106 protein-coding genes, 2 tRNA genes and 1 pseudogene (1 of these 109 running past the window's edge) are annotated in these 107,523 nt (G+C 51.0%); 35 read left to right on the plus strand and 74 right to left on the minus strand.

The annotated features are described in order from the left end of the window. From EKM96_RS02710 to EKM96_RS02725, 4 genes are all read left to right on the plus strand, one after another. Window positions 1–875 carry the 3' portion of an ABC transporter permease gene (locus EKM96_RS02710; protein WP_125639366.1) on the plus strand. The gene continues 343 nt to the left of window position 1, outside the view, so the window shows 875 of its 1,218 coding nt (coding positions 344–1,218); the start codon falls outside the window, past its left edge; the stop codon is at window positions 873–875. A 63-nt stretch (window positions 876–938) separates the two neighbouring features. Further along, a tRNA-Ala gene (locus EKM96_RS02715) sits at window positions 939–1,011 on the plus strand. Between the two features lie 338 nt (window positions 1,012–1,349). Beyond that, entirely contained in the window at window positions 1,350–2,186 is an 837-nt protein-coding gene (locus tag EKM96_RS02720; protein WP_125639369.1) for an alpha/beta fold hydrolase, read from the plus strand. A 289-nt stretch (window positions 2,187–2,475) separates the two neighbouring features. Next, entirely contained in the window at window positions 2,476–2,703 is a 228-nt protein-coding gene (locus tag EKM96_RS02725; protein WP_191987334.1) for a DUF5776 domain-containing protein, read from the plus strand. Between the two features lie 52 nt (window positions 2,704–2,755). Here the strand turns inward: EKM96_RS02725 and EKM96_RS02730 are convergent, their stop codons facing one another. Together EKM96_RS02730 and EKM96_RS02735 are read right to left on the minus strand one after the other, a co-directional pair. Beyond that, complete coding sequence (locus EKM96_RS02730) at window positions 2,756–3,346, minus strand: TMEM175 family protein (RefSeq protein ID WP_125639371.1); 591 nt, start codon at window positions 3,344–3,346, stop codon at window positions 2,756–2,758. A gap of 138 nt (window positions 3,347–3,484) precedes the next feature. Beyond that, complete coding sequence (locus tag EKM96_RS02735) at window positions 3,485–3,985, minus strand: YcxB family protein (RefSeq protein ID WP_125639374.1); 501 nt, start codon at window positions 3,983–3,985, stop codon at window positions 3,485–3,487. 280 nt (window positions 3,986–4,265) lie between these two features. On the opposite strand from EKM96_RS02735, the gene EKM96_RS02740 reads away from it, so the two are divergent. The 4 genes from EKM96_RS02740 to EKM96_RS02755 are packed head-to-tail and all read left to right on the plus strand — an operon-like array spanning window position 4,266 to window position 8,047. Next, entirely contained in the window at window positions 4,266–5,378 is a 1,113-nt protein-coding gene (locus EKM96_RS02740) for an ABC transporter ATP-binding protein (protein ID WP_125639377.1), read from the plus strand. Continuing rightward, a complete protein-coding gene (locus tag EKM96_RS02745; RefSeq protein WP_382336194.1) occupies window positions 5,356–6,180 on the plus strand; it encodes an ABC transporter permease in 825 nt (274 codons plus the stop codon). Before EKM96_RS02740 ends, EKM96_RS02745 begins: the two co-directional genes overlap by 23 nt. Beyond that, complete coding sequence (locus EKM96_RS02750; protein ID WP_125639382.1) at window positions 6,177–6,980, plus strand: ABC transporter permease; 804 nt, start codon at window positions 6,177–6,179, stop codon at window positions 6,978–6,980. Before EKM96_RS02745 ends, EKM96_RS02750 begins: the two co-directional genes overlap by 4 nt. Next, window positions 6,977–8,047, plus strand: a complete 1,071-nt coding sequence (locus EKM96_RS02755) for an ABC transporter substrate-binding protein (protein ID WP_125639385.1) — start codon at window positions 6,977–6,979, stop codon at window positions 8,045–8,047. The genes EKM96_RS02750 and EKM96_RS02755 overlap by 4 nt, the downstream gene beginning before the upstream one ends. A gap of 100 nt (window positions 8,048–8,147) precedes the next feature. On the opposite strand, the gene pstB is transcribed toward EKM96_RS02755, so the two are convergent. The 4 genes from pstB to EKM96_RS02775 form a co-directional block, all read right to left on the minus strand. Further along, window positions 8,148–8,951 carry a phosphate ABC transporter ATP-binding protein PstB gene (pstB, locus tag EKM96_RS02760; protein WP_125639388.1) on the minus strand — a complete coding sequence of 268 codons (804 nt, stop codon included), beginning with the start codon at window positions 8,949–8,951 and terminating at the stop codon, window positions 8,148–8,150. 12 nt (window positions 8,952–8,963) lie between these two features. Further along, a complete protein-coding gene (pstA, locus tag EKM96_RS02765) occupies window positions 8,964–9,851 on the minus strand; it encodes a phosphate ABC transporter permease PstA (RefSeq protein WP_125639391.1) in 888 nt (295 codons plus the stop codon). Further along, a complete protein-coding gene (gene pstC / locus EKM96_RS02770) occupies window positions 9,841–10,794 on the minus strand; it encodes a phosphate ABC transporter permease subunit PstC (RefSeq protein ID WP_125639394.1) in 954 nt (317 codons plus the stop codon). Before pstC ends, pstA begins: the two co-directional genes overlap by 11 nt. An 81-nt stretch (window positions 10,795–10,875) precedes the next feature. Beyond that, window positions 10,876–11,772: a phosphate ABC transporter substrate-binding protein PstS family protein gene (locus tag EKM96_RS02775; protein ID WP_125639396.1), complete on the minus strand. Its 897-nt coding sequence runs from the start codon at window positions 11,770–11,772 to the stop codon at window positions 10,876–10,878. Between the two features lie 278 nt (window positions 11,773–12,050). On the opposite strand from EKM96_RS02775, the gene EKM96_RS02780 reads away from it, so the two are divergent. Further along, window positions 12,051–12,401 carry a hypothetical protein gene (locus EKM96_RS02780; RefSeq protein ID WP_125639399.1) on the plus strand — a complete coding sequence of 117 codons (351 nt, stop codon included), beginning with the start codon at window positions 12,051–12,053 and terminating at the stop codon, window positions 12,399–12,401. 61 nt (window positions 12,402–12,462) lie between these two features. On the opposite strand, the gene EKM96_RS02785 is transcribed toward EKM96_RS02780, so the two are convergent. Together EKM96_RS02785 and EKM96_RS02790 are read right to left on the minus strand one after the other, a co-directional pair. Further along, window positions 12,463–12,666, minus strand: a complete 204-nt coding sequence (locus tag EKM96_RS02785) for a hypothetical protein (protein WP_125639402.1) — start codon at window positions 12,664–12,666, stop codon at window positions 12,463–12,465. A gap of 63 nt (window positions 12,667–12,729) precedes the next feature. Beyond that, window positions 12,730–12,993: a PTS sugar transporter gene (locus EKM96_RS02790; protein ID WP_125639405.1), complete on the minus strand. Its 264-nt coding sequence runs from the start codon at window positions 12,991–12,993 to the stop codon at window positions 12,730–12,732. Window positions 12,994–13,140: 147 nt separating this feature from the next. Here EKM96_RS02790 and EKM96_RS02795 point away from each other — a divergent pair, with 147 nt between their 5' ends. The 3 genes from EKM96_RS02795 to EKM96_RS02805 are packed head-to-tail and all read left to right on the plus strand — an operon-like array spanning window position 13,141 to window position 17,105. Beyond that, window positions 13,141–15,507, plus strand: a complete 2,367-nt coding sequence (locus tag EKM96_RS02795) for an ATP-dependent DNA helicase (RefSeq protein ID WP_125639408.1) — start codon at window positions 13,141–13,143, stop codon at window positions 15,505–15,507. Then, the gene (locus EKM96_RS02800) at window positions 15,497–16,180 is read left to right on the plus strand and encodes a hypothetical protein (protein ID WP_125639411.1); all 684 of its coding nucleotides are present in this window, start codon (window positions 15,497–15,499) and stop codon (window positions 16,178–16,180) included. The genes EKM96_RS02795 and EKM96_RS02800 overlap by 11 nt, the downstream gene beginning before the upstream one ends. Before the next feature lie 4 nt (window positions 16,181–16,184). Further along, window positions 16,185–17,105: a sce7725 family protein gene (locus EKM96_RS02805; RefSeq protein WP_125639414.1), complete on the plus strand. Its 921-nt coding sequence runs from the start codon at window positions 16,185–16,187 to the stop codon at window positions 17,103–17,105. A 49-nt stretch (window positions 17,106–17,154) separates the two neighbouring features. On the opposite strand, the gene EKM96_RS02810 is transcribed toward EKM96_RS02805, so the two are convergent. Next, on the minus strand, window positions 17,155–18,198 hold the full coding sequence (locus EKM96_RS02810) for a lactonase family protein (RefSeq protein ID WP_125639417.1): 1,044 nt from the start codon (window positions 18,196–18,198) through the stop codon (window positions 17,155–17,157). A gap of 136 nt (window positions 18,199–18,334) precedes the next feature. On the opposite strand from EKM96_RS02810, the gene EKM96_RS02815 reads away from it, so the two are divergent. Then, a complete protein-coding gene (locus EKM96_RS02815) occupies window positions 18,335–18,787 on the plus strand; it encodes a GNAT family N-acetyltransferase (protein WP_125639420.1) in 453 nt (150 codons plus the stop codon). A gap of 64 nt (window positions 18,788–18,851) precedes the next feature. Here EKM96_RS02815 and EKM96_RS02820 read toward each other — a convergent pair whose 3' ends face one another. The 3 genes from EKM96_RS02820 to EKM96_RS02830 all read right to left on the minus strand — a co-directional run bounded on the left by EKM96_RS02820 (window position 18,852) and on the right by EKM96_RS02830 (window position 21,940). Then, entirely contained in the window at window positions 18,852–20,450 is a 1,599-nt protein-coding gene (locus EKM96_RS02820; RefSeq protein ID WP_164510958.1) for an APC family permease, read from the minus strand. An 83-nt stretch (window positions 20,451–20,533) separates the two neighbouring features. Next, window positions 20,534–21,241 carry a VIT1/CCC1 transporter family protein gene (locus tag EKM96_RS02825; RefSeq protein WP_125639423.1) on the minus strand — a complete coding sequence of 236 codons (708 nt, stop codon included), beginning with the start codon at window positions 21,239–21,241 and terminating at the stop codon, window positions 20,534–20,536. A 12-nt stretch (window positions 21,242–21,253) separates the two neighbouring features. Further along, window positions 21,254–21,940 (minus strand): VIT1/CCC1 transporter family protein, encoded by a 687-nt coding sequence (locus tag EKM96_RS02830; RefSeq protein WP_125639426.1) that lies wholly within the window; start codon window positions 21,938–21,940, stop codon window positions 21,254–21,256. 282 nt (window positions 21,941–22,222) lie between these two features. Here EKM96_RS02830 and EKM96_RS02835 point away from each other — a divergent pair, with 282 nt between their 5' ends. Continuing rightward, complete coding sequence (locus EKM96_RS02835; protein ID WP_125639429.1) at window positions 22,223–22,711, plus strand: Fur family transcriptional regulator; 489 nt, start codon at window positions 22,223–22,225, stop codon at window positions 22,709–22,711. Window positions 22,712–23,014: 303 nt separating this feature from the next. Then, window positions 23,015–24,022 (plus strand): peptidoglycan recognition protein family protein, encoded by a 1,008-nt coding sequence (locus tag EKM96_RS02840; RefSeq protein WP_125639432.1) that lies wholly within the window; start codon window positions 23,015–23,017, stop codon window positions 24,020–24,022. An 88-nt stretch (window positions 24,023–24,110) separates the two neighbouring features. Here the strand turns inward: EKM96_RS02840 and EKM96_RS02845 are convergent, their stop codons facing one another. The 5 genes from EKM96_RS02845 to EKM96_RS02865 form a co-directional block, all read right to left on the minus strand. Beyond that, complete coding sequence (locus EKM96_RS02845) at window positions 24,111–24,530, minus strand: GNAT family N-acetyltransferase (protein WP_125639436.1); 420 nt, start codon at window positions 24,528–24,530, stop codon at window positions 24,111–24,113. A gap of 79 nt (window positions 24,531–24,609) precedes the next feature. Further along, complete coding sequence (gene pdxR, locus EKM96_RS02850; protein ID WP_125639439.1) at window positions 24,610–25,995, minus strand: MocR-like pyridoxine biosynthesis transcription factor PdxR; 1,386 nt, start codon at window positions 25,993–25,995, stop codon at window positions 24,610–24,612. 12 nt (window positions 25,996–26,007) lie between these two features. Next, complete coding sequence (locus tag EKM96_RS02855; protein WP_125639442.1) at window positions 26,008–26,790, minus strand: YibE/F family protein; 783 nt, start codon at window positions 26,788–26,790, stop codon at window positions 26,008–26,010. Beyond that, the gene (locus tag EKM96_RS02860; protein WP_125639665.1) at window positions 26,787–27,866 is read right to left on the minus strand and encodes a YibE/F family protein; all 1,080 of its coding nucleotides are present in this window, start codon (window positions 27,864–27,866) and stop codon (window positions 26,787–26,789) included. The genes EKM96_RS02855 and EKM96_RS02860 overlap by 4 nt, the downstream gene beginning before the upstream one ends. 436 nt (window positions 27,867–28,302) lie before the next feature. After that, on the minus strand, window positions 28,303–28,728 hold the full coding sequence (locus EKM96_RS02865) for a universal stress protein (RefSeq protein WP_125639445.1): 426 nt from the start codon (window positions 28,726–28,728) through the stop codon (window positions 28,303–28,305). A 184-nt stretch (window positions 28,729–28,912) separates the two neighbouring features. Here EKM96_RS02865 and EKM96_RS02870 point away from each other — a divergent pair, with 184 nt between their 5' ends. From EKM96_RS02870 to EKM96_RS02880, 3 genes are all read left to right on the plus strand, one after another. Beyond that, entirely contained in the window at window positions 28,913–29,797 is an 885-nt protein-coding gene (locus EKM96_RS02870) for a hypothetical protein (protein ID WP_125639448.1), read from the plus strand. A gap of 226 nt (window positions 29,798–30,023) precedes the next feature. Continuing rightward, window positions 30,024–30,527 (plus strand): MarR family transcriptional regulator, encoded by a 504-nt coding sequence (locus EKM96_RS02875; protein ID WP_125639451.1) that lies wholly within the window; start codon window positions 30,024–30,026, stop codon window positions 30,525–30,527. Between the two features lie 125 nt (window positions 30,528–30,652). Continuing rightward, window positions 30,653–32,611: a M13 family metallopeptidase gene (locus tag EKM96_RS02880; RefSeq protein WP_125639454.1), complete on the plus strand. Its 1,959-nt coding sequence runs from the start codon at window positions 30,653–30,655 to the stop codon at window positions 32,609–32,611. Between the two features lie 379 nt (window positions 32,612–32,990). On the opposite strand, the gene EKM96_RS02885 is transcribed toward EKM96_RS02880, so the two are convergent. Beyond that, window positions 32,991–33,503, minus strand: a complete 513-nt coding sequence (locus EKM96_RS02885; protein ID WP_125639456.1) for a hypothetical protein — start codon at window positions 33,501–33,503, stop codon at window positions 32,991–32,993. Window positions 33,504–33,609: 106 nt separating this feature from the next. Here EKM96_RS02885 and EKM96_RS02890 point away from each other — a divergent pair, with 106 nt between their 5' ends. Next, on the plus strand, window positions 33,610–34,065 hold the full coding sequence (locus EKM96_RS02890) for a MarR family winged helix-turn-helix transcriptional regulator (RefSeq protein ID WP_125639459.1): 456 nt from the start codon (window positions 33,610–33,612) through the stop codon (window positions 34,063–34,065). 76 nt (window positions 34,066–34,141) lie between these two features. On the opposite strand, the gene EKM96_RS02895 is transcribed toward EKM96_RS02890, so the two are convergent. From EKM96_RS02895 to EKM96_RS02930, 8 genes are all read right to left on the minus strand, one after another. Further along, window positions 34,142–35,143, minus strand: a complete 1,002-nt coding sequence (locus tag EKM96_RS02895) for a LacI family DNA-binding transcriptional regulator (RefSeq protein WP_125639462.1) — start codon at window positions 35,141–35,143, stop codon at window positions 34,142–34,144. A 22-nt stretch (window positions 35,144–35,165) separates the two neighbouring features. Then, the gene (locus EKM96_RS02900; RefSeq protein WP_125639465.1) at window positions 35,166–36,629 is read right to left on the minus strand and encodes a UDP-glucose--hexose-1-phosphate uridylyltransferase; all 1,464 of its coding nucleotides are present in this window, start codon (window positions 36,627–36,629) and stop codon (window positions 35,166–35,168) included. Further along, on the minus strand, window positions 36,629–37,636 hold the full coding sequence (galE, locus tag EKM96_RS02905) for a UDP-glucose 4-epimerase GalE (RefSeq protein ID WP_125639468.1): 1,008 nt from the start codon (window positions 37,634–37,636) through the stop codon (window positions 36,629–36,631). The genes EKM96_RS02900 and galE overlap by 1 nt, the downstream gene beginning before the upstream one ends. Window positions 37,637–37,804: 168 nt before the next feature. Beyond that, the gene (locus tag EKM96_RS02910; RefSeq protein ID WP_125639471.1) at window positions 37,805–38,974 is read right to left on the minus strand and encodes a galactokinase; all 1,170 of its coding nucleotides are present in this window, start codon (window positions 38,972–38,974) and stop codon (window positions 37,805–37,807) included. A 149-nt stretch (window positions 38,975–39,123) separates the two neighbouring features. Continuing rightward, on the minus strand, window positions 39,124–40,548 hold the full coding sequence (locus EKM96_RS02915) for a glycoside-pentoside-hexuronide (GPH):cation symporter (protein ID WP_125639475.1): 1,425 nt from the start codon (window positions 40,546–40,548) through the stop codon (window positions 39,124–39,126). A gap of 49 nt (window positions 40,549–40,597) precedes the next feature. Beyond that, complete coding sequence (locus EKM96_RS02920; RefSeq protein WP_125639478.1) at window positions 40,598–40,843, minus strand: hypothetical protein; 246 nt, start codon at window positions 40,841–40,843, stop codon at window positions 40,598–40,600. A 287-nt stretch (window positions 40,844–41,130) separates the two neighbouring features. Next, the gene (locus tag EKM96_RS02925; RefSeq protein ID WP_125639481.1) at window positions 41,131–42,864 is read right to left on the minus strand and encodes a phospho-sugar mutase; all 1,734 of its coding nucleotides are present in this window, start codon (window positions 42,862–42,864) and stop codon (window positions 41,131–41,133) included. 14 nt (window positions 42,865–42,878) lie between these two features. Further along, window positions 42,879–43,901 carry an aldose epimerase family protein gene (locus EKM96_RS02930; protein WP_125639484.1) on the minus strand — a complete coding sequence of 341 codons (1,023 nt, stop codon included), beginning with the start codon at window positions 43,899–43,901 and terminating at the stop codon, window positions 42,879–42,881. A 294-nt stretch (window positions 43,902–44,195) separates the two neighbouring features. On the opposite strand from EKM96_RS02930, the gene EKM96_RS02935 reads away from it, so the two are divergent. The 3 genes from EKM96_RS02935 to EKM96_RS02945 are packed head-to-tail and all read left to right on the plus strand — an operon-like array spanning window position 44,196 to window position 47,098. Next, a complete protein-coding gene (locus EKM96_RS02935) occupies window positions 44,196–45,317 on the plus strand; it encodes an acyl-CoA dehydrogenase family protein (protein WP_125639487.1) in 1,122 nt (373 codons plus the stop codon). Between the two features lie 10 nt (window positions 45,318–45,327). Continuing rightward, window positions 45,328–46,119, plus strand: a complete 792-nt coding sequence (locus EKM96_RS02940) for an electron transfer flavoprotein subunit beta/FixA family protein (protein WP_125639490.1) — start codon at window positions 45,328–45,330, stop codon at window positions 46,117–46,119. 13 nt (window positions 46,120–46,132) lie between these two features. Then, on the plus strand, window positions 46,133–47,098 hold the full coding sequence (locus tag EKM96_RS02945; protein ID WP_125639493.1) for an electron transfer flavoprotein subunit alpha/FixB family protein: 966 nt from the start codon (window positions 46,133–46,135) through the stop codon (window positions 47,096–47,098). A 577-nt stretch (window positions 47,099–47,675) separates the two neighbouring features. Here the strand turns inward: EKM96_RS02945 and EKM96_RS02950 are convergent. Continuing rightward, window positions 47,676–49,394 (minus strand): phosphoenolpyruvate carboxykinase (ATP), encoded by a 1,719-nt coding sequence (locus EKM96_RS02950; protein WP_125639495.1) that lies wholly within the window; start codon window positions 49,392–49,394, stop codon window positions 47,676–47,678. A 71-nt stretch (window positions 49,395–49,465) separates the two neighbouring features. Continuing rightward, window positions 49,466–50,887 carry an MFS transporter gene (locus EKM96_RS02955; protein ID WP_125639497.1) on the minus strand — a complete coding sequence of 474 codons (1,422 nt, stop codon included), beginning with the start codon at window positions 50,885–50,887 and terminating at the stop codon, window positions 49,466–49,468. A 203-nt stretch (window positions 50,888–51,090) separates the two neighbouring features. Here EKM96_RS02955 and EKM96_RS10530 point away from each other — a divergent pair, with 203 nt between their 5' ends. From EKM96_RS10530 to EKM96_RS02965, 3 genes are all read left to right on the plus strand, one after another. Beyond that, entirely contained in the window at window positions 51,091–51,267 is a 177-nt protein-coding gene (locus EKM96_RS10530; protein ID WP_164510959.1) for a hypothetical protein, read from the plus strand. Between the two features lie 130 nt (window positions 51,268–51,397). After that, window positions 51,398–52,192: a type I methionyl aminopeptidase gene (gene map / locus EKM96_RS02960; protein ID WP_125639500.1), complete on the plus strand. Its 795-nt coding sequence runs from the start codon at window positions 51,398–51,400 to the stop codon at window positions 52,190–52,192. Window positions 52,193–52,211: 19 nt separating this feature from the next. Next, entirely contained in the window at window positions 52,212–52,934 is a 723-nt protein-coding gene (locus EKM96_RS02965) for a demethylmenaquinone methyltransferase (RefSeq protein ID WP_125639502.1), read from the plus strand. Window positions 52,935–53,008: 74 nt separating this feature from the next. On the opposite strand, the gene EKM96_RS02970 is transcribed toward EKM96_RS02965, so the two are convergent. Next, window positions 53,009–53,860: a helix-turn-helix transcriptional regulator gene (locus tag EKM96_RS02970; RefSeq protein WP_125639504.1), complete on the minus strand. Its 852-nt coding sequence runs from the start codon at window positions 53,858–53,860 to the stop codon at window positions 53,009–53,011. 13 nt (window positions 53,861–53,873) lie between these two features. Then, window positions 53,874–54,518 (minus strand): DNA-3-methyladenine glycosylase, encoded by a 645-nt coding sequence (locus tag EKM96_RS02975; protein ID WP_125639506.1) that lies wholly within the window; start codon window positions 54,516–54,518, stop codon window positions 53,874–53,876. A gap of 58 nt (window positions 54,519–54,576) precedes the next feature. On the opposite strand from EKM96_RS02975, the gene EKM96_RS02980 reads away from it, so the two are divergent. Next, complete coding sequence (locus tag EKM96_RS02980) at window positions 54,577–54,969, plus strand: DUF488 domain-containing protein (RefSeq protein ID WP_125639508.1); 393 nt, start codon at window positions 54,577–54,579, stop codon at window positions 54,967–54,969. 50 nt (window positions 54,970–55,019) lie between these two features. Here the strand turns inward: EKM96_RS02980 and EKM96_RS02985 are convergent, their stop codons facing one another. The 5 genes and pseudogenes from EKM96_RS02985 to EKM96_RS03005 form a co-directional block, all read right to left on the minus strand. Then, window positions 55,020–55,478 carry a universal stress protein gene (locus tag EKM96_RS02985; RefSeq protein ID WP_125639510.1) on the minus strand — a complete coding sequence of 153 codons (459 nt, stop codon included), beginning with the start codon at window positions 55,476–55,478 and terminating at the stop codon, window positions 55,020–55,022. A 100-nt stretch (window positions 55,479–55,578) separates the two neighbouring features. After that, window positions 55,579–57,195: a BCCT family transporter gene (locus tag EKM96_RS02990; RefSeq protein WP_318531039.1), complete on the minus strand. Its 1,617-nt coding sequence runs from the start codon at window positions 57,193–57,195 to the stop codon at window positions 55,579–55,581. Between the two features lie 312 nt (window positions 57,196–57,507). Then, a complete protein-coding gene (locus EKM96_RS02995) occupies window positions 57,508–58,113 on the minus strand; it encodes a sugar O-acetyltransferase (RefSeq protein WP_125639514.1) in 606 nt (201 codons plus the stop codon). A 90-nt stretch (window positions 58,114–58,203) separates the two neighbouring features. Beyond that, window positions 58,204–58,662, minus strand: coding sequence for a VOC family protein (locus tag EKM96_RS03000; protein ID WP_125639516.1), 459 nt, complete (start codon window positions 58,660–58,662; stop codon window positions 58,204–58,206). A 73-nt stretch (window positions 58,663–58,735) separates the two neighbouring features. Then, window positions 58,736–59,428 (minus strand): annotated as a pseudogene (locus EKM96_RS03005) (ribonuclease H family protein); the annotation flags it as partial. 274 nt (window positions 59,429–59,702) lie between these two features. Here EKM96_RS03005 and EKM96_RS03010 point away from each other — a divergent pair. Then, the gene (locus tag EKM96_RS03010; protein WP_125639522.1) at window positions 59,703–60,188 is read left to right on the plus strand and encodes a hypothetical protein; all 486 of its coding nucleotides are present in this window, start codon (window positions 59,703–59,705) and stop codon (window positions 60,186–60,188) included. Window positions 60,189–60,246: 58 nt separating this feature from the next. Here EKM96_RS03010 and codA read toward each other — a convergent pair whose 3' ends face one another. Both codA and EKM96_RS03020 read right to left on the minus strand, forming a co-directional pair. Beyond that, window positions 60,247–61,485 carry a cytosine deaminase gene (codA, locus tag EKM96_RS03015; RefSeq protein ID WP_125639526.1) on the minus strand — a complete coding sequence of 413 codons (1,239 nt, stop codon included), beginning with the start codon at window positions 61,483–61,485 and terminating at the stop codon, window positions 60,247–60,249. A gap of 31 nt (window positions 61,486–61,516) precedes the next feature. Next, window positions 61,517–61,813: a hypothetical protein gene (locus EKM96_RS03020; RefSeq protein ID WP_125639529.1), complete on the minus strand. Its 297-nt coding sequence runs from the start codon at window positions 61,811–61,813 to the stop codon at window positions 61,517–61,519. Between the two features lie 117 nt (window positions 61,814–61,930). Here EKM96_RS03020 and thiD point away from each other — a divergent pair, with 117 nt between their 5' ends. Continuing rightward, a complete protein-coding gene (gene thiD / locus EKM96_RS03025; RefSeq protein WP_125639532.1) occupies window positions 61,931–62,770 on the plus strand; it encodes a bifunctional hydroxymethylpyrimidine kinase/phosphomethylpyrimidine kinase in 840 nt (279 codons plus the stop codon). 52 nt (window positions 62,771–62,822) lie between these two features. On the opposite strand, the gene EKM96_RS10535 is transcribed toward thiD, so the two are convergent. From EKM96_RS10535 to EKM96_RS03035, 4 genes are all read right to left on the minus strand, one after another. After that, window positions 62,823–62,999 (minus strand): hypothetical protein, encoded by a 177-nt coding sequence (locus tag EKM96_RS10535; RefSeq protein WP_164510960.1) that lies wholly within the window; start codon window positions 62,997–62,999, stop codon window positions 62,823–62,825. Next, window positions 62,992–63,684, minus strand: coding sequence for an NAD(P)H-dependent oxidoreductase (locus EKM96_RS03030; protein ID WP_125639535.1), 693 nt, complete (start codon window positions 63,682–63,684; stop codon window positions 62,992–62,994). The genes EKM96_RS10535 and EKM96_RS03030 overlap by 8 nt, the downstream gene beginning before the upstream one ends. Before the next feature lie 176 nt (window positions 63,685–63,860). Beyond that, on the minus strand, window positions 63,861–64,010 hold the full coding sequence (locus EKM96_RS10540) for a hypothetical protein (protein ID WP_164510961.1): 150 nt from the start codon (window positions 64,008–64,010) through the stop codon (window positions 63,861–63,863). A gap of 116 nt (window positions 64,011–64,126) precedes the next feature. Then, on the minus strand, window positions 64,127–64,441 hold the full coding sequence (locus tag EKM96_RS03035) for a hypothetical protein (RefSeq protein ID WP_125639538.1): 315 nt from the start codon (window positions 64,439–64,441) through the stop codon (window positions 64,127–64,129). A 138-nt stretch (window positions 64,442–64,579) separates the two neighbouring features. On the opposite strand from EKM96_RS03035, the gene EKM96_RS03040 reads away from it, so the two are divergent. After that, a tRNA-Arg gene (locus tag EKM96_RS03040) sits at window positions 64,580–64,653 on the plus strand. Between the two features lie 71 nt (window positions 64,654–64,724). Here the strand turns inward: EKM96_RS03040 and murI are convergent. The 7 genes from murI to mutY all read right to left on the minus strand — a co-directional run bounded on the left by murI (window position 64,725) and on the right by mutY (window position 70,825). Beyond that, window positions 64,725–65,516: a glutamate racemase gene (gene murI / locus EKM96_RS03045; RefSeq protein ID WP_225417563.1), complete on the minus strand. Its 792-nt coding sequence runs from the start codon at window positions 65,514–65,516 to the stop codon at window positions 64,725–64,727. Between the two features lie 79 nt (window positions 65,517–65,595). Continuing rightward, window positions 65,596–67,161: an amino acid permease gene (locus EKM96_RS03050; protein ID WP_125639541.1), complete on the minus strand. Its 1,566-nt coding sequence runs from the start codon at window positions 67,159–67,161 to the stop codon at window positions 65,596–65,598. A 730-nt stretch (window positions 67,162–67,891) separates the two neighbouring features. Continuing rightward, window positions 67,892–68,131: a cytochrome b5 domain-containing protein gene (locus EKM96_RS03055; protein ID WP_125639545.1), complete on the minus strand. Its 240-nt coding sequence runs from the start codon at window positions 68,129–68,131 to the stop codon at window positions 67,892–67,894. A 155-nt stretch (window positions 68,132–68,286) separates the two neighbouring features. Next, the gene (locus tag EKM96_RS03060) at window positions 68,287–68,490 is read right to left on the minus strand and encodes a cold-shock protein (RefSeq protein ID WP_011668621.1); all 204 of its coding nucleotides are present in this window, start codon (window positions 68,488–68,490) and stop codon (window positions 68,287–68,289) included. Between the two features lie 178 nt (window positions 68,491–68,668). Beyond that, window positions 68,669–69,289: an alpha/beta hydrolase gene (locus tag EKM96_RS03065; protein WP_125639548.1), complete on the minus strand. Its 621-nt coding sequence runs from the start codon at window positions 69,287–69,289 to the stop codon at window positions 68,669–68,671. Window positions 69,290–69,300: 11 nt separating this feature from the next. Further along, window positions 69,301–69,621 (minus strand): hypothetical protein, encoded by a 321-nt coding sequence (locus EKM96_RS03070; RefSeq protein ID WP_125639550.1) that lies wholly within the window; start codon window positions 69,619–69,621, stop codon window positions 69,301–69,303. A gap of 67 nt (window positions 69,622–69,688) precedes the next feature. Beyond that, window positions 69,689–70,825 carry an A/G-specific adenine glycosylase gene (gene mutY / locus EKM96_RS03075; protein ID WP_125639553.1) on the minus strand — a complete coding sequence of 379 codons (1,137 nt, stop codon included), beginning with the start codon at window positions 70,823–70,825 and terminating at the stop codon, window positions 69,689–69,691. A gap of 231 nt (window positions 70,826–71,056) precedes the next feature. Between mutY and EKM96_RS03080 the strand changes: the two genes are divergently transcribed. After that, the gene (locus tag EKM96_RS03080) at window positions 71,057–72,706 is read left to right on the plus strand and encodes a peptide ABC transporter substrate-binding protein (protein WP_225417564.1); all 1,650 of its coding nucleotides are present in this window, start codon (window positions 71,057–71,059) and stop codon (window positions 72,704–72,706) included. Window positions 72,707–73,721: 1,015 nt separating this feature from the next. Here EKM96_RS03080 and EKM96_RS03085 read toward each other — a convergent pair. Then, window positions 73,722–74,033: a DUF7671 family protein gene (locus EKM96_RS03085; protein ID WP_125639556.1), complete on the minus strand. Its 312-nt coding sequence runs from the start codon at window positions 74,031–74,033 to the stop codon at window positions 73,722–73,724. Continuing rightward, complete coding sequence (locus EKM96_RS03090; RefSeq protein WP_125639558.1) at window positions 74,030–75,067, minus strand: lipoyl protein ligase domain-containing protein; 1,038 nt, start codon at window positions 75,065–75,067, stop codon at window positions 74,030–74,032. Before EKM96_RS03090 ends, EKM96_RS03085 begins: the two co-directional genes overlap by 4 nt. Window positions 75,068–75,213: 146 nt before the next feature. On the opposite strand from EKM96_RS03090, the gene EKM96_RS03095 reads away from it, so the two are divergent. Further along, window positions 75,214–75,594: a glycine cleavage system protein H gene (locus EKM96_RS03095; RefSeq protein ID WP_125639561.1), complete on the plus strand. Its 381-nt coding sequence runs from the start codon at window positions 75,214–75,216 to the stop codon at window positions 75,592–75,594. Between the two features lie 49 nt (window positions 75,595–75,643). Here EKM96_RS03095 and EKM96_RS03100 read toward each other — a convergent pair whose 3' ends face one another. After that, a complete protein-coding gene (locus tag EKM96_RS03100; protein WP_125639564.1) occupies window positions 75,644–76,627 on the minus strand; it encodes an aldo/keto reductase in 984 nt (327 codons plus the stop codon). A gap of 208 nt (window positions 76,628–76,835) precedes the next feature. On the opposite strand from EKM96_RS03100, the gene EKM96_RS03105 reads away from it, so the two are divergent. Continuing rightward, window positions 76,836–77,051, plus strand: a complete 216-nt coding sequence (locus tag EKM96_RS03105; RefSeq protein ID WP_125639567.1) for a P8 family protein — start codon at window positions 76,836–76,838, stop codon at window positions 77,049–77,051. Between the two features lie 70 nt (window positions 77,052–77,121). Here the strand turns inward: EKM96_RS03105 and EKM96_RS03110 are convergent, their stop codons facing one another. The 7 genes from EKM96_RS03110 to EKM96_RS03140 all read right to left on the minus strand — a co-directional run bounded on the left by EKM96_RS03110 (window position 77,122) and on the right by EKM96_RS03140 (window position 84,662). Further along, the gene (locus EKM96_RS03110) at window positions 77,122–77,751 is read right to left on the minus strand and encodes a histidine phosphatase family protein (RefSeq protein WP_125639570.1); all 630 of its coding nucleotides are present in this window, start codon (window positions 77,749–77,751) and stop codon (window positions 77,122–77,124) included. Window positions 77,752–77,765: 14 nt separating this feature from the next. Then, on the minus strand, window positions 77,766–78,698 hold the full coding sequence (locus EKM96_RS03115) for a DMT family transporter (protein ID WP_225417565.1): 933 nt from the start codon (window positions 78,696–78,698) through the stop codon (window positions 77,766–77,768). A gap of 256 nt (window positions 78,699–78,954) precedes the next feature. Continuing rightward, on the minus strand, window positions 78,955–79,599 hold the full coding sequence (locus EKM96_RS03120; protein WP_191987337.1) for a methionine ABC transporter permease: 645 nt from the start codon (window positions 79,597–79,599) through the stop codon (window positions 78,955–78,957). 39 nt (window positions 79,600–79,638) lie between these two features. Then, on the minus strand, window positions 79,639–80,703 hold the full coding sequence (locus tag EKM96_RS03125; RefSeq protein WP_164510962.1) for a methionine ABC transporter ATP-binding protein: 1,065 nt from the start codon (window positions 80,701–80,703) through the stop codon (window positions 79,639–79,641). Window positions 80,704–81,002: 299 nt separating this feature from the next. Then, window positions 81,003–81,812, minus strand: a complete 810-nt coding sequence (locus tag EKM96_RS03130) for a MetQ/NlpA family ABC transporter substrate-binding protein (protein WP_125639580.1) — start codon at window positions 81,810–81,812, stop codon at window positions 81,003–81,005. A gap of 519 nt (window positions 81,813–82,331) precedes the next feature. Continuing rightward, entirely contained in the window at window positions 82,332–82,880 is a 549-nt protein-coding gene (locus tag EKM96_RS03135; RefSeq protein WP_125639583.1) for a DNA-3-methyladenine glycosylase I, read from the minus strand. Between the two features lie 141 nt (window positions 82,881–83,021). Next, window positions 83,022–84,662, minus strand: coding sequence for a peptide ABC transporter substrate-binding protein (locus EKM96_RS03140; protein WP_125639586.1), 1,641 nt, complete (start codon window positions 84,660–84,662; stop codon window positions 83,022–83,024). 412 nt (window positions 84,663–85,074) lie between these two features. Between EKM96_RS03140 and EKM96_RS03145 the strand changes: the two genes are divergently transcribed. After that, complete coding sequence (locus tag EKM96_RS03145; protein ID WP_125639589.1) at window positions 85,075–87,321, plus strand: beta-glucosidase; 2,247 nt, start codon at window positions 85,075–85,077, stop codon at window positions 87,319–87,321. A gap of 119 nt (window positions 87,322–87,440) precedes the next feature. Here the strand turns inward: EKM96_RS03145 and EKM96_RS03150 are convergent, their stop codons facing one another. The 5 genes from EKM96_RS03150 to EKM96_RS03170 all read right to left on the minus strand — a co-directional run bounded on the left by EKM96_RS03150 (window position 87,441) and on the right by EKM96_RS03170 (window position 94,250). After that, the gene (locus EKM96_RS03150) at window positions 87,441–87,884 is read right to left on the minus strand and encodes a GNAT family N-acetyltransferase (RefSeq protein ID WP_125639591.1); all 444 of its coding nucleotides are present in this window, start codon (window positions 87,882–87,884) and stop codon (window positions 87,441–87,443) included. A 3-nt stretch (window positions 87,885–87,887) separates the two neighbouring features. After that, a complete protein-coding gene (locus tag EKM96_RS03155; protein WP_125639594.1) occupies window positions 87,888–88,871 on the minus strand; it encodes a choloylglycine hydrolase family protein in 984 nt (327 codons plus the stop codon). Between the two features lie 524 nt (window positions 88,872–89,395). Further along, on the minus strand, window positions 89,396–92,545 hold the full coding sequence (locus tag EKM96_RS03160) for an AAA family ATPase (protein WP_125639596.1): 3,150 nt from the start codon (window positions 92,543–92,545) through the stop codon (window positions 89,396–89,398). Beyond that, the gene (locus EKM96_RS03165; protein WP_125639599.1) at window positions 92,542–93,675 is read right to left on the minus strand and encodes an exonuclease SbcCD subunit D; all 1,134 of its coding nucleotides are present in this window, start codon (window positions 93,673–93,675) and stop codon (window positions 92,542–92,544) included. The genes EKM96_RS03160 and EKM96_RS03165 overlap by 4 nt, the downstream gene beginning before the upstream one ends. Then, on the minus strand, window positions 93,672–94,250 hold the full coding sequence (locus tag EKM96_RS03170) for a DNA-3-methyladenine glycosylase I (protein ID WP_125639602.1): 579 nt from the start codon (window positions 94,248–94,250) through the stop codon (window positions 93,672–93,674). Before EKM96_RS03170 ends, EKM96_RS03165 begins: the two co-directional genes overlap by 4 nt. A gap of 189 nt (window positions 94,251–94,439) precedes the next feature. On the opposite strand from EKM96_RS03170, the gene EKM96_RS03175 reads away from it, so the two are divergent. Further along, window positions 94,440–95,369: a matrixin family metalloprotease gene (locus EKM96_RS03175; RefSeq protein WP_125639605.1), complete on the plus strand. Its 930-nt coding sequence runs from the start codon at window positions 94,440–94,442 to the stop codon at window positions 95,367–95,369. Window positions 95,370–95,518: 149 nt separating this feature from the next. Then, a complete protein-coding gene (locus EKM96_RS03180; protein WP_125639608.1) occupies window positions 95,519–96,472 on the plus strand; it encodes a GH25 family lysozyme in 954 nt (317 codons plus the stop codon). Between the two features lie 58 nt (window positions 96,473–96,530). Here the strand turns inward: EKM96_RS03180 and EKM96_RS03185 are convergent, their stop codons facing one another. The 11 genes from EKM96_RS03185 to EKM96_RS03235 form a co-directional block, all read right to left on the minus strand. Next, the gene (locus tag EKM96_RS03185) at window positions 96,531–96,851 is read right to left on the minus strand and encodes a carboxymuconolactone decarboxylase family protein (protein ID WP_125639611.1); all 321 of its coding nucleotides are present in this window, start codon (window positions 96,849–96,851) and stop codon (window positions 96,531–96,533) included. Between the two features lies 1 nt (window position 96,852). Further along, window positions 96,853–97,275, minus strand: a complete 423-nt coding sequence (locus tag EKM96_RS03190) for a cupin domain-containing protein (protein WP_125639614.1) — start codon at window positions 97,273–97,275, stop codon at window positions 96,853–96,855. A gap of 15 nt (window positions 97,276–97,290) precedes the next feature. Further along, window positions 97,291–97,710: a MerR family transcriptional regulator gene (locus tag EKM96_RS03195; RefSeq protein ID WP_125639617.1), complete on the minus strand. Its 420-nt coding sequence runs from the start codon at window positions 97,708–97,710 to the stop codon at window positions 97,291–97,293. A gap of 128 nt (window positions 97,711–97,838) precedes the next feature. Beyond that, a complete protein-coding gene (locus tag EKM96_RS03200) occupies window positions 97,839–98,408 on the minus strand; it encodes a TetR/AcrR family transcriptional regulator (RefSeq protein ID WP_125639619.1) in 570 nt (189 codons plus the stop codon). 132 nt (window positions 98,409–98,540) lie between these two features. Next, window positions 98,541–100,580: a MucBP domain-containing protein gene (locus EKM96_RS03205; protein WP_125639622.1), complete on the minus strand. Its 2,040-nt coding sequence runs from the start codon at window positions 100,578–100,580 to the stop codon at window positions 98,541–98,543. 271 nt (window positions 100,581–100,851) lie between these two features. Beyond that, window positions 100,852–102,567 (minus strand): SpaA isopeptide-forming pilin-related protein, encoded by a 1,716-nt coding sequence (locus tag EKM96_RS03210; RefSeq protein ID WP_125639625.1) that lies wholly within the window; start codon window positions 102,565–102,567, stop codon window positions 100,852–100,854. A gap of 315 nt (window positions 102,568–102,882) precedes the next feature. After that, window positions 102,883–103,725, minus strand: coding sequence for an aldo/keto reductase (locus EKM96_RS03215; RefSeq protein WP_125639627.1), 843 nt, complete (start codon window positions 103,723–103,725; stop codon window positions 102,883–102,885). Between the two features lie 62 nt (window positions 103,726–103,787). Then, entirely contained in the window at window positions 103,788–104,972 is a 1,185-nt protein-coding gene (locus EKM96_RS03220; RefSeq protein WP_125639631.1) for an MFS transporter, read from the minus strand. Between the two features lie 134 nt (window positions 104,973–105,106). Beyond that, window positions 105,107–105,745 (minus strand): TetR/AcrR family transcriptional regulator, encoded by a 639-nt coding sequence (locus tag EKM96_RS03225; protein ID WP_225417566.1) that lies wholly within the window; start codon window positions 105,743–105,745, stop codon window positions 105,107–105,109. 73 nt (window positions 105,746–105,818) lie between these two features. After that, window positions 105,819–107,039 (minus strand): ABC transporter permease, encoded by a 1,221-nt coding sequence (locus EKM96_RS03230; RefSeq protein WP_125639634.1) that lies wholly within the window; start codon window positions 107,037–107,039, stop codon window positions 105,819–105,821. Beyond that, window positions 107,039–107,523, minus strand: a 485-nt coding sequence (locus EKM96_RS03235; RefSeq protein ID WP_125639636.1) for an ATP-binding cassette domain-containing protein, incomplete at its 5' end; no start/stop codon positions are given. The genes EKM96_RS03230 and EKM96_RS03235, both read right to left, overlap by 1 nt.

Genomic DNA, 107,523 nt, shown 5'->3' on the forward strand with positions numbered 1-107,523 from the left:
TCTCAGGTGGCCAACGGGCCCAGGTGCAGAACTTTCTAAGCGCCTATCAGGCGCAAGCCAACACCGTACAAGCCAAGTTAACCGCCAAACAACAGGCCGTCTTGAATCGAACACCAACCTTGGCATCCCACATTTCAACCAAGAGTGGGACGGCAAATGCCGTTAAGGTCGCGTCTTTCTGGGCCTTTGTCACCCTGCTCTACATTATTCTGATTACCTACTCCTCCATCACCGCCCAAGAAATTGCCGCGGATAAGGGAACAAAATTAATGGAGGTCATCTTCTCCAGTACCACGGCTACCAGCTACTTTGTTGGGAAGATCGGCGGAATTCTGTTGATGATTCTGACGCAAATCGCCGTCTACCTGGTCGGTGGTGCGGCGGCCTATCAATGGGCCGGTAACAGTCGTACCTTCAAGCCCTTCTTGACCAGCAATCGCTCGTTAATCGACGGCATCCTGCACAACTTTCTCAGTATCAACCTGCTATACCTGTTCCTTGGTGTCGTCATCTTCATCCTATTGGCGGCCTACAGTGGGGCCCTGGTTTCCAAGGCCGAGGATGCCTCGAAGGCGGCTCAGCCAACGGTTATGTTGGGAATGCTCGTCTTCTTCACCACCTTCCCCTTCCAAAACAACCTGGATGCCATCCCGGTTAAGATTCTTTCCTATGTCCCGTTCTTCTCCTCATACTTCATGCCATTGCGACTAATCAACGGCACAACCAGCGCGTGGGAAGTCGTCATTTCCCTGGTCATTCTTCTGGCGGCAATTGCGGCAGGGGCGCTCATGATCGGCAAACACTATCAACGACTCATGTTGCAAAACGATAATCGTTCTCTGTGGCAACAGCTCTTACATCGAAAACATTCATAGTCACTTAACTAAATTCCCTCTTAACGTCTGATTGTGGCGTGGTATAATTAAGAGAGAATTTAGGGGCCCTTAGCTCAGCTGGGAGAGCGCCTGCTTCGCATGCAGGAGGTCGTCGGTTCAAATCCGGTAGGGTCCATTGAACATGCGTCTCAGAGAAAAACAAGCGACAAAAAAGGCGTGAGCTAAAATTTAGCTCACGCCTTTTTTGTCGCCGTTAAGTTCCCTACCAGTCTCCCGACTCTAGCGTCAATTGGGCCACCATCGCCCACAGTTACGGGACTAGAGTATCCGGTTAAATTTTCCAAGTTACAATTCTTGATAATTGTAACTTTATGAGTTAGAATTAGTTTAATCATTAAATAAACGAACAACTATGGTTCATTGCCTACTGAAAAACTGCCGCCCGTTGCCCCATAAACTATCGATACTCCATGAACAAAGTCGTCACTTACTTTGCTGGAAAGGAATAATCCAATGACCTCATACATTAATGTCCCCACCAAGACCCTTGTCACCCCGGAAAACAAAACCTTCGCCTATCGTGAAATCGGCGTAGACTCAACTGTCCCAGTAATCGGCCTCGTACACCTGTCCGGTAATCTCGATAATTGGCAGCCCGCCGTTATCGACGGTCTCGCCAAAGAACACCGGCTAATCCTCCCCGACTACCAAGGCGTCGGTGGTTCCGGGGGCAAGGCGACCGCAACCATCCAAGGGATGGCCGAAGAAATTCGCGAGTTTATCCACGCCCTCGGCTTTAAACAGGTCGACCTGTTTGGGTTTTCCATGGGTGGTTTCGTTGCCCAAGAAGTGATCAACCAGGAACCCTCGTTGGTTCGACGCGCCCTGCTGACCGGAACCGGTCCCCGTGGCGGCCAAGGAATTGGCGATGTCACTAAGATTTCCGACCGGTCATTAGCAAGAGCCCTGGTCACCTTCACTGACATTAAGACCTACCTCTTCTTCACCCGGACAACCAATGGCAAGCAACAGGCCGTCAAATTTTTAAAGAGCCTGAAGGAACGGCAGACCGGCCGGGACCGCTCCATCGGTTGGCGCGCCTACCGGACGCAACTGAACGCCATTCATCAATGGAGTACGGAACAACCCATTAATTTCTCCCGGCTCGAAACGCCGGTCCTAGTGGCTAACGGTGATAGTGACGCCATGGTCCCCACCCGGCCTAACAGCTACGACCTGGCCAAGGCCTTCAAGAATAGCCAGCTCATTATTTACCCGGATGCCGGTCACGCGGGTGTCTTCCAATTCGGCAAAGACTTCGTCAAGCAAGCTAACCAATTCTTAAAATAGTCGTCGCACAATGGCAACGGCCAGATATTAAGCCCTAGGCGGCTTAGGTGCAGCTAACCAATGTGTTAGCTGCTTTTTTGATCTCACCCTCATGGTCTCACGATTCACAGGATCGTCCGTCCTGATGGTAACACGTCACAGGAAAGGTCAATGACCCCAATCGCCACAATCAGTCCATCAATGACGTTGTGAAAATCGGTCACGACCCCTACGCTACCGCGTTCGCGACGTCAATCATCATGCCAAGTCGAATGGTCGCACCGGTTATCTGACCGCTAACGCAGGCCTCGTGGCACCAACCTACTACGCCACTGCGCCCAAACACGTTCGCGTTCTTAATTCACACGGCGTGAATGCCTACCGTTCCAGCAAGCTAGCTGGTAAGGCCATGAGGTATTACCGTGTCGGCCAAGTCTTGAAAATTAAGACCATCAAGCATTATCATTTGACCACCCGCTTCCAATTAACCAATGGCCACTACATCACCGCTAACAAGACCCTGGTGATTAAGAAGTAATCAAAAACGCCCGCGAACATTAACCTTCGCCGGCGTTTTTATTTGGCTTCATTTAAAATAACTGGTCACTGTCATTTGGTGTGTAAATGGCCATCACGATCAATTCAATCAAGGTGAAGACCAGGCAGATTGGTGGCCAGAAATGAATCGTCCCCATCACAGCCATCCAAATGACCCAAAACCACCAACGCGTGTTCATCCGATAGACCGACATGTGCCGAATCTTAGTGGCAACCTTGGGCTGGTCCGTCCGATTCGCGGCCACGATAACGTATGAAAGTAGCGCATAGGCCAGTTGCCACAAGGTAAAAATTAGAAAATAGAACAATTCCGGTTGTGACCGGTCGATAAACCGGCCGGCCCAGGCCGTCGAGACCGGCAACATCGCCATCACCAGAATCCACAGATTGTTGGCCCAATAGATCCCCTTCGTCACCCGCTTAGTCAGCGAAAACATGTAATGGTGGTTGTACCAGGCCACCCCAATGAACAGAAAACTGATGAGGTAGGCAATCAGATAACTCCAATCAGCCGCAAGTGCCGAGAAGGTCGGCTCCTCCGGGGTCTTAAACTCCAACACCATAATGGTTAAAATAATGGCCACCACCGCATCGGTAAACGCTTCAACTCGTCCTTTATTCATTCGCGTACTCTCCTAATAAATTTCATTATTACCAGATTAGCACTTTACTGTCCTCACACAACCATTTACGCCCTGGATTACCGGCTTTACGTCAATACACCATTTTGGGCCAAACAAAAACCATCCATGAAATGGTCGTCATGAATGGTGGCTTCCGTGCTGCTTTTTAGCCAACTGAGTCAAAAAGCGCCGTAAATCAACCGGCAATTCTTGCTTCCTAAATAGTAACGTCCGGTGTCGGTTCAACCGCAGATAGAAGGCTGAATGGGTCTTCTTAACGCGATACAGTTGTTGGTAATAAATGGTCGTGGATTCATTAAAGTAATGCATAACCACTCGGTCATCGAAGAACGCAAAGGTTGTCGGACCATCCCAAATATTTTGCCACTGCTGCAAATACTGATGCGCCCAGCGATTGCCATAGTAAGTTATGTAGGCGATCTCTGCGGCAACTAGAATAAGCGTTTCACCACTAATCCAACCCAGTGGCAGCAACGCCGTGTAGTACTCCGTACAGGTCAGAATAATCCATAGTGGTGTCAGCAGGGCCAATAAGTTGCGACCCGTCGTGTGCCAAAATAAGCGTCGAACATCGCTCAATGTATACTCCAGCGTGACCGTCATTGGTTCATTTTCCATTAACCCCACCTCCTTTGTGACATTAAATCAATTATAATCCAAATTGTTTCAGAAGCCAGTCAGTTCGAATAAGTTCTGTCCACGGCAGACGACGGTTGACGGTCACATTACCGATAACCGTTGCCCATAGAATCGCGGTCGCGATGCCCATTGCCATCGCCGCTAGTTCATTGAAAAAGTTGCGTATCTGTTCATTTCATTTTAAGTCTAAACCCGCTATAATTAACAGAGTTGAAACCGTTTTATTAAACGGAAATTTTCTATAAGAGGAGGTGCCCTGATGACCGAACCAATTGTTGAACTTGAACAGGTCACCAAAAGCTACGGGACTCACACGGTCCTAAAGGACATTAGTATCACACTTGAACCGGGAAAGTTTTACACCCTCCTGGGACCTTCCGGCTGTGGTAAGACCACCATTCTCAGAACCATCTCCGGTTTTACCTCAGTCACCTCGGGCAACGTCCTATTCAACGGGAAACGAATCAACGAGGTTCCCGCCAACAAACGTAACGTTAACACGGTCTTTCAAGACTACGCCCTCTTTCCACACATGACGGTCGCAGAAAATGTGGCCTTTGGCCTGACGCTTAAAAAGATGCCCAAGGACCAAATTGCCGAACGGGTGGCCAACGCCCTGAAATTGGTCCAACTTGCCGAATTCGGTGACCGGGCCATCGATGAACTTTCCGGTGGACAACAACAACGGATCGCGATTGCGCGGGCCATTGTCATGCAGCCACAGGTTCTGCTCCTCGACGAACCCCTATCGGCTTTGGATGCCAAGCTCCGTCGCGAAATGCAATACGAACTGCGTGACCTGCAGCAACGTTTAGGCATTACTTTTCTCTTCGTGACCCATGATCAAGAGGAAGCTCTCGCCATGAGCGATGAGATCTTTGTCATGAATAACGGCGAGGTCCTCCAAAGTGGCTCTCCCGTTGATATTTATGATGAACCGATTAATCATTTTGTCGCCGACTTCATTGGCGAGAGTAATATCTTACCCGGAAAAATGATGGGTGATTACCAGGTGGCCTTCGGTGGTCACCAATTTGAGTGCGCTGATGCCGGCATTCCAGCGCACGAACCCGTCGAAATTGTCATTCGACCGGAAGACCTCAATCTAACCGAACCGGAACATGCCAAATTAAAGGTCACAATCGATACCCAACTCTTCCGTGGTGATTACTATGAAATCGCCGCGACGGACAGTTTGGGTAACGACTGGCTGATTCACTCCGTTAATCCCGCCGAGGATGGCGAAACCATCGGCATCACCTTCCGTCCACAGGACCTGCATGTCATGCGGTACGACGAGAAAGAAGAAGAGTTCGATGCTCGTCTAGAAACCTATGAGGGAACGGAGGATGATGACCTTGACGAAACGTAAGACCTGGTTTTACTTCATCCCCTATGGCCTCTGGTTGGCCCTCTTTGTCATTGCCCCATTGGCTCTCATCTTTTACCAATCCTTCTTTAGTCTCGACCATCATTTTACTTTCAGTAACTACACCACTTATTTCCAATCGCTAACCTACTTAAAGATGACCCTCAACTCGGTCTGGTATGCCCTGTTGATCACGGTCTTTACTGGTCTGATCAGTTATCCCACGGCTTACTTCTTGCATGGGTTGAAGCACCGTCAATTCTGGCTGTTGCTGGTTATCCTACCCACCTGGATTAATATCTTACTTAAGGCCTACGCTTTTATTGGAATTTTCAGCCAGGCGGGCCTCGCCAACCAATTTCTTAGCTTCATTGGCATCGGGCCGCAACAGATTCTATTCACCAATGCCAGCTTTATCTTCGTGGCAACCTACATCCAGATTCCCTTCATGATCCTGCCCATTTACAATGCGCTCGACGACCTGAGTCCGGCCTTTATCAATGCCAGTCAGGACCTCGGCGCGAGCGGTTGGCAAACCTTCCGGCGGGTTATCTTTCCCTTGACCTTACCCGGTGTGAAGGCCGGTGTTCAAGCCGTGTTTATCCCCTCGCTATCCCTCTTCATGTTGACCCGCCTTATCGGTGGCAACAAGGTGATTACCCTGGGGACGGCTATCGAAGAACACTTCCTCACGACCATGAATTGGGGCATGGGCTCAACCATTGGGGTTGTCCTCATCGTCGCCATGGTCATTGTGATGTTACTCACCGGCGACCAAAAACCGAAGGGGGGAACGCCACGATGAGCAAACGACTATCGAATGCCTTCTTAATTCTGGTGTTTATTGTTCTCTATGCCCCCATTGTTTTCCTGATTGTTTATTCCTTCAGCGCTGGCGATACGATGACGGCCTTTCACGGCTTCACTTGGCAACACTATCGCGATCTTTTCAGTGACTCCCGGATGCTGGCAATCGTGGCCAACACCCTGTTGGTTGCCCTCTTATCGGCCCTAATTGCCACCCTAGTTGGCACCCTGGGGTCGCTAGGAATCAACCGCACCACCAACCATGTCACCAAGGAATCCCTACTCGCCTTAAATAACGTCCTCATGGTATCGCCAGACGTCATCATTGGGGCCAGCTTTCTGATCTTCTTCACCATGCTCAAGATTCCCTTAGGCTTCGTGTCCGTTCTACTGAGCCACATTGCCTTTGAGATTCCGATTGTGGTTTTAATGGTGCTCCCCCGATTACGCGAAATGTCGAGTTCCATGCTGGACGCCGCACAAGACCTGGGCGCAACCACCAAACAACTGCTATCGCAGGTTATCATTCCCTTCATTTCACCAGGGATCTTCGCCGGCTTCTTTATGGCCCTGACCTACTCGCTCGATGACTTTGCCGTCACCTTCTTTGTGACCGGGAACGGCTTCTCAACGATGTCGGTTGAAATCTACTCCCGGGCTCGTCAGGGGATTAACCTGGAAATCAACGCCCTGTCCGGCGTCATGTTCCTCTTCTCACTCTTGTTGGTCGCCGGCTACTACTGGATTGAACAGGCCAGTTCTCGCCGGAAGCAACGGAAACGGAGGGCGACTTCATGAAACGATTAATGACCCTGATTGTCGGCCTATTGGCCATCTGTGGGCTGTTGGGCTATTCCAGCCAACAACTTGAGCGCTCAAGTGGCAGCACGGGTAGCCACGTCCTCAATCTCTATAACTGGGGCGATTACATCGACCCTAAGCTACTCACTAAATTCCAAAAGGAAACGGGTTACCATGTCAACGTTGAAACGTTCGATAGCAATGAAGCGATGTACACCAAGATTAAGCAGGGTGGCACCCATTACGATTTGGCCATTCCCAGCGAATACATGGTCGCCAAGATGAAACGGGCTCACTTACTCCAGCCCCTCGACAAGAGTCGCCTGACGGGCTGGAACAACTACGACCCCCGCTTCCTAAATGAGTCGTTCGATCCCGGCAACCGCTACTCCATGCCTTATTTCTGGGGAACCCTTGGGATTATCTATAACGATAAAACCATTAAACCCGGAACGGTCGACCATTGGAACGACCTTTGGTCTAGTAAGTATCGCGACCAAATTATGTTGATCGATTCCGCCAGAGACATCATGGGGATGGCCCTAGTCTCGCAGCATGAATCCATGAATGCCACCAACCCCACCGTCCTGCGGAATGCCGAAAATAAGCTCAACGCCCTTGCACCAAATGTTAAGGCCGTCGTTGCTGACGAAATCAAGATGTACATGAGTCAAGACGAAGCGCCATTAGCAGTCGATTGGTCCGGTGAAGCTGCCGAGATGTTGGCCAACAACCATCATCTCCACTACGTTGTTCCTAGCGAAGGCAGTAATCTGTGGATTGACAACCTCGTCATTCCCAAGACGGCACAGCATGAAAATGCCATCTACGCTTTCCTAAACTTCATGAGCGACCCCAAAAATGCCGCCCAAAACGCGGAATATATTGGCTACGCTACGCCAAATCGGCAAGCCAAGGCGTTATTACCGAAGTCAGTTCGAAATGACCGACAGTTCTATCCGGATAACACCACCTTGGATCATCTCCAGATCTATAAGGACTTATCGCCGGCCAAGGTCCAACTTTACAACGACCGGTACCTAGAGTTTAAAATGCATCACTAACCCGAACGCCTAATAACCAGGACTTTGGTCTTGGCCATTAGGCGTTTTGTGATCGAAAAAGGCCCGTGAGCCAACGCCGCATCGTTAACTCACGAGTCTTTTAACCGAAGCTTCCGGCAATATAATCTTGGGTCACTGGAATCTGTGGATTACTAAACATCGTCCCAGTCGGCGTATATTCCATCACGTGCCCCAAGTGGAAAAAGGCACATTGACTGCTGACCCGGGCCGCCTGTTGCATGTTATGGGTCACGATAATAATCGTGTACTGCTTCTGCAGTTCTAATAGCGTCTCTTCAACCTTGACCGTTGAAATTGGATCCAACGCGCTACAAGGTTCGTCCAACAACAACACGTCCGGCGCCATGGCAATGGAGCGGGCAATACAGAGTCGTTGTTGCTGGCCCCCCGATAGCGATAAGGCACTCTTATCCAGCGTGTCCTTAACCTCATCCCACAGGGCAGCGCCCCGGAGACTCTTTTCAACCCGTTCATCAAGGTCAGCCTTTGACTTAACACCATTGGCCTTCAACGCGTAAACAATATTTTCTCGAATTGATTTTGAGAATGGATTGGGTCGTTGAAAGACCATCCCGATATGCTTACGAATCTCGTAAATGTTCACGTTTGGCTCATTAATGTTGACCCCGTGATACCAGATCTTACCGGTCACCGTTGCGATGCCGTCGTTCATTCGGTTCAGTGACCTCAGATAGGTCGACTTCCCCGAACCGGACGCGCCAATCAAGGCCGTAATCTGGTTCTTTGGAAAGCCCAAGTTGGCATCGTGCATCGCATGGTTAGCGCCATAGAACACCTGCAGATCCTCCGTTTTTAGCGCCAACGTGGTTTGCGCATCGAACGACTGAACGGCCGTTTCTTCAAATGAGTATTGTTTTAACATTGGTCGTCCCCCCTACTTACTTGCCGTGACACGGCGATACAAGAAGTTCCCTAACAACCGCGCACCCAGATTGAATAATAGCACCGCCAAGATTAGGATGGCTGAGGCCGCCGCAGAAAGTTGTGCCGCGTTGCTAGCCATTCCCTCGGTATTAATCTTCCAGATGTGAACCGCCAACGTCTCCGCTGGTCGTAATGGATTCAAGGGACTAGCCGGATCCATCGGATTCCAATCGGAGAAGTTCGTGACTGGCGCACTTTGACCCGCAGTGTAAATCAAGGCAGCGGCTTCGCCGAACACTCGACCCGCACTCAAGACCACCCCGGTCACAATTCCGGGTAGGGCAACGGGTAAGATAATGCCAATCTCTGTCTTCCACTTGGATAGGCCCAGCGATAGCCCCGCTTCTCGTTGACTACGCGACACGGCGCTCAGTGATTCCTCAATGTTCCGCGTTAATAATGGGAGGTTAAAGAACGTTAACGCAATCGCCCCAGAAATAACTGAGAACCCCATCTTGAACTTCACAACGAAGAGTAAGAAACCAAAGAGGCCGACAACCACGGAAGGCAATGAGCTCAGGACTTCGATCGCCGAACGGATCAGGCTCGTCCGCCAATTGTCCTTGGCATATTCGGCCAGATAAATCCCGGCCCCCAATGAGATTGGCAGTGAGATTAACATCGTCAGAACTAACAGGTAGAAGGAATTGAATAACTGAACGCCAATTCCTCCGGCCCCACTCATGGGGTCAGACGCCCCCGTTAGGAACTGCCAACTCACGTGTGGCAAGCCGGCACTCAAAATGTAAACCAATAAGAACAGCAAAATTCCCACAACGGCGGCGACAATTAAGTCAATCACGACCGTGGCAACGCGGTCTCGTTGTTTAGCGTTCATGTTTTAATTGCCCCCTCTTAGCGATGAACCGAACCAAGGCGTTGAAGAATAATGACATCAGTAACAAGATTAAGGCCAGCGACCATAAGGCATTGTTTGGCAGCGTACCGTCGATGGTATCCCCAATGCCTGAGGTCAGTTGACTCGTCAGCGTTGATGCCGCGGAGATGAGGTTCTTGGGCATGACGGCCGCATTCCCGATCACCATTTGAACAGCTAAGGCTTCCCCAAAAGCCCGGGCCATCCCAAAAATAACGGCGGTCAGAATTCCGGAAGTCGCCGAACGAAGAATAACCCGCGAAATGGTTTGCCAACGCGTGGCGCCCAGGGCCAATGAGGCCTCCTTGTAATACCGTGGAACCGCCCGCAGACTATCAACCGTCATTGACGTAATGGTTGGTAACACCATGACGAATAGGACGAAGGTGGCCGAGATAATCCCAAAGCCAGAGCCCCCAACTAAATGACGCATGAAGGGAACGACCACTGCCAAACCAATGAACCCGTAGACAACTGAGGGAATCCCCACCAGCAATTCAATCACGGGCTGTAAGAGTTTCCGTCCCCGATTTGGTGAGATTTCCGTCATAAAGATGGCGGTCCCGATGGCAAACGGTGTCGCCACGATCGCCGCGGCAAAGGTGACGGCAAACGACCCCACAATCATGGGCGCCGCGCCAATGTGCCCGGTATCCGGTGCCCAGTTTGTGCCTGTCAGGAATTTCAAAACACTCACATGGTTCTGCGTAAACGTGGCAATCCCTTTAGATGTGATAAACCAAAGCATCGAGGCCACCACCAGGATAATCGCGCCAATACACAAGTAGCTAATCCCCCGACCAACCCAGTCTTCACGGGTGGCGCGAGTGGCATGATGGAGCCGGGCATCCCATTCATTGGTTTGGGAATCCGGCTTGTTAAGTTGTAAATTAGTTTGTTCCATAAGTTGACTCCCCCTTTAAAAAAAGTGAAGGTGCTGCAAACGCACCTTCACCCCTGTGACTAACACCATACGCAATCGGTCTTAGTTTTGTGTTACGACACCCTTGGCATCCTTGGCAACTTTCATGTCGTGGATACTGATGTAACCCATGTCCTTAACCAAGCTGTCTTGAACCGTCTTGGAGTTCATGTAAGTCAAGAAAGCAGCCGTTGCAGCATCTGGCTTGCCCTTCGTGTACATGTGTTCGTAAGACCAGATCTTCCACTTGTTGTTTTCAACATTGTTATCCGTTGGTGTGATGTTGTTGATGGAAACGGCTTGTAATTTGTTCGTGAAGTATGAGAAGGCCAAGTAACTAATGGCCCCAGGCGTTGAAGAAACAATCTTTTGAACGGCACCGTTAGAGTCTTGTTCTTGAGACTTTACAGCGGTTGCACCCTTCAGGACGGCATTTTCAAAGGTTGCTCGCGTCCCACTACCTTGGGCCCGGTTCACAATCACAATCTTTTGGTCTTTACCACCGACTTCTTTCCAGTTGGTAATCTTTCCAGTAAAGATTTGCTTCAATTGGGCCATCTTCAAGTTCTTAACCCCGGTGTCCTTGTTAACGACTGGTGCCATCCCAACGACGGCTACCTTGTGGTCAGTTAACTTGTCGGCCTTGATACCATCCTTTTCTTCGGCGAAGATATCGGAATCACCGATGGAAACGGCGCCGGCTTGAACTTGACTCAAACCAGTCCCGGAACCACCACCTTGAACCGTCAAGGTAACCTTGCTGTTCTTAGTCGTGAAGTTGGTGCCGGCCTTTGCGGCTAATGGTTGTAAAGCAGTTGAGCCCACCGCCGTGACCTTACCGGACAACGCCTGACTGCTACTACTGCTCTTGCTGCTGGTTGAACTCGTGGCCTTACCACAACCAACCAGTAATAAACTAATTGCCGCAATCCCCATTGCTAACTTTGACCCATTATTCATCTCTGTCACTCCATGTCTTTTTAAGATATTGTAGAACCACCACATCGTAAGCTAAGCACTCCTTGTGGTGCCTCCCCTTAACTTACAATTTAGATTCTAAGCGATTAATATGTAGTCTTCGTCGCAATCATGTAAATTTTCGGTAAATGTTGCCAAACTCCCCATAAATCCCTTTATGTAAGGGATTTACCGAAAGCAGTAAATAAAGGTTCGTTCCTAATTGAATGATTGCGATTCAATCATAAAATGACTAGAATGAAATTAAGAGGTGATTCGCAATGGCTAAAAAAAATGAACGGGTAGCCCGCGAAGCCATCATTACAGATATGAATGACTTTCTGATGGACTATGCGGCTGAACGATTGGGCAAGGACCCCAAGTTGGCACAATCGGTGTTCGCTGCCGCCAAAGATGACTTAACCGGCTTAGACTCGTTGTTCAAGGATAATGGTGTCGGCCGCCGGACGAAATACTTGGAAGTTGCTTCCGGGTTTCTCCACGATGAGGTCCAAACGGCCGAAGCCGATCCCAACACCGACTACGATGCCGAGAGTACCGCATTGGCCAAGGAAGCTATGGCTTACCTGGGTAACCACGCCGGGGACTTCGACCGTTGGGAAGAAGCCTAGGCACTTAAAATTTGCCAAAGTTAAAGGCATTAGGATAATTAATCCTAATGCCTTTTTTGTTCTATTGCCACTGCCACAGGTCGGCCTTCATATTGGTCGCAATGATCTGGGCCAACAGGTCAATAAATTGGTCTGGCATATATTTCGTGGTATCGAATTCAGTTGGCTGACCGTTAATCTTGGTAATCACCAACCCCTGGCTCTCGAGTGTTAGCCCATACTTAGGGGCAATCTCGCAGAGTCGTTTCACTTGTTCTTCACTCATTGGCCAATCTCCATTCACGCAACTACTCTGAGCTTACGCAAAACGTCGATGACCGTCAAGCGCTTAATAGCAGTACTTGTCCTTGGCTAATTGTTGATGAAGGGCCGCCGCTAATTGGGCCTCGTCTGGGCCGTCAGTCACCACTTGGACAAAGTGACCGGCATGGTCGGCCAATAAGCCAACTTCATCTCGATCCCGGGGATTAATTTCAACATCATGAACCTTAATCGTGGCCTTGGCCTGGTGTCGTTGACAGATCCTAACAAATGCTTCGGTTTCGTCTACTTTTGGCATGTCTTGGTGCAACTGGAACCCAATTGTCTTCATCAAAAATCACCTCTGGTCCAATTGTAAACGATTACATTAGTTTTGCCAACCCTTTTTAACGATCCGCCATGGCGTTGGCGGCCGCGAACGCACGTTCAATCTCCCCGTGAAATATGGTATGATATTGCCAGAAATGGAGGCGTTCCTTTGATCAAACTAGGTGTCCGAGAATTAGTTGAATTTACCTTACGAACTGGCGATCTGAGTAACGTCTCTGGCAGCCAGAACACGGCCCTCTTGGGGGCCCAAATTCATCGCCGCCTGCAGAAGCAACGCGGTGCCGACTATCAAAAGGAATATTATCTAGACCAAGAACTGACCCTAAACGAGCAGGAATATCTGCTCCACGGACGAGCCGACGGCGTGACCTTAACCGCCGACCAGGCCAGTATCGAAGAGATCAAGACGTCCGAGACCGTCTTCGACAAGCTCAGCGACAACACGCTAACCCTTTACTGGGCGCAGGTTAAGATCTATGCCTACCTGCTCATGCAAAAGGAATCCGAGCTGGACGAGGTTACGCTGACCCTGACGTACTTTCAAACCAACACGGAAGAAATCACGCAGACCGACCAAACAATCAGTCGCGAGGCTGCGACGACCTTCTTTCAACAGGTCATTGACGAGTACGTCACCTGGCTAAAGTTTCGTTCCGATCTGCGTGATCAACGGGACCCGACCATTCATCGCCTCACCTTTCCCTTCGACCACTATCGGCCGGGACAGCGCGAGCTAGCGGTGGCCGTCTACAAGACGATTCTAACGCAGCAACGCTTGTTTGCCGAGGCTCCCACCGGAACCGGTAAGACCATTTCGACCCTTTTCCCCACGATTAAGGCGATTGGCGAGGGCGAGATTCAGCGAATCTTCTATTTAACGGCCAAGCAAAGTACCCGGCGAGTGGCCGAAGAGGCCCTCGACCTGATGGCCACCCAGGGCCTCAAAATAAAAAGCATCACGTTAACCGCCAAGGACAAGATTCGTTTTCCCGAGGAGGCCGACCTTCAGCCCGAGGAGAATCCCTACATGCTGGGCTACTATGATCGCTTGAAGCCTGCCTTACTCGACCTGATAAAGAATCATGATCAGCTCACCCGCCCGGTCATCGAGGCCGTGGCCCGGGACCACACCCTGGATCCGTTTGAATTTCAACTGGACGCCAGTCTGTTTTGTGATGTCGTCATTGGCGACTATAACTACCTATTTGATCCCCAGGTTCACCTGCAACGCTTCTTCGCGACCCCCGACCCCGACAACTTCTTTCTCATCGACGAGGCCCACAACCTGGTCAGCCGTTCGCGAGAAATGTATTCGGCGGCCATCAGTAGTCGCCCGCTCGACCATCTTCTAAGACTCAGCGAGGATGCCAGCGCCGCAACGCCGAAGCTCCGCCGGCGATTGAGTGATTTAAGGGCCACCTTTGATGACCTGGCGGCACCCCTGATCGCCGATCAGGCCACAGACAGTACCTTCCTCACACCACCGGAAAACTTCGAGCACGACCTATCCCGGCTGGTGGAGGCCGTTCACGACTGGCTCATCGACCAACCCCAGACGCCATTTGTTCAGGCCGTTCTGGACTACTACTTCGTCGCCATTAGCTACCAACGAATCAGCGAGTATTATGACGATACTTATCGCATGCGACTCGCCATTGAGGATGGCAATATCACTCTCAAACAACTCTGTTTAGACCCTAGTGCCTTTCTGGCCGATAGTCTGGCGCTGGGCCATGGTGCGGTGCTCTTCTCGGCCACGTTGTCCCCCTTGGACTACTACCAGGCCGTTTTGGGCGGGCAGCCCGATAGCCTGGCTTACCGGTTAGATTCGCCCTTCCCTCCGCAGCACCAAGAAATTCTAGTGGCCAACTACATTCAAACGACCTATCAACGACGCGATGCCAATTTGGCCAATATCTTGTTGGCCATCAAGAACCTCATCGATGGCAAGGTGGGGAATTACCTCATTTTCCTCCCCTCTCATCAATATCTGGTCACGGTCAGCCAGGCCTTTCAAATGGCCTATCCTCACGTCAAGACGGTGATCCAGCAGAGCCAGATGGCCGAAGCCGACCGAACCGCCTTCTTGGCCAACTTTACCAGTGACCCGCAGACCACCCTGGTTGGTTTTGCCCTCCTCGGTGGCATCTTTGCCGAGGGAATCGACCTCAAGGCCGACCGCCTAATTGGCGTGGGCATCGTCAGTGTGGGGCTTCCCGGAATTAATCCCGAAACCGATCTGATTCGCGACTACTTCGATGTTCAATCCCATCAGGGATTTGCCTTCGCCTATCAACTGCCTGGCCTCAACAATGTTTTTCAGGCGGCCGGTCGCCTAATTCGCGGCTCTCACGACGTCGGCGTCATTTTACTCATGGATCAGCGATTCGCCAGTCCGCGCTATACCAACCTGTATCCCAAGCACTGGCAACATTTCCAGCGGGTGTACCGCCCGGAACAACTTGCCCCAACCATCCACGCATTCTGGCAAAAGGAGGCCGGCCATGAAGACTAAATTAACCTTAGCACTCGAACACACCCTGTATGCCTACTGTCGCGACGCGGGGGCATCCCCCGTTGAAGAGGTGACGATGCCCGACGACCAGGGCATTGTGGATACGCTAAGCTACCAGGAACTCCCCACCGGCGAGATCGAATGGCGCTGTTACGAGCTCAAGGTGACCAAGAGTGACTTCCATTCGCAGGCGAAGCTCTCCTTCGTCGGTCATTACAATTACTTTGTTCTTCCATTGAAATTATACGATCAGGTGGCCGACGAAATTCCGACTGGCATTGGCGTGCTGATCTACCGGCCATTCAATCCGACAATGTTATCGACCGCCAGCGAACCGCCAGTGACGCCGGGCTACCTGACCGTTGCCCGGACACCACGCCGACAAGACCTGCAGGTACCGGCCACCGAACTCACCACCTGCTTCATCGCTTCGCAGGCCCGCGAGGTCCACAAGGCTAAACAAATGGCGACCGGACTCAAGCAGTACAGCACGGAACAGCTCTATCACGAGCTCAAGAAACGCCATCAGCACTACGATATCTACGATCCCAATCGAAACTTCTATGACCGATTCATCGAAGACACTGAGGCAACGGCCGTCACCGCCCTTCAAAGCGAAGTAGACGCCCTCAATCTAGAAATTTATCAGCTCCAGCATCCCGAGGAGGCGTGACGTCGTGTATTATTTTCCGTACTTTAGGGGCCGCCAATACGATCTGCAAGCCTTGAAGGCCGTCGCCCAACAACACCTGCTGCCGGCAAATATCATCCCCATCATCGAACCCGTCCGCGACATTGCCGCACTGCCCAAGACCATCGCGGCCTTTGTGGCGCACGATCAACCACTCGTGGTCATCGCCAATTCAACGGTTAGTGACTACGCCTTGACTCAGCAGAAACTCCATGATTGGTCCGCCTGGCAAGACAACCCAGCCCTCATCATCGGCCACGTCCTGACACCAACCCTGGTCGAAGCGGATGTGACTCCCCAGCCAGAACATCAAACGTTATTGGTCGCCCGGCAATACGATGATCTAGTTGCCGCCAAACAGGCCGGCCTCCTCAATGCCCCAACTCATTTGTTGGTGCCACCGGAGGCTCGGATTCGCCGGCTGTTGGATCGACCAACGATCCAGCTCTTCGATCACGCCTGGCTACCGGAACATCCCCGTACCTATGCCGATCTACCAGATGGCCTGTTCAGTGATGACTGGGCCACCGATCTGCTGACCCCCTACGTGGGCTACAGCGACTACGGTATTGGTGGCGGTCACTACAGCGAGCACGGCTACCCGGCCCGCGCCGTCACCATCCATCTGACCTATTTCAAAGGGTCACAGTTGCGCATCCACCGCTTTGTCTCGGACGATCATACCGACTTCAAGCACCCGAAAGAAAAATTTTTCCAGGCGGTGGCCAAGCTGGCCGACTGGTTGCCAAAGCAGGCCGCCTCGGTACAAACGGCGGCCCAACAACTCGCCGACTATCACACCACGCAACATTTTCCTGGCCTGGGCGTGGTAAAACGTCTGAGTATCATGCACCATCTTCAGGTCATGGCCGCCTATTTCAAACAAAACTATCCTCATTCAGACTAAAAAAGACGTCTGGGAAAATCCCAGGCGTCTTTGCTATCTCTAAATCACTTTATTTAACTGGTATGACACAGACACCTTCCGGCACCATGAAACCCTTTTGTTTTAAGGTTAGCTTCCCGCTCGTGGCATCCCGAGCATACAGACTCGCATTATCCGAGTTCTGATTAACCACGAGAACCAAGCGTTGACTGGAATCCCAATTGAAGTCGCGAGGGAAGTCACCCTCCGTGCTAATCCGCTGAACGGTTGTCAACGTTCCAGCATCGTCAGCCGCAAAGACCGTGAGCGAGTTGTGTCCACGATTAGAAACATAGATGAACCGGCCATCGGCACTCATGCGAATGGCTGCAGCCCCGTTATGTTCTGTCCAATCGTCCGGAATCGTCGAAACAATGCCCTTCAGGGTTAAGACACCTGAGGCGGCATCGTAGGCCAGTGTTGCCACGTTGCTACTCAATTCGCCAACCAGGTAAGCCACACCCTTATCAGCATCGAAAGTAATGTGCCGCGGGCCGAAACCATCTGGCAATGCCAACTGACTCACTAGGGTCAACTTGCCGGCATCGGTGACATCATAGATGTACACCCGGTCGGTACCCAAGTCACAAACCACCAATCGGTGATCCGGTGTCAGGTCAGCGAAGTGTGGGTGCGGGCCATCCGTTTGTTCTGGCGCCGTTCCGACTGGTCCTTGATCGACCACTTCATCCGCTTGAGTCAACGTGCCATCAGCAGCAATCGCGTAAACGGTGACTGCAGCCGTATGATAATTGGCCGTGTAGACCAGCTGTCGGTCCTCATCCACCGCCACGTAGGCCGGTGACGACCCTGTGCGTAGGACTTGTTGAATGGCCCGAGGCTTCACATCGGTTACGTCATAGATGATCAACCCGCCTTGGGTGTGCCCATCCGTTTCTTTTTTATTGATGACATACAACCGCTGAGCCGCCGCCTTTGCGAGGTAAGTGGGACTACCTGCAGACGCCAGCCATTCACAATCAACCAACCGTTCAGCCTTGGAATCGACGCTCACCCGATAAATTCCGCGACTGATGCGCTTGGTGTAGGTCCCAATATAAAAATCTTCCGTCATGAATGCTGCCCCTTTCTCTTGCCGTACTTACTATTAAGTATAGCACAGCCGATCTGATACCACCGATAAAGTCACTGGTCACCATCGGTAATTACCGATACAATGGATATAAATGTTCAGAAAGGACGCGAGCCATATGGCCAGCTTTGAGGGCTACCACCCACTTTTAACCCGTCGATATCGTTTCGATTGGTTAACCCGCTTCAATTTAAAAAATGTTGCCGACTTAACCCAGCAGGAGCTGTCCCCGACAGCCGACTGGATCAATGCCACCATGCGTGACACCATGGATCGCCGCAAATTGGTCTGGGGTATCGAAGACCGGGCCACCCACAAGCTCGTGGCCTGGGGCGGCTTCCCAACCCTCGATCTCGGCGAACAAACCGGGCAGGTCTACGTTCTGGGACGACCGTTGCCCACTGCTGATCAACAAGAAATTCTGGAACGTCTCGTAGCATTTGGCCGTGACGAATTGCAGCTGAGCACCCTCACCCTCCAAACCGCTAAGCATCTGGATCCCGAGGCCCTTGAGGCTGCTGGCTTCAATAGTAAATCCCCGCAACATTGGGAATGGCATCGTTACCGTTAAGCATCATTAAGCCACTTAAAAACCCGTCAGGCCGAAGAAATCCTTCAGCCTGACGGGTTTATTTTTAGTCTTTTTCAACGACGCGTTGATTCAATGACCGGGCAATGGCCAACGATTCACTCTCGTAGGCATCATGCACCCCAAGGTAGTAGCAGGCTAAGCTCCCGAGAATAACGCCGACGAAGTCCAGCGGATAGGCCAGCAAACCGCTACCGCCGAATTGATGGCTACCAATGACCGACATCAACGTCAACCAGACCATCTCGGCCAATAACCACCGACCACCACGCAAGCTCGCGCGCAACGACTGCCAACCAGCCGGGCGGCAAATCTCATAATACACGTAGAAAATCAGGCCTAACGCAATGACCCCAAAGACCTCAATCGTAGTGGGCCACTTCGCCCAGTATATCGCCAGGCTGGCCAAAACATAGGCCAACGGTGACCACCACTGTGAGGCGTGCAGGCGAAACGGCCGGACAAACTCCGGTGCCTGACGTCGTAACGCATTCACCGTGACTGGACCCGTCAGATAGGCAATCAATGTCGAAGTCGAAATCACATTGGATAACGTGCCCCAGTTCCGAAAACCGGCGACTAAGACCACGCCCAAGAACATATTAACCACCATGGCCCGCCGCGGCGTTTGATACTTGCGGTTAACTTCGCCCAACTTGGTCGGCATATGCTTGGTCCCGGTCATGGCCGCCAGGGCCCGACTGGTCGTTGCCACGAACGAAACCCCGGTCCCGAATGGCGATACGAAGGCATCCAAATACAGCAAGGTCGACAGCCAGCCTAAGTTCAACAGGATGGCAATATCCGCAAACGGCGACTCGAAGTTGACCCCGTGCCAACCATGAACCAGACTTCCACCCGGAACGGCGCCGATGAAGGCCACCTGGAGTAGCGTATAGATCACGGTACTAATCCCAAAGGCAATCACAATGCCCCAAAAAATGTTGCGCTCGGGATGTTCAATTTCATTGCCCATATTGATCGTCGTCTGAAAGGCATTGTATGAAAAGATAATCCCGGCAGCAGTGGTCGCTGAGAAGATCGATGCGCTCCCATAGGGCATGAACCCACCCATGTGGGTGAAGTTCTGTGGTTCGAAGCCGGTAATGACCAAAACAATAATCGTCAAGGTTGGAATCACTAATTTAAAAATTGAGACGAAGCTGGTAAACCGAGTCAATAACTTAACCGACCAAAAGTTTAACAATGTAAAGGCCAGGATAAACAGAAAGACAATGACTAGGCCTTCATTAGTCACGTTGCCGGCATGAAGGAAGCCTCTCGTCCAGTTGGCCCAGGCCCAGGGCCACGAGCTCATGTATTGGACGGCAGCCACCGCCTCAATCGGAATAATGGTTAAGAGCGATAGCCAGTTGGCCCAGCCGGCAACGAAGCCCAGCAGCGGTCCATGGGAGAAGGCCGCATATTGACTCATCCCCCCACTGGTTGGGAACATCGTCCCCAATTCAATGTAGTTCATCGCAATCAAACCAATCACGAGGGCCCCAAGGAGCCAGGAAATAATGGCGGCCGGCCCGGCAATTTGTGCGGCCATTCCGGCACCAAAAAGCCACCCAGAACCAATAATGGCACTGAGTGTCAGCATGACTAGTGAAAACAAACTCATCTTCCGTCTCAACGGCATTCCCTACTTTCTAAGCAACTGTATTGCCCATTGTACACTAGCCAGGGAAGCCTGACCATGGTCGATCACTTGCTAGTAATCGCCTAGAAAAATTGCCCGACATAATAGTGAATAAACATGGTAATGATCCCCACCACCACGTTACGAATAATGGCAGTCTTAACCAGGCCATGGCCCAACTTGGCGCTAAGATAACCCGTCAGCGTCACGGATAGTAAAACCGCAACGATCGTCGCCGGCCATTGCGTTGCCGCCGGAAAGATCGTCATGGCAACCAGCGGGAAGGTCCCCCCGATCGCGGCCGCGAATAGGGATGAAAACGCGGCGTCCCAAGGATTCATGTAATGTCCCAATTGGATGTCATCCTTCACGTTGACGACCGTTCCCAAGGCGTCCTTGTTCATCAGATCTTCCGCAATGGCCTCGGCAGTAGCCGTGGTGACACCACGCTCCTCATAGAAATGACGCACGGCCGCCTGTTGGTCGGCGTAATTGGTCTTTAAAAGGGCGGCTTCCTTAGCCACCGCGGCCTTTTCGGTATCCTTCTGCGTGCTAACCGAGGCGTACTCCCCGGATGCCATGGAGAAGGCACAGGCCAACAGGTCTGCCAGTCCAGCAATGAAGATGGTAAATTGATTGGTGGTCGCCGCGGCAACACTGAACAATACCCCAACGACGGTCAGAATCCCGTCGTTTGAACCCAACACACCGGCTCGCAAGGTATTTAACTTTTCGTCCATGGTTTGATGTTGCTTAACTTTCTTAACCCGAATATTCTCGTTTTCTGCCATTCTGGCCGCCCCCTAAGCGAATAGATGCCCAATGCCGTAAGTCACCAGCATCGTCAAGATCCCGGCCACAACGTTACGAACGGTCCCGTTGCGCCGATTGGCATTCCCTAAAATTGCCGCGATATAACCCGTAATCGACAGGGCCACCACTACCGCCAGAAAGGTTCCAATCACCCGCCATTGACGAGGTAAGAGACTGATCGACACTAACGGAAGGATGGACCCGGTTGGAAATGAAATCATTGAGGCAATTGCCGCCGAGAATGGATTGGTATATTCCCCAACGTTAAACCCAAAACGTTCTCTAACCGTGGCCTTCAAGGGATCCTTTTCCATCATTTCCTTAGTCGCTTGATCGGCCAACTCGGGGTTAATCCCCGTGGCCACGTACTTATCGCGAATGAAACGATATTCGCCGTCATAATCATTGTCTAATGCCACCGTCTGGGTCTCGATCGCCTTGCGTTGCGCATCTTTTTGGGTGTTCACCGAGACGTATTCCCCCATCGCCATCGAGACGGTCCCGGCAATCATTCCCGCAATCCCGGAAATAAAGATCGCAAAACTACTGGTGGCCGCTCCGGCCACGCCGACGACAATCCCGGCAACCGAAAGGATCCCATCGTTGGCACCCATGACACTTGCCCGCAACACATTGATGCGTTGCGCTAATGTCGACTTCTTCTTATTCTTCTTCATACTCTTTCGCCCCCGAAATCATGACACTATTAAGCCTCTCATCTATGTTAACACATATAGAGATAAAAGTTTGGCTAATCTAACTTTGCTGCTTAGTTTAGAATCATTCTTAATTGTTTAACAAAATCATTGTACTCACTTTAGCTTTAAATGTAAATAGCTCATCATCAATTCCTTGTTATCGCTAATTTATACCAGTGATCAATCATAAAACTGGAAGTATTCTGAAAAAGTGGTTTAATAGATACAAACTAGATCGATTATAAATAAGGAGGGATAACCTTGGCTAGTCAGAAACAATTGTTAAATCAGGCCTTGCAAACGTTAAAGTCACATCACGTGCGGGTGACCCCCCAACGGAAGGTCATCTTGACTTATCTGGTCACCCATCATAACCACCCAGCCGTCGAGACGATCTTCACCTCATTAGCGGATGAACTCCCCAATCTCAGTATGGCCACGGTTTACAATACCCTGAATCTCCTGGTAGACCTGGGCATCGTCATCGAGCTGCCCAATGACAACGGCGGTCTGCGCTACGACTTCTATGGCCGCCCCCACTACCACGTTATCTGTGAAAACTGTGGTAAGATCACCGACGTCTTCGCGCCAAACTTTGCGGAAATTGAAAAATCCTTAAACGACCAGGCCAGCGAGCAGACCGGCTATCTCATCACCAGTAACCACGTTGAGGTTTACGGCCTCTGCCCGGAATGCCAACAGAAGTTACACATCGACCCGGAACGACAGACCTGGTCGCAACCGGAATAATTCAACCCTAGCGTGTGGCCCCGGCCAGACGCTTTTTCTTCGGCATCGTGGCCAAAAACGGCTGCCACCAGCATATTACAAGGATATTACAGGTGTCGTGAAGTTTTAATCTATTTGCAAACACGCCTAACAAAGCCCAACAGGCTCGTTATAACCGGTGTAATATTACATCGGAATGCCGTCAGGCCGGTTGTCGACAGCCACAATAATGTTTATAGTTGATCACGGATAACATCGAATGTGCAATCGTCTATCGACGGTTGTCAAAAGACAAGAAAGATTTGAGGGATGATCAGGGTGAAGATGCACAAAATTGTTTTAACCGCACTGGCCACACTTGGGGCCGCTGGTTTTATCGGAATGACGACGACTACGGCATCAGCAAGTAGTTCAAAGGTCAATGACTATATCAGTAACAAGAATATCAAGCCTGCTAAGGTAACCAAGTCCATTTGGAGTGGTTTTCCTAAGAACAAGTACCGTCATGGTAAGGCTAAGCCAGAAGGCGTTGTCGTTCACGAAACGGCCAACCCTTCCTCAACCATTTACAACGAAATTGCCTACATGAAGAAGAATTATAACAACGCCTTCGTGCACAGCTTCGTCGATGGTTCTCGGATTATCAACATCGCGAACACGGACTACCTGGCTTGGGGTGTTGGTTACCCTGGGAACGCTCGTTTCGTTCAATTCGAACAGGTCGAAGTTCACAGTAAGTCCGCCTTTGCCCACGAAGTCGCTAACGCTTCATGGTACACGGCATACTTGTTAAACAAGTACAATCTGAAACCAAACGATGCCGCCTACGATTACAAGGGCACGGTTTGGTCCCATAAGGCCGTTGCTTCGAAGCTCGGTGGGTCCACGCATACCGACCCCGTTGGTTACTACTCTTCAGCCGGTAAGAAGTACTTCGGTCAGTCATACAACATGGCCGCCTTCTACCAAATGGTTAAGAAGTACTACAACGAGATGAACACGAAGCACACCAAGTTAATGACCGCAACCTACACGTCCGTTAACCAACAGGGTAAGTTGAGCAGCAAGTACACGAAGTACTACCTGTACAACCACCTCAAGGGTGTCAACAAGAACGCCAAGCGTCAAAGTTGGTCTAAGATTTCCCCTAAGGTTGGTAAGACTTACAGCATCGACATGGTTGGTAAGAAGAGCAATGGGACGACCTGGTACCGGATTAAGCCCGCTACCGACACCACTAGCAAGACCCGTTACTGGGTATACGCCGATAACTTAACCGACGTTACCACCAACGCTAACGAGGCGGCAACTTCTTCCAGCGCCAGCAACTAAGCTTCACCACCCCAAATCGACTAAATGATTAGATATAAATAAGGTCGCCTGAGAATTACTCAGGCGGCCTTTTTGGGTTCTCAATGTTTTAAACGGTCCAATCATCCGGATCGAGATGGGCAGGGTTCTTAACGTACCCCCGCGGGTCCTTGGTGTAGCCAATCTTACCATAGAAATCCTTGGCGAGTTCCGAGGCGAAGAGCACCGAGTGCAGCTCATGCCCAACCTCCTGGTCCACGAGTTCCAGCAAGTGCCGGCCGATGCCTTGGTAACGATAGTGTTCATCAACCGCCAAGTCGGCCACATACACGGCGTCCGCATAGTCGGTTAAGCCGCGGGTATAGCCCACAACCTGATCGCCATCCCAGGCGGTAAAGAGGTAATTGGCATTATCTAACATGCGCTGTAGCTTAGCGTCGTCGTTAGTCTGCCGGTGAATCTTTGCTCTGAGAATCAAGTCCTTAAAAGTTGCTACGTCCAACATCTTATCCACTTTGTATTCAATCATGATGTCGCCTTCCTATCCGTTAGATTACCTTAAGTATAGGCAATCAGCGGATGACGAAAAGTGACAGTTCTGGTCGATTTTAGGCGGACAACGTGTTGAGAATGGCTACCAACTTCGACAGGCCTTGATTGAATTCGGCCTTAGAGAAATGGGCGAAACCAATGATGTAATACCCCGGTTTAACCTGGGTGAACCAGCACCGGTCCATGGCCCGCAGGTAAAGGTGCTGTCGGGCTAAGGCTCGTTCAAATGGCGCAATATTAGCCTCGTTGCACAGGTGAAAGACGATATGGATACCGGCCTCGCCAAACCGGGCCGCCAGTAACCCCTGGTCAATGAATGGTGTTAACCGTTCCTTCAGCAGCGCGTACTTCTGTCGATTCATTTGTAGCGACCGGCGGATATGACGGCTGTAGGCACCCGAGCGAATGAAGTCCGTGGTTGCCGCCTGGGCGATATACGAGACTGAACTACTCTCGTACTCGAACAATCGCCGATAGGTCGGCAATAGCTTTGGTGGCAAGACGATAAAGCTCAGCCGCAAATCGGATGAGATGGTCTTGGAAAAGCCACTCAGGTAGATGACCTGATCGGGCGCCAAGGCCTTTAACGCGGGGACCGGCTTACTTAATACCGAAAACTCACTGTCATAATCGTCCTCGACTACCAGACCCTGCTTGGCCGCCATGACCCGCAACAGCTGGTGCCGTCGATCGATCGCGAGCGGCGCCCCCAACGGAAATTGATGTGACGGGGTCACGTAGACCAGGTCGAGCGGAGCCGCGGCCACCCGGTCACTCTCAATTCCCGCCGTGGCGGTAACCGGAATCGGAATCAATTGAACGCCTTGCCGTTTCAGGGTTTCATAGGCGTTGCGATAGCCGGGGTCTTCAATTCCCAGGGTGACAGGATGCTGAAGCCACCCTCCCACAATCTGGTTGACCACGGTCAAAGATTCCGTGCTCCCCGTGGTGACAACCACCTGATCGGGTTCGCAATGAATCCCGCGTTGCCGCGCCAAAAGTTTAACAATTTCCTCGCGTAGCTCGATGGACCCCTGCCGCCGAATGGCCGTCTTGGCCACGCGATCAAACTGCGACTGAATGGCCGTATTCAATGACCGCTTCCAGGCGCTCTTTGCATGGGTTTCGAGCATTGAAGACGCGTATTGCAGGGAAAAGTCGAAGTCTGGTTGCGCCAGGTCACGGTCATGTTCACTCACATTCTGTAGCGTCACCGCGGTCTTAACGAAGAATCCCTGTTGCGGTCGATTCTCGACCAGGTCCTCAGCCACCAGCAATTCGTAGGCATTTTCAATCGTCCCCTTGGACACCTTGAGCTCATCCGCCAGTGCCCGAATCGATGGGAGTTGCCCCACTAATTCACCACGATGAATTGCCGCCTTCATCTGCGTCGTCAATTGTTCGTAAAGTGGCGTTGCTTCAGCCGTTTTTAGATAATACATCGTTTGGCCTCCTTACCGGTCATCCGTTGATTTCGCCGGGTGCCGTCGTTGCCGACTCACGGCCCGCGTCATCACCCATGTGGTAATGGGCACAGTCAGAATCACACTCACCATGGCAAATAGAATCATCAGAATTTCAGAAACAAAAATTTTATCATTAAATATTTCACCGAATGAGTAATGCACGCCTGTAAACCAAATGAATAGCGCGAGGAATCCCCCAAAGAAGCCAAAGAACAGGGTATTAAACGTTGTCCCGATAATTTGCTTACCAACTAGAATACCCTCACGATACAGGTCGCTGACAGGCACTTGCGGGTGCTGCTGGAGAATCTCGCTTAATCCGGCTGCAATGGCCATGGCCGCCTCCGCAATCGCTCCTAGGGTGCTCAGAATGGCTGTGGCGGTGGTAACCTGGACAAAGTTAATCCCCACTAGCACGGACAAGCCTTCTAGGTCCTCACTGTCCTCGGGGCCAAAGCCCTGAACCAGGCCCCATTGCTCTACGGGAACAATCAGGCAAACCAGGGCCACCAGAACCACCGCGGAGGCAATGAAGGCGACCATACTGGACAGGTCATCCCCACTGCTCATGAAGATGGTTAGGGCCAAGACGAGCATCCCCACCACCAGCGTGACAATTAGGGGTGAAAAGTGAAAGGCCACGAGAACGATGGCCAAGAACAACAGCCCAAAGTTTAGTAACAACGCCAAAAAAGACTGGGCCCCGGCCTTGCCACCCACTAGAATCATTAAAATTAATAAAATGAGGCCTAAAACCGTAATCGCACTCATTTAATCACCTGCTTCCCCATAAACCGACTAGCCAAATAACTCGCTAACGGCACCGCTAAAACAATGCCAATCCCACTGATCAGGCTTTGCACGACCCCCAGCGACATATTCATGGTGAAGGTGTACCCCCAACTGTTGCCATTCTTCAGAAACAGCATCGCCATTGGAAAGGTGTCGGCCACGAAAATAAAGAACAGCACGTTGATCAGTGGTCCCATGATGGTACTCCCAATCTGGCGCCCGGACTTGAAGACTTGACCAGCCGTTAATTCTGGTCGTTCCCGCTTCAAGGCAAAGAGCGACGAAATAATATCGGTCGACTCATCCATGACCGCCCCCAACGAGCCTAACAGCGTCTCGGCTAGAAACAACGGCCGTGGCAATTGGGTCACATACTGCATCGATTCATAGGTCACCCCACGTTCATGGGTGAAATGAAACACCAACAACCCCATGACTAACGCCAGGGTCGTCCCACCAATGGTGGTGGCAAAGGTAATCAGCATCTGGCGGTTCGCTCCGATCACCAGCCAGAGGGTCAGTGCCGCGAAGACTACCGCCAGGCTGCCGAAGATCCACAAGACCTGGGCCCCTTGCGTCGATCCGTTAATCAGGATGGCCACATAAAACAACACCCCGTTCGCAGCGACACTGAGGAAGGCCATGAAGCCGCTGAATTGCAGAATTAATAGCAACAACCCGACGACCAGCCAGATCATGAAGACCAAGGTCGTGTCACGCTTCAGGTCCTTGGCGGTGGCCGTCAACTGCTGACGACTATGGGAATGAATGACCACAAACAGCTGGCTGCCCCGGCGATACCGTTGATCCATCGCTCGCGACTGCGAATAACTATTGCTAATCGTGAGCTTGCGACCTCGATGTGGGCCGTTCAAGATGTGCCCCGTTAATGTTTGGGTCGTCTGGGTATCCTTATTCTGGAAATCATCTGTCATCGTGGTTCGCTTGCCGGTCTGCACGTTCGTGACCCGCATGATTGGATCATGATACAACGCCGCGTCGTGCTGAGTCCCCCACACAAGTAGGCCACCCAACACGAGGGTTAGTGCCCACATCCAGATGCGACCGGACCTCGTTTTTAAGAATTGCACATGCTTCGTCCCCTTCTATATTGCTCATATTTCCAATATACCACTCTCAAACCCGGATTTTTTCTTCCTAAAAAATTTTAAGCAAATCACAGGGAAACCATGCTCACCACGGACTGTCATTCCTTCGGGCATGACGAAAAGCCGGTACCCCCTTGCATTTTCTATAGAAAAACAGTAGAATAACAGTCGATTGTTATTTTAATTAAGTGAGGGTTTACTAATGAAAAAAGCACATCCAAATGGCGTTCAAGGCCGTCGGAAGGTTAACCGTAAAAAGGACCGGAAGCGCCGCGACGAAATTTCAGACTTACAACGTTGGTTAAAGAACAAGAAGTAGTCTGACGCCTATACCAAAAAGAAGCATTGACCTCCGGGTCAATGCTTCTTTTTTTGCTTGTCGTTAATCAACCACCAACACGCTGGTATCGGAGTGTTGCACCACATAGGTTGTGGTTGCGCCCATGATGGCCCGGCCAATCCCATGCGATCCCGAACGCCCGATGACCGTCAGGCTGGTGTCAAAGTCTTCGGGCAAGACCTGAGCAATCGTTGGCTTAGGTAAGCCCACCTTGAAGCTCGTGCTAGCCTTCACGCCGGCTGCGGCGGCCTCATCGGCAGCCTGCTTGAGATAACCCGCGGCTTCCTCTCTGAAATGGTCCATGATTTCACCGCCAAATTTGGCGCCATAATGGTTATAGCTCTGATCCGTTGCCACGGCCACGATGAAAAGCTCTGATCCTAAAATCTTCGCCAAGGCAATGGCTTCCGTGACGGCGGCGTGAGCATTCTTACTGCCATCAGTGGGGACTAAAATTCGTTCATACATGCAATCCCTTCCCTTCAGTTCAGTTCATCCACTTACCTAGTTTCATCATACCAATTTTCTCCGGACTAGCAAGGATTCCCGCCACTAAATCAGTGAATTAAATGGCCGAGTCTCATTACCCGGTTAGAGGGTAGTTTGTGGTAAGATGAATCAAGTAAATTACTGACCAAGGGATGGATCTAATATGAAAAAGCTTCTACTTATTTTCGGCGGCCTGCTGACGCTTACCCTGGCTGGCTGTTCGAGTAATCAATTAACCACGAATCACCAAAGTTACCAGCCGACGGCGTTGACCGCCGTTATCAAGGGGCAAGCCTCGGCCAAACACGTCACCTATCGGATCGATAATGGGACCAGCCAAACGGCCAATCTGAAAGGTGGCACCTACTTCTTCCAAGTCCCAGCCGCCACCAAGAACCAAACGGTCAAGATTACCGCGGGTTCCGCGCACAAGACGGTCACGGTGAAGAAGGTTGCCGCCTTAGGTAACTACAAGAAAATCGCCGCCAGTTACAACCAAATGGCCACCGCCAGCTACCTGCCGGCTAAAACGCAGAAAGACCTGCAGAATGCCCAGACCAACCAAGCGGCCACCAAGAAGAAATTGGCAGCCCTAGCTCAGACCGACCCAGCGGCCGCTGCAGCCGCGGTTCAACAACAGAAGGCCGCTGGCCAGAAGTTGCAACAGAGCCTGGCAACGGCTAAGAAGCAGGCCAAGGACGACCTGCTGCCGACGACCACCACTACCGGTCTGCATAACCTCGCAACTACCAAGTACACCACGGTTCGTGGGAACGTTCAGGCTGATCATTTAATGGGCTTAGCCCTCTTAGTCCCCACCAAGGAAATGAAGACAAAGACCGGCCAGAAGAAATTCATCACGACCTTCGCTTTGCTCGGCAATGCCCTGGGGACAAAGCCCAAGAGTGTGATGAAGCAGTTCGAAAAGGTCATGAAGGATGCCAAGAAGAATAGTTCCTCCACCACGACGAAGACCATTCATTCCAATGGCGTTCGCTTCAACGTTGGGTTCTCAACCGACCACCTCTACATTTACATGACCAAATAACTGTTTACCCAAGCCGACATGAAATTGTCGGCTTTTTTTACGGCCTCCTTCGCCGTTTAGAAAACAAGCTGACTTATCTTAACCCAATGTGCGCGAGCACAATCATTTTTATCCCCACTGGTCAGGCCGCATAATAACGGTATGCTGAGGTCATGAAGACCCGCCGCCATTAACCCGGCCAACTTCGTGAGGCTCAACAGAATATGCATTTCCAGGGGGAGTTAATATGCAGAATGAAGATCGCGTGTTTGAAGCGTTCTTGCGGCAATATCGGGAGATTTTTCGCGTCCTGATCAACGCCGCAGAACAGATTACCAGTCAGTACTCAGTCAGTTTTGAACAATATTTACTTTTAAAACAAATTCATGAGCAACGTAACATCACGCTGAGCGAATTGGCCGATTCCACTCGAACCACCCGTTCAGCCGCCGCTCGTAAGCTTCGGGCACTCCTGCTCGATGGCTTTGTGGAACAAGAAGCCAAGTTGGATGACCGCCGGGTTAAGTATCTCCGGTTGACCACGAAGGGGACCAACGTGGAAAGAGATATCCGCCAAGCCTTCTTGCAAAGTGCCCAAGCCTGGGAAGAAATCCCTACCAGCCTGACCTCCGAAAATATCAATGCCTTCTTTACCCAATACCAAGCCAACATTGCCACCTGGGATCGGACCCGGCCTAAGTTTCATCGGCCTGTCATCAGTGCCAAGAAACGGGCCTTTGGCGACGATTAATAATCGCTAAAAAGAGCTGAGTTCATCTCAACTCTTTTTTAGGTTGAACGCCGTCAAAAAAATTCCTTTTTCTTCACAAATGGGTTAGTCTTTTAGTAATCACACAAATTTTAGGAGGATTTCGTATGCGACTTAATCATTTTACGTCTGATACAGCAGCCGGAGGGGCCACCAAGGACTTCCCGGTAAACGACCAGCAACTGACTCAAGACTTGTATGACGCCGTGAACGGTGCCTGGGCGGACCAGGCCACCATTCCCGGTGACCATGCGTCAACCGGTGGTTTCATGGACTTGGTTGATAACATCGAAAAGACTCTGATGACTGACTTTAGCGACCTGCTAGCCGGCAAAATGACGCCCGCTAACGATGAAATGGCCGCCTTCAAACGACTCTACGCCCAAGCCAGCGACTTCAAGCAACGGGAAGCCACCGGAACGGCGCCCCTGAAGCCCTACCTTGACCGCATCACGGCCTTAACCGATCTCGATGACCTGAACCGTCACTTGGTTGACTTCATCAAGGTCGGTCTCCCAACGCCAATTGAGTTTGGCGTGGAACCCGACATGAAGGATACCAGCAACTATGCGTTGTACCTAGATGCTCCTAACCTCTTCTTGCCCGACAAGACCTACTACGAAAAGGACAATCAGGCGGCGGCACAACTCATGCCAATCTTTACCACCACGGCAGAGAAACTGTTAGGGATGGTCGGTTACACCAGTGATGACGCCCAAAAGATTGTGGCGGACGCCAAGGCCTTTGATGCCAAGATTGCCCCTCACGTCAAGTCTTCCGAGGAAGCCGCAGACTATGTCAAGGTTTATAACCCCCGGGAAACCAGTGCTGTGGCCAAACAGGTGACACATTTGGACTTAACGGGAACCATTAAGGCCCTGTTAGGCGACGTGCCCGAGCAATCTATCCTGCCACAACCAATCTTCTTTGATGCCACCAATGACCTGATCACGCCTGCTAACTTTGACCTGATCAAGCACTGGATGCTCGTGAAGACGGTCTTTGATGGGACCGGCGCCTTGACGGAAGACTTCCGCCAAGTTGGTGGGACCTACCGTCGGGCGCTATCCGGCCAAAAGCAGGCACGTTCCAAGGAAAAGGCGGCCTTCTACCTGGCTACCGGAACCTTCTCCCAAGTCGTTGGTGACTACTACGGCCGGAAATACTTCGGCGAAGCCGCCAAGGCCGACGTTCGCAAGATGGTCCTAAAGATGACGCACGTTTACCAACAACGCCTGAAGGCCAACGATTGGCTCAGCACCGCCACCAGCGAGAAGGCCATCGTTAAGCTGCAAAAGCTGACGATTAAGGTTGGTTACCCGGACGCCATCGACCCACTCTACCGCAAGTACCGGGTCGATCCCGACAAGTCATTGTTCGATAACCTGCAGGCCATCAGCGAAGTCGCCATTCAAAACTATTACGGCCACTGGGGCAAGCCCGTCGATCGCGAGCGCTGGGACATGAGTGCCAACACGGTTAACGCCTACTACTCCCCATCCAACAACGAGATTGTCTTCCCGGCTGCCATCTTACAGGCACCGTTCTACAGCCTGGACCAATCCAGTAGCGCCAACTATGGCGGGATTGGAGCCGTCATCGCCCACGAAATCTCTCACGCCTTTGACAACAACGGGTCACAATTCGACGAATTCGGGAATCTAAACAATTGGTGGACGGATGCCGACCTGGAATACTTCCAAGGCCTGTCCAAGGCCATGATTAACGAATTCGATGGCATCGAGTTCGCCGGCCAAAAGGTTAACGGGAAGCTCACGGTTTCCGAAAACATTGCCGATGCCGGCGGGCTGAGCTGCGCGCTCGAGGCCGCCAAGTCGGCCGATGACGTCGACCTGCGGGCCTTCTTCATCAACTGGGCCAACGTCTGGCGGATGAAGGCCACCACGGAATACATGCAACTCCTGTTGTCGATCGATGTTCACGCGCCTGCTAAATTGCGGGCCAACGTGCAGGTCAAGAACCTCGACGACTTCTACACGACATTTAACGTGCAACCGGACGATGCCATGTATCTGGCTCCTGCAGACCGGGTTAAAATTTGGTAGTCTGTTAACATTTTCGTTCATTGGTCCGCCTTCGGCCACCAGGAGCGGTCGCCATGGGAACCGCCCGAAGCCGGTAAACCACCGTCTTCCGGCTCGACTTGAAGCCGAGAATTTCACTCGTCTCCAAGCTCGTTCCGCGCTGTAAGGTGAGACAGTTCCTCACCTAACACCGCCACCACCGCTGACCTCTCCTGGCGGCCTACGGCTCAGATTGGTAGACATTCACCAAATTAAGATATCGAGCTAACTAGCTGGTTAGCCTCAACTGCACCAAAAAGGAGTCGCTATCGTCTAAAACAAGACGATAGCGACTCCTTTACTTTTGTTTAGCTGGCCACTAGTTCTGCCAGTTCACGTGTCTTAGGATTTTCTGGTCAACCTATTCGGCCGCACCCTCAACATCTTCTTCGGCTTCCTCTTCAGAAATAACCTGAATCGCCTTAGGCGTACCGATAACCAGTCGCTTAACCAGGGGCATCACAAACATCCCCCGGACAAAGAAGGCCATCGTGAAGTCCCCAAAGAACGAGAGGATGAACGTGACCGGCGTCATCGCGGATAACTCCCCGTTAACCACCAAGGCCAACGTGCTCATGGTGAAACACATCACGGAAATCATGGTCCAACTGCGAATCGTACTGCTCCGCGTGGTGATTTCGTCCGCATCCGTTAAATTTCGGGTGCCCAACTTAATCATCAGCTTGGCCACGTTTGAGGCCACTAGCACGTTCCACATGATGGCGAAAGCCAACGTTGGCAAAATACTCGTGGCATAGGTCCGCCAAAATTCCGGATTGAGACCGGTACTCTTGGCCATGCCGATCCAACTCATAATACTGGCCATAAAGGTGGTCATGGTAATCGAAAATAATAATCTTTGCTTTGAATTCACGTTATGATCTCCTATTCAGTTGATAAAGCAACTATAAATCCAGTATACACCAATTAGTTTAATTGTCAACTATATGCTATACTAAGACCCAAAGGACGGTGTCCCTATGGAAATCACACAACTCAGTAAAATCATTGGCATCTTACACCGACGATTTCAAACCATGATTAGTCATGAACTGGACTTCCCGGCATTGAGTACCACGAATGCCAACTTTCTCCTCTTCATCAGTGAGCACGACCACATTACCGCTAAGCAACTCTCGAATGAGCTGGCCATCAATAAGGGCCTGGTCAGTCGCGAAATGACCCGACTGGAAACGGCCGGCTACATTACCCGCCAGGCCGACGCCACCGATCACCGGATCACCTGGATTACCCTCACGCAGACGGGCCAGGAGACCGCTGTGGCCGTTCGGGCCATCATGACGAGTATCTGGCAGGAAGTCCTCGAAACGACGCCTGAGGCCGATGTGCTGGCCACCTATGGTCATCTGGCCGAATGGCGGCGCCAGGCTGACCGGTTGGCCGACCAGAAACGACAAACGACCGAAAAAGATTAAGCGAGTCACTAAACACACCCCACAAAAAAGGATCGAGACGGCTTAGTCTCGATCCTTTTATCTGTTATCAATTAAATTAAGTCGTACTGTCCCGCTTCACAATTTTGGTCCCGATCGTCATTCGTTGTGGCGTGGTCCGCCCGTTATTATACCGGTCGGCCACCAAGTCCACGGCTGCGCTACCTAAGAGTTCGGTGTCCACGTGGACGCTGCTTAACTCTGGAAAGACGAACTTGGCGATGGTGGTGTCGTTAAAGCTCATGACACTCACCCGCTGGGGAACGGCAATTCCCTGTTCATGCAGGGCCTTAAGGGCCCCAGCCGCCATGGGATCGTTGGTCACGAAGAAGGCTTCGGGTAAATCCGAACCAAGTTGCTTAATCGCCGTCATCATCGCGTCGTAACCGGACTGATTGGTGTAGTCCCCGGGGAAGATCAGTGCGGGGTCAAACGCTCCGTGGTCTTGCATCCCGTGTTTGAAGGCCAGGTACCGCGGATCGACCACCGCCAACTTCTCATCGGTGGTCCATTCAGTCCCGTATAATAACCCAATCCGTCGTTGACCGGCTTCCCAAAAACCATCGATCACTTGCTTCACGGCAATATCGAAATCCGTCACGACACTATCATAGCCTTCCGCTAACTGATCCTGATCGACGAAGACCAGGTTCGGGGTTAGCTGGGCCATCGTTGCCACCTGCTGGGGACTAAACTTCCCAATCGCGATAATGGCATCGACGTCGGCATCGATGGAACTCAGATCGCTGTGAAAGGTCCGCGTGGCCAAGAAGTGGCGTTCTTCACACCGCTTCTCAAGGCCTAAACGAATCGACATGTAATACAAGTCATCCAGTTCCTTGGTCTTGGAATACCATTGCACGATGGCAATCTTTAATTCCCTGGTCACGGGAACCGGCCGCCGCTTGAATTTGGAATAATTCAGCCGTTCGGCCACCTCGAAGATTTGTTTCCGCGTGGACTCGCTCACGGACAAGGTCCGGTCATAGTTGAGAACGCGAGAAACCGTCGCCAAGGACACCCCGACTGTTTGGGCAATATCTTTTAACGTTGCTGCGATGATTCCTCACCTCCCTTTCCGACTAAACCTGGGCAATAAACTTATCTAGAGCCGCTTGACCGGCGGCGTCACGCTTGAAGACCCCGGCGTCGGCCAGGACTCGGGCGAAGACGTCCCCAATTGCTTGGTGTAAGACTTCAGTGACGTTCTCTGCCGTCAACTGATGATCTTGCTTAATCTGGTCGGCCCAGGCCCGGTGCATGTCCGCCATCTCATTGGGTTCATCCAACAAGTACTTCGTGACCTCGGCCATTTCTGACTTCAACCGTGCTGGTAAAATAGCTAGGCCCATCACTTCAATCAGACCAATGTTTTCCTTCTTGATATGTTGAACATCCTGGTGTGGATGGAAGATCCCGTCAGGATAGGTCGTTGACGTTTGGTTGTCTCGCAGGACAATATCCAAAGCGTAATCGTCGCCCTTTCGGTAGGCAATCGGCGTCACCGTGTGATGGCGCGTGCCGTCCGTGTAGGCTCGAACATCGTCCGACTCATCGGAGTAGTCAATCCAGCTGTTTAGAATCTTCGTAGCCGCGGTAATGAGGGGTTCCGGTTGACTCCCGGTCAAGCGAATATCCGTCATTGGCCAATCCACGACACCGGCGTCGACGCCGGCAATCCCCAGGTCGATGGCCCGGTCCACTGGGGCCTTCATCATTGGAAAGTCGTGCTTCCCACCTTGATAATGGTCATGGGTGAGCATTGAGCCCCCCACAATCGGCAGGTCGGCGTTACTCCCAACGAAGTAGGTTGGGAATTGACGAACAATTTCCAACAGGTTCGTGAAGGTATGTTGGTTGATCAGCATTGGTCGGTGTTCCTGGGCCAAGAAGATCGCGTGCTCTGAGAAGTAGGCGTATGGCGAGTACTGGAAGCCCCAGGTCTCGCCGCCCAGCATCATCCGGATAATCCGGTGATTACTCCGGGCGGGATAGCCCAAGCGGCCCAAGTACCCTTCGTTCGTCATGCAAAGTTGATCCAAAGGATAGCTGGTCGACTTCTGCTTCAACGCCGCAGCAATGGCCTTCGGGTCCTTCTCTGGCTTGGACAGGTTGATGGTGATTTCTAACTCACCGGCAGCCGTTTTGGCGGGAAAGACCACGTTTTTGGCAATGTTGCGTGTCTTAATGTAATTGTTCTTTTGGCTTAATTGATAGAACCAGTCGGTGGCAGCGCTGGGATTCTTTTGATACCGATCCCAGAAACCGCGATTTAAAGCGGATGGTAGTGGCGTCATCAGATCCATCAATTGTGATTCCAAGATTTCTCTGGGACTCGCAGAATCCTCAATCTTACCGTGCTTAACCGCCGTTTCAATCATGGCGCTAACCAGATCAATCGGTTCGGTACTGGTCGCAACCTCGGCTTGACCATCGCCAATGAGGGCAAAGATCCGGTTGGTAACGTACTGCCGATCCAACTCCGTATAGGGTGCTGGCGATGCCACAACGGCATCGATAAAGGTTTGAATCGTGTCTTCAGTCATTACTTCGTCTCCTCAGTCCGGTCAGCATAGCCTTGTGGATGCGTTTGCTTCCAGTTCCAGGCCGTGCGAATAATGTCTTCAACGTTATCAAATTGTGGCTTCCAGTTCAGGACCTTACGTGCCTTGTCGCTGGCAGCAATCAAGGTACTTGGGTCACCGGCACGACGAGGTGCCATCTTGGCTGGAATTTCCTTGCCCGTGACCTTACGAGCGGCTTCCAACATTTCCTTGTTGGAGAAACCAGTTGAAGAGCCGAGGTTGAAGGCATCGCTGTCATGACCGGCCTTCAGGTATTCCAAGGCTAAAATGTGGGCGTCGACCAGGTCAACAACGTGGACGTAGTCCCGCACGTTAGTCCCATCCTTGGTTGGGTAGTCGCTCCCGAAGATGGCTAATTCCTTGCGTTCGCCGGCGGCCACCTGCAAGATAATTGGAATCAAGTGGGTTTCTGGATGGTGGTCTTCACCAATGCTTCCGTCTTCCTTAGCCCCAGCAACGTTGAAGTACCGCAGCGCAATAAACTTGATGCCGTAAGCTTCGTCAGACCAGTGCATGATCTTTTCCATCATCAGCTTGCTTTCACCGTAAGGATTCGTTGGAATTTGCGGGTCGGTTTCCTTAATTGGAATTTGCTTAGGTTCGCCGTACGTGGCGGCCGTTGAGGAGAAGACAATTCGCTTAACATTATGCTTGTTCATGACTTCCAGTAAGGAAACCATGCCGGCCGTGTTGTTGTCGAAGTACTTCAATGGCTTTTCCATCGATTCTGGCACGATTGAGAAGGCGGCGAAGTGCATCACGCCTTCGATGTCTTCCTTATCAAACACATCGTTCAAGAATTTTTGATCATGAACGTCACCTTCGTAGAACCGGGCCTTGCTGTTAACGGCTGCCCGATGGCCAGTGACTAAGTTGTCAACAACGGCAACGTCATAACCCTTTTCGATTAAACGATCAACGGCGTGAGAACCGATATAACCGGCACCACCTAATACTAAAACTGTCATTGTTCAATTCCTCCTCTTATGTCTTTACGTCTTTATTTTACGCTAATTAACTAAAATCTTGTAGGCCACACCTCAAACAAAAATGGCCGGCGATCGGGTCACACGCAGCGGAGTTACTCACACAACGTTGACCCAATCCCGCCAGCCATTCTTGACTTGAAAGTTAAATTACTTGGTTAATTCTGAAGGGCCATCGGCAATTTCGGCCACGTAGAATTCGGCTGGATAGCCAATCGTGTCTTCGTAAACCTTGCCAACCTTGGCCTCGAAGTCCTTAACGTTGTTCTTGTTGACGATAGCAATCGCACAGCCACCGAAGCCGGCACCGGTCATCCGGGCGCCCAAGACGCCAGGTTGTTCCCAGGCCGTTTCAACCAACGTATCCAGTTCCTTACCGGTTACGGCAAAGTCGTAATGTAAGGAGACGTGCGAAGCGTTAACCAAGTGGCCGAAGCTGTCCATGTCACCCTTTTGCAGAGCGGCGAAGGCCTTCAACGTCCGTTGGTTTTCGAAGACCGCGTGACGGGCCCGCTTGATTAAGGTTTCATTGTTAATCAGGTAAGCGTTTTGGTCGAATTCGTCTTCATTCAGATCCCCAAGGGTCTTGATGTCCAACTTCGTTTGCAAACGACGCAAAGCCTCTTCACATTGGGCCCGCCGTTCGTTGTACTTGGAATCGGTCAGCTCACGACGCTTCTTCGTGTTCATGATAACGACCACGTTGTCGCCCAGGTCTAGGGGTGCGTATTCATAGTCCATGGTGTTGGTATCCAACAGGATGGCTTGGTCTTTCTTCCCCATGCCAATGGCAAATTGGTCCATGATCCCGGTGTTCAAACCGAAGTAATCATTTTCAACTTGTTGGCCGACCTTGACCATTTCAACTTCGTCCAACTTCATGTCGTAACCGGCGTGAAGAATTTCACCCATCAGCATTTCCATTGAAGCGGATGAGGACAAGCCGGAAGCATCTGGCAAGTTCCCATGGACGTAGAGGTCAAACCCATGGTCGATGGTCAAGTCTTGCTTAGCCAGTTCGAACAGCATCCCCTTCAGGTAGTTAGCCCAGTTGTCGGCCTTGTCAAAGGCCAAGTTATCCAAGGAGAAGGTTAAGACCCCGGCATCTGGCACATTAGCTGAGTAAACGCGGAATTCGCGGTCGTCCCGAGCTGAGTAGGCAGCGTACGTTCCCATGCTGATAGCGGCTGGGAAGACGTGGCCACCATTGAAGTCGGTATATTCACCGATCAGGTTAATCCGACCGGGGGCAAAGAAGACCCGTTCTGGTGCGACGTTAAACTGTTCTTGATATTCAGATGCAAGGGTAGCATAATCCATGGCTATTAACTCCTTCGTAGTTTTAGTAAAACTTTTACCATTATCATAGGCGCTTCAATGGTGCTTGTCAACAACTTTTTAAAGCGCTTTCTTTCCTTTTAAATAAAGGCCGCAGGCTCATATCACCTGCGGCCTTGTGAAAAACCAGTTTATTTAGCTTCGGCTGTTTCTTCATCCTTTTCGGTTTCCAACTTCTTTTCAAGTTCGCGCACGATTTCAGCGTGCTTCTTTTCGGACAAGGTAATCTTGAATTGGTAAATCAAAGCAGCGACAACCAATAAGATCATTGGCATATAGAACATGAAGGAATGGAAGATAAACATCCCATGGGCCGTAATGTCACTAGGCTTGGTGTTACCGGTCATCCCAGAGTGGACGGCGGCAAAAACCACGATCCCAGTTGAGAAGGCCCCAGCCAACTTGTCGATCAGTGGCCGGACGGACAAGGTAACGGATTCGTTACGAGTCCCGTTCTTGTACTGGCCATATTCAACACTGTCGGTAATCGTCATCAAAGCGGCCAAGAAGATCATTGGGTATGGGAAGAAGAAGATGGCATCGGCAATGTAAACCATCACGGTGTTGGTACCGGAAAGCATGAATAACACGTAACCGATTAACATCATGGCAATCCCGCCAATGTAGACACCCTTCCGAGTAATCTTTGAAACGATCGCTGGAAACAGTGGTACAGAGAGAATCCCAAGAACGGCGGTAATGGCACCAACCAAAGTGTAGGCACCGGCGTTCCCGATAACATAACGGAAGTAATAGATTAACAATGAGTTGGTAACCACGTAGCTCAAGGCGAATAACAGGTATGAGAACGCCAACCACATCAGTTGATCGTTTTCACCGATAACCTTGAACACATCGCGGAACCGCGTTTGTTCGGTGTTTTCCCGAATCAAGCTCGTTTGTTCCTTGGTCCCAAAGTAAGTTGCCAAGGCCCCTAACAGAGAAACAGAACCAATGACGATGGCAAACCCTAACCAGCCGGCCCGGGTTTGGGTATCCCCGTGAGACCCAGAGAACGTTTGTGAGAAGAAGACAACTAATGGGGTAATAACCATGATAACCCCTTGAGAACCTAACGTAGAACCGAAACGACCAATCGTCCCGAACTTGTTCCGCGTCTTAGAATCAACACTCAAGGCAGGTAACATGGACCAAAAGGCAATGTCTTTGAATGAATAGAAGATATCCATGATGACGAAGACAATCCCAAAGACCAGGAAGTAAATGGACGTGTTGCTGTCCGCCAAGCCGAAGAGACTGGAGAACATCAGGATAATCCCAACGGAGCTAACGATGGCCCCGGCCAGAATCCATGGCTTGAACTTCCCAACCTTGGTGTTGGTGTTATCAACCATCCCACCAATCATTGGGTCAAACGCGATTTCAATTAAACGAATAACAACCACCATCGTGGTAACGATCCCGGCTTCAGCGGCCGCACCCTTACCGACGAATAAGGCACTGGTAACAAAAATAGCAAAATAAGTATTCAGGGTCGCGTAGAACGCATCATGACCGAACGCCCCTAAAGCATATGAGAGATACTGCTTAATCATTTTTTCCTCCACACCTTTCAACGGAAACTCCGTCTTATGCCGTTATGTATTAGTGATAACGGTGTTCAATGATTTTCGATAAGACGGCTTCTCGCTGTTGGGACTTCGCCATATCAAATTGTGACTCTTCCATCTCGTTAAAATCTTGGGCTAACAGGGTTGCCTCAAGGTAAAGGGTCAACTGACGCTTGATGTAAAGCTTATTCGCCTCATCTGGCCGTTGCTCGTTCCCTCCAAGGACTGCCGCTGCGAACGCCTCTGGATCTAACGTAATCTTTTCGTTTTTCTTTGCCATTGCAAAACACCTCATCTTCCCAATTGTTATTTATAGGACCGGTAAAACTTGTCACGCTTTTACTAAAATGTAAGCGCTTTACATATGTTATTCTAGGACTCTTCGGCAGAATTGCAACCGCTATTTTTGTGCGTTTTAGCACAAAATATCGTGGTATAAGTAGCAGTTACCATGTTGCAACCGGTTGTCCTACGACCATAACTTTTTTAGTAAACAATATTTATAAATGAAAACAAAAAAATCACCGGTAAGCGTTTTTCACTTACCGGTGAAATCTTTTCACTCAGCTATTCAACTGAATTGACGTAAGCCTTTAAGGCTTTTTCATACGTGGCTAATTGGGCTTGCGCAGCGGCATCCGTCTTGGCACTGGTACCGATATAGAACTTAACCTTAGGTTCGGTCCCTGAAGGCCGAATGCAGATCCAAGTCTCATCGGCGAGCCAGTACTTCAAGACATTAGCTTGTGGCAGGTCAATCTTGCTGGTGGTGCCATCCGCGGTCGTCTTCACGCTCGTGGAGAAGTCTTCCACGGCGGTGATGGCGGTTCCGGCAAAGTCTCTCGGGGCATTGTCACGGAACTCACTCATCAAGTGGGCCATTTGATCGGCACCATCAACCCCTGGGAATTCCTCAAACGTGGTCTTTTCGGCGGAATAGCCGTAGGTCGCGTAGAGTTCTTCAATCCCATCGTACAGGGTCATCCCCCGTTCCTTATAGTCCGCCGCCACTTCGGCCAGGAGCACCGTCGATTGAATGGCATCCTTGTCGCGGACGAATGGCTTGATCAGATAGCCGTAGCTCTCTTCGAAGCCAAATAGGAAGGTGTGATCGTGGTTTGTCTCGTATTGGTGGATTTGTTCGGCAATAAACTTAAACCCAGTCAAGACGTTCTTCATCTCAACCCCGTAGGCCGCCGCAATCTTGGTGGCCAATTCGGTGGAGACGATGGACTTCACCACGCGCCCATCGGCTGGCAATTGACCAGCGGCCTTGCGAGCCTTCAAGATGTAGGCCAACAGAATTGAGGCGATTTGATTCCCCGTCAGCAGTTGGTACTCGCCATCCGGTTGCCGAACGGCGGCACCCAAGCGGTCGGCATCGGGATCGGTGGCTACCAGAAGATCAGCGCCCTCCTTCTTCCCTAACGCGATGGCCATGTCAAAGGCCTGAGCGAACTCAGGGTTCGGGAATGGCACCGTTGGAAATTCGGGATCGGCAATGGCTTGTTCGGGAACCATGGTAAAGTTCTCGAAGCCGGCACCCCGGAGGGCCCGTTCGCCAATCACCTTACCTGTCCCGTGCAGTGGTGTGTAGATCAGCTTCATGGTCTTACCCACCTTGGCCACCAGATCATGGTTAATCGTGACGGATTCAACCTGGGCTAAATAAGGTTGGTCAACGTCTTCACCAATGATGGTCAATAGGTGATCGGCCCGCAGCTTTTGTTCGTCGGCCACCGAAATGCCAAAGACATCCTTGGCGGAACGCACAAACGTCGTGATCATGTCGGACGCCTTAGGTGGCATTTGCCCACCATCGGGCCCGTAGATCTTGTAGCCATTGTATTGCTTAGGGTTGTGACTGGCGGTAATCATGATGCCCATCGCCGTGTTCAAATGGCGAACAGCGAACGACAATTCGGGGGTTGGCCGTAAGTCATCGAACACAAAGCTAGGAATCCCGTGGGCGCCTAAGACATGGGCCGCCTCATGGGCAAACTCGTTAGAGTGGTACCGGGAGTCAAAGCTAATGGCCACCCCGCGCTTCTTCGTCGCGTCGTCCAGGGTGTCCAGGTAACGGGCAACCCCTTCCGTTGCTTGGCGAACCGTGTAGACGTTCATTTGCCCAATCCCAGGGCCCATGATGCCCCGCATGCCGGCGGTCCCAAAACTCATGGGAGCCGTGAAGGCAGCCTTTAGGGCGTCATCGTCGCCGGCAATCGCGGCTAATTCATCTTTAATGTAAGGAATCATCGTTGGTTGTGCTTGCCAAACTTGATAATTATCTTGCCAACTCATTAAAATCTCTCCTCTTATTTCCGTTCGTATTGATAGCTAATCCAGTGCGTGACGGGTTGATTGGCAGGCAGAATCACGTCGCCAAAGTCCTCGTGGTGAATCGCATCTGGTAAGGTTTGGGCTTCCATGGCCAAGGCGTTGTAATCATGCTTCTCGGCCCGCTTAGGATCGGTAGCGTTAGCCGTGAAGACCACTAAGGCGTTCCGGTCGGAGAAGACGGAAACCGTTCGATGCCCAGCCTTGTCACCAACCACTGCGATTGGTTCGTCCTTACTTGGCACCACAACGAAGGCGTCATCGTATTCGTTTTGCCCCGTCTTGTGTAATTGATCCAGCCCATCCTTGATGGTCCGTGGGTGACTGAAGTCGTAGCCAGTGCCGGCGGTATCAACCATTTCACCCGTTGGAATCTTGGCTTTGTCTAAGACGAGGCGTTTGTCCCCGCTCAGCTTCAGCCATTGATCGTCCAGACTGTATTGGTCGTCCGTGACGTTGAAGTAGCTGTGAACCGTTGGGTTGAACAGCGTCGTGGCATCACTCTTGGCATCGAATTGGATGTCCAGGTGATTCTCTTCGGACAGCGTGAAGGTGACCTTGGCATCCATGGTCCCGGGATACTTATCATCGGCTTCCGTGGCGGTGTGCGTCAAGATGACACTGGCCGTATCCGCCGTCTTAGTCGTGGTCGCATCCCAGTTAACGAAGGTAAAGCCGTGAGGCCCACCGTGGCTAGCGTTGGGATCTTCATTGGCATCCAGGTGGACCGTCTTGCCATCCAGGTCAAATTGCGCGCCGGCAATCCGTCCAGCCACCCGGCCCAAGGTTTGGCACAGGTAGAAGGGGTTGTGATCGTAGTCAGCTAAATCTGGTTGATGCACAACTAATTGATGACGTTTACCATCTTCAACAACACTAAACTCTTGCAAGGTTGCGCCCCAGGTGAGAATAGCCACCCGCGTGCCTTGTTGATTGGTTAACACGTACTTCTTAACAGCCTGCTGGTGTAATGTTCCGGCAGCGCTTTCAGTAATTTCCATAATTTGCGCACCTCCAAAATTAAGAATCCGGTTTCATTGTATAATACTCAACCGAATTGTACCAATTTTTAGTAAAAATTTTGTAGAAAAGTTAGCGCAGGCCCCTGCCGGCGCAACCAAAGACCTTTTTACCTGGATACATTTAATAGGAATGACAAATATATAATAATAGAATAACGAGTATTCGCAAAACCCGTGATTTCTCTGGACTTATCAAATGATTATTCGCTATACTACTTGCGAATCGTTCAGCATTACACAAACTACTGACACTTGATATGAGGAGGAATTATAATGCCATCACCTACTTCAGCCGCCGAGAAGCTCTTGCTTCAAATGGTCGACGACTATACTGAACGCGAAATCAGTCCAGAAGATATGCCCATGGACGCCGCCGGCGACTTTCCTGCCGGGTTTATTCAAAAACTAACCGACACGGGATTCTTAGGCCTGATGTTGCCCCAAGAATTTGGTGGCGCCGGCTTCGGTCCCGAGGTGACCGCAGCGGCCCTAAACCACATTGCTCGGGGAAATGCCAGCACGGCCGTCACGCTGGAAGGTCACTTTAAGACCATCGACCAAATTCTAAAGTTTGGGACGCCGGCCCTGCAACAAGAACTGTTGCCTTCTGCCAACGACCGCATTTTTGCCTTCTCAATGACAGAGGCTAGCGGTGGTTCCAACCCCATGGGGATTGGATCAACGGCCACTCGTGAAGGCGATCACTGGGTCCTAAATGGCGATAAAATCATGATCACGAACGGTGGCCTGGCCCAGGTCTACTGTGTCTTGGTCAAGACCGCTCCCCATGAACTCTCCGTCTTCGTCGTTGACCAAGACATGCCCGGCTTCTCATTTGGGAAACGCGAAGACTTCATCGGTCTTCGTGGCACGCCCGTCGGTGAGATTGTGATGGACCATATCATTGTCGATAACGATCACCTATTGGGCAAGGTCGGCGATGGCGGCCGCATTGGTGATTCCGCCCACGATGACGCCCGGATTCTAATGGGCGCCGTCCTGACCGGCATCATGGAACACGACCTAAAGATTGCGACCGATTACGCTAAGGAACGCAAGGCCGGCGATCAACCACTGACCGCCTTACAGGTTACCCATCGCAAGGTGGCCGACATCGCCATGCGTAAGGAAACCACGAAATTACTCTTTGAAAAGGCTGCCCAACTAAAGGCCAACGGCCAACCATACAGTGAGGAGGCCGCCATGGCCAAGGCCTATGGGTCTCGGGTCGCGGTAGCTGCCGGTGACGACACCTTACAAATCCTCGCCGGCTATGGTTACAGCCGCGAATACCCCGTTGAACACTTAATCCGTGACGCCCGGGCCATGGAAATCGCCGAAGGAACCGTTGAGAAGATGCGGTCCGCGATTGCCACCGCCGAATTTAATAAATAGGAGGTTCCCCATGAAAATTGTGGTTTGTATCAAACAAGTCCCCGAAACCAACGACGTCACCATTGACCCCGTGACCCATAACCTGGATCGCCGCGGTCTGGCGGGCGTCATGAATCCCTTTGACAAGAATGCCATCGAACTCGCACTAAACTTGAAAGACAGTCGCGATGACGTCCAGGTGGCCCTATTGACGATGGGTCCCGATGACTACGCCGAATCGCTCCGCGAAGGTCTGGCCATGGGCGCCGACGAGGGCTACCTGCTGTCCGACCGCGCCTTTGCCGGTGCCGACACCCTGGCTACCGGTTATGTGTTGGCCCAAGCCCTGAAGAAGATTGGCGATGCCGACCTGATTCTCTTCGGTCGCCAAGCTGTCGACGCCGATACCGGTCAGGTGGGGCCAATCGTGGCCGAGTTCCTGCAACAACCACAGATTACCTACGCGGCCAGTCTGCGGCTCAGTGGTGACAATGAGGTCACTGCCGAACGGCTGCTGGAAGATACCAAGCAAACCCTGGTCGCCCAACTCCCTGCCGTGATCAGCGTTCGTAGTGAACTGAACACGCCCCGTTACCCCACACCACGAAACATCCAATTGAGTTTTGCCAAGCCATTGACCACCTGGCACCATGACGATTTAGACCTCGACGACACGCGTTTAGGTCAGGCCGGTTCCCCCACCATCGTGACGAAGGTTTACGCACCAGAGCCCGTTAAGCGGGAGCTCACCAAGCTCGCTGGCACGCCTGCCGAGGCCGCCAGTCAACTAATCACGGCGCTCAAAGGCCGGCAATTAATTTAAGGAGGAAGCACGTATGTCAAAACCAGAACTATGGGTCGTCGCTGAACGGCGGCTCGACCACATCGAACCCACGACCCAACAGCTGATCACCAAGGCCAAGCACCTTGCTGGCAACCAAATGCATACCGTTGCGGTCCTCTTTGAAGCCACGACGGACCACTTGGAAGACGAACTCAAGGCGTACGGTCCGGATGAAATCCGGATCGTCAAGGATGACCGTTTCCCAACGGCCACCGATGCCGAAATCGCCGATGCCCTGCAACAACTCGTCACCGCTAACGAGCCCAACTCAATTCTGTTTGGCGCCACCATCACGGGCCGTTCCATTGCGCCGCGACTGCAGGCCAAGCTCCAAACCGGCTTGACGGCGGACTGTTTAGACCTCCGTTTTGATGACGACACCCTGGTGGCCACCAAGCCCTCCTATGGGGACAACATCATGTGTGAAATTATCTGTCCGGATCACCGCCCACAAATGGCCACGGTTCGGCCCAACACCTTTGTCGCCGAACCCGCCGATGGTGCCGCAACCGTCACGAGTTCAACCATCACCTTCCATCCCGTTGACCGCCTACAAGTAAAGACCGCGACGCCAGTCGTTAACACGGCGACAACGGTCGGCGATGCCAGTCGCGTGGTTGCCTTAGGTCGTGGCGCTGCCAGTGCCGCAACCATCAGCACGGCCACCAAGCTTGCCGAAAAGTTAGGCGGCCGAATTGGGGTTTCCCGGCCATTAACCGACCAAGAACGCTTCACGCATGACGACCAAATTGGTCAGAGTGGGAACACGATTCATCCCGAACTCATTCTGAATTTTGGGATCAGTGGCGCCGTACAATTCCTAGTCGGCATGCAGGATTCCCAGACCATCGTGGCCGTCAATTCGGACCCCGATGCACCAATCTTCGATGTTGCCGACTATGGCTACGTCGGCGATGCCACCGCTTTCATGACGGCCTTACTTGCTCAATTTAATTAAAGGTTCTCAATTAGGGTGGCGGACGACGTCCGCCGAGGGCGTGGCCTTGACGGGCTGGAACGCCGTGGGCACAGCTTTGAGCCAGGTAACGTCTCAAAGGCTGGCCTTTCTCTAGGCCCGGTAACCCACCGGTCCAAGAGAAACGACACGGCTGAGCCCCGGCCACACCCTCGGCTCACCATTAGTCGTTGTCATGCCCAAAAGGTAAGAGAATAAAACAACAGACCATAAAAATATACCTACCGGATGTATGAAACATTTCATACATCCGGCAGGTATATTTATTTAGTCTCAATTGATTAAATCGCGGAACTAAGGGCAGCCATTATGCCCTCCCCCAGCTCATCATCCACCATCGCCTAACAAAGGCCAGCCGCACGACCGACGGCCCCGTTCACTTAACCATCCCAATCAGAACGGTAAATATCAGTGACCAGAGGTGGGCGAGGCTCAGTGGTGACATTGCCTTAGCGAGTGGATTTCTCGCTTAGACAACGCCGGCTTGGGAGACCGCTTTTCGGCTCCCAAACGAGCGCACCACGTTCCATCCTCTAGCCCACCGCCGGGAGCGACCAGTTTACAGGTCGAGCAGGACCTTCAGTAGTGCACGAGCGGATTCGTTCAGCTTGTCTTGTGACTTGTCGTTGCCAAGGTGGGTGTAAATCTCACCGACGTAGACATCGTCCTTGAACAACCGATCGAAGACCTTGTCGATAATTGGCCGCGTCGCCGCCTCTTCCTGAACGGGTCCAAATGGATTGGCGAAGAAGGTGGTGCTCATTCCCACTTCATCGGTGGTGCCAAGGGCGCGCCGCTTACCGGCAATGAAGGTGTCCTTGGCGGTTGCTTCATCCGCAAACCGGTGAATGCCGACCGCGTCATCGTAGTTATTGGCATAGACCCACATGTCGATTTCATGATGGGCAACGACCCGTGGCCAACTGTTAGCCGGAATAATCACCCGGGCATTCTTTTGTTCCGGATTCATGTAGATCCCCCGGTCCATGTTGTTGAAGGCCACTTCACTACTCAGGTCATCCAGCCGGACAAACGCCCCGGTTTCGGTCCCTTGAGCGTAGAGCTTCCCGTCTTCCAGGCTGAAGCTCCCCATGTCGTCGAAGATGGTTTCGATGTTCACAATCTCGTCATCCGCCACGGTTTGTAAAGCCTCGATGGACTCGGACTTTCCGGCACCAGAATCACCGAAGAAGACCACGGTCTTGGTCTTACCATTGGTAAAGGTAATCTTGACCATTGACCCATGAATTGGCAACTTGTGCTTAGAAATCATGTGCAGGTTATGCAGCGTCAAACACATCTTCTTCATGTAGCCGAAGTAGGTCGTGTCGTCATTGTATGGCACTTGGCCCACGTACAGATCGTTTTCGGCATCATAGAAGTAATGGCCGTTAGCTGGTTGGTCATCACCTTCAGAACCCGGCGTCCCAAACATCAGCACCAGATCCGGCTTATGATTCTCAATCCGGGCATGGTCGGCTAGCTTGAACAGGTTGGCCAAGGCCATCCCCGAAGCCAGATAATCTCGGTGGAAGTAGATATAAGCCAGGCTCTCACCAATCATAGCTGGGTAGCAGAACCAATCGTCCTTCGTCCCGGTGAAATGTTCGATGGGATTGGTTGCGGTTGGGGTAAAGTGCCCCTTGCGCTTGTTACTCTTGGTATGCAGCATCATTGGCGGCCGCAGCATCAGACGACTCATGAAGCGGATGTCCCGCAGGTCTTCGTAGCCCGCTGGCACTGGCCAGTTAATCTTTTGTAAGAGGACACACGCACTGGACCCCGCGTTCACTTGACGGTAAACGTGGTTGGCATGCCCCTGTAGTTTTTCTTCAATCTGCCGGTACAAGCGAATAACCAAATTATTAAATCGTTGGTCAATCGTCATGAATTCCGCACTAACAACATCGTTATGCTTAACGGTCATCGTGGCCACCCGCAGGTAGGCCCGGTAGTAAGTGTACAAGGCTTCAATACTGGCCAAAATTTCGGCCGGTTGGTATTGCGCGTACGCATCCGGACTATCAGTCAGGATCGCCTTCACCGTGGCCAAATAGGTTTCTGGCGATACCAGGTTAAACGTATCCTTCGCCTCGGCATCCTCGGGCGTCTTATCTCGTTGTTCCTTTAAGAATAAGCGAACGAACGCTGCTAGTTCCTCGCTGTTGACGAGATCAAAAATATTGGTAATGAAGTGTGCATTGAAGTTCAGCACGGCCACATTGCGGTCTGGGTTGGCATAGAAGGATGCCAAGTCAATCGCATTTGTTTTTTCCATGGAAATGCCCCTTTCACAACTGTCTTATTCGTCATTTTAGCTTAGTTTTGACCCTGAGGGAAGCGACTTCTTTAATCGCCACTGGTTTTCTTGGCTTGGCGGCCATCCCTAAGCAAAATGGCGAAGATCCAACCAACCACGGCCACAACCAGGAAGGTGGCAAAGACGGCGCGATAGCCGGCCAATGCGGCGGCACTTGCCGTGCTAACTTTCGCATGACTGGCGGTGACCCCGGCCAAGACCAAGGTGGCCACGGCCACCCCGGTCGACCCCAAGATTTGCCGGACGGTCGTAATGACCGCGGTCCCATGGGAAATCAGTTGGTCGGGCAACGAGTTGGCCCCTAACGTCACGGCCGGCATCATGACGAAGGCATTCCCACCTTCGATTAGGGCAGCCGTCAGAATCATGGCCAACAGGGATTGCCGCCCACCCACGATGGTGAGCCATAGCCAACCAAAGACGATCATGGTCATGCCGGCCAACATGGTGGCCTTGAAACCAATGCGGTCCGCTAATTTACCCGTTAAGGGATTCAGGAGACTGAGGACGACGGCCCCAGGAACCAAGGCCATCCCCGATGCAAATGGCGTGAGCCCCAGAACCTCTTGGTAATACAACGGAAAAATAATGGTCACAACGATCAGGGCAATGTAGGAGGCCCCGGTTAAGAGCACGGCGAGGTCAAAATTTACGGTCTTCAGGACGCGTAAATCCAGGAGTGGCGTGGCGACGTGAAATTGCCGCCAAACGAAGTAAGCCACAGCCAGGACACTAACGACCAGTAGGCCCATCATCCAGCCCCAGTTCACGCCGACCTTACCGGTTTGATTGACCACATAGAGAATCCCGATGAAGCCCAAGCTACTGATGACGGACCCAAAATCCAACTTGGACGCATGGGCTGGCATCACATCCTTAACCGTCTTAAGCGCGATCAGGAAGACCACGGTGATAATCACCATGAAGACCACGAATAGTCCTTGCCATGTGGTAAATTTCAAAACGATTCCCGAGATAATGGGCCCAACGGCCAGTGCGGACCCCATCACCAGTCCGGCAAAACCCATGACGCTGCCCCGTTTGGCTTCAGGTGTAATTCGCAGCATCACCGTTTGATAGGACGGAAACATGATCCCGACGGCCATGGCTTCCATGACCCGCCCGAGCATCATCAACCCAAAGCTGGGCGCCAGGTAGATGATGAAGGTCCCTACGTCAAACAACGCCAGCACCGTCACAAACAGGACCGGAAAGCGAATGTTATTCAGCAGCCAGGGGCTGACTGGCATCATCACCACCATCACCAACATAAAGCCGGTCGTCAGCCATTGAACCGTTGATGCTGGAATATTGAAATACCGCATCAGGGTTGGATAGGCCGTGGACAACGACGATTGACTAATCGACATGGTAAATGTCCCCGCTAATAGTGTCCAGATAAAGGCCAAATGACTATATGGCCGCCCCTTCAAATCAATTGCTTGTTCCATGTAATCCGCTCCCTCACTTCTACTTTAGAAAGATTATCAACTGGTGACTATCCTAGTCCTTTTCTCGCCCCCTGTAAACTGATTGCGACAGGGCTGAGCTACTCAATCAAGTTACTTATCCGGTAAACTTTGTTACAATAGAATTAATTGATGACTGATGTTAGTCGGTCATAGCGGACTACGCAAGGAATTGAGGGCAGACTATGGACTTAGTTGCATATTTAACTGACGAGATTGATTTTTTAACTGAACAAATGGAACAGGCTCAAGATGACCAGGACAATGCCATGCATTTCCTTTGTGACGCCCGGATTACCGAGGCCAAGCACATTTTGAAACAAGTCGACACTGGAAACATCAATCGCCTTAAGGCTGAGTAGCAAAACGACCGAACGAGAGCCCTTCGTTCGGTCGTTCTTCAATTTCACCCCTTTTTGAGGGGTCCGATTCGCTGAAAGTTTCGATTTGGTGTAGATTAGAAGAGAAGAAAAATTTTTAGGAGGTAACACGTTGATAACCATTAAGTCAGCTCGTGAAATTGAAAAGATGGCGGCCTCAGGGGCCGTCTTGGCTGGAGTCCACAAGGGTCTCCGCGATATCATTAAGCCAGGTATTTCCAGTTGGGAAATCGAACGTTTTGCCAACCGTTACATTGCCGAACATGGCGCCACCCCTTCCGAAAAGGGGTTTGAAGGCTACAAGTATGCCACCTGTGTCAGCGTTAACGATGAAGTGGCCCACGCCATCCCTCGTAAGGAACTCATTCTAAAGAATGGCGACATCGTGAAGGTCGACATGACGGTCAACCTGGACGGCTTCGAAAGCGACTCCTGCTGGTCATACGCCGTTGGAGAAGTCTCCGACGACGTTAAACACCTCATGGATGTGACCAAGAAGGCCCTGTACCTCGGGATCGATCAGGCCACGGTTGGCAACCGGATCGGTGACATTGGTCACGCCATTCAAGACTTTGTTGAAAACAAGAATCACATGGGCGACGTCCGTGAGCTGATCGGACACGGCATCCAACCCACCATGCACGAACAACCAAATGTCCCTCACTACGGCGAAGCCGGTCACGGCTTACGTTTGCGTGAAGGGATGACCATCACCATCGAGCCCATGGTTAACCTGGGGACTTGGGAGATTGCTTCCAAGATGGTCCCCGATGATTCATGGGAATACTACGTTTCCGCCGATGGGTCCATGTCCGCCCAATACGAACATACCTTGGTCATTACGAAGGACGGTCCCAAGATTTTAACCTCTCAAGACCCCGAATTCGATGCCAAATACCTACTCTAATTAGTCGAGGTGACCGGCCATGAGCCTGACAAACCGTACGCCTGAACACCAGGTTCAGCAACTCTTTAATCAGATTGCCCCACAGTACGACCAAATGAACAGTTTGATCAGTCTGGGGACGCATCGCCACTGGCGCCATCAGGTGATGACCACCATGACGATCCATTCCGGTGATTTTGCCCTCGATGTGTGTTGTGGCACCGGCGACTGGACGCTGGCCCTGGCGGAAGCCGTTGGACCGGCCGGGCATGTTGTTGGCCTGGACTTTAGCGACCAGATGTTGTGGCTGGCCGATCGCAAGGTTCGCACGGCCGGACTAGCTAATCGGATTACCCTTAAACAGGGCGATGCGATGACCCTTCCCTATCCGGATAACCATTTCAACGTGGTCACCATTGGCTTTGGCCTGCGAAATGTTCCCGATGCCAATCAGGTTCTGCGGGAACTCGCACGCGTCGTCAAGCCGGGGGGCCAAGTGGTCTGTTTGGAAACCTCGCAACCCACGAACCCCGTGATCCATGCCGGCTGGCAGCTCTATTTTGGTCAGCTAGTGCCACTGATGGGCCGCGTCGTGGCCCATCAATATCGGGCCTATAACTATCTGCAACGCTCAACCCACCAATTCGTGGACGTCCAAACGCTGGCAAAGATGTTTCAGGCGGCCGGTTTGGCACATGTCCATTATCGACCGTTTAACCTCGGCGCGGCCGCCGTTCATTTCGGCACCAAGCCTTATCAATAAACCTGAAACAATAAATGACCCATCACGGTTTTTCCCTTGAGGGAAGACCGTGATGGGTCATTTTAGGTTCATCGTTAACGGTGGTCGATCGCCGCAATTTTCTTTAATAGTTTTTGATTGCCATTCAGGCGGGCAAAGGCCGCCGCATCCCGTAAGTCTTGGTGGATAGCCTCAGGCTCCCCGCCTTGACGCCGAACATTTAACGCGCGTTGATAGAGAATCCGGGCAACATAGTAAGTCACATGATACTCGGCGCACAGCGCCACCCCACGATTGAGGAGGTCATTACTCGTGTCTAGCTCCCCCGTCTCACCATAAAAGCGGGCCGTGTAGTATAAGACTGTCAGGATTCGCCAGACGCCCTGACGTGGCCGTAATTTGATTTCTGCCAGGTCTTCGGTGACCCGTTGAAAATAAAAACCGGCCCGGTCATTATCCCCCGCCTGTTGGTAGGCAATGCCAGTCCCCGCGTAGGCCAACAGGGCGTATAGGGTATGATGGCCCTCATCAAAGCGATCAAGAATCTGGGAGAAATCAAACAGGGCATCCGTGACGCTACCACCGTCAAGGGCCGTCACGTAGCCATGAATGAAGAAATAGCGCATCTGAAAGGTCTGGGTGCCCCGTTCCACGTGGTCCACTTGAGCCAGTTGTGCCTTAACCTGGTCGAACTCGCCTTGGAGTAGCCGCCACTCGGCCTGTTCCAGGGCAGCCGTGCCCGTGGGATCATCTCCTTGGTCCAGGGGAAATAAATCATTGAGCGTCAACTCCAGGCGTTCGCAGAGTTGCAATAAAATCTTGATCGCCGGCACCTGGCCCCGTCGTTCAAACTTGCTCAGCGTGGCCTGGGTACAGATACCCTTGGCTAGCTGTTGTTGCGAGAGGTGTAATCGGCGCCGGGTCTCGATAAAGATATCAATATTCACACGTCCTCAGTCCTTACTGTAAAGTTTCGTCCATTTGCCAGCCATGGCGGTCACGGTCCCAATCACGCTTACGACTGGCCGATACGAAGGGGTTCCCCGCCACGATGTATCGCAGCGGTCGGTCCTGCCAGCTACCATCGCTCACCCCCACTCGGGATGTCGCCACCACCTGACGCGGCCGCCGGGTAGCGGTCGTTGTAATCGTGAGGTTGTTGGCGCCCAACAGGGTGCGATTCAGGTCCTTTGATTGTAGGCCAATGGCGGCGGTCAACTTTCCCGGACCATTGGTGATCGCCGGAACGGGTTTGTCACGATTCCGTTGCATCAGGTCCAGTCCAAGGTGCGGTTCAATGCCCCGAATCAAAATCCCTTGGGGGGTGCCCGCCGACTGGGTGGCCACATCCAGCATGTAGTAGCCTCGTAATATGTAAATATAAATGGTCCCGGGAGCATCATACAAGGCCGCATTGGCCGCCGTATACCGACCGTTAAAGGCATGAGCAGCCGTATCCTGTTCGCCCAAATAGGCCTCGGCCTCGACAATCCAGCCGCTAATCGTGCCGGCCGGCGTTTCATAAATTAATTCATGACCTAGTAGATCGGCCGCGATTTCGGCGGTTGGTCGCCCCGTATAAAACTCGGCTAACGACTTGTTCATTCATTAACACTCCCCTTTCGACTATGTTAAACTAGACCCATTGGAGATGAGTATCCTTATGGCAATTAAGTGTGAACGTATTTATACGAATCCGGCAGATCTCGATGGCTACCGGGTCCTAGTCGATCGGCTCTGGCCACGAGGCATTTCAAAAGAAAATGCCCACCTCGACGATTGGAACAAGGAAGTTGGTCCCACCAACGAGTTACGAAAGTGGTTCAACCATGAACCCGAAAGATTCCCCAAATTCAATGAACGCTACCGGGCCGAATTAAAGATTAACCCTGCCCTGACAGAATTCATTGCTCAGGTGGAGAAGGTCTTGCCCGAACAAGACGTCATCTTGCTTTACGGCGCCAAAGATGAGGAACATAACCAGGCCATTATCTTAAAGGAAGTTTTGATTCATGAACTTCGTGACCTGGTCCCCGACGACCGGTTATTAGAATAAATACATAAAACGAGGTTAGGACGCTGGTCCTGGCCTCGTTTTTTTAGTGCTTAGCGAATAACAATAACGGACGTGGTCGACTTCTTGGCCAACCGTAGCCCGATGGCACCGGGACGACCATGACTGGCAAAGTCGACATCGGCCCCACAGACAATCAAGTCAGGTTCGAAGTCTGGCACGATCTTGTCCAGAACGACGTCATCGACATCCCCGCCTTCGGCCACAATCGACCGGACCTGTTCGACACCGAAGTCCTTAGCCTGTTGCGCATATGAGGACACGATCGCCTTCAAGTGGTCCCGCCGCTCGTTCAGCTTGGCCGGCATCAGCGACTCATAGATGCTGATGTCGTTGTTTTCCATGACGGAAGCAATACCAAGATGTGCTTGATAGTCCCGTGCCAGCGTCAAGGCAAACCGAAACGCCCGACTCGTCGATGGGCGATCATCCTCATCAATCGTGATTAGAATCCGCCGAAAGAACAACGGATTATTATTCTCGTCTGTCATAGAACCCCTCCAATAAATAGTCGGCCTAATTGTATCATAGTTAATTAAAAAACGCCCCATTTTACCGGGACGTTTTCACAACCTTTTCAGTTTTAAAGCCTTAACTAGCGTGGTTTGGTGAAAGAATCATTGGTCCTTGCACGGCCCGTGGTAACTCAACCGTACTCCGACGCATAACCACTGGATGCGGTACCGTGACTGGCGCTACCGCCCGTTCCTTCTCGGTCAGCATGTGCCAGATCGAGTGGAGGAGTAACCCACAGACAAACATCAGTGGGAAACCAGCGATCGTCGAGACCGTTTGCACCGTCTTGAAGCCCCCGACCATCACAATCCCGAAGGAGAAGATGATGAAGACGACTACCCAAATCATGCGGTTCCAACGACTAGGTTCCTGGCCATCATCCAAGTGTAGGCTGGTAAAGGACGATACGATGAATGCTGACGAGGAAATCGTCGTGGCTAAGAAGATAAAGCATGAGATACAATACAAAGCCAAGATGATCATCTTGAATGGCAAGGTGGCAATCACCGTTGCCACAACGGCGGCCTGACCCTGCGTGTTCAAAATGTGAACCAGGTTAACCGCACCGGTCCGTTGTAGCCACAAGGAGTAACCCCCGAAGATGGCATAGAAGCTCATGCAGCCTAAGGCCCCATACGTTAACATCCCCACGAGGACCTGGCGAATCGTCCGGCCCTTTGAGATCCGGGCGATAAACAGTCCCATGACGGGCATGTAGGATAACCACCAGCCCCAGTAGAAAATCGTTTCCTGCTGAGCCGTGCTGTCCCCACCGTTTGGTAACGTGTTGGTCGACATGGCGATAAACTTTTGGGCCATTAACCCAATACTATTCGTTTCAGAATTTAAGATGTATACCGTTGGTCCAATCACTAGGATAATGGCCAACAAGCCCAAGGCCGTCCAAATATGGGCGGAGCTTAAGCGATTAATCCCCCCGTTCAGGCCATGGAAGACCGTCACGGCGAAGAGAATAAACAATACAATAAAGAGTTCAATCTTTAGCATTAAATTGTCTTGAACACCGGTAAGCCGGCTGAGAACCTTCGAGATGATGGGAATTTCCATCCCAACGGATGACCCAATGCCACCCATAATACCGAAGACCACTAAGAAGTCCACGACCTGCCGGGCGATAACCTTGCCCCGGCTGTCACCTTGAAGACTGGTGATAGTGGCACTAACCCGTTGAACCTTACCATGCTTAACGTACAACACGTAAGCAATCGCAATCGTCGCCGGTGCAAACATCATCCAAGCCATTGGGCCCCAGTTAAACTGGCCCATCATGTGGGCAGCGCCGTAAGCGTTGCTTGAGAATGGCTTGAAGCCGAATGCAGGGTGCTGCAGGTACCGCAGGGGATCAACAATCGACAACATCAGGATGCTGGCATCAATCGCCGTAGCGAACACCATACTTCCCCACTGAAAGTTACTGTAGTGGGGCTTGTCGTCGGGATCACCCAACTTAATCTTACCGAATTTTCCAAAAGCCAAATACATAAAAAATAAGAAGTTGACGACGTACACCATCAAGTAAGCCCATGACATGCGAGTATCAATCCAGTTTAAAATTGAACTTAGGCCGGCCTGTAATTGACCCCCGCCTAGGATAAACAGCAATGACGCGAGAATAAATAAAACGATGGTTGGTACGAATACTAACTTATCAATATTTTTACGCGCTAAAATAAATAATCCTCCTCATTTGTTTCCTGAAAGCCGAGCTTCCAGCGGACATTGTTCAGGTGAGATTGTACAAAAAAAGCGCTGTTCCTGGGGTCGTCATCCGAGCCACCTGTACAGCGCTACCGCGTTAAATACAAAATGCCTGCGTCAATCTCGTTAAATCAATATCCAACGTCTATTATACGCAGTGCGATCGATAAGTAAAATCTTGGTCATTAATAAGTTTTTAAAGCGAAAATGTAGCCGTTTACATTGGCGATGATAGCTACAATCTAAGAATTTGATGAGAATTTAGGGATACCGGAAAATCCCCACCTATTTCAACAAATCTGGCCACTGTTCGACGGCCGCGGCATCCCCAGTCGCACCATTATCAATCGCCTTGATCACCCGGGCTGGGTTCCCAGCAATCACCACGTCATCGCCGAAGGACTTGGTAACGACCGAGCCGGCACCAACCACGACATTATTCCCCAGCGTCACGCCAGGTAAGATCGTCACCCGGCCGCCTAACCAGGCGTTATCACCGATGGTAATGGGCGCCCCCATCTCGACATCGGCGACCCGGGCCTTGGCATTCAGGGGATGAACCGGTGTGTACAGCCCAATGTTGGGACCAAAGTAACAGTGTGACCCAATCGTAATCGGGCAAGTGTCGAGGAACGTCATATCGTAGTTGCCATAGAAGTGGTCTCCGATGTGGATGTTCCAGCCATAGTCAAACTTAAAGTCGGCCTCGACGAAGAAATCGGCGCCACTGTCCTTAATCAATTCCTGATAGCCAGCGTTTCGTTCCTTATTATCCGCCAATTGATTCGTCGACTGTAACTTTTGCCGAACCTCTACTCGCCGATTAATCAGCTCCGAATCAAATTGATTATAAGGTTGACCGGCTGTCATCGCTTCACGTGCAGTTGTCATATCTAAAAATCACTCCTCTATCGTCATGATACCACTCTCACCGGAAACAAAAAAAGAGCCCGCGACCAACGCCGCGAACTCACTCATGGTTTATTCAACTGATTCTGTCATCGTATGGGGCTGTTCCCGTAAGATCCAGGTAATCCCATATTGGTCGACAACTTGCCCCATCTTACCGCCCAGGCTCATGTTGATGTAAGGGCTAATGACCTTCACATCGGCGTCGACCAAGCGCTGGTAGAGCTCACCCAAGGACTTGACGGCCGCGTTGTCAGCCTCATCGACCGTCAGCATCAACGAAATTAAGGTTGATGACGTTGGCTGACCCATCAAGGCATCGGCACACTGAACATCAACCCCCATGATTTGAAAGCCACCACGCATGGTGATGGCCTCTAGATCAACACTGGCTTCTAAGCCCAATTGTTCCGCTTCGGCCGCCGTTGGGCTGACGCGGTAGGCATTAGTGGCGCCAAAAACCTCTTGATAATAGGTAATTGCGTCCTTTGTATTCTCGAATTCCAGGTATGGAATTATTTTTGCTTGCATCATCGGAACCCCATTCATCTACTTATTAAAATCCGTCCGGCTGTCTCCCAACCGGATCATCCCCGACCAATCACATTTGATCCATCGTTTGGTTTAACAGGTGATCGACAAACACGTTGCCTTGATTCGTCGCGTGTCCCTTGGTCCACTCATAAGAGAGACCCGTGAACCGTCCTAGTAACTGGTCCACGTCTTGCCACAATTCCGCATTGGCCAATGGTCCGGCACTTCGGCGCCATTGCCGCCGTTTCCAGCCTGCTAGCCATCCAAGCCGAACAGCATCCAAGACGTACTTGGAGTCTAAAACAAATTTAATCCCGCTAGTTGTCAGCCCTAGTTCTGCCAACTTCCGCAGGGCGTTGCGAAAAGCCATGATTTCCATTCGATTATTGCTGGCCCCAAACTCACCGGCCGAGTCGGCAACGACTTCGCCGTTAGCTAGCTCAATCCGATAGGCCCAAGCAGCCTTGTCCTCGGCTCTCACGTGGCCGCCAGCGACGTTTCCGGTATTCCGGGAACCACCATCGGTATACACCGTAATCGTGGCCGGTACGCTCGTCTGAGCCGCCGCTGGTCGGGTTGCCCGAGTCGATCGCACCGGGCGCCGGGATGGCGTCGCCTGCATGAAGGCCTGGGCCTCGGCTAGCGTCATAAAGCTCTTATACTGAGCACCAGCATAACCACTCACTTGTTTCTGGGTCTCAGGCCAATTACGGTAAATTCCCGTCTGTCGACCTTGTCGAACGGCATAGTATTTCTGTCCCACTTAAACCCCCGCTTTCAAACTAATCTAAACTAGTTTACCATACTTTACCAACTTTTCTGGAAAAACGCGCGGCCCCAAGTTAGTGAATGCGTTACCATTGTTGTGGTTGTCAATTAATTTGCTGAGCCAACTTTCTGTGGAAAAACTTAAAAAAGATTAATTTCAAAGTGTAAATTATTCTCATAACTTTTATATTATGCTATCCTAGTAAGGGTGAATTATGACCGGAGAACTCAGAACCACTTAATTCACGAAATCTTAGAGGGGGTTTTTCATGAAAAATCCGATACGCGCCACCATTATCACCGTCGATCAAGCTCGGGCCATGCTGAAAGATCAGCGTGAACAACGCGACGAACGCTTTCCACAATTAGCCGTCTCCGGTCAATATATTTTACCCGATTACCGGCTAACTCGTAAGCGTGAAGCATTTAAGATTCGGCGGCACACTTTCTTAAAAAAACATTTCCGCTCATATGTGGCCTTTGATTCCGACAATGGCCAGACGCTTTGGATTCACAACTTCGCCAGCCTGTCAGAAGCTTGCTTCTGGTTAAATACTGGTTTGAAGCCAGGCGATACCGACTCAACCACTTCCTACGTCGACTGGCGTCAGGAACACACGACTGAGATCGATACCTTGAAGGATCAACTGCGCATCTTACATCATGAAAAGAAAAAGCCTGTAACGCCTACCCCTAAGCCAGCCAGTGTGACTGACGTTAAACGGGTGAACAAGGTGAAACATATTAAGAAATAAGCTAACTAAAATGGCGTCGTGGAGAATAATCTCCACGACGCCTTTCGTTTTCGCTAATTTACTTTAAATTTAAGTGAACCTGCTTAGGATCAGTTTTGACCGTCACGTTACCGTGGTGAATGGAATAAAGAATTTCTGAGCGTTCGTTCAACGCGTTGTAGAAATTATCGTTATTCATGATCACCAGGTTGGCTGGCTTGCCTTCGCTCAGGCCATAGTGGTCCAGCACATGCATGGCCTTGGCCCCGTGAGTCGTCACGAATTCATATGAATTCATGATTTCATCATAGCCCATGACCTGCGCAGCGTGTAAGCCCATGTGCAGGGAGTCCAGCATGTCGCCATTCCCCATTGGATACCAAGGATCCTTGATATCATCTTCCCCAAAGGCCACGTTAACGCCGGCTGCGTTCAATTCCTTCACCCGCGTTAACCCGCGACGCTTAGGATAAGTATCGAATCGGCCACCCAGGTGGGTGTTGATCAATGGGTTAGAGATCATGTTGATATGGGACATCTGCAGCAACCGCATCAGCTTGTAGGCATAGGCGTTGTTGTATGACCCCATCGCCGTGGTGTGACTGGCCGTCACTTGATCGCCCAGGCCAGTTTCCAAGGCCAACGTGGCCAAGGTTTCCAAGCCCCGGGAAGCGGGGTCGTCAATCTCGTCACAGTGAGCATCGACCAGCTTGCCGTACTTTTGCGCCAGTTCAACGGCGAAGTGGAGGGATTCAACACTGTATTCACGCGTGAATTCGAAGTGCGGAATGGCCCCGATAACATCAACACCCAACTCGGCGGACTGTTCCATTAATTCCTTACCGTGTGGGAATGACAGGATCCCCTCTTGGGGGAAGGCCACCAATTGTAATTCGATGAAGTCTTTGACTTCATCACGAACCTCAATCAAGGCCTTCAGTGCCGTCAAATTAGGATCGGTCACGTCCACGTGGGAACGCACGAATTGAATCCCGTTAGAAGCCTGGAGTTCCAAGGCTTGACGGGCCCGTGTCTTAACGTCTTCGATGCTCAGCGCCTTCTTACGTTCGGACCAGATCCGAATGCCGTCGAACAGCGTCCCAGATTGATTCCATTCTGGGTCACCGGCAGTCATCGTACTGTCCAGGTGAACGTGGGGGTCAACGAATGGCGGTAGGATTAACTTACCGGTAGCATCGATAACTTGTTCGTCAGATTCAGGGGTCAAGTGGTCGGCAATCGCCGCAAACTTACCGTCCGTAATCCGAATATCTTGTGGTTGTTTGGCATTTTCAATCAGTCCGTGTTGAATTAACATGAGTGCTAATCTTCCTCCTATTTACCTATACTCAGTAAAAGCCCGGGATCGTCAGGCCGAAGCCTAACAGGGTGAGATCAATCAGTAACCCCGCCGCCACAAAGAAGGCAACCAGCGTTGCTGGGACCAACCACCCCGTCGAACACCGTTTGGCCGTTCGACTTATCCCTACCAAGCTTATCATAGTTACGACCACTCCGAGTGTTAAAATGACCGGCTCATTGGGAATTATTCGGTAAAGGCTATCCGTAACACCGAACCAAGCCACCCATGCCGCCACAATGCCGCCGACTAACCAGCCCACCAAATGTTGTGTGATCTTGCTCATCTAAAGGCCCCCAAACCCGCTATGAATAACTTTATAGACCAGATTGTTAGCGCCGATTTCTTGGCTATGCTATGATTGTCGTGCTTTTTAATTTCTTCGATGGAGGCTAAACAACTCATGATTAATTCAACTCCCCAAGCACTCACCATTGCCGGTTCCGACAGTGATGGTAGTGCAGGTATGCAGGCCGACTTGCACACTTTCTTTGCTCGCAACGTCTATGGTGCGTCCGTCATTACCGCCTGTGTTGCTGGAAATTCTTACGGCATTCACGCCAGTGTGCCCATGCCCACCGACTTCATCGACCAAGAATTCCAAGATTTAACGGACGACTACAACATCAAGGCTTCTAAAACCGGGATGCTCGCCGACTCCGAATTAATTAAAAACGTGGTCAAAAATTACCAAAAAGGTAATTTTGGCCCGCTGGTCGTGGACCCGGTCATTATGACCAAGCACGGCAGTCAATTGCTGGAAGAGAGCGCCTTCGATACACTGCGGACGGATCTCTTACCGATTGCAATGGTCATTACCCCTAACTTTTACGAGTCCCAAAAGATCGCCGAAATGACCATTAAAACCGATGCGGACACCGTCACCGCGGCCCATAAAATGCAGGCCATGGGTGCCAAAAATGTCATTGCTAAGGGCGCTCACAGCGATTCCAGCCAAACGGTCGTCCGCGACTATGTGCTACTAGAATCCGGCGAAGCCTTCTGGCTCAGCGAACCCTACCATGACACTGACCGGGTTAATGGGACCGGTGACTCCCTGTCAGCCTGCATCACCGCCGAACTCGCCAAGGGCACACCAATGAAGACGGCCATTCAGATTGCCAAGCAATTCGTGAATACCGCGATTGGTAACCCCATCCAAGTTGGCCATAAATTTGGCCCGATCAATCATTGGGCCGCGCAGGATGCCAAGATTGATTTAACCCCGGCAACTGAAGACTAAGTTTTAACGGGTCGTGACCGTGGTCACGACCTTTTTTGATTGCTCGGCTGGCCTACCAACGATCCGGACTCCAAGTGCGACCGTCGACCTCGCCACCTAGCTGTTCGGTCCGCCGATCCTGTTCGGCTACCACTCGCGCCAACGCCAACCAGAACGCCCGATTCGTGAACTCAGGTTGTTGGGCCAGGCGATCAATCTGTTCGGTTAGCCACTTCGTTTCATCAGTCATCTTCCTGCTCCTTAATCATGGCCAAGGTTCCCTGTAAATCCGAGATAGCCGTTCTTCGCTGGTCAAACTGATCAGCAATCATCCGGCCCGTCACCTGCTGGTCGGCGGGTAACTGGGCAATCCGACTGGCCAATTGGTCCGCAAACCAAGCCTGGCGATTGGCCAAGCTATCGGGGTAATCCTGAGTGAGATAGCGCTGATAGTCCGTGACCAGCTTCAGCTTCTCGGGCTCCTCTAGATAACTAAATTGTGGAATCGCTAACGTGGGTAGCCATGTCATCCGGGCCCGTTGCGCCAGTGCCGCAAATGGGGTCAATAAATCATCTAATGAGAAGCCTTCCGCCCCACCTCGTTGAAACGCCGCCGCGGGCATGCCCGTCGACACCACTAGGCCTAGCGACTTTCCGGCCAACGGATAGCGGTGATCGCCATAAACAAAGTTACGGGTCAACACGGTATCTTCCCACTGTTTCAAACCGGCCGGTGCGCTGTACCAATACAATGGAAATTGTAAGATAATCCGATCGGCTTGACGTAATTGCCGTTGTTCTTTTTCAATATCAATCGTCGATTGACTTTCAATGTGTTCCCATATGATAGCTGACTTGGGCAGACTCGCCTTTAAAAACTGTTGCGTGCTCGAGTCTGCTAGTTCTGGATGGGATACTAAAACCAGGGTGGTCATGACTTCAGCTCCTTGTTATTTTTACGTTCGCGTTTCAATTACAGGGTTCCCTCATACTTTAGCACAAACACCCACGGCACTTCATACCAAGCACTCGTTGGTTAGGCCAAAGAAAAAGGGCCGTGACCATCAGCCACGACCCCCGGTGGTCATTCACACACCACCGTTGACGATTGTTAAATTAAGCGACCATTTGAGTCGTCATCATATTTACGCCGAGTGGCCAAGTGTTTACTTCTCTTGCGGAAAGCCTCTCGATTGCTGACATACAATTGTCCTGCTGCGGCAACTGCGATGAGCAATAAAATAATCAAAACAGCATACATAACAATTCCCCCCGTCAACATTAGGTTACAAGACTATTATCCTAATGTTACAGGAATATTTCAAGGGCTTCGGCTCAAATATTAGAATTTCTTGATTTTCTCATCGAACTGTTAAGTTACTTACTTGTCGATCGGGATTCCTTTTTCTCCGACTGGCGCTTGGCGGATTCCTTCTTCGCCTTCTCACGAGACTCCCGCTTTTGCTTGGCCTTGCGAACCTGGCTAGACACCTGATTGGTTGGACTGACGTCCTTTTTACCCGAAAGGTTCGCCGTTGGATAGGCCACCAACAAGACCAGTACCGAAAAGCCCAAATATTTAAGATTCTGCTTGCGGACACCTTGGGCCTGCGTAATTTGGAAAAAGTAGTAGATGACACAGATGGCCGCAAAGAATACCACGACCTCCGCGATGGTATGAATAATGCCCATTTTCGAATCCTCCCGTTGGTTGTTTAACCCCACTCTACTTGAACCACGTTAACCCGTCAACTAGCGGACGGTTCAACCTAACAATCAATTGACACGCCCTGCTCGCTTCTCTATAATTAAGGGGTTATGAGCCATTAGGTCGCAATAGCTCAGCTGGATAGAGCAACGGTCTTCTAAACCGTAGGTCGAGGGTTCGAATCTCTCTTGCGACATCATTTTTAATCTTTTTAACTAAAATAACCGTTACGCTGGGTTTAACCAACGTAACGGTTATTTTTAATTGCTACAGATCGATGTGGCTGACCGTGATTGGGTATGATAAGAACGTGCTAGCATGTTCTTCGAAAGCTTTTTCATCCCCAGTACTCAGGAACTTTTGGGTCCCCTTGTCTTGGTCATTGTACATGTCATTGTCACCGAGATACTTGTCAACGGCCTTAGCTGCCCCAACACCTGGGTCAACCAAAGTAACGTCTGGGCCCACAGCCTTTTGAATGCTGTCCCGAATAATTGGGAAGTGGGTGCATCCCATGATCATGGTGTCAACACCAGTACCATCGAATGAACTCAGAGCATCCGCAACCTTAGCTGGTGTGTCGGCGTCCTTGGCATGGCCGCCTTCAACTAAAGTGACAAAGTCTGGTAAACCTTTGGAAATAACTTCTGCATCTGGTAATAACTCTTTAATCTTGCGTTCGTAACGGCCGGACTTAACCGTCCCGTTAGTTGCGATAACAGCGATTTTATGGTTCTTGGTCGTTTCAACACCGAGTTCAGCACCCGCGTCGATAACCCCAATCACTGGAATGGTCAATTCTTTTTGCAGGTAATCCAATGAGGCAGCGGTTGCCGTGTTGCAACCGATAACCATCATCTTAATACCCAGGGTTTCTTCGTATTTTGCAATCCGAGTCGTTAATTGGCAGACCAATTCTGAAGATTTTTCACCATATGGTAAGTTCTTTTGATCACCAATATAGATGTAATCTTCGTTAGGCAACTTCTTAAAAACTTGATCGAAAACCGTTAATCCACCAATACCAGAATCCATAAAGCCGATAGGCCGCTTGTCCAAAAGAAAAACCTTCTTTCGTTTTCATCACAATTCACAAAAATTATTAAGTAACAATTTTAACACGTCACTGTAGAAGAGACTAGTCTTCTTCAGTAGCTACCTTAGCATCGTCATCGCTAGGCTTGCCAGGAGCTAATAAGCGCTTCCGGTCTTCCTTAGCATCTTCGATACTGAAGCCGACTTCTTTAGCCCACTTCTTACGGAAGGCGTACATGATGAATGGAATAACCAATACAATCGTGAAGGCAACTAACAGCATCTTCGTGTAGGTATGACCTTGAGCAACCGTGTAACCAGTTGGTGCGAAGAAAGTAACGATGAAACTAAGCAGTGACAGCAGGAATCCAGAGATCCCAATCAGAATCCGCATGATGTGGGTTCTGCCGGCCAAGAAGACCCGGTGAATGTCATTGTGCTTAAATTGAAGAACCAGGTAACCAACGAACATCGTCATGTACATAACCATGTAGATGGCAACGGTTAACCCCATGGCAGTCCGGAAGGAAACGTTACTACTGGTACCACCGGCACCAAAGGTCAGGTAAGCACCCATCAGGGAAACAACGATCCCTTGAAGAATCATCAAGTTGGTTTCAATACCCCAACGGTTAGTCTTCGTGAAGATCTTAGGCATGTAACCTTGTAAAGCAGCTTCGTGCATCCCGGCGTTAGGTCCAACAACCCAACCACTAATGATTCCGAGAATCCCGATAGCGAACAGAACACCAAGAATCGTTTGCGTTACTTGAACCATGGCTGCAGAGAAACCAAGCTTTGCAACGATGTAGCCGTATGCGTAAACAACACCAGTACTCAATTGGATCTTGTCAACTGGGATAGTCCCAGCAATTGACAAACTACCAATAATATCAGTAGCAATCGCGATAATAGCTAAGAGCATCATAGCCTTTGGGTAAACCCGTGGGTTCTTCAAGTCCTTAACGTGGGTTGCAGAACCATCGGCACCGGCAAAGGCCAGAACGAATGGTACCAAACCAACTAACGTTGCGAACTGGTAGTTCTTAGGGAAGATCGTGTGCCAGTTGATCGTGATTAACATCTTGTTGCCTTTTGCTAAGTAGATAATGAACACTAACAGTAAGAAGATGGTTGGCAGAGCAACACCAAGTAAGAAGCACCATTGTGCAATCTTACCAGTGGTCTTGGTCCCACGTTGTTGAATAACAATCAAGCTCCAAAGAATTAACATTTGGAAGAAGAACCGCATAACTGGATTGTCATTCATGAATGGGAAGCCAACGGAAATTGATAAACACCCAATGGCAAAGTACATCATGGTGTTAATCCCAACAGTGATGTGAATCCATTGATAGAAGATTGAAGCCCAACCAGGTAAGTCACCCAGTGTCGCCTTAGTCCAAGTGAAGACACCACCACGTTCCCAGCCATCGATTGACGCCATTTCACCGGCGGTACGAGTAACTGGAACGAACCATAAAATACCTGCAATAAACAGGAAGAAGATGGCGACGGCACCGTTAAGGGCGAAGGCCGCGAAACCATAAGCCGTCAAAACCATGGAAATCGTCATTGAGAAAAATTGAGGTCCAGTAAGTTGGTTACGCGCTTTGAGTTCGTCGCTGCTAGTAGCGTCACTGGATCCTGTCGTTTCATCATTCTTCATAATTATGTCATATCCTTTATAATTGAAGTAATATCTATTAAAAATGAAGTAATATTGCGAGTACACTTGGCCAAATGTATGTAATCTAAATTACGTGCTAATCATAATCCATAAATTAAAAAACGGTAATAGACATTAACCGTGATGTGTCTAACTCTTTTAGGCTGGGACATGGTATAGACCCCCTATTTTGTGGGTTATTTACGTATAAGAATTCATTATATGCATATTCCTTGTGAATTACTAATCAAAATCAGGATTCACGGCCTCAATCGTTTAACCCATTTCTAATGTTACCAACCGATAATCGTTGGCTGCTTTTGTATACGCTTTCAAAAGGCTGTTAGGCCGGCGTTCTTGAAAACTAGATTCCCACCTTATTCGAATTTATACGGGAATGATTTTATTCATAAAACGTGACTCCTCCGTGATAGATCCAAAAGCGCCAATTGAACTGTCAAACGTGATGGCCAGGCCATCGTTATGATTGATACCAAGCCATCGGCGGTATGTAAGCGATGCCATTATTAAGCCGGTTTATCCGTGACACTTATTTGATAAAGGTTGGCGCCGATTTTTGCTGAGGTTCTGCATAATTCTTGGATAAATTAATTCAGCCCCTTGGACCTTCTTTTAACCCACATTTCCGTTTGTTAGTTGATTACGACAACTAACAAAAAAGCCCCCACTGGCCAACCGGCTCATTGGGGGACTTTTTAAGACCATCTGATTAATCGGCATATGTGCCAACCACGGGTAAACCCTTCAAGACCTTCCGGCCATGAGGCGATTGGCCATCGATCACGCTAGTTAGTTCTTGACCCGCTAGATTACCGTGATGTTTGCCACCGGCCCAAGCAGCCACACCGGTCACGTCATAGACCGACCCATCAACCGCCACATAGGCCGGTTGGCCATTTTGACCGTTATACTTTGCTAATTCTACTTGATTAAAGACCTTTTCACTCATCAAATCCACCACCTAATTTATTTATCCCCATCATAGTGGAGAAGTCCCGGCAACTCAAGTATTTTAATGGTCACTCGATAAGTAAAAATGACGGCAGCAAAAAAGCCATCGACACACCGTCGATGGCTTTCTTAAACTCGATTTAGGCTAATAAATTAGTCGACAACCGAAACGTTAGCAGCTTGTGGGCCACGGTCGCCTTGTTCTACATCAAGGGATACGTGTTGGCCTTCTTCAAGAGTCTTGAAGCCTTCACTGTTGATAGCAGAGAAGTGAACGAAAACGTCTGAGCCGTTTTCCAAAGTGATGAAGCCGTAACCTTTATCAGCGTTGAACCATTTAACAGTACCTTGTTCCATAAGAATGAAACCTCCGTGCGCATAGCGCAATAATATTTGCATTTGAAAGCTGGGGTCAAAGGAGCCATTCTTAAAGAACGTCGAGCCTTTAAAACTTCCGAACCATAAATACATTATCCATAGGATACCAGGTATTCGGCAGAATAGCAAATGAGTTGTTTGCTTTTATCCGCTTTTTTTAAGAGTTACTGATGTGATGTGTTAACCATAACCGCGCCGCGAGTACCTCTTGGGGCGTTAATTGATGACTCCCATTGGTTACCTCTAAAGTTGTTTCGGCCCCAACTTTTTTGCAAGCGGATTCAACCCGACTCACCGTCTCGACACTAACCAATGGATCACGCCGTCCCGCCGACAACCAAACCGCTAACTCGTCAGTCTTTCGGGGAACTGGTGCGGTCAACCACAACGGGTGAAATAAAACCGCCGTTACCGCCGGAATCATCCCTGTCTGCACGCCGTACGCGGCCATAGCGGCCCCGTTAGAGTAACCGATAACAATTAGTCGTTGCCCTTCCCAATGATGGTCAGCACACACCTGAAGGGCCTTCTGGCCAATCCAGGCCGCCTCGGTCGCCACTTGCTGTGCATCGACTGGTCCGGCCGCGGTTTGCTGAAAGTATTGACGTTGGGCACCAAGTCCCTGCCGCCCGGCAATGGTCAGCAGTGGACTCTGGGGGGCCAACCGCCGGCCAAAGGTCAGTATTTCTTGATTGGTGCCACCGGTTCCCTGCAGCAGGAGCACTGGTGGCTCAGTATTGGCCCCCGGGAGCCATTCAACTAAGCTTTCCTCGTCCAAGGCATCCCCTCCTAGCGGCGAACCACAATCTCAATTTGTTCCTTTTGTGGCGCAAAGTTTAAGCCAGAACAGGTTTCGGTTAAAATTTTTTCATATTCGGATAAGACATCGACGGGAAGCGGCGTGTGAGTTCGCAAGTGGTCAATTAATTCCTTGGCCGACTTAATCTCTTTCAGTGAGACAAACAACAACGCGTTATTAATTAAATCCCGCAACAAATCTGTCAATAATCCATTGGGTTTCCCCGCGGGATCGGTGACCACGACCTGATGACTTTCAACTTCCTGATGATTCATGGAGACTTGTTTTAAAACGGAAAAAATTGTGGGCATGTTGATCACTCCTCCTGAATTAATTTGATTTTAAGCTGATCATACAGCTTTTTACCTAGAACGAGAACTACTTCCATTCTTTTTCGTCAAAAGGATTTTGGTCCTGCAACCGTTGGCCCATTTTTTCTTGGACCTTTGGTAAGGGCAAATCCGCGATATCCCCGGGGGCAACCCATTGCCCCGGGTAAAATTGGAGATCGGAAACGGTTTGTAAGTTGGCCATTAATAATTTCACCTGCCAGCGTTGATGCGTGTACGTCTGGCTCACGCTACGACCACCCAACGGCTGTAGGCTCAAGTCCAAATGTGCCTCCTGTTGCCACCGTCGCGTTAATGCCACGATGTCCGTTGCCAGGCTTGGTTCGCCATCATCTTCTTCTCTGAGGTCCGCTTGGCGGACAAGGGGAAAGGTCCAATAGCCGCTCAACATTTCCTGTTCGGTACGTTGGACCATCAGATAACCAGCGGGCGAATGAATAATCAGGCCATAATACGGCATCAATTTAGGCCGCGGCGCCTTCGTCTTCACGGGAAAATCCGTGACCCGCCCCGCCCGAAGGGACGCGTCGAACTCCTTAACTGGCGAGTGTGCCGGGTCGGAATTCTTCGCCGTCATGTAGCTTGACCCGAGATCCATGATGGCCTGATTGAAAGCCCCCGGACGTTTAGGATCAACGATTGGTTGAATGATCTTCTCAAACGTTTGTCGCGTGCGTGGTTTGGCGATATCGTCCTCAATCATCAGGAGCCGAGCGAAGACGCGAAAGGCATTACCATCCACGGCCGGCACGACCTCACCAAAGGCAATGCTAGCGATCGCACTGGCCGTATAAGGCCCCACGCCAACCAAATCTGCCAGTCCCGCCGCCGTCCGCGGCCACTCGCCATGGTAATCCGTCACAATTTGCTGGGCGGCTCGTTGCAGGTTACGGGCGCGGGAATAGTAACCCAACCCCTGCCAGGCCTTCAACAATTGCGGTTCCGGTGCCGCTGCCAATGCCGCCACCGTCGGAAAGTTGGCCATGAAGTTTTCATAATAAGGGATGACCGTTTGGACCTGGGTCTGCTGTAACATAACCTCGCTGACCCAGACGTGGTAGGGATCCTGATCGTGTCGCCATGGCAAGTCCCGCCCCTCTTGGTCATACCAGGTCAATAGCGCCTGCCGAAATGCCTTAACCGTGGCCGGTGTCCATTCTTCCATCGAATCCCATCCTTTTAGTTGTTTTCCCCATTCTAGCCAATTCTCGACATGACAACAAGTGTGACGATAAATGGGACTTGACGTCACCCAGGGACTCACCTATTATCGAGAAAGATAACCCATTGAACAATCGTGTCCACCCATTCGGTTTTCGACTCACTTAGGGGGTATTTCTACCTATAAGTCACTCAAATGGCCACGGACATGCGGTAATATATCGGAGGATTAACTGTGAAACGATGGAAATTATTATTACTTCTTATTCTATGTGGCGGACTCGCTGGCTGCTCAATCAGCCACGAAACGGAGACCCCCAGCGACAGTAAGGGCGTGATGACCAAGCGTCAGGTGCTTAATCTGGCCAGCTCGCAACCCATCCGTACCCTGGATAGCGACAAGATGAGCCAATTTGGTCGGTTAAACAACACGATTGAAGGCCTCTATACCACGGCCAACGACGGGCAAGCAGAGTTGGCGCTCGCCAAAAAGGTCCACGTCAACGCGGCTAAAACCACTTACACCTTCACGTTATATCACGACTCTTATTGGAGTAACGGTGATGTCATCACCGCCAAGGACTTCGTCTATTCCTGGCAACGCGCGCTGGCGCCGAAGACCAAGGCCCCGGATGCCGACCTCTTTACGGGTCTGCACAACGCCAAACAGATCCTGGCCGGTAAACTACCGGCCACCAAGCTTGGTGTCAGTGCTCCCAGCAAATTTAAGTTAGTGGTCAAGCTCGATCATCCCATGGCCGAGTTGCCGCAACGATTAGCCTATCCATTATTTGGCCCCCAAGATGAACGAATTGCCAACAAATATGGGCGTAAGTATGCCACGCGGCCCCAATATCAGGTCTACGCGGGTCCCTTCATGGTGGCAACCAAGGGCTATACAAAGACGCATTGGCATCTGGTTCCCAATCCACATTACTGGGACCGCGATCACGTTTATCTAACGCGGATCAATGTCACCGTCTTCACCTCGCAAAAGAAAATGTGGCAAGCCTACCAGGATGGCAAGTTGGATGAAGTCCATCTTCCATTCCAAAAGGATAAGCACCTGGAAAAACAAGCGGACTACACGGCCCGGCCGTACTCTAAAATGTTACTACTGAGTTATCGGCAGCACGGTCCCAAGGCCGGTACCAATCGGCTACTAAAACAGGCCCAAGCTCGGCTGGCAATCTCTCATGCCATCAACCGAAAAAGCCTCGGATCATCGACCTACGGCACGACATCACTGCCCGCTCTTGGCATTGTGCCGGCAGGTCTAAGTCGGGGTCAGCGGGGGACGGCAGACTTCGCCGCCGCGCAGACCAACCAGTCTACCCTGGCCTATAAGCCGACACTGGCTGTCAGGGAATGGCAAGCCGCCTTGAAACAGGCTGGTACCAGTCACACCACCCTATCCCTCAGTTACCTCGATACACCGGCAACTGCCAAGGTTGCCAAACGCCTTAAGCAACAGCTGACCAAGGTGCTCCCAGGACTGAAGATGACGTTAAAAGCCCGAGAATGGACCATCAGTGAACAGGATGACGAGGTCGATACCGATATTACCCTGACCACCCAACGGGCCCAGTACGCCGACCCACTGTCCATGCTGGCCCTCTTCACCACCGAGAACGCGGCGAACACCGGCCACTGGTCCAGTGAAGCCTACGACAGTCTCGTGGCCCAGGCCAGCAACGCCAGCAGCTTCAACAATCAACGCTGGCAAAACCTGTTGAAGGCCGAGGGAATCTTGATGAAGTATCAAGGGGTCACCCCACTCCTACAGCCTGCTAGCAACTACCTGGTCAATCCTAAGCTCAATGGTGTCCAATTTAATACGGTCGGCACGCAATCCAATTTCAAAGGTGCCTACTTTGTGAGATAAAATAACCCCGTCAGCATCTTTGCTGGCGAGGTTTTTGTTTTTGCTTTTTGTTGAGTTGGACCGCCGACGGCGGTCAGGGGCTGCGTCCTATGGGGTCCGTCCAGAGCCAAAGAGCGGTCTCTGGACTCGCCTTTAATCCCCACAAAGCCCGTGGTTATCAAAGGTCGACCCGTGCTGTAAGGCCGGAATTCCACCGCCCTAACACCACTTTCACAGGACTCCGCCCCTGACCACCTCTGGCTAAAACTTTCCGAAGACACCAGACCAACCACTAAAGTCAAAGCCCTGGCGAGACTACATCTCCAACTTTCTGCCAAGCCACATGTGCCCAGCAAAAAGTGTCGAGCTGTTCGTCACACTGCCCAATCTCAAATTGGAAGCTCCATATGACGTGGGTACACGGGCTAAGTTAAGCAACTGGATCCGATGCCATCACAGTTGCCAGCCCATTTATTACTTGCCTTAGCCGACCCAATTATCCACCACAAGTTGTCGACCAGCAATTCGTGCCATATGGCTGTGATAGCCTATTGAGAAATCCGCTAACAATTTCAAGCCGAAGGCGGCCAGACAGAGCCCCGTGACGGTGGCGTTGACCGGGTGGGCCTTCCGGTTTAGGCCACGGGCCAGGCGACTAGACCCACGGGTTGGGTGTGGCTGGTTGCTGCCCTGAAGACCGCTTCTCAGGCTTCAGGTCTGCCCCACAGGATGGCGGCTGGCCACTGTGGCGACCCAATCATCCACCACAAGTTGCCGACCGGCAATTCGTGCCATATGGCTGTGATAGCGTATTGAGAAATCCGCTAACAATTTCAAGCCGAAGGCGGCCAGACAGAGCCCCGTGACGGTGGCGTTGACCGGGTGGACTTCCCGGTTTAGGCCACGGGCCAGGCTACCAGACTCACGGGCTAGGTGTGGCTGGTTGCTGCCCTGAAGACCGCTTCTCAGGCTTCAGGTCTGCCCCACAGGGCGGCGTCTGGCCGCCGTAGGCGACCTTCAATCTAGACCAAAGGAATTAGCTCAAGGCCGCTGAAGCCTTTTTGACAACGGTGTCGCTGACGAATTCGCTGGTTAGCCGCTGCATTGGCGTGTAATCATGCCGTTTCTTAAACGGTACCGGTTCGGCAGCGATGACGGCCACCTTCAGATTGTTCTCGGTTAAGAAGATCTGCCCAACGCCTTGATACTTACCCTTGCTGTGCTTGCCAGTTCGCCAAGCATGGAGTTTGAACCCCCCGTCTGGCTCACGTTTGATTTCATACTCACCGGAAGCGTTGGCAACAACGGGCACGCCGGTGTATAGATTTACCGCATATTGACCTTTCATTCTGCTACCTCCGTTAAGGCTTGAACCAGGGGCTCGACACCATCCGAACCTAAGACAGCCATGACCGTCGGAACAGCCAGAATCGGCCGAACGGCCGCCGGTGTCGCGGGCTGACCGACCAGTTGTTGGGCAATGCCCGCCAGTGCCGTCGGCGTCCCCACCGTGCCAAACAAGGCAACGGATCGTAGCTGCTCGTTGTGCCGGGTAAAGTTGACGTGAAGCTGTCCGCTGGCCAGCTTCAACTGCCGGTATTCCCGAAAGCCGGGATTGGCGCCGTAATTCCAAGCATCCGTGGCATACTTTTCGGCCAGCCGCTGATCAATGACGGCCCAGTCGTGGTCGGTCAGATGATACGTTTCAATTTGATCGAGTCGGTCCACGTTAAAGATGTGGCAAAGTAAGGCCACACGAAAATCTTGGATGGAAAGATCCTGGTAGGCCGGCGCCAGATATTGGCGAAGGTTCGTGATCGACACGCGATTGGAAGCCACGCCGGGATGACCGCCCTCGGCCGCAGGAATCAAGGCCGCATGGGCCGCCGCCACGTTAAGATCATACATGATGGTGCCACCGGCCGCGTAACCATCCCCATTCTTAAACATGGTCATGCCGGAAAACTTCTGATCGCCGACCATGAGGGCACTCTTGTTACTGATGCCAAGATTATTGACACCCATGGCAGCTAGTGCCCTTAGAATCGGTTCCGCAAAGACCGTGTAATCACCAAAGGTCGACCCATCCTTAGGGTCCCCGTTGATGATATGCTCAAAGATTAAATTGCGCTCGTCGTGGTAAACCGCGCCCCCACCAGAAGTCCGCCGCACCAATTGAACCTGATTATCGGCAAGATACTTGAAATCCACCTCGGCCGTCACCGTTTGATTAATCCCGACGATCACAGCGGGCCGGTTAACATACATCATGAGTCCGTGGCCTGGCAGCTTCAAATCATTCACCAAGTAATTATCGATGGACTGATTGACCACCGCATCCGTGACAACTCTGCCGTGACGATTCGTATCGATCAGATACATGTGTATTGCTCCCTTCTCTGAGCCTATTTTTAAATTGAGTTTAGCATACACCTACGGCGGCAACAACTTCCAACGAGACGAGTTGTTGTCAGGATGATCTTTGAAAGCGTATACTTAATATGAGTATACACGAGGGAGGAATTCATATGAGTGAACCAACACAGTCATTTTGGCAACGCCTCTTCAGCTGGTGGCCCCGGCATAAGGCCCCCGCACCACAACTCACCATTAAGGATGGTGTGTGGCTAGAGCAACGAGATCAAGGTCATTACCGGCTTGGCCTCTCCAGCGATGCCCTGGAACAGATTGGCGAGATTAGCTTCGCCGACCTGCCCGTCCTAGATGGTGACGTTCTCGCGGAGGGCGATGATATTCTCGAGGTTGAAAGTGACAAGGCCGTCGAAAATTTCAAGACGCCCGTGGCTGGCACCATTACCAAGGTCAACGAAGGCCTGATCGCCGACCCCACTCGGCTTAATGAAAATTCACAAACTGATAATTGGGTCTTAGATATCCAAAGCCATTAAAAAAAGTCGCTGGACAATGACGTCCGGCGACTTTTCAATACCGTAATCTCTACCACTTGTATTGAACGGGATTCTTAATGTATTTATTGTAAACGTCACGCACAACGGCCATTTGGTCGTCAGTGAAGGCTGGCAGGTCTGCCGCCGCAACGTTACGGGCAATCTGTTCGGGCTTGGATGCCCCTGGAATCACCGTGCTGACCGCATCCGACATCAAGATGTAGCGTAAGGCGAGTGGCGCCAACGCTTGGTCTAGGCCGAGGCGTTCGTGAAGTTCATTGGCCGCCTTGACCCCCGTGGCATAATCAACACCGGAGAAGGTTTCCCCTTGGTCAAAGGCCTCACCGTGGCGGTTAAAGCTTCGATGATCGTCCTTACCGAATGTGGTATCTAGGGTGTATTTACCACTCAATAGACCACTGGCCAATGGGACCCGGGCGATAATCCCCACGTTGTGTTCCTTAGCCATCTTGAAGAAATTATCGGCTGGCCGTAAGCGGAACATGTTGTAGATGATTTCCACCGCAGAAATATCGTAGTCCAGGGCCTTCATGGCTTCCTCGACGCGTTCCACACTGACCCCGTAATTCTTGATCTTCCCAGCTTTCTTCAACTCATCCAACGCGAAGAAAACTTCAGGTTCATAGTAAACGGGTGTGGGTGGACAGTGTAAGAGCACATTGTCCAGGGCATCAACCTGTAGATTCTGCAGGCTTTCCTCAACAGATTTGGTGATATTGGCCTTGGTGTACCCACTAGCAACGTGGGGATCTAACTTACGGCCAACCTTGGTCGAAACGAAGACCTTGTCGCGCTTGTCCTTAATGAAACTGGCCAAGGCCCGTTCACTTTGACCATCCTGATAGATATCAGCGGTGTCAAAGAAGTTAACGCCGGCATCGTATGCTGCTGCCAAGGTGTCCTGAGCATCTTGTTCGTTGAAGGGGTCGCCCCACTTTGAACCGAGTTGCCAAGTCCCCAATGAGACCTCGCTGATCTCAAAATTTGTTTTACCTAGGGTCCGATACTTCATTCATTATCCCTACTTTCCCGTACCAGTCATGCCGGTACTTTCTCCCTTATTCTGACAGTTATAAAATAGCATTTCAAACGATTTGTGCTACCGGTTGAACAAAATATTTACCATTCACCGATAAAAGGACTAACATAAAAGTTGAAGCCGGTGGCTATGCCAGTAACATAAACCGCTGACCCCAATTTCTAATTGGAGGTAATTGGTTATGGCTGTTGTAGAAAAGACTGCTTTATTGGATGAAAAGATGAACGAAGTATTTGATTGGTCCGACGCAACGTTACCTGTTCGTGACGCTCTCTGGGACCACTTCATGGAGTCCAATGGTCACAACACCGATGAAACTGAAGCTTCAATGAAGGAAATCGATGCTAAGTCCGACGCTGATGTTCGGACCTATGTTGAAGATAACCTCAAGAAGTAACAGCACCCGGCTGTCTCAACCAAAAAAATCCTCTCGCTAATCAACGAGAGGATTTTTGTTTGTCTAAATTTTATAATTCATCGAGTTGAGGCACTAAGCCATACCCCTGCAAATAGCGTTGGCCCGTTGCCGGGTCAATCACCATTCGCGTCACACTGGTATTCGCTGGTTCACTGAGCGCCGCGGTCGCTGGCGTGCCTAACATCAGCAACGCCGTCACCTTAATGGTTAACCCATGACTCACCACCAAAATGTGGTCGTCAGGATGGTCAACCACTTCTTCGGCCAGCCATTCGCCGACCCGTCGCTGAACATCCCGGTAGGACTCACCCCCAACGGCTAGTAAAGCGTCGGGCATGGCCTCCCCGGTAATGGGATCGAAGGCTGCCGGGTTCTTGGCCTGTAACTCTTCCAAGCTAGCGCCGGTCCAGTCACCATAATCGGCCTCCATCAACCGGTCATCAAACTCCGGTGTCAGGCTGATCATCCGCGTCAAGGCGGCCGTCGTTTGGCGCGACCGGTGTAGGGGACTGCTGATCAGTTGGTCATAGCTTGTCCCCTGAATCCACTGGGCCACTCGTTCAGCCTGTTGCAGGCCGCGCAGCGTCAAGTGGGTCGCTGCCGTATCCAATTGTCCTTGTGCGAGTCCGTCTAAATTGGCCTGTGTTTGGCCATGACGAACCCAATCAAAAGTGGTCATTGTCTCACTTCCTATCAGCCGCGCTGACTATCCGCCTTTTGACGACCACGATTCAAGAGATAAATCGCCAAAATAACTAAAATCGACCCAACAACTTCGGCCACGGTAATCTTTAAGCCCAAGAAAATAATCGAGAGCACGAAGGTCATGACTGGTTGGGTGGCATCCACAATACTAATCACGTCAGACGGCGCGAAGTGGGTACTGTAGAGAACCAGTGCGAACGGAATAATGGTCCCCAATAAAATAACGGTACTCATCGATGCAACCAAGCCCAAGTTAATTGGCGGTGTGTGAACCCAAACGGGCCGGTAGCAGTTAAAGATAATTCCGGCCAATAACATGGCCCAACCAAGCACGACGATTGGTGAATTACCCTCTTTAACCAATGTCCGTGGCAGAACCACGTAACCGGCTGCGGTAATCCCAGAACCAATCCCCCAGAGTAAGGACACCATCGGGATAGATAACTGAGAAATGTCCCCTCGCGTAATCGCTAGGAAGACCCCAATCATCGCCACAATGAAGGCGATCAAATCGCTCCGAAGTGGCCGTTGGTGGAGAAAGACTAAGCTCCCCAACACAATGAATAATGGACTCAAATATTGCAGAATCGTTGAAGCAGCTGAGTTCCCAGTCTGGACCGACATGTAGAAGGTCAACAGGTTGGCGCCTAAACCAAAGACGGCATAAGCAATCAACCATAGGATATTGCGAACCGAATTGAAGACGTTAAAAATCTTCTTACCATACATGATAGCACTCACGATCAGGAGCACCACCCCAGTCACGGACGTCCGAGCAGATAAGAACCAACTGGCCGGCACGTTTTGACTTTGAGAGATGAACTGGAGCACAGTCCCAGAGATCCCCCACATAGCAGACGCCATTGTTGCCCAAAAGATACCTTTTTTGATATTTTCGGACGAATTTGCATTCGTTTTCAAGAAACAGCAGATCCTTTCATTCTTTCATCAACTATCCAAAACTTCTAATAATTTGACTAATTTTACCGAAAACAAATTAGAATTTGGCAATAAATGGTCAAAAAATTTTCGTTTCCACTCTTCATTAAGCCACGAACGGGGCTAATTATCAACGCCTAAATCTAAATAAGTAGTCATAAAGCGGCGCCCAACACGGGCTGAGCTTACGACTACTTATTTATTAACTATCGTTTTGATGAGTAAAAATCATAACCAATTAAGCGGTGTGGTCCACCCGACGAGCTAATAGGTCACCGATCAATTGGATAGCAAACACAATGACCAGGATGATTAACATTGCCAGGATCGTGACGTCGCTTTCGAAACGACTGTAACCAACGTTGATGGCCAAGTTCCCTAAGCCACCACCACCAATGGCACCGGCCATGGCAGTCAAATCAATCAGACTGATTAACGTTAGGACGGATGAACGGATGATGTCCGCCAACCCTTCCTTGAGGTAAACCCGAAAGATAATCGCAATCGGACCAGAACCAACCGACTCGGCGGCCTCAATCACCCCGTGGTCAACTTCGGCCAGGGCGTTCTGAATTTGCCGGGCATAGAAAGGTGCGGACCCAATAACCAGTGGAACAATTGCGGCTGTCGTCCCAATCGCCGTCCCAACCACTAATCGGGTTAATGGGGCAATCACGGCCAGTAAGATAACAAAGGGAATCGACCGGCAAAGGTTAACCAGCTTATCGAGAATGTTGTAGACGGCCCGATTTTCTAAGATGCCACCGGGCTGGGTCACAATTAAACCAATCCCAATCGCCATCCCTAGAATTCCGGCAACAATCGCCGTGAACAGCGTCATGTACAGCGTCTCACCAGTTGCTTGAATAAAGTCACTCTTCATCGTGACCGCATTTGGAAAATACTTAGCAAAAAAGTTCAATTAGGCCACCTCCGAGTTCGTCGATTTCAAGTGAGTAATCCGGACACCCTGTTCTTGACAATAGTCCCAAGCTGCCGCCAGCTTGTCAGGTTCACCACTCATGACAACAATGAGATTGCCCAGTGGCGTATCCTGCAAGATTTCAACATTCCCATACAGAATACTGGATACCACACCATAACGCTTGTAGAGCTCCGTAATCAATGGGGAATCGGTCTGATCGCCCACGTACTGCAGTTGCACCAATTGCTGAGTGTCGCCCAAGTCGAGCTTGTCGGCCTGCTTGTAAATCTTCACCAGGGCCTGATCAATCTGCGTGGCAGTGTTAATGAAGTCCCGCGTCAAGGGTTCCTTTGGCTGGCTAAAGATGTCAACTAGACTCCCGCGTTCGATGATGGCCCCTTCGTCCATGACGGCAACCTTGTTACAGATTTCCTTCACAGCTTCCATTTCATGGGTAATTAAGACTACCGTCAAACCAAGCTCCTGGTTTAACCGTTTCAACAATTCCAGAATTGAGGAAGTCGTCTTGGGGTCCAAGGCACTCGTGGCCTCGTCACTAATTAGAATCTCAGGATCATTGGCCAATGCCCGGGCGATCGCGACCCGTTGCTTCTGCCCACCGGAAAGTTGGGCGGGATAATCCGTTGCCTTGTCCGTTAAACCGACCAAGTCCAAGAGATGGTCCACCTTTTCTTTCCGTTCCGCACGGGATAATGAACCGCCCTTCAAGGGGTAATCCACGTTATCCGCAATCGTTCGTGACGCCATGAGGTTAAAGTGTTGGAAGATCATGCCGATCTTCGTGCGCGCTGCCCGGAGTTCCTTTGGCCGCAGGTTCAAAATGGCCTGGCCATTGACCGACACCGTACCGGCAGTTGGCCGTTGAAGGCGGTTGATCACCCGTACCAGGGTACTCTTCCCGGCCCCGGAATAACCGACGACACCATAGATGTCACCGCGGTTAACCGTGAGCGAAACATTCTTCACGGCATTCACGGTCTGACCCTTTGTATGAAAGGTCACATCGATATCTTTTAACTGAATAATCGCTTCGTTAGTCACAGATTTCATTCTCCTTACTCGCCAATGCCGGCAAATTTAATCATTTATGGTTATCGCTAATGACCGCCGCCATCGTAGAACACAAGTGACAGAACCATGTCAGCTAATGCTGCCCGTCCTGACGCTGTTTCTAATGCTTAAGCGGAACACTAATTAACAAAAACCTACTATAGTAATACCAAACTTCAATCAATTCATTGGCCATTGACCATTGGATTGATTGAAGTCGGTCGATAATCGTTTCAATATCAATTGGCTCTTTAACTAATCAATTAACTCTGCTATTTGAGCGGTTCGCTTTACCAAGCTGGGATGGTTAAACCGTGGTAGTACTTCTTCAACAACTTCTTGGTTGCTTCAGTTTGGTAAGCCTTCACGATCTTCTTGTAGGTCGCGTTGTTCTTGTCAGACTTGTTAGCAGCGATGATGTTGATGTAAGGAATTGAAGCCTTGTTAAGCTTTTCCTTGTAGATGGTTTCGTTGTTTGGCAGCTTAGCTTCGGCAGCGAATTCGTTGTTGATAACGGCACCGGCAGCGTCCGTCAAGGAACGTGGCGTTTGTGCGGCATCAACCGGCGTAATCTTCAAGTTCAACTTGTTTTCGGTGATGTTCTTAGGCGTTGGTAATTCAACCTTGCTATCAACCTTGATTAAGCCAGCTGATTGCAGAAGATATAAGGCCCGACCTTCGTTGGTGGAGTCGTTAGGAATCGTGATTTGGGCACCCTTCTTGATATCGGAAACGCTCTTAACCTTCTTGGAGTATAACCGTAGTGGTGCGCGGACGGTCCGGCCGATGGAAACGATGTTGGTCTTGTGGGCCTTGTTCCAAGCGTTCATGAAGTACGTGTGTTGGAACGAGTTGATATCAATTTCATGGTTGCTGAGGGCCGCGTTGGGTTGGTTGTAATCGGTGAAGGTCACTAACTTAATCTTGACGCCTTCCTTGGCTAATTTGGTCTTAATTGGCTTCCAAATCTTTTCGTCGGAACCCATGATCCCAACCTTAACCGTCTTGTTGCTGCTACTAGACTTGCCACAACCAGCAACAATCAATAATGGAATTAACAATAACAATAACCAGCTAAAATGTTTGAATGATTTCTTCATACTCAAAATCCCCTTTAATTCTCAAATTTTATAACAACTCAGGGTTGTTACCCCTCGCGACTGAAAACCGTGACCAAAACAAAAAGTCCGCTCCTAAATTAATAGAAACGAACTTTGTCGTGGTACCATTCTAATTCGAGTCAGGCATAGACTAATGCCGGCTCCTCATTAACACTCTCCAGCTTGCGCCTAGGAGTGCGTGCACGATAATGAGTGCCAAGCATTACCACCTCATCAAATGACTCAGTGATACCAATTAATTTTCAGGCCATCTTCACCTCGCCGTGGGTTACTCGCTTTCAGCCAAACACGAGCTCTCTTTGAACCATTGACGTGGTTACTCTCCTGATCACATTGTTTTCAATCGCTTAAGTTACAAGTAGTCTAATGCAGTTCTAATTAAGTGTCAAGCACAAATCACAAAAAAGTTTCCAATTAGCACCGTAACTGCGGCAATCTACTATATATGTTCACATAAAATGAATTAATTAGAAAATCTTTTTCTAACCCAAATTTCACTTACTCATCAATAATTTGTTCGCGAATGATTCCCGACGCCAACAAAAACATGTGCGTGACCACCGGGCCCACGAAGCTAAAGCCACGGCGTTTGAGATCCTTTGCCATGGCCGTGCCAATGGTCGATTGGTTCACCAATTCATCCCGAGTGACCGCCGGTAAAAGCAAGGGTACCCCATCGACAAAGTTCCACAGGTACGCGCTAAAGCTACCGAATTCTCGTTGTAACTGCACAATTCCCCGCGCATTGTGAATCGTTGCCCGAATCTTCCGTCCGTTGCTAATCATCGCGGCATCCTTGGCAATCCGTTCGCCATCCAGTTCGTCTTCAAAACCAGCCACGACCTGTGGGTCCATCCCGGCAAATAGGCGACGATACACGGGAAGCTTGCTGGCCGCCGCCTGCCAACTAAGCCCAACCTGAAAAACACCCACGGTTAGTAGCTCGAACAACACGTGATCATCATGGGTTGGCGTGCCAAAATAGGCCGAATATTCGGCCGTGCCATTGGTCGCCCACTCTTGGCCATCATTTGGGCCAATTGACATAGAATCCCTTCTCTCGCTAAGCTACCCTCATTGTACAACGCGACCTTGAACAAGCAAAAGGGCCCGTCACAACAATCGTCATGACGAGCCCTATTTGACTTAAGGTGTGCTCGGCAAATGAATCAGTCAAACACAATTATTTTACTTGATGTAAGCGTACTTGTAGCTCCATTGCGTCCCAGCCGTGTTGTGAATAAGGCCCTTCACGGTGTTCCGTTGGAGGTAAGCATAGTTGGCCTGGTATAACGGTGTGAAGCTCTGCGTCTTGTTCAACATCTTGGCCGCCTTAATCATATCTTGCCAACGAACCTCTGGTTGACCGGCATCTTGGTTTTGTGCCTTATCAATCAGTTGGTCATATTCCTTGTTGGACCACTTGCCGTAGTTCAAAGAGTTTGAGCTGACAGGGATTTGCAGGAATGAGATTGGGTCGTTGAAGTCGGCCCCCCAGTGTGACAGGTAAAGGTCGAAGTCGCCACTCGTGGAACGGGATTGCGCAACGGAAGCCGGTACGTTTTGAATCTTCAGGTTGAAGCCCTTAAGATTATCCTCCAGGGCACCCTTCAGGTATTGCGTGACGGTACTTGCCGCAACATCATCGTTACCGGCCATGATGCTCAGATCAACCTTCTTGATCCCTAATTCCTTCAACCCGGCGGCCCACTTCTTCTTGGCCAAGCTTGGATTATAAGTCGTTGAATCCTTCACTTCCTGTTGCTTAGCGAAGTCTTCGCCCGTCTTAGGGTCTTTAGCCAAGCCACTGGCAACGAATCCGGTCGGCGTCACTGAACCATCGCCAAGGACCTTCTTCGTCAGTTGACTGCGATTAATCGACAACGCAATGGCCTGACGAATGTTCTGATTGCTCATGATCCGGCGCTTAGCCTTGTCGGCGTCTTGGAAGTTATACTTCAAATGAATCACGATGGAGTATGGATATTCCTTAAAGGCCTTGTCGTTCTTATAGTTCTTAACCTGTTCATTGGTCAGGTTAGCAAAGTCTAACTTGTCGTTTTGGTACAGGCTCAAACCGGTCTGGGGGTTCGTGACCACTTGGAAGTTAACCTTGTTCAGCTTAACTACCTTTTTGTCCCAGTAATGGTTGTTCTTAACGAATGACCACGTGTTACCAGTCCCACTCCAATTCGAAATCTTGAAGGGCCCACTGTAGACCATGTATTCGGACTTGGTCGCGTACTTCTTACCATACTTGTTAACCACTTTTTCATTCTGTGGGGCAAACAGTGGGTAGGCCATCAAAATCTTGAAGTAAGCAATCGGCTTATCCAGCTTAACCACAACGGTTTGTGCATTCTTGGCATGAATCCCAATGGTTTCTGGCTTGGCCTTGCCGGCGATAATCGCATCACCATTCTTAATCCCGGAGAACATGTTCCGGTAAGAAGACTTGGTGGATGGCGTCAACGTCCGCCGCCATGAGTAAACAAAGTCCTGGGCGGTAATCTTGTCACCGTTACTCCACTTCGCGTTGTCACGAATGTGGAACGTCCATGTCTTCTGGTCCTTGGATTCCTTAATGGAATCGGCCAGTCCTGGGGCAACCTTCCCGTTCTTACCCAAACGATAGAAGCCCTCGAAAACATTCCCAGTCTGGCCATAACCGGTGGCCTTGGCTAGGTCAATCGTATCGAGTTGAGCCGTAGCTGGTAGGCGCAAGACCTGCGATGGCTTCGATGATGAGGCCGAGTTGCCACATGCGGCGAGGCTCAAACTCACCGTGATTAATGCAGCTACTAAGCCAATCCCTGTCCATTTTTTCATAAAATAATTGCTCCCTTTTCCTCATGAATTTGTTGGCGTGCAATCCCTGACACACTCGAAACCATAAAAAACGGGTTACCCCTCACACGCATCGTGAAAGGTAACCCGTTACACTGACGACCGGAACAGTCGTCGCTATGTAATGCTACTGGTTAGCCGGAAAATCACGATTTAGCGTAACGCAAAGAGACACGTTACATACGCAACATGCGGCATTCAGTCGTTCAACTTGGCCTGCGTTCATCATCATCGTGATTTCCCCTCCTTACTTTTAATAACTGGTTGGATTGCACAAGATTAAAGTTACCGCACTTTGAATTGATTGTCAAAAGATATTACTTCTTGGGTAACAACCGTCTACTGAAAACGGTATACTAAAGATATTCTAAGAGAAAAGAAAGGATTTGAACGTATGGACATCGAACGCACGCTTGCAGCACTGACGTTGCCGGAAAAGGCCGCTCTGGTCACGGGACACAATGGTTGGTTTACCGCCGCCATAGAACGCCTAGGGCTTCCAGCTTTAATGATGACCGATGGCCCTTCTGGGTTACGTAAGCAGGTCTCCCCCACAGATTTTAATGACTCCGTGAAGGCGATTGCCTACCCATCATCCGCCCTCAGTGCCAGCACTTGGAATGAAGATTTGATGCGCCAACTTGGTGAACACTTAGGAACCGAGGCTCGGGCAGAACAAGTTAGTCTGCTGTTAGGGCCCGGGGTCAACCTAAAGCGCTCACCACTTGGTGGCCGCAACTTTGAGTATCTCGCTGAAGATCCCCTTGTGGCTGGCAAACTGGCCAGTGCCTATGTTCAAGGCGTTCAATCCCAACACGTCGGCGTAGCCGTTAAACACTTTGCCGCCAATAACCGTGAGAACCAACGTTTCACGGCTTCAAGTGACATGACCCAACGGACTCTGCGTGAACTGTACCTGCGCACCTTTGAAATCATTGTCAAGGCGGCGTTCCCTGCCACCATGATGACCTCTTACAATAAGATCAATGGCGTGCTAAATTCTCAAAACAAACGGTTATTACGGGAAATCCTGCGCGATGAATGGGGCTACCACGGTGCCGTTATGTCCGACTGGGGTGCCGTTGCCGATCATCCCCTCGCCTTGCGCGCTGGCTTGGATCTTGAAATGCCCGGCAAAGGTCAGGCCTCTATCGACGAAATCATTCGTGCCGTTGAAACCGGCGAATTGGACGAAGGGACCCTTAACAAGTCCATCCGCCACCTGCTCCACGTCATTCAGGACTGGGCACCAGCGGCCGAGGCCAGCACCTATGACCACACCAGCCACCACGACTTTGCCCGCAAGCTGGCCGATGATGGGATCGTCTTACTGAAGAATCATCATGACGAGTTACCCTTGGAACCCGGCAAGTCCGGCAAGATCGTGATTATCGGTGAACTAGCCGAACATCCCCGTTACCAAGGCGCCGGTAGCTCTCACGTCAATCCTAGTGAGCTTAAGACCCCGTTGGAAGCCCTGGCTGCTAGTGGCTTAGAGGCTAAATATTATCCTGGTTATCGTCTGGACGAAGACGAAACCGATGAAAAGTTGGCCGATGCTGCCCTCGCAGCCGCTCGTGGCGCCGACCACGTCATCGTCTTTGCCGGTTACCCGGCTGCCAGCGAATCCGAAGGCTTTGACAAGAATTCCCTCATGTTACCGGAGAATCAAACCGACCTCATTGGCAGTTTGGCCAAGGCCAACGTCCACACAACGGTCGTCTTACAAAACGGTTCCGCCGTTGAAATGCCTTGGGTTCACGCCGTCAATGCGATTGTTGAAACGTACTTAGCGGGTGAAGCCGTTGGCGAGGCGACCTGGGATGTCATCACTGGTAAGGTCAATCCATCTGGTCATTTGACCGAAACCTTCCCATTACGGTTGACGGATACCCCAATGGCACCAACCTTTGGTCAAGATCCCCATCACGAATACTATACGGAGGGGCTCTTCATGGGTTATCGGTATTATGATACCCACGAGATGCACGTGTTATTCCCATTCGGGCACGGTCTTAGCTACACCACCTTCGAATATACCAAGATGATTATTACTAAGAACGAACATGGTGCTACTATCGTCTTTAATGTCACCAATACCGGCGACCGTGCCGGTCAGGCCGTCCCACAACTTTACGTCGCCAACCATGCGACCCACGCGCCAATGCCAACTAAGGAATTACGGGCCTTCACCAAGGTGGCCCTTGATTCTGGCGAGACCAAACAGGTCACCCTCAAGCTCAATCGTCGCGACTTCAGTTGGTGGTGCGAGCCGAAGAAGCGGTGGCAAGCCGACTCTGGTGACTACGAAATCATGATTGGTGATTCCTCACGAGACATGCGTCTGCAAACCAAGTTATCCATGGACTTCAAGAATTCTCCTGCCCCCGTGACCGAAGACACCTACCTCAGTCGCGTCGTCAGTGATGACCACCTACGAGAATTATTCTTGGAAAATGTGATTGCGCCACTGCAGGCCACCGAGGAAACCCCATCCATGTTGACCGCCACCGATGGCGACGGCCAGCTCATGGCCTTACAGAACCGGATGTTTCTAAACATGCCACTACGTGCCACCGTCTCACTTGGCACGCCGCTTGATCTCATTGAGAACTTTATTTCAGCGGCCAACAAGCATTAGCCCGATACCTCTACTAACGAAATTAACCGAGTTATTTTTGCATCAACTTACACTTTAAGACTAAAAAATAACGCGTTATCCCTTGCTAAACCTGGGATAACGCGTTATTTTATTTATTTTTAACGATTCAGAACCATGTCGATATGGGGAATACCCGTATCGAGGTAGACGGCACTCACCGGTTCGAAGCCAAACGATGCATAGAATTTCTGCAAGTAGGCTTGCGCCTGAATAACAATCCGTTGGGCCTGTGGTGCGACCGCCGTAGCAGCCTGAATGGCCTGGGCAACCAGATCACGTCCCGCGCCCTGACCCCGTTGGCTCTTGGCCACCGCGACCCGACCAATCCGAACCTGGTCGCCCTCATCCATGATGCGGGCATAGGCCACCACTTGGCCGTTCGTTCCCAGACTAAACAGATGTTGGGCCGTTAAGTCCAGGTCGTCAACTTCCTGATAGGCACATTCCTGCTCGACCACAAAAACTTCCGTGCGCAACTTATAAATGGCAAAGAGCTCCGCCGTCGTCAAATCCGCAAAGGCAACTCGTTTAAAGGTCAGCATCGGCTAATTCAAGTGGCTAACGTGTGGGGTGTGATCCAAGGGGTATTCCATTGGCGTATCCCAATCGGTCAACATCTTGTCAGTAATCTTAACCCCTTGCAACTCCAGGTTATCGTAAGGTTCCATATAGTAGGCCCGTTCATCCAAGCTCATGTAACCCCGATATTGGGTGTAGTCACTGTTCCCATCGGTCTTCAGCTTGACGCCCTTAGGAATCGTCACGCTATCAAGCAGATGTTGTAAGGTATTCAGGGCGGTTGGCGTATCAGCAGCCGTTTCACTGTAATGCCGGTTGAAGACGGTCCGAACAAACCGGGATGGCGACGTGTAATCACCAGGTAAACCAAGAGCGCCGGTCCCAGGGCCTTGGGTCTTCAATTCCATCCCCATATAATCATGCAGTGGCCGTTCTGCCGCTTGCATGGTGCCATAGGTACTCAAATTTTGTAAGTGCCAGCTCAATTGAGGGGCGTTCGTCATGACCCCCACTGGGTTATCGATCAGATGTAAGTCATCATCAGTCGCCTCGAGAACTGCCGTGTCCCCAGTTGGATCACTGAAGATGTAATGAAGTGGCGTGGTGATCCCCAGCAAGGCAACTGGAATATCCAGCAATTGAACCGTCTTAACCAATTCACGTAAGTCCGCAACGCTCTTGGCATTGCCCATTGCCCAGGCCGTGAAGTCATGAGGCGCTAAGCCCAGCTTATCGTCGGCGGCTTCAGTCTGATATTGCGCGTATTGAGGGAAATACAGAGCAGCGGCCCCTAAACCGAACTCATTGACCCCATCAACAAAGACATAGTGACTTAAATTACGGCCACCACCAACAAATCCATACTTAGTGGTAAAGTCCCCGGCATCCCCATGAATCGTCTGGTGACGAGGCATAAAGACTGGTTGACCACCCAACTCAAAGGCAAAATCCATGGTCCGTGCTAAGAAGTGGTCGCCACGGCCATTTTCGTAGGTCAAACTAGTACACATTAAAAATCATCCCGTTTCCAATATAGTTATCCACTATTCTAAACCTTGAAGTGAATTTGTGCACGGATAATCGTTGATTATATGACTTATTTTTAAAATCCCGGCAAATCAGCGTTTTGGTCGTCCCTAAACCGTTTAAGCCAGTGATGGTCGCGGCACCTGATCTTTAGCGACCATAATTAACTGAGCATTCTAAATTCACCGGAAGAACCCTCATTATTTTCATAATCTCACGGTTATCCGATGTCTATCGCGGCTGGTGTCAGGTATTCTTAGCGTGGAAAGCATCCCACTCTAACCCTAACTACCCCCGTGGGTACTGCTCGGTTGGCTGCGTTGTCGGTCATCACATAGTTTAGGCATAGCCGATGTTACCGCTCATTAAACCAGACAGGTTGGTCAGTGACTGCTAACCTGCCATCACCCACCTAGGCTACCCCCTCCACACCGACAACGCCCCCGGTAGTTAAGGGATGCTTCCTAAAAACCAAGAGCCGCCACCGACCCCGATGACGACTCTTTTTTTAGTTATCCGATTGATAGGCAATGGTGCTCTCACCATTACCATTTGAAATGACCTGAAGTTGATTGGCCACCTGATCCCGTAGTTCGCTGACGTGACTGATAATGCCGATCATTCGATGTTGACCTTCAATGGTTTCCAACGACTCCAAGGCCGTCATGAGGGCCTCTTCATCCAGTGATCCGAATCCTTCATCAATGAACAAGGCGTCAACTTCCACACTACCCGTGGTGCTTTGAATCACCTCGCCTAACGCTAGCGCCAGGGCCAAGGAAGCCATAAAACTTTCACCACCGGAAAGAGTGTGCACGCTCCGTTGTTCTCCCACGTGGTCATCGTAGACATTAATTTCCAGTCCCGATCGTTTCTTAGAGGAGGCCTGGGAATCATCAATCACAAACTGATAGCGGCCATTAGTGAGTTGCCGCAACCGCTTGTTGCCGACCGTCAAGATTTGGCGGAGATACGTCTGTAGGACGTATCTCTCGAGTCCCAAATGGCCACTCGTGCCATCCCCGGTGACGACACCACTTAGTTCCGTCAGCGACTGGGTTCGCTGCAGGGCCTCGGCTCGCCGCGCCACCTGATCGGCAATCTGATGGACCAGCCGATCATTCTGTTGCCAACGGGTCTGTTGGCCATGACGCTGGTCTTGAAGCGTGGTGACCTGTTGTTGGGCCTGCTTAAGCTGGGCCTGCGTCTGTTCTCGGTCTGGCGTTGCCTGCCCGGCCGTTCGCCGTTGCAAATCATCGAGTTGGGTTGCCAACCGTTCTTGTTGACTCTGAAAGTCCTGAATTGTTTGCCGCTTAGCCGCTAAGCCTGAGAGTCTCCTCAGCAGGTCTGCCACGTGATCTTTGGTGGTCTCGTTCACCACGTCAAAGTGTTGGTTCAGTTCAGCCATCAAGGTCGTTTGGGCTTCCTGCCATCGCCGGTCGCTTTGGGCGACCTCGGTCGTTGCCGTCTGAACTCGCGTCTTAGCTCCCGCCAGCCTTTGCTCGGCGGTGACGATCGCTGCGGCAGCCTGGTCCAACTGATCCCGGTCCGCCTTCAATTGCGTTTGCAATTGCTGCCCACGCTCGGTGAAGGCCGTCAGCGTTGGCGCATCCGTTGGTAATTGGTCCCGTTGGCCTTGAATGGTCGTTTCCAGTCGATCCACTTGTCGCTGGATTTCCTGTAAGGCCTGCTGGGCCACATCCAACCCCTGTCGTTGTTCCGCCAGCTTTGTCACTAGTTGTTTCGACGCCTCTTGGGCCTGATCTAGATCATTCTGTTTGTCATGATTAGCCGTCAAGGCTGCCCTCTGAGCCTCCGCTTGGCGTTTCAAGGCCTCGTCCACACCCGATAGATCTGCTGGTTCATCAATGCCCAGGACCTTAGCAAGCTGACAAAGTCCTGACGCTTGGGTCTTCCGTTGTTCCAGCAACTGTGAGTGATTCTGTTCGCCATCAAGCGTTAAGGCGGTCACCTGCTTGTCACCTGCTGCGGCTGCGGTCTTGGCCTCGTCAACCGCCTGTTGGGTGACCTCTGGTTCGGCCGTAATGACGGCCGGATGAGGGTGCTCGGTTGACCCACAGACAGGACAGGGTGTGCCTGGCTTTAATTGCCGGGTTAACTGTTGGATTTGATCTCGAATAAAGGCCTGATTGACCTTTTCGGCCTGCTGGGCGAGTTGTTCGGCGGCCGTCTGAGCCTGAACCAACTGTTCCTGCAAGGAATCTCCTTGCGCCATCAACGTTCGCAAGGCCTGGTCACCAGTCTGCAAAACCGTCAATTGCCGTTCACAATCCTTCAGTACGGCTCCCCGTTCACTCAATTTCTGGGCCTGTTCGTTCACCACTGCCTGTTGTTCCAGTATCGATTGGAACTGTTCCTGCTGGTGTTCACTGTCGGCAATCGCTTGCTTGAGCCGATTGACTTTATTCTGATCAGTCAGCAAGGCTTGACGTTGACTCGTTAAGTCAGTGGTTCTTTGTGCCAATTCATGGTAAATCGGCTGTAAACGTTGCATCCGATCCCATTCACTTTGCGCGGCCTGCACCCGTTGTTCGACTGGCTCCAAGGCCTTTTGGTCCCCAATCGCCTGGGTCTTGCCGGCCTCAGCAACGACCAATTCCTGCTGGGCCGTTGCTAGGGCCTGCTGCCGACGAGTACGTGCGCTAGTCGCTTCCTGTTCCTCTAGCCACTTAGGCTGAACTTGTTGTCCCCATTCCAACTCGTTAATATCAGATTGGACTTGTTGCATCTCGGGCTCGCGACTAGCTAGTGCCTGCTGAGTAGCCTTAACCTGTTGCAAGGCCGCCTGGTCCTTCACCAATTGGGCCTCTTGCGTATCTCGACGAGTCAGCTGTTCAACCCGTTCTTGGGCCCCCGTCACTTGATCGGTTAACGTCTGAATGGCCTGATGACTTTCACCCTGCTGCGTGGCCATCAGATCCAATAGCGTCGTCGTTTGCCGCTGTTCCAATGCCGCTTGGGCCGTGGGTTCATTGGTCTCGGTCCACTGCAACTGTTCTTGTAACCGGCTTAATGATTCGGCAGCTGCCTGATTGTTAAGGGCATCCTGTTTGGCCTGTTCCCGGAGTTCTGTCGTCCATTTGGCAAAAATTTCCGTGTTAAAAAGTTGTTCCAACACGGTCGCCTTCTCATCACTGGGCGCCACCAAGAATCGCCGAAATTGTCCCTGCGGTAACAAGACAATCTGCGCAAACTGCTTACCATCCATCTGCAGTAAGGTTTGCAGGTAATCTTTAACCTGACCTGTTTTAGTTAATTGTTCAACTTCGTTTCCATTCTGAAAAACGGTCAACGTCACCTTAGACGCCACGTCGGTGGTTCCGGATCCACGTTTCTTAGCCAACGTTTGGTTGGGCTCACGAATAATCTCATAGCGACGATTGCGATGAGTAAAATTGAAGGTTACCCGCGTGACATCCGCCATCGTGGCAAAATCGGACCGCATGGACTTGGGCTCACGATCGGTGCCCGACGTTTGGTCGAATAAGGCATAGCTCATGCCATCAAAGATCGTGGTCTTACCGCTACCCGTCTTGCCGCTAATTAAAAACAACGGCGTGGCCGCAAACTTGGTAAAGTCGATGGTTGTGTCGCGATACGGTCCAAAATATTCTAAATGTAAGGTTAAGGGGCTCATTCCGTATCCTCCTTCATGGCGCGTTGCAAGGCTGCCTCCGCCCATTCTCGTTGTTGATCGGTCAGTGGATGCTGCGTCATCTGTTCAAAAAAATTTGCCAGCAATGTTTGCGGGTCCTGTTGCAACTGTTGGGTCTCCAGGTCCTCCGGAGTCACGGTTAACTGGTTCACCCGATTTAATTCAATAATCCTTGGAAACCGTGTCTTCAGTTCTTGCATCACGTTCGTAATGGGTACCGTATCAGTCAGATCGACCGCGACAAAGTCCTCCGGAGTCACCGGATAATCCCGTTCCCTATCCATCAGGTGGGCAAAACTATCGGTCAAGACCACTAAGTCATGGAGCGGTTTTAACGGGCGAAAGGTCACGGTAACGGGATCGGTCGCTGTGTCTACGATCCACACGCCCTTGGTATCCTCCGCCTCACTTGTAGAAAATTTCAAGGGTGACCCGCTGTACTTAATCTTGGCCTCGTTTTGTAAGGCCTCTTTTCGATGCAAGTGCCCCAAGGCCACGTAATCAAATGGCGATAGAAGGTCGACGGGGACCGCATTCAAACCGCCGACTTGAACCAGCGTTTCGGAATCGGCATGGGAGCTCCCCGCCGCAAAGAAATGAGCCACCAGCACATGGCGTTTTCCCGGCGTAAAATGGGCCTGCATGGCCGCCACTAGTCGTTCCATCCCCTGAGCAACCGTGCGAATGTCCTCGTCTTGGAAAAATTTGCGTACGGCAAACGGTTCAAAGTAGGGTAGCAAGAAGAATTCCGTGTCATCCAGGGTAATGGGGGTTAAACAGTTTGCCAAATCCGTCCGCAGGTAAAAGTCGGTACTGGCAAACCATTCCTGCCCATAGCCCAGTCGCACCGCAGAGTCGTGGTTACCACTAATCGCAAGCAATGGAAAATGTTCCTGCCGATTCAAATCGACCAGCATGTTGTCCAATGTTGCCACGGCCGCCTCACTGGGCAGAGCCCGGTCAAAGAGGTCCCCGGCAATGACCACGGCATCAACCGCCTCTTCGCGAGCAATCGCCTTAATTTGGCGATAGGCATCCTGCTGTTCCTCTAAGAGGTCATAGCCGTTGAGGCGCTTACCGATATGCCAATCGGCCGTATGTAGAAATTTCATTTTGACACTCCTTTGGCTTGATTCTCCGGCGCCCAGTCGCAACTCAACAGATGGTCATTAACCAATCCGGCTGCCTGTAAGAAGGAATAGACGGTCGTTGGGCCAACAAATTTAAACCCGAGCTTCTTCATCGCCTTCGCAATGGCCTTAGCGAGCTCGGTCGTCGCGGGCATTTCCGCCATGGTCGTCACCGCATGTCTGACTGGCCGGCCATCTACAAAATTCCACAACCACTCGTCAAATGGGACCGACTCCGACCAGTTGGCCAGTACCCGGGCATTATTGATGGTCGCGGTTAACTTAAGGCGATTGCGGATAATCGCCTTATCAGTCAAGAGTCGTTCCAAATCATCGTCGGTCATCGCGGCGACCCGGGCAACGTCATATTTATAGAAGTCCCGCCTAAAGGCAGGCCGCTTATTAATCACGGTCTGCCAACTTAAACCCGCTTGATACGTTTCCAGACAAAGCAGTTCAAACAAGACAGGGACCGCATGCTCCGGGTGTCCCCATTCATTGTCATGATACGCCTGCATCTCAGGTGACGAGTTAGCCCAATCGCAACGATTTGTCATTTAAAATTCCTCCATTTGTTGGTTTAAGACTACTATACCAGATTACAAAAGCCACCCCAAACAGGTGTTCTTATAATTATCATATTGAAAGCGCCTACAACCGCGGTTTTTAATCCTTGACCATGAATGGGTAAAAGTCTATGCTATTGTAAATGTTAAATGTTTTGGGGAATTAGGGAGGTTAGCACCATGCTCGGATCACATCATTTAAAAGCACGTTCACTGACAATTCTAGCGGCAACCGCCGTCTTAGTCACGCCGGTCGTTGCGGTTAGTACCGTAACGGCTCAGGCCGCCAGCGTCAAGCCATCATCGGCCATGCTGAAGAAGAGTAAGAGTTACTATCGCAAACATGCTAAAACCTTAGGCAAAAAGTATAAATTAGCTTATAGTGCCCAGACCGGGCTGAAGAAGAACGGCAAGGCCTACGTCTACGTGAATACCAAGGATAAGAAGCTCCAGCAAAGTGTTAACGTTGCCATGGCTTACTGGAACAATAAGCTGGGTAAGAAGGAATTCGTTAAGGGTTCCAAGAAGAACCATAGCCTAACCTTCTCTGTCTCCTATGCCAACCCAACCAAGAGCGATCAAAGCGACGCTTGGTGGACACCTAGTCAAAAGAAGGTCCAAGTTCGCTGGTCCTATTACCAAGCCGAAACGGACAATATCGGTGACGCCATGACTGCCCAACTTAACAATGCCTTCTACAAGAAGTACTCTAGCGCGGTCGAATCAAAGGCTAAGGCTAACTTAGCCGCCAAGGGGATCACGAGTGCTAACAGTAACTACAACACCCTCTTCACCCAAGAGGCCGCCCGGATTGAAGAGAGTCTCTCCTCATACAGTACCTTAAAGAAGGACGTTGCCGCTGTCGGGAGTAAGTTGGCTGCCGAAGGCCGGATGTACGAATACGCTAGCACCATCGCCCATGAATTTGGCCACGTCCTAGGCATGAATCACTCGCCTAACAAGGCCGACCTCATGTACTTTGAGAGTGGCAGTTCCAATGTGTACAGCTACGCCAAGGTCAAGGCTGGCCTATCCAAGTACAATCCAATTACGACGACCGACAAGAACCGAGCTAAATTAGCGCTCAAGGTCTATGCCGCAACTCGTTAAAAGTAACTCCGTCAAAGTTACCGACCTGTTCGTCAGGTTGGTAACTTTTTTATTTGCAACTTAAATGTAATTAATTGTAAATTTGTGGTAACCTGTTGGCCGGACATACCGTGTACAATAGACCGTAAATACTGAGGAGGACATCATTCATGCAGAGTAAGTTACATAAATTAGGTGCTGGTTTGGCCGCATTAGCTGCCGTTGTTGCTGTCGGCGTTGGTTTAAACACCACGACCGCTAGTGCTGCGGGTAAAAAGGTTGCGGATATTTCACAGTACCAAGGGAACATCAACTGGAAAAAGGCATCGAAAGACTTAAAGTATGCCATCATCCGTGTTCAACATGGTAGCAAGGGCGACGCCGGTTACATGGTCGACAGTAAGCGCAACGTCAACGCCAATGGCGCCTACAAGAATGGCGTGCCATTTGGTCAATACATGTTCGCTGAATTCACCAGTGTCAAGGATGCCCAAAACGAAGCCAAAGACTTCTACAAACGGAGCAACGCCCACACGAAGTTCTACGTCTTGGACGAAGAAAAGCGGATGCCATCTGCCAAGGGTAAGGAACAAACTTACGTTAATGCTTGGTTGAAGACAATGCGCGGCCTGACCGACAAGCCTTTGGTTATGTACGCTGGGGAATACTACGCCAACGCTCACAACTTAAACTTCTCGAAGTTTGATGGGACTTGGATCGCCAAGTACAGTTCTGTAAAGCCTAAGGTTTCTGGGACCTCCGTTGACCTCTGGCAATACACCAGTTCTGGTCGCGTTTCCGGTATCAGCGGTAACGTCGACTTGAACAAGGTCTTGGACAGCAAGACGGTTAACAGCTGGTTTGCCAGCAAGACGAGCACCAGTAGCAAGCCTAAGGTAAGCTACTACAATAGTCTTAGCGGGGTCACCGGGGTTAAGGGTGACAAGGCCGTCTACGAATACAAGTCAACGAGCTTCACCAAGAAGAACCGGGTTAAGCAGTTCAAGGCTGGCCAAAACTTCAAGGTTAAGGCAGTTGTCAAGAACGGCAAGAATGCCTACCGTTTCCAATTAATGAACGGTAAGTATATCACTGCCAACAAAGCTTACGTTTCAACTTACTAAAACGATCAAAAAAATCGGTTGGGATTAATTTCCCAACCGATTTTTATTTGGCCACAATTTAGTCGCCGAAGACTTCCTTAGCGATGCCGAAGGCCGACCAGGCCTTTGGCCAACCCACGTAGAATGCAAGATGGGTGATCACTTCAGAAATTTCATCCTTGGTAATCCCATTCCCCTTGCCGATCTTCAGATGGGCCGGTAATTGTTCGAAGTTCCCGGCGGAGATTAAGGCCGAAATCGTAATCAGGCTGCGTTGGTGGGCAGATAATTCCGCTTCCCGTGACCAAACTTCGCCAAACAAAACATCATCATTCAATTCAGCAAACTTAGGGGCAAAGTCCCCCAAGTTATCGCGTCCTGCCGTTTGTTTTTTAGCCATATTAATCGTCCTCTCCATCTAATGCGGCGTAGTCTTCATCGCTAACGGGTTCGAGCCACTCTGGCGTCCCGGCCGTAATGGCGATGTGACTGAACCAACTATCCTTGGTGGCACCGTGCCAATGCTTAACGCCATCCTTAGTGACAACCACGTCGCCAGGCTTTAATCGACGAGCGGCATGCCCGGCTTCTTGATACCAACCCTCGCCACCGGTTACCAAAAGGATTTGGAACCCATCATGATGGATATGCCAGTTGTTGCGGCAACCCGGTTCAAAGGTGACATTGCCTACACCTACGCTGACATCCGGGTCGTTAACCAATCCTTGTAAATAACTCTGACCAACAAAGACATCTTGGTATGCCACGTTCTTGTCGCCGGCTGGAAAAATAACCCCGTTTTTAATCTCTTCATTTTTAGCCATATTTAATCGTCCTTTCTAGTCATGAAATCTTTGAAGGTAGTCGTGAAAGGTCTCGGAATCATCGATCGTATGCGCTTGTTTCTCGTCATACCACTTGATCTTGTGCTCCAAGACCTTTAGATGCATCTGGCGCTCGCTGATTTCCGCCTCGGCCTCATTCTTAATCTGTTGAAGCATCTCCCGGCGTTCGCCAATAGTTGAATCACCCTCGGCTCGTAGCTTCACGTAACGCTTTAACTCATTCAGTCGCATTCCCGTCCCCTTAAGGTGCAGGATAAAGCCGACCCAGCGAATATCGTGTTCCGTATAGAACCGCACGCCATTATCGTCTCGCTGAGACAAGATTAGTCCCTGATCCTCATAGTAACGAAGGGTGTAAGTGGATAATCCCACCAGCTTCGCAAACTCGCCGATTCGATATTGTTTTTCAGCCATCACATTGACCCCCTTCACTTGCTAACAAGACTAGTAAACACCTTCGAGTGTACTGTAAGGCAAGACTTTTTTCAAAAAAAGCCAAAATAAAAACGCCTAAGCCGCAATCGTCTCAGACGTGTCATTCATTAAGGTAAGGAACTAAATTGGGAAATGGCCAACCGCATGGTCTGGTCAAAACGTTCATTGACCTTCTCCGGTGACAACCGCATGAAGCCACCAATTTCTTGTACGATAAACCCAAACATCGCTGAACGATACAGACTGGCCTCGACCAGTGTCGTCCCGTCCGCCTCACTAAGATGGAGACTGTTAAACATCTGTTGGTAGAGCTGTACCAAGGCCTTATGCGTCTGAACCAACGGTCGTAAGTCGTTGGGATTCATCAGTAGTGGTGCGAGGTGGCGTTGCGCCAAACAGCCCTGGCGGAATTCCTGGGCGAAGATCATCAGGGCCTCCTTGCCGGAAACCCCCATTAGGTTATGCATGAGACGATCCGCAAGATCCCCAACGAATCGAACGCCAACTTGGTCCAAGAGGTCATTCAAACTTTCAATATAGTTATAAATTGATTGTGGCCGTACGGATAATTCGTCCGCTAAGGCTCGAATGGTTAGTTGGTCAATGCCGCGTTCAGCAATAATCTGAATCGCTTGATCAATGACTTTTTCACGTGTTAACGTTCGTTTCTTTACCATGCTTTCCCCCCGTTCTAAATCCTTTCGCCATTATACCTTTAATCAACTGCAAAATAAACTGGTGGTGTTAGTTTATTCCCTGTTACTATTCATTAATTATTGTATTCAGTTGGTTGATCTTCGGAAATAATTCTATGACCGTTTCTTACTCCTCAGCAGGACCACAATCGCCAGGATTAGCCCAGCAATAATGATTCCAGACTGGCTTTCTGATTCTCCGGTTGCCGGCAACAGCGCCTGACCTGCGTGCGACTTCCGTGGCTTAGCGGCGACATCGGTTGCCACAGTATCGCCGGCCTGTCCGGTTTGTGGCCGATGGCTAGTTGCCTGCTGCGCATTCGCACTGAGGTCATCCCCGGCCGAGCCGGTAGCACCAGTCCCTGCATCGCCCGCTGACCCCGTCACAACCTGCTGCTTCGCCCTGATCGTCAACGCAACGCTTAGGTGCTGACCATCGGCGGTACTCAGCCCCACACCATATCGACCCGGGCGACCCAGATTGACCAGGCTGAGGTTTAAGCTGACCGCCTCCGGACGACCAGCTTGATCGGTCGCCTGGGCCTGAAAATCCGCCAGCGTTGGCGTGGGATCACCCACCGTCATGCTGAAGTCTTGTCCCGTTAAATGCGGCCGACCGGTCGGCTGTGGTTCCGGTTGGGGTTGGGGCGGCGATTCGGGACTCGGAGTTGGCGCCGGATTGGGTCCGGGCGTCACCGGCGTCTTAGGATGATAGACCAAAACCAGCGTTTGGGTATCGCCCGTTAACTGACCCGTGGTGTTCTCTGGCGTTAGCAAGAGATGATAACCGGAAAAGGTCGGCGTTGTCACAGCATACGACTGTCCAGCTAACCCCGAGACTTCGTGAGCCGGCCGAAGGTCCTTGCCCGTCAATCCATCCAAGTACCGCACAACTACTCGTCCCCGTTTTAACCGGTAGACGTAGCGCACCTTTTGGACGGACGGCGTAAAGGTCACCTGCTCGGGTCCACTAACCATCTCATAGTTTGGAAATTGACGAACCGGGAGCTTGGCGGTCTGATCGACCCCACCCTGCAAGGTCACGCTGGCTGCTAAGGGCCGCTGCTCCTCATCGACATACTGAACCTCAACCGGCGCAGCCGGCATGGTCTGCCAGACATAGGTTCCCGCCTTGACCGCCGTATACCCGTCCATCAGCTCCCGCGAGCTCATCGCGGCCGAATCACCGTCTGCCTGCTGCCATTTACCGGTATAAACCGTGGAACTTTTCGGTTCCGGTAAACTCACCGTCGCCCCATCAGGGCCCTTCAGTCGCATGTTGGGGCCGAGCTTAAGCCGCTTCAACTTCTGGGTATCTTTCAGCATCCCCCGTAACCCCGTGAACGCTGGCTTCCCCTGGTAGCTCTCGAGGCCGCGTAAATCAAAACTGGACAAGTCGAGTGACGCAATATTCTTGGCACCATTGAACATGTCGGAGACCCAGTTCAGACTCGGTGTCTCCCATCCGGAAACATCAATGCGATCGGCCTGGGCCCCTTCAAACATCTCAACCGTTCTTTCTAGCTTGGGTAACTTCCAGTTGGACAGATCAAGTTCTTTAATATCAGAATTGGCAAACATGCGATGGGTGTCGTTCAGGCTGTTAACCGGCATCTTATTTATTCGTAGATGGTCAACCTGAGCCCCCTCGAACATACTCCCGGTACGGTCCAAACTTTTGGTCTGCCAACTGCTCAGATCGAGAGTTCCCCGGATGTCATCATGTAAAAACATGGCGCCAGCATCGACGAGATTGCTCGCATCCACATTCTCCAAGCCACTAATCTGATCGATGGTGCCAAAATTGGCGAATTCGTATCCCGAATAGCGATCAAACTCAACACGACCATCGAAGGCAATCCCCGTGATTCGGTCCGCGACTTCCCCCCAAGGCGACCAGCTCCCCTTGGCACTATCGAGTTTGCCGGCCTCAATGTGTAAGACACCATACTTATCGATATGCCAATGGCAAGTGCCTTCCGTTCCTTGATAGGTCTGACTCCAAAACGAATTGCCCCTGGTCTGCTTGACGACATTTCCTGATGACCAGGCCCGAGCAACCGTGACCGGTTGGCCGCCATTCAGGGCTGCCACCATTCCCATGGTCATGATCATCACCGCGCCCCAACGCAACCATGCCTGACGCCCGCTCATTCCCCACAAACTCGCTCTTCCTCTCTGAAACAACCTCTGTCCCCCCGCATACGATTAGCTCATAAAAAGTTCCCTGCACATAATTTACACCATTGACTTAATTTCTCCGTCAGTATAGCACAGGGCCTATCGGGGGCGAAACATAAATGCTTACAATAAATTTCATAGTCCCACCATTTCTTCATGAAACCAAATTTTCATTAGGCCAAACAAAAAGATGGCCGCCATCGGGCGACCATCTCACTGCCTAAACGTCCAATAATTGAAAACTCTAGTGGTGCTTACGCTTCCAGTCGACCCATAGGCCACTGGCAACCGTGACTAAGGCTAAAGCGGCAATCCAGTAGGAAACGGTGTTGGAACGACGTTCACCGGTTTGTGGCAAGGTCGACCCAACATAACCGCTACCGGAACCACTGGCTACGGGGTATCCGTAACCATTGTTACCGCTACCGCTGCCCGTGTAGCCATTATTGCCAGTTACATAACCACCGGCACCGCCATTAGACGTTGATGACCCAGTCCCTGGCTTGTAAGTCGTGGATGGATGGGTTGGATGCGTCGTCCCGGGCGTTTGTGGATGCGTTGGCGTCGTGGTCCCAGGAGTTTCTGGGTGCGTTGGCGTCGTCGTTCCTGGATTTTCAGGATGCGTTGGCGTCGTTGGTGGCGTGGTCGTTCCTGGATTCTCAGGGTTCGTGGTCCCTGGGTTCGTTGGTGGCGTCGTCGTTCCAGGGTTCTCAGGATTTTCTGGGTTCTCTGGGTTTTCTGGCCCACCTGGGTTGGTAACGCTAGGTGATTCCTCGATATCCATCGCATTAACCGTTACCGCACTAGTTTGCCCAACCTTGATCGTGAATGGAATTGGCTCGGTTGAGAGTTCATAGCCTTCTGGTGCCTTCGTTTCAACGAAGGTGTAATCACCGGCGGCTAAGTCCTTTACCCGAAGTTCACCATTACTCTCGGTGGTTAACCCGGTCATCATCACGTCGTTGTTCGCATCGCGGATTTCGTAGACGGCACCCGCTAATGAAGCACCGGTTTCCTTGTCCAACTTGGTTAGAATAACATCCCCAAATTCTTGATCATTAGAGCCGTTCCCAGTTCCGGAACCGCCCCAAGCAATTTGCGAATCAACCGTCTTGCCATTCAAACTGGCGCTGTTCTTCCAAGTCCCACTCTGCGTTCCGTTAAGATCCGGAATGGTATTGTAGGTCATGTTGACCGCCGTCGTCACATCAGTGAAGCCAAAAGTTAAAGTGTTCCCGTTTTGTGAGACCGTCGGTGTCGTACTACCACTTGTTGAGAAGTGACCGGCCGAGTCATAGGACCCGGTTGAGGCAACGACACTCCCTGGGACAAAGGTTTGGTTAGGCCCCAGCGTGTCGGTCACGGTGACATTGCCCAAGTTGAGGCCCTTAGGGTTAAAGGCCACGTTCCAAGTTAACTTGGTTGGATGACCATTGGCGTCCTTTTCTGAGATCCAGCCCACCTTGTTCAGTCCCCATTCCATGTTGACATCGGAACTGGTATTGGACCCGCGAACGTAGAAGGACAGCGTCCCTTTACGACCCGTTGTTTGTGAAGCCAAGACATCATTAAAGGTGATCGTTCCTGCCGTTTCCCCAGCCTTAATGGTAAAGGTCCCAACAACCACACCCTTATCATTCACCAAGGGAATGTTGAGGTCGTGCTTCGCTTGGGCACTGTTTGGTAATTCAACAACTGCTGTATCTCCAGCCTTGATGGTTGTGCCGTTAGGGATCGCCCAATCATATGAAACGGAGTAGTTGGTCCACCAACTGAGATCGCCGTTATTTGAGACCGAGTTACCATTAATATCCATAACGGTGGCATCACCGGCCGCGAGTCCGGAGGTTGGCACCTCCGCAGCGTGAGCAGTCACCGTTCCAAACGTGCCGCCACCAACGAGGAAGACGGTCAGCGCCATGAGAATACTTATAATGACTGCATAGATCTTCCTGTGCATTCTAATTCCCTCCAATCACTTTGAATCTATGTGACTAGCTAAATTATTCCCGACATGCGCTATCTGCAATCTATTCAAGCTGTCAAAAATCTATCCTCTGATAACTTTGGTTATACTATAATCTCCTCTTGGCCCGAGTGTTCGACCCCCGTCTGAAAATCGATTCTAGGTAAACCATTAGTCTCTAACATAAAAATAAAATTGTAAGCCAGTTGACGACCCTCGCGAAACACTGTCCACTAATGCCCGTCCCAAGCCTTTTAGACGACAAAAAGCTCGCAACAATAGTTGTTGCGAGCTTTAATCACTCAGTTATTAATCGAATTCTTCGTACTCATTGGGGTCCTGATTATCGATGCGCCCATCCGGCCGACTTAGATCCGTAATGGCTGCAACCTCGTCGGGGGTCAACGTAAAGTCAAACAGATCCAGATTGGCCCGCTGATGGTCCAGATGGCGGGCCTTAGGAATCGGCACCACGCCACGTTCTTCATGCCAACGTAAAATGATCTGACCCACGTTTTTACCGTATTTGGCCGCCAACTCCTTAATTAAGGGTTCCTTCAAGGCGGCGCTACCGCGGCCTAAGGGGCTCCAGGCCTCCGTCACAATCCCGCGCTGTTGGTCGGCGGCAACCATGCGTTCCTGCGCCCAGTACGGATGGACCTCCAGTTGGTTAACCGCCGGTGTCACCCCGGTCTCCGTGATCAAGCGGTCCAGATGGTCCGGTTCAAAGTTAGAAACTCCGATCGACCGAATCAGGCCACGCTTCTGGGCATCAATCATGGCCTGCCAGGCTTCCACATAGTGGTCCCGCTTGGGCAACGGCCAGTGAATCAGAAACAGGTCAAAGTAATCGAGACCCATCCGGTACAGTGACTCTTGAATCGCCATCGTGGCATCCGCATACCGATGATATTTACCCGGAAGTTTAGAGGTCACGAATAGATCTGCCCGGGCCACCCCGCTGCGGCGAATGGCCTCGCCAACGGCCCCTTCATTATCATAGTTAGTCGCCGTATCGAGGCTACGGTACCCGTCCTTAATCGCGGCCACGATCTGGTTAACGCCTTGGCCACCGCGAACAGCGAACGTGCCCAGCCCAACCTTCGGCATCTGAAAGCCATCATTTAACGTTACAGCTGGAACCTTTGTCATGTTAAACCAACCTCCATTAAAAGTCATACAACTAGCGTAACGCTATCGCGGGATAATGAAAACTATTCCGCCTTCGCCTGCCGCCGGTGATCGCGGATGACGCGATTCAAGACCAGCGCCAACACCAGCGAAATGGCCGCATAGGCCGCCGCCCCCCAGCTAATGTGGTTCAGGCCAACCGAGCCTAGCATGCCGGACGCCGTCGCTGACCCCAAGGAAATCCCAAAGTTGAAGAAGATCGAGTTCAACGAGGAAGCCAGTACCGCCGATTGCGGGTACTCCTCCTCGGCAATATTTAAGAAGTGAATTTGAATCGGTGAATTGAGCAAGGTCACAATCAGACTCATCACGAGCAGGACGGCCAACCCGGCCCACTTGATGTGCAAGGCCCAGGGTAGGATGAAGAGCAACACCATGTCGACCACGTAAAAACGCGGCATGATCCGGAGCCCATTTCGTTCCGCCAACATCCCCGAGAACCGATTACTCAAGATGCTCATGATCCCAATCAGGAACAAGAGCCAGTTCAGGCTGGCCGTGCTGAAGCCCAGGGCATTGGTTAGCAATGGCCGAATATAGGTGTAGTAGGCGTACATAGTAGCCGCGGTGAACAGCACCAGGGCAATCCCCACATAGATCCGCCGGTCCTTTAACAAGACCAGTTGATTCTTGATGCTGCCTTGAACCTGTTCAACCTCACGGGGTAACAACCATCCGAGCAAGACGCAGGTAATGGCGCTGATCACGGAGATCAGGTAAAAGGCATCATGCCAGCTATAGCTGGTACTGATGGCCGTCCCAATGGGAACACCGAAAACAGAGGCAATGCTGAAGCCCGCGAAGATCCAAGACACCAGGTTGGCCCGCTTCTCACGCGGCGCAATCGTGCTGGCAAAGGTCATGATGAGGGAAATAATCGCCCCGGCCACCATCGCCGTCATCATGCGGGACAGCAGTAAGACCGGATAGTTCATGCCGAACCCGCTCAGTGTATTACCGACCAGGAAGATCACCATCAAGACCATTAGGGTCTTATACCGGCTAAAACGATTGGTGAGAATCGTGATAAATGGTGTGCTGACCGCATACACCGTGGCAAAGATCGTGACCAAATAACCCACGGTCGCCACCGGGATCCGGTACTCCTTGGCGATATCCGAGAGCACCCCGACCACAATAAATTCATTACACCCTAACATAAACGCCACTAGTACGAAAACAATGGCCTGCCACCGATACCTATTCACAACGATTCCCCCGTCTTCTTTTTTCTTTCTAATTACCAGACTACACTATCTGCCACTAAATTATTAGGGGAACGGCTTAAGAAAATCGATTTCATCAAAAAAGCCTCACCATGGAATTGGTAAGGCTCTCACTTCTATTTGCTGATTGTCCGAATGACTTGTTGGGTAATGTTCTGAAGGTCGGTTGCTTCATCGCCAACCCATCCCGGCGCATAGCGGCGCTGAATGGTATAGGTTAACAACTGTCCTGCCATGATACGAATCAACGCGGCAGAATCAATGTCATCGCGCAATTCCCTGGTCCGCTGAAAGTTCCCCATCAAATCTTCTAGGAGGTTATGGTCGTTCGCCATAACGAGTTGATGGAGGAGTTCCCGAATCTCCTTGTTCGTCATCATTTCCATCGCCAAAATCTTAACCACCTCGGCATTCTCGCTAATGAAGGCGTAGCGATCTGTCACGATGAAATGGACCAGGTCGGGCAACGTTTCACACTTGCTCATCCCCGAGAAGAATTCGTTTCGGTATGCGGGGAACAGGTGCTGCATGACCGGTTTAACGATGGCCAGCAACAGGTCTTGCTTGGTATGAAAATACTTAAAGATGGTCGCCTGGCTAATGCCTGCATGGTCGGCAATCTGGGCGGTCGACGTGCCATCAAAACCGGTCTCGGCGAAGAGCTCGATGGCGGCCACCAATGCCGCTTTCTTACCCTTGGGCATCTTTTCGTGTTCGACCCAGTCGCGGTAACTATTGAAAACACTTGGCTCCACACCACTCACCCTTTCCTTTTAGTTCATTAAATCATTATACGCGATTCGACTGCCGATTGCGGTTATTTTCTGATTAAACCTTCCGGTACCGCCGTAAGCCGACAATGTTCAAGACGGTCAACACACCGAGGAAGATTAGCAGAACCAAGATGTCCCCACCTTCATCCATTAACGACGACCCCCGCATGATGATGTCGCTAACGGCACCTCCGGAGTACTTCAATGGAATGATATAGGAAACGTCCTTAACCCAAGCCGCCATGGAATCTAAAGGAATGATCCCGGAGAAGAAGATTTGCGGCACAATTACCAGCGGGATGAATTGCATCATTTGAAATTCGGAGTTGGCGAACGTGGATAGTAGAATTCCGAAGGCTAGAGCCACCAGGGCCAGAATCAGGTTCATAATGACCACATTCAATAAGCTCCCGACGACTTCAATGCCCAGTAGCCAAACCGTGACCAGGACGATCAACATCGTTTGGATGATGGCGAGAATCCCATAACTCAGCATGTAACCATAAACAATGGAGGACCGCTTAACGGGCGTTGCTAAGAGCCGATCCAAGGTCCCGGTGGTCCGTTCCTTCAACAGGGCCATCCCCGAAATCAGGAAAACGAAGAAGAAGACGAAGAAGCCCATGAGGATTGGTAACATCTTGGCAAAGTAACCGGTGTCCTTGTCGCCATAAACGTAATGATTGATAATCTTTGGCGCCTTTTGACTCGTACTCTTGGTGGCGTTCGTCGTCGACGTTGCCTTGGTTGCTGCGGCTTGCTTGGCGGCCGCCGCGTTACCAGTCGTGGCCGTTGTGGCCCCGGCGTCCGCCTGTTGCTTCTGAACGGCTTGCAGCTGTGCTTGTAAGGCCATGGTTGCCTTTGTACTCTTCTTCAGGGCCGACTTCAGCTGATCGGTACTCGTCGTGGTCAACGCATTCTTGAAGGCCATTTTAACGGCGGCCGTCTTGGTGGAGTCCGTGTTGGCATACGTCAGGCTGTAATTGCTGCCATTCTTCTTAATGATGGCGTCAATTTTTTCGTCCTTCATGGCCTTGTCGGCGGCGTGCTTCGTGTCATAGGTCTTTACATCAACGTGCTTGATGCTGTCCATTTCCTTGTTCAGCTTCTGCGTCACGGAGACGGTCCCAACACTGACATCCGTTGTGGAGTTCGTGTTAAAGATCACACTCATTAATAACATAATTAGGATTGGCGCCAAAAACATCAAGGCTAATGTCCGCTTGTCTCTGAAGAGTTCCTTCAGGACCCGGTTCATAATCGCAATTGTTCTCATTATTCAACACCCTCCGCCTTTAAAAATACGTCTTCAATCGTGTCAACTTCATATTGCTTCTTCAGAACTGCCGGTTGGTCAAAGGCCATGACCTCGCCATCGAGCAGCAAGGCCACCCGGTCGGTTAATTCCGCTTCATCCATCACGTGGGTCGTGATCAAGATGCTCCGACCCTCATCACGAATACTCTTCAGTTCCGCCCAGATTTGGCGCCGCAATGCCGGGTCAATCCCAACGGTTGGTTCATCCAGGATGAGCAGTTCAGGATTGCCTAGCAGAGCAATTGCCAGTGATAGTCGGCGCATCATCCCGCCAGAATAGCCGGAAACCCGCTTGCTCAGGTCGGCGGTCAAGTTAACTACCTCGCTCACGTGCTTAACCTCGGCCGCCATGTCTTTTTTACTAATCGTAAATTGCAAGAACAAGTTAGCCAGTCGTTGAGGACAATCCCAGAACAGGCCGTTATCAAATAGAAGTTGTGGCG

The sequence above is a fragment of the Levilactobacillus tangyuanensis genome (assembly GCF_003946545.1).
Lineage (GTDB): Bacteria > Bacillota > Bacilli > Lactobacillales > Lactobacillaceae > Levilactobacillus > Levilactobacillus tangyuanensis.

Coding starts and splice junctions, on each gene's coding strand:
- EKM96_RS02720 (WP_125639369.1), top strand. CDS start 1,350: ATGACCTCATACATTAATGTCCCCACCAAGACCCTTGTCACCCCGGAA.
- EKM96_RS02730 (WP_125639371.1), bottom strand. CDS start 3,346: ATGAATAAAGGACGAGTTGAAGCGTTTACCGATGCGGTGGTGGCCATT.
- EKM96_RS02735 (WP_125639374.1), bottom strand. CDS start 3,985: ATGGAAAATGAACCAATGACGGTCACGCTGGAGTATACATTGAGCGAT.
- EKM96_RS02740 (WP_125639377.1), top strand. CDS start 4,266: ATGACCGAACCAATTGTTGAACTTGAACAGGTCACCAAAAGCTACGGG.
- EKM96_RS02745 (WP_382336194.1), top strand. CDS start 5,356: ATGATGACCTTGACGAAACGTAAGACCTGGTTTTACTTCATCCCCTAT.
- EKM96_RS02750 (WP_125639382.1), top strand. CDS start 6,177: ATGAGCAAACGACTATCGAATGCCTTCTTAATTCTGGTGTTTATTGTT.
- EKM96_RS02755 (WP_125639385.1), top strand. CDS start 6,977: ATGAAACGATTAATGACCCTGATTGTCGGCCTATTGGCCATCTGTGGG.
- pstB (WP_125639388.1), bottom strand. CDS start 8,951: ATGTTAAAACAATACTCATTTGAAGAAACGGCCGTTCAGTCGTTCGAT.
- pstA (WP_125639391.1), bottom strand. CDS start 9,851: ATGAACGCTAAACAACGAGACCGCGTTGCCACGGTCGTGATTGACTTA.
- pstC (WP_125639394.1), bottom strand. CDS start 10,794: ATGGAACAAACTAATTTACAACTTAACAAGCCGGATTCCCAAACCAAT.
- EKM96_RS02775 (WP_125639396.1), bottom strand. CDS start 11,772: ATGAATAATGGGTCAAAGTTAGCAATGGGGATTGCGGCAATTAGTTTA.
- EKM96_RS02780 (WP_125639399.1), top strand. CDS start 12,051: ATGGCTAAAAAAAATGAACGGGTAGCCCGCGAAGCCATCATTACAGAT.
- EKM96_RS02785 (WP_125639402.1), bottom strand. CDS start 12,666: ATGAGTGAAGAACAAGTGAAACGACTCTGCGAGATTGCCCCTAAGTAT.
- EKM96_RS02790 (WP_125639405.1), bottom strand. CDS start 12,993: ATGAAGACAATTGGGTTCCAGTTGCACCAAGACATGCCAAAAGTAGAC.
- EKM96_RS02800 (WP_125639411.1), top strand. CDS start 15,497: ATGAAGACTAAATTAACCTTAGCACTCGAACACACCCTGTATGCCTAC.
- EKM96_RS02810 (WP_125639417.1), bottom strand. CDS start 18,198: ATGACGGAAGATTTTTATATTGGGACCTACACCAAGCGCATCAGTCGC.
- EKM96_RS02815 (WP_125639420.1), top strand. CDS start 18,335: ATGGCCAGCTTTGAGGGCTACCACCCACTTTTAACCCGTCGATATCGT.
- EKM96_RS02820 (WP_164510958.1), bottom strand. CDS start 20,450: ATGCCGTTGAGACGGAAGATGAGTTTGTTTTCACTAGTCATGCTGACA.
- EKM96_RS02825 (WP_125639423.1), bottom strand. CDS start 21,241: ATGGCAGAAAACGAGAATATTCGGGTTAAGAAAGTTAAGCAACATCAA.
- EKM96_RS02830 (WP_125639426.1), bottom strand. CDS start 21,940: ATGAAGAAGAATAAGAAGAAGTCGACATTAGCGCAACGCATCAATGTG.
- EKM96_RS02840 (WP_125639432.1), top strand. CDS start 23,015: ATGCACAAAATTGTTTTAACCGCACTGGCCACACTTGGGGCCGCTGGT.
- EKM96_RS02845 (WP_125639436.1), bottom strand. CDS start 24,530: ATGATTGAATACAAAGTGGATAAGATGTTGGACGTAGCAACTTTTAAG.
- pdxR (WP_125639439.1), bottom strand. CDS start 25,995: ATGTATTATCTAAAAACGGCTGAAGCAACGCCACTTTACGAACAATTG.
- EKM96_RS02855 (WP_125639442.1), bottom strand. CDS start 26,790: ATGAGTGCGATTACGGTTTTAGGCCTCATTTTATTAATTTTAATGATT.
- EKM96_RS02860 (WP_125639665.1), bottom strand. CDS start 27,866: ATGTGGGCACTAACCCTCGTGTTGGGTGGCCTACTTGTGTGGGGGACT.
- EKM96_RS02865 (WP_125639445.1), bottom strand. CDS start 28,728: ATGTATGAACGAATTTTAGTCCCCACTGATGGCAGTAAGAATGCTCAC.
- EKM96_RS02870 (WP_125639448.1), top strand. CDS start 28,913: ATGAAAAAGCTTCTACTTATTTTCGGCGGCCTGCTGACGCTTACCCTG.
- EKM96_RS02875 (WP_125639451.1), top strand. CDS start 30,024: ATGCAGAATGAAGATCGCGTGTTTGAAGCGTTCTTGCGGCAATATCGG.
- EKM96_RS02880 (WP_125639454.1), top strand. CDS start 30,653: ATGCGACTTAATCATTTTACGTCTGATACAGCAGCCGGAGGGGCCACC.
- EKM96_RS02890 (WP_125639459.1), top strand. CDS start 33,610: ATGGAAATCACACAACTCAGTAAAATCATTGGCATCTTACACCGACGA.
- EKM96_RS02900 (WP_125639465.1), bottom strand. CDS start 36,629: ATGACTGAAGACACGATTCAAACCTTTATCGATGCCGTTGTGGCATCG.
- galE (WP_125639468.1), bottom strand. CDS start 37,636: ATGACAGTTTTAGTATTAGGTGGTGCCGGTTATATCGGTTCTCACGCC.
- EKM96_RS02910 (WP_125639471.1), bottom strand. CDS start 38,974: ATGGATTATGCTACCCTTGCATCTGAATATCAAGAACAGTTTAACGTC.
- EKM96_RS02915 (WP_125639475.1), bottom strand. CDS start 40,548: ATGATTAAGCAGTATCTCTCATATGCTTTAGGGGCGTTCGGTCATGAT.
- EKM96_RS02920 (WP_125639478.1), bottom strand. CDS start 40,843: ATGGCAAAGAAAAACGAAAAGATTACGTTAGATCCAGAGGCGTTCGCA.
- EKM96_RS02925 (WP_125639481.1), bottom strand. CDS start 42,864: ATGAGTTGGCAAGATAATTATCAAGTTTGGCAAGCACAACCAACGATG.
- EKM96_RS02930 (WP_125639484.1), bottom strand. CDS start 43,901: ATGGAAATTACTGAAAGCGCTGCCGGAACATTACACCAGCAGGCTGTT.
- EKM96_RS02935 (WP_125639487.1), top strand. CDS start 44,196: ATGCCATCACCTACTTCAGCCGCCGAGAAGCTCTTGCTTCAAATGGTC.
- EKM96_RS02940 (WP_125639490.1), top strand. CDS start 45,328: ATGAAAATTGTGGTTTGTATCAAACAAGTCCCCGAAACCAACGACGTC.
- EKM96_RS02945 (WP_125639493.1), top strand. CDS start 46,133: ATGTCAAAACCAGAACTATGGGTCGTCGCTGAACGGCGGCTCGACCAC.
- EKM96_RS02950 (WP_125639495.1), bottom strand. CDS start 49,394: ATGGAAAAAACAAATGCGATTGACTTGGCATCCTTCTATGCCAACCCA.
- EKM96_RS02955 (WP_125639497.1), bottom strand. CDS start 50,887: ATGGAACAAGCAATTGATTTGAAGGGGCGGCCATATAGTCATTTGGCC.
- EKM96_RS10530 (WP_164510959.1), top strand. CDS start 51,091: ATGGACTTAGTTGCATATTTAACTGACGAGATTGATTTTTTAACTGAA.
- EKM96_RS02965 (WP_125639502.1), top strand. CDS start 52,212: ATGAGCCTGACAAACCGTACGCCTGAACACCAGGTTCAGCAACTCTTT.
- EKM96_RS02975 (WP_125639506.1), bottom strand. CDS start 54,518: ATGAACAAGTCGTTAGCCGAGTTTTATACGGGGCGACCAACCGCCGAA.
- EKM96_RS02980 (WP_125639508.1), top strand. CDS start 54,577: ATGGCAATTAAGTGTGAACGTATTTATACGAATCCGGCAGATCTCGAT.
- EKM96_RS02985 (WP_125639510.1), bottom strand. CDS start 55,478: ATGACAGACGAGAATAATAATCCGTTGTTCTTTCGGCGGATTCTAATC.
- EKM96_RS02995 (WP_125639514.1), bottom strand. CDS start 58,113: ATGACAACTGCACGTGAAGCGATGACAGCCGGTCAACCTTATAATCAA.
- EKM96_RS03000 (WP_125639516.1), bottom strand. CDS start 58,662: ATGCAAGCAAAAATAATTCCATACCTGGAATTCGAGAATACAAAGGAC.
- EKM96_RS03010 (WP_125639522.1), top strand. CDS start 59,703: ATGAAAAATCCGATACGCGCCACCATTATCACCGTCGATCAAGCTCGG.
- codA (WP_125639526.1), bottom strand. CDS start 61,485: ATGTTAATTCAACACGGACTGATTGAAAATGCCAAACAACCACAAGAT.
- EKM96_RS03020 (WP_125639529.1), bottom strand. CDS start 61,813: ATGAGCAAGATCACACAACATTTGGTGGGCTGGTTAGTCGGCGGCATT.
- thiD (WP_125639532.1), top strand. CDS start 61,931: ATGATTAATTCAACTCCCCAAGCACTCACCATTGCCGGTTCCGACAGT.
- EKM96_RS10535 (WP_164510960.1), bottom strand. CDS start 62,999: ATGACTGATGAAACGAAGTGGCTAACCGAACAGATTGATCGCCTGGCC.
- EKM96_RS03030 (WP_125639535.1), bottom strand. CDS start 63,684: ATGACCACCCTGGTTTTAGTATCCCATCCAGAACTAGCAGACTCGAGC.
- EKM96_RS10540 (WP_164510961.1), bottom strand. CDS start 64,010: ATGTATGCTGTTTTGATTATTTTATTGCTCATCGCAGTTGCCGCAGCA.
- EKM96_RS03035 (WP_125639538.1), bottom strand. CDS start 64,441: ATGGGCATTATTCATACCATCGCGGAGGTCGTGGTATTCTTTGCGGCC.
- EKM96_RS03050 (WP_125639541.1), bottom strand. CDS start 67,161: ATGAAGAATGATGAAACGACAGGATCCAGTGACGCTACTAGCAGCGAC.
- EKM96_RS03055 (WP_125639545.1), bottom strand. CDS start 68,131: ATGAGTGAAAAGGTCTTTAATCAAGTAGAATTAGCAAAGTATAACGGT.
- EKM96_RS03060 (WP_011668621.1), bottom strand. CDS start 68,490: ATGGAACAAGGTACTGTTAAATGGTTCAACGCTGATAAAGGTTACGGC.
- EKM96_RS03070 (WP_125639550.1), bottom strand. CDS start 69,621: ATGCCCACAATTTTTTCCGTTTTAAAACAAGTCTCCATGAATCATCAG.
- mutY (WP_125639553.1), bottom strand. CDS start 70,825: ATGGAAGAATGGACACCGGCCACGGTTAAGGCATTTCGGCAGGCGCTA.
- EKM96_RS03085 (WP_125639556.1), bottom strand. CDS start 74,033: ATGAAAGGTCAATATGCGGTAAATCTATACACCGGCGTGCCCGTTGTT.
- EKM96_RS03090 (WP_125639558.1), bottom strand. CDS start 75,067: ATGTATCTGATCGATACGAATCGTCACGGCAGAGTTGTCACGGATGCG.
- EKM96_RS03095 (WP_125639561.1), top strand. CDS start 75,214: ATGAGTGAACCAACACAGTCATTTTGGCAACGCCTCTTCAGCTGGTGG.
- EKM96_RS03100 (WP_125639564.1), bottom strand. CDS start 76,627: ATGAAGTATCGGACCCTAGGTAAAACAAATTTTGAGATCAGCGAGGTC.
- EKM96_RS03105 (WP_125639567.1), top strand. CDS start 76,836: ATGGCTGTTGTAGAAAAGACTGCTTTATTGGATGAAAAGATGAACGAA.
- EKM96_RS03110 (WP_125639570.1), bottom strand. CDS start 77,751: ATGACCACTTTTGATTGGGTTCGTCATGGCCAAACACAGGCCAATTTA.
- EKM96_RS03120 (WP_191987337.1), bottom strand. CDS start 79,599: ATGAAGAGTGACTTTATTCAAGCAACTGGTGAGACGCTGTACATGACG.
- EKM96_RS03130 (WP_125639580.1), bottom strand. CDS start 81,812: ATGAAGAAATCATTCAAACATTTTAGCTGGTTATTGTTATTGTTAATT.
- EKM96_RS03135 (WP_125639583.1), bottom strand. CDS start 82,880: ATGTCAATTGGCCCAAATGATGGCCAAGAGTGGGCGACCAATGGCACG.
- EKM96_RS03140 (WP_125639586.1), bottom strand. CDS start 84,662: ATGAAAAAATGGACAGGGATTGGCTTAGTAGCTGCATTAATCACGGTG.
- EKM96_RS03145 (WP_125639589.1), top strand. CDS start 85,075: ATGGACATCGAACGCACGCTTGCAGCACTGACGTTGCCGGAAAAGGCC.
- EKM96_RS03150 (WP_125639591.1), bottom strand. CDS start 87,884: ATGCTGACCTTTAAACGAGTTGCCTTTGCGGATTTGACGACGGCGGAG.
- EKM96_RS03155 (WP_125639594.1), bottom strand. CDS start 88,871: ATGTGTACTAGTTTGACCTACGAAAATGGCCGTGGCGACCACTTCTTA.
- EKM96_RS03160 (WP_125639596.1), bottom strand. CDS start 92,545: ATGAGCCCCTTAACCTTACATTTAGAATATTTTGGACCGTATCGCGAC.
- EKM96_RS03165 (WP_125639599.1), bottom strand. CDS start 93,675: ATGAAATTTCTACATACGGCCGATTGGCATATCGGTAAGCGCCTCAAC.
- EKM96_RS03170 (WP_125639602.1), bottom strand. CDS start 94,250: ATGACAAATCGTTGCGATTGGGCTAACTCGTCACCTGAGATGCAGGCG.
- EKM96_RS03175 (WP_125639605.1), top strand. CDS start 94,440: ATGCTCGGATCACATCATTTAAAAGCACGTTCACTGACAATTCTAGCG.
- EKM96_RS03180 (WP_125639608.1), top strand. CDS start 95,519: ATGCAGAGTAAGTTACATAAATTAGGTGCTGGTTTGGCCGCATTAGCT.
- EKM96_RS03185 (WP_125639611.1), bottom strand. CDS start 96,851: ATGGCTAAAAAACAAACGGCAGGACGCGATAACTTGGGGGACTTTGCC.
- EKM96_RS03190 (WP_125639614.1), bottom strand. CDS start 97,275: ATGGCTAAAAATGAAGAGATTAAAAACGGGGTTATTTTTCCAGCCGGC.
- EKM96_RS03195 (WP_125639617.1), bottom strand. CDS start 97,710: ATGGCTGAAAAACAATATCGAATCGGCGAGTTTGCGAAGCTGGTGGGA.
- EKM96_RS03200 (WP_125639619.1), bottom strand. CDS start 98,408: ATGGTAAAGAAACGAACGTTAACACGTGAAAAAGTCATTGATCAAGCG.
- EKM96_RS03205 (WP_125639622.1), bottom strand. CDS start 100,580: ATGAGCGGGCGTCAGGCATGGTTGCGTTGGGGCGCGGTGATGATCATG.
- EKM96_RS03210 (WP_125639625.1), bottom strand. CDS start 102,567: ATGCACAGGAAGATCTATGCAGTCATTATAAGTATTCTCATGGCGCTG.
- EKM96_RS03215 (WP_125639627.1), bottom strand. CDS start 103,725: ATGACAAAGGTTCCAGCTGTAACGTTAAATGATGGCTTTCAGATGCCG.
- EKM96_RS03230 (WP_125639634.1), bottom strand. CDS start 107,039: ATGAGAACAATTGCGATTATGAACCGGGTCCTGAAGGAACTCTTCAGA.